General features: G+C 42.6%; 97 protein-coding genes (2 of these 97 running past the window's edge). 48 read left to right on the top strand and 49 right to left on the bottom strand.

Translation table 11 applies throughout. The features are described from left to right. Positions 1-31: the 5' portion of a hypothetical protein gene (locus JMW39_RS00475; protein WP_201542977.1), read on the bottom strand. The gene continues 302 nt to the left of window position 1, outside the view; only the first 31 of its 333 coding nucleotides appear in the window; the start codon lies at positions 29-31; the stop codon falls past the left edge of the window. 603 nt (positions 32-634) lie between these two features. Here JMW39_RS00475 and nirK point away from each other — a divergent pair. The 3 genes from nirK to JMW39_RS00490 all read left to right on the top strand — a co-directional run bounded on the left by nirK (position 635) and on the right by JMW39_RS00490 (position 4225). Continuing rightward, the gene (gene nirK / locus JMW39_RS00480) at positions 635-2161 is read left to right on the top strand and encodes a copper-containing nitrite reductase (protein WP_265088423.1); all 1527 of its coding nucleotides are present in this window, start codon (positions 635-637) and stop codon (positions 2159-2161) included. Between the two features lie 270 nt (positions 2162-2431). Then, positions 2432-3334: a formylglycine-generating enzyme family protein gene (locus tag JMW39_RS00485; protein ID WP_201542978.1), complete on the top strand. Its 903-nt coding sequence runs from the start codon at positions 2432-2434 to the stop codon at positions 3332-3334. Positions 3335-3418: 84 nt separating this feature from the next. Continuing rightward, positions 3419-4225, top strand: coding sequence for an SCO family protein (locus JMW39_RS00490; RefSeq protein ID WP_201542979.1), 807 nt, complete (start codon positions 3419-3421; stop codon positions 4223-4225). 194 nt (positions 4226-4419) lie between these two features. On the opposite strand, the gene JMW39_RS00495 is transcribed toward JMW39_RS00490, so the two are convergent. Further along, positions 4420-5967 (bottom strand): acetyl-CoA hydrolase/transferase family protein, encoded by a 1548-nt coding sequence (locus JMW39_RS00495; protein WP_149490080.1) that lies wholly within the window; start codon positions 5965-5967, stop codon positions 4420-4422. Positions 5968-6883: 916 nt separating this feature from the next. Here JMW39_RS00495 and JMW39_RS00500 point away from each other — a divergent pair. Continuing rightward, the gene (locus JMW39_RS00500; protein ID WP_201542980.1) at positions 6884-7747 is read left to right on the top strand and encodes a universal stress protein; all 864 of its coding nucleotides are present in this window, start codon (positions 6884-6886) and stop codon (positions 7745-7747) included. Positions 7748-7932: 185 nt separating this feature from the next. On the opposite strand, the gene JMW39_RS00505 is transcribed toward JMW39_RS00500, so the two are convergent. From JMW39_RS00505 to JMW39_RS00515, 3 genes are all read right to left on the bottom strand, one after another. Then, a complete protein-coding gene (locus tag JMW39_RS00505) occupies positions 7933-11145 on the bottom strand; it encodes a YadA-like family protein (RefSeq protein WP_201542981.1) in 3213 nt (1070 codons plus the stop codon). A 328-nt stretch (positions 11146-11473) separates the two neighbouring features. Continuing rightward, a complete protein-coding gene (locus tag JMW39_RS00510) occupies positions 11474-13018 on the bottom strand; it encodes a sensor histidine kinase (protein WP_227679094.1) in 1545 nt (514 codons plus the stop codon). 14 nt (positions 13019-13032) lie between these two features. Beyond that, positions 13033-13734: a response regulator transcription factor gene (locus JMW39_RS00515; RefSeq protein WP_201542983.1), complete on the bottom strand. Its 702-nt coding sequence runs from the start codon at positions 13732-13734 to the stop codon at positions 13033-13035. Between the two features lie 344 nt (positions 13735-14078). Here JMW39_RS00515 and JMW39_RS00520 point away from each other — a divergent pair, with 344 nt between their 5' ends. Then, positions 14079-14609 carry a Spy/CpxP family protein refolding chaperone gene (locus JMW39_RS00520; RefSeq protein WP_201542984.1) on the top strand — a complete coding sequence of 177 codons (531 nt, stop codon included), beginning with the start codon at positions 14079-14081 and terminating at the stop codon, positions 14607-14609. A 192-nt stretch (positions 14610-14801) separates the two neighbouring features. Here JMW39_RS00520 and JMW39_RS00525 read toward each other — a convergent pair whose 3' ends face one another. The 3 genes from JMW39_RS00525 to JMW39_RS00535 form a co-directional block, all read right to left on the bottom strand. Next, complete coding sequence (locus tag JMW39_RS00525) at positions 14802-16598, bottom strand: hypothetical protein (protein WP_201542985.1); 1797 nt, start codon at positions 16596-16598, stop codon at positions 14802-14804. Between the two features lie 121 nt (positions 16599-16719). Beyond that, positions 16720-18807 (bottom strand): hypothetical protein, encoded by a 2088-nt coding sequence (locus JMW39_RS00530; protein WP_201542986.1) that lies wholly within the window; start codon positions 18805-18807, stop codon positions 16720-16722. Positions 18808-19004: 197 nt separating this feature from the next. Then, on the bottom strand, positions 19005-19439 hold the full coding sequence (locus tag JMW39_RS00535) for a hypothetical protein (RefSeq protein WP_201542987.1): 435 nt from the start codon (positions 19437-19439) through the stop codon (positions 19005-19007). Positions 19440-19639: 200 nt separating this feature from the next. Here JMW39_RS00535 and ggt point away from each other — a divergent pair, with 200 nt between their 5' ends. The 8 genes from ggt (at position 19640) to cysE (ending at position 30140) form a co-directional block, all read left to right on the top strand. Beyond that, the gene (gene ggt / locus JMW39_RS00540) at positions 19640-21559 is read left to right on the top strand and encodes a gamma-glutamyltransferase (RefSeq protein WP_201543485.1); all 1920 of its coding nucleotides are present in this window, start codon (positions 19640-19642) and stop codon (positions 21557-21559) included. Between the two features lie 306 nt (positions 21560-21865). After that, complete coding sequence (locus JMW39_RS00545) at positions 21866-23119, top strand: NAD(P)/FAD-dependent oxidoreductase (protein ID WP_201542988.1); 1254 nt, start codon at positions 21866-21868, stop codon at positions 23117-23119. A gap of 63 nt (positions 23120-23182) precedes the next feature. After that, on the top strand, positions 23183-23344 hold the full coding sequence (locus tag JMW39_RS00550; RefSeq protein ID WP_201542989.1) for a hypothetical protein: 162 nt from the start codon (positions 23183-23185) through the stop codon (positions 23342-23344). Between the two features lie 95 nt (positions 23345-23439). Beyond that, on the top strand, positions 23440-27168 hold the full coding sequence (gene dnaE / locus JMW39_RS00555; RefSeq protein WP_201542990.1) for a DNA polymerase III subunit alpha: 3729 nt from the start codon (positions 23440-23442) through the stop codon (positions 27166-27168). 55 nt (positions 27169-27223) lie between these two features. Further along, positions 27224-27601 (top strand): Hpt domain-containing protein, encoded by a 378-nt coding sequence (locus JMW39_RS00560; RefSeq protein WP_201542991.1) that lies wholly within the window; start codon positions 27224-27226, stop codon positions 27599-27601. Next, entirely contained in the window at positions 27601-28506 is a 906-nt protein-coding gene (locus tag JMW39_RS00565) for an RNA methyltransferase (protein ID WP_201542992.1), read from the top strand. Before JMW39_RS00560 ends, JMW39_RS00565 begins: the two co-directional genes overlap by 1 nt. Before the next feature lie 131 nt (positions 28507-28637). Then, positions 28638-29081: a YtoQ family protein gene (locus tag JMW39_RS00570; RefSeq protein WP_201542993.1), complete on the top strand. Its 444-nt coding sequence runs from the start codon at positions 28638-28640 to the stop codon at positions 29079-29081. A gap of 147 nt (positions 29082-29228) precedes the next feature. Further along, positions 29229-30140: a serine O-acetyltransferase gene (cysE, locus tag JMW39_RS00575; RefSeq protein ID WP_201542994.1), complete on the top strand. Its 912-nt coding sequence runs from the start codon at positions 29229-29231 to the stop codon at positions 30138-30140. Positions 30141-30250: 110 nt separating this feature from the next. Here the strand turns inward: cysE and JMW39_RS00580 are convergent, their stop codons facing one another. Beyond that, positions 30251-30793 carry a DUF924 family protein gene (locus JMW39_RS00580; RefSeq protein ID WP_227679100.1) on the bottom strand — a complete coding sequence of 181 codons (543 nt, stop codon included), beginning with the start codon at positions 30791-30793 and terminating at the stop codon, positions 30251-30253. Positions 30794-30969: 176 nt separating this feature from the next. Between JMW39_RS00580 and JMW39_RS00585 the strand changes: the two genes are divergently transcribed. Beyond that, positions 30970-31704, top strand: coding sequence for a glucose 1-dehydrogenase (locus JMW39_RS00585; RefSeq protein ID WP_201542995.1), 735 nt, complete (start codon positions 30970-30972; stop codon positions 31702-31704). Between the two features lie 155 nt (positions 31705-31859). Here the strand turns inward: JMW39_RS00585 and JMW39_RS00590 are convergent, their stop codons facing one another. The 6 genes from JMW39_RS00590 to pheA all read right to left on the bottom strand — a co-directional run bounded on the left by JMW39_RS00590 (position 31860) and on the right by pheA (position 39019). Next, the gene (locus JMW39_RS00590; protein ID WP_227679101.1) at positions 31860-32459 is read right to left on the bottom strand and encodes a 2-amino-4-hydroxy-6-hydroxymethyldihydropteridine diphosphokinase; all 600 of its coding nucleotides are present in this window, start codon (positions 32457-32459) and stop codon (positions 31860-31862) included. Continuing rightward, a complete protein-coding gene (gene folB / locus JMW39_RS00595; protein WP_201542996.1) occupies positions 32407-32817 on the bottom strand; it encodes a dihydroneopterin aldolase in 411 nt (136 codons plus the stop codon). Before folB ends, JMW39_RS00590 begins: the two co-directional genes overlap by 53 nt. Positions 32818-32900: 83 nt before the next feature. Next, positions 32901-33863: an EamA family transporter RarD gene (gene rarD / locus JMW39_RS00600; RefSeq protein WP_201542997.1), complete on the bottom strand. Its 963-nt coding sequence runs from the start codon at positions 33861-33863 to the stop codon at positions 32901-32903. Between the two features lie 281 nt (positions 33864-34144). Beyond that, the gene (locus tag JMW39_RS00605; protein ID WP_227679104.1) at positions 34145-36472 is read right to left on the bottom strand and encodes a bifunctional prephenate dehydrogenase/3-phosphoshikimate 1-carboxyvinyltransferase; all 2328 of its coding nucleotides are present in this window, start codon (positions 36470-36472) and stop codon (positions 34145-34147) included. 123 nt (positions 36473-36595) lie between these two features. Then, positions 36596-37741, bottom strand: a complete 1146-nt coding sequence (gene hisC, locus JMW39_RS00610; RefSeq protein WP_201542998.1) for a histidinol-phosphate transaminase — start codon at positions 37739-37741, stop codon at positions 36596-36598. A 96-nt stretch (positions 37742-37837) separates the two neighbouring features. After that, entirely contained in the window at positions 37838-39019 is a 1182-nt protein-coding gene (pheA, locus tag JMW39_RS00615; protein WP_201542999.1) for a prephenate dehydratase, read from the bottom strand. Positions 39020-39471: 452 nt separating this feature from the next. Between pheA and JMW39_RS00620 the strand changes: the two genes are divergently transcribed. Then, the gene (locus tag JMW39_RS00620; protein ID WP_201543000.1) at positions 39472-40413 is read left to right on the top strand and encodes a transaldolase; all 942 of its coding nucleotides are present in this window, start codon (positions 39472-39474) and stop codon (positions 40411-40413) included. A 162-nt stretch (positions 40414-40575) separates the two neighbouring features. Beyond that, positions 40576-41082: a hypothetical protein gene (locus JMW39_RS00625; RefSeq protein WP_201543001.1), complete on the top strand. Its 507-nt coding sequence runs from the start codon at positions 40576-40578 to the stop codon at positions 41080-41082. 107 nt (positions 41083-41189) lie between these two features. Here JMW39_RS00625 and JMW39_RS00630 read toward each other — a convergent pair whose 3' ends face one another. Further along, entirely contained in the window at positions 41190-41759 is a 570-nt protein-coding gene (locus JMW39_RS00630; protein WP_201543002.1) for an adenine phosphoribosyltransferase, read from the bottom strand. A 368-nt stretch (positions 41760-42127) separates the two neighbouring features. Here JMW39_RS00630 and JMW39_RS00635 point away from each other — a divergent pair, with 368 nt between their 5' ends. Together JMW39_RS00635 and JMW39_RS00640 are read left to right on the top strand one after the other, a co-directional pair. After that, positions 42128-42292, top strand: a complete 165-nt coding sequence (locus JMW39_RS00635) for a rubredoxin (RefSeq protein WP_201543003.1) — start codon at positions 42128-42130, stop codon at positions 42290-42292. A 28-nt stretch (positions 42293-42320) separates the two neighbouring features. Continuing rightward, positions 42321-43385, top strand: a complete 1065-nt coding sequence (locus JMW39_RS00640; protein WP_227679108.1) for an alpha/beta fold hydrolase — start codon at positions 42321-42323, stop codon at positions 43383-43385. Between the two features lie 123 nt (positions 43386-43508). Here the strand turns inward: JMW39_RS00640 and JMW39_RS00645 are convergent, their stop codons facing one another. After that, positions 43509-44573 carry a WG repeat-containing protein gene (locus tag JMW39_RS00645; RefSeq protein WP_201543004.1) on the bottom strand — a complete coding sequence of 355 codons (1065 nt, stop codon included), beginning with the start codon at positions 44571-44573 and terminating at the stop codon, positions 43509-43511. 353 nt (positions 44574-44926) lie between these two features. Between JMW39_RS00645 and JMW39_RS00650 the strand changes: the two genes are divergently transcribed. Next, positions 44927-45859: a DMT family transporter gene (locus tag JMW39_RS00650; protein ID WP_201543005.1), complete on the top strand. Its 933-nt coding sequence runs from the start codon at positions 44927-44929 to the stop codon at positions 45857-45859. 144 nt (positions 45860-46003) lie between these two features. Here the strand turns inward: JMW39_RS00650 and JMW39_RS00655 are convergent, their stop codons facing one another. Further along, complete coding sequence (locus tag JMW39_RS00655) at positions 46004-47422, bottom strand: solute carrier family 23 protein (protein ID WP_201543006.1); 1419 nt, start codon at positions 47420-47422, stop codon at positions 46004-46006. A gap of 421 nt (positions 47423-47843) precedes the next feature. Between JMW39_RS00655 and JMW39_RS00660 the strand changes: the two genes are divergently transcribed. Continuing rightward, positions 47844-49277 carry an L-serine ammonia-lyase gene (locus JMW39_RS00660; RefSeq protein ID WP_201543007.1) on the top strand — a complete coding sequence of 478 codons (1434 nt, stop codon included), beginning with the start codon at positions 47844-47846 and terminating at the stop codon, positions 49275-49277. A gap of 123 nt (positions 49278-49400) precedes the next feature. Here JMW39_RS00660 and JMW39_RS00665 read toward each other — a convergent pair whose 3' ends face one another. The 3 genes from JMW39_RS00665 to xthA form a co-directional block, all read right to left on the bottom strand. Further along, the gene (locus tag JMW39_RS00665) at positions 49401-49799 is read right to left on the bottom strand and encodes a DUF4377 domain-containing protein (protein WP_201543008.1); all 399 of its coding nucleotides are present in this window, start codon (positions 49797-49799) and stop codon (positions 49401-49403) included. Positions 49800-50224: 425 nt separating this feature from the next. Then, on the bottom strand, positions 50225-51448 hold the full coding sequence (argJ, locus tag JMW39_RS00670) for a bifunctional glutamate N-acetyltransferase/amino-acid acetyltransferase ArgJ (RefSeq protein ID WP_201543009.1): 1224 nt from the start codon (positions 51446-51448) through the stop codon (positions 50225-50227). 127 nt (positions 51449-51575) lie between these two features. After that, positions 51576-52400, bottom strand: coding sequence for an exodeoxyribonuclease III (gene xthA / locus JMW39_RS00675; protein ID WP_201543010.1), 825 nt, complete (start codon positions 52398-52400; stop codon positions 51576-51578). A 263-nt stretch (positions 52401-52663) separates the two neighbouring features. Here xthA and JMW39_RS00680 point away from each other — a divergent pair, with 263 nt between their 5' ends. The 5 genes from JMW39_RS00680 (at position 52664) to JMW39_RS00700 (ending at position 59385) form a co-directional block, all read left to right on the top strand. Next, the gene (locus JMW39_RS00680) at positions 52664-53242 is read left to right on the top strand and encodes an acyl-CoA thioesterase (protein ID WP_227679109.1); all 579 of its coding nucleotides are present in this window, start codon (positions 52664-52666) and stop codon (positions 53240-53242) included. Positions 53243-53296: 54 nt separating this feature from the next. Beyond that, complete coding sequence (locus JMW39_RS00685) at positions 53297-54106, top strand: ATP-binding cassette domain-containing protein (RefSeq protein WP_201543012.1); 810 nt, start codon at positions 53297-53299, stop codon at positions 54104-54106. Positions 54107-54222: 116 nt separating this feature from the next. Continuing rightward, on the top strand, positions 54223-55011 hold the full coding sequence (locus tag JMW39_RS00690) for an ABC transporter permease (protein ID WP_265088424.1): 789 nt from the start codon (positions 54223-54225) through the stop codon (positions 55009-55011). Positions 55012-55415: 404 nt separating this feature from the next. After that, positions 55416-57113, top strand: coding sequence for an AMP-binding protein (locus tag JMW39_RS00695; protein ID WP_201543013.1), 1698 nt, complete (start codon positions 55416-55418; stop codon positions 57111-57113). A 571-nt stretch (positions 57114-57684) separates the two neighbouring features. After that, positions 57685-59385 (top strand): AMP-binding protein, encoded by a 1701-nt coding sequence (locus JMW39_RS00700; protein WP_201543014.1) that lies wholly within the window; start codon positions 57685-57687, stop codon positions 59383-59385. A 113-nt stretch (positions 59386-59498) separates the two neighbouring features. Here JMW39_RS00700 and JMW39_RS00705 read toward each other — a convergent pair whose 3' ends face one another. From JMW39_RS00705 to sohB, 5 genes are all read right to left on the bottom strand, one after another. Then, positions 59499-60368, bottom strand: a complete 870-nt coding sequence (locus JMW39_RS00705) for an SDR family oxidoreductase (protein WP_201543015.1) — start codon at positions 60366-60368, stop codon at positions 59499-59501. A 262-nt stretch (positions 60369-60630) separates the two neighbouring features. Next, a complete protein-coding gene (locus JMW39_RS00710; protein WP_201543016.1) occupies positions 60631-61389 on the bottom strand; it encodes a histidine phosphatase family protein in 759 nt (252 codons plus the stop codon). Positions 61390-61479: 90 nt separating this feature from the next. After that, positions 61480-62763 carry a phosphotransferase family protein gene (locus JMW39_RS00715; protein WP_201543017.1) on the bottom strand — a complete coding sequence of 428 codons (1284 nt, stop codon included), beginning with the start codon at positions 62761-62763 and terminating at the stop codon, positions 61480-61482. Between the two features lie 145 nt (positions 62764-62908). Further along, positions 62909-64159, bottom strand: a complete 1251-nt coding sequence (locus JMW39_RS00720) for an acyl-CoA dehydrogenase family protein (RefSeq protein WP_201543497.1) — start codon at positions 64157-64159, stop codon at positions 62909-62911. A gap of 229 nt (positions 64160-64388) precedes the next feature. Then, complete coding sequence (gene sohB / locus JMW39_RS00725) at positions 64389-65405, bottom strand: protease SohB (RefSeq protein ID WP_265088431.1); 1017 nt, start codon at positions 65403-65405, stop codon at positions 64389-64391. A gap of 400 nt (positions 65406-65805) precedes the next feature. Here sohB and aspS point away from each other — a divergent pair, with 400 nt between their 5' ends. The 5 genes from aspS to JMW39_RS00750 all read left to right on the top strand — a co-directional run bounded on the left by aspS (position 65806) and on the right by JMW39_RS00750 (position 71366). Beyond that, a complete protein-coding gene (gene aspS / locus JMW39_RS00730) occupies positions 65806-67632 on the top strand; it encodes an aspartate--tRNA ligase (protein ID WP_201543499.1) in 1827 nt (608 codons plus the stop codon). Between the two features lie 67 nt (positions 67633-67699). Continuing rightward, positions 67700-68665, top strand: coding sequence for a lysophospholipid acyltransferase family protein (locus tag JMW39_RS00735; protein ID WP_201543019.1), 966 nt, complete (start codon positions 67700-67702; stop codon positions 68663-68665). A gap of 142 nt (positions 68666-68807) precedes the next feature. After that, entirely contained in the window at positions 68808-69608 is an 801-nt protein-coding gene (locus JMW39_RS00740; RefSeq protein WP_201543020.1) for a glycosyltransferase, read from the top strand. Between the two features lie 161 nt (positions 69609-69769). Further along, positions 69770-70528 (top strand): glycosyltransferase family 25 protein, encoded by a 759-nt coding sequence (locus JMW39_RS00745; protein ID WP_201543021.1) that lies wholly within the window; start codon positions 69770-69772, stop codon positions 70526-70528. Positions 70529-70565: 37 nt separating this feature from the next. After that, a complete protein-coding gene (locus tag JMW39_RS00750; RefSeq protein ID WP_201543022.1) occupies positions 70566-71366 on the top strand; it encodes a glycosyltransferase family 25 protein in 801 nt (266 codons plus the stop codon). A 32-nt stretch (positions 71367-71398) separates the two neighbouring features. On the opposite strand, the gene JMW39_RS00755 is transcribed toward JMW39_RS00750, so the two are convergent. The 3 genes from JMW39_RS00755 to glnE form a co-directional block, all read right to left on the bottom strand. Then, positions 71399-72082, bottom strand: a complete 684-nt coding sequence (locus JMW39_RS00755) for a glycosyltransferase (RefSeq protein WP_201543023.1) — start codon at positions 72080-72082, stop codon at positions 71399-71401. Between the two features lie 425 nt (positions 72083-72507). Further along, positions 72508-73437, bottom strand: a complete 930-nt coding sequence (locus JMW39_RS00760; RefSeq protein ID WP_149490023.1) for a branched-chain amino acid transaminase — start codon at positions 73435-73437, stop codon at positions 72508-72510. A 283-nt stretch (positions 73438-73720) separates the two neighbouring features. Further along, positions 73721-76570, bottom strand: coding sequence for a bifunctional [glutamate--ammonia ligase]-adenylyl-L-tyrosine phosphorylase/[glutamate--ammonia-ligase] adenylyltransferase (gene glnE, locus JMW39_RS00765; RefSeq protein ID WP_201543024.1), 2850 nt, complete (start codon positions 76568-76570; stop codon positions 73721-73723). A gap of 310 nt (positions 76571-76880) precedes the next feature. Between glnE and tusD the strand changes: the two genes are divergently transcribed. The 4 genes from tusD to JMW39_RS00785 all read left to right on the top strand — a co-directional run bounded on the left by tusD (position 76881) and on the right by JMW39_RS00785 (position 78562). After that, the gene (gene tusD, locus JMW39_RS00770) at positions 76881-77324 is read left to right on the top strand and encodes a sulfurtransferase complex subunit TusD (protein WP_201543025.1); all 444 of its coding nucleotides are present in this window, start codon (positions 76881-76883) and stop codon (positions 77322-77324) included. A 96-nt stretch (positions 77325-77420) separates the two neighbouring features. Next, positions 77421-77744: a hypothetical protein gene (locus tag JMW39_RS00775; RefSeq protein ID WP_201543026.1), complete on the top strand. Its 324-nt coding sequence runs from the start codon at positions 77421-77423 to the stop codon at positions 77742-77744. 84 nt (positions 77745-77828) lie between these two features. Further along, positions 77829-78182, top strand: coding sequence for a hypothetical protein (locus JMW39_RS00780; protein WP_201543027.1), 354 nt, complete (start codon positions 77829-77831; stop codon positions 78180-78182). Next, a complete protein-coding gene (locus JMW39_RS00785; protein ID WP_201543028.1) occupies positions 78179-78562 on the top strand; it encodes a TusE/DsrC/DsvC family sulfur relay protein in 384 nt (127 codons plus the stop codon). Before JMW39_RS00780 ends, JMW39_RS00785 begins: the two co-directional genes overlap by 4 nt. 79 nt (positions 78563-78641) lie before the next feature. Here JMW39_RS00785 and JMW39_RS00790 read toward each other — a convergent pair whose 3' ends face one another. Continuing rightward, the gene (locus JMW39_RS00790; protein ID WP_201543029.1) at positions 78642-79214 is read right to left on the bottom strand and encodes a tRNA (cytidine(34)-2'-O)-methyltransferase; all 573 of its coding nucleotides are present in this window, start codon (positions 79212-79214) and stop codon (positions 78642-78644) included. A gap of 254 nt (positions 79215-79468) precedes the next feature. Here JMW39_RS00790 and JMW39_RS00795 point away from each other — a divergent pair, with 254 nt between their 5' ends. After that, a complete protein-coding gene (locus JMW39_RS00795) occupies positions 79469-79609 on the top strand; it encodes an entericidin A/B family lipoprotein (protein WP_011280495.1) in 141 nt (46 codons plus the stop codon). A 69-nt stretch (positions 79610-79678) separates the two neighbouring features. On the opposite strand, the gene hemW is transcribed toward JMW39_RS00795, so the two are convergent. After that, the gene (gene hemW, locus JMW39_RS00800) at positions 79679-81046 is read right to left on the bottom strand and encodes a radical SAM family heme chaperone HemW (protein ID WP_201543030.1); all 1368 of its coding nucleotides are present in this window, start codon (positions 81044-81046) and stop codon (positions 79679-79681) included. Positions 81047-81300: 254 nt separating this feature from the next. On the opposite strand from hemW, the gene JMW39_RS00805 reads away from it, so the two are divergent. The 5 genes from JMW39_RS00805 (at position 81301) to accC (ending at position 86892) form a co-directional block, all read left to right on the top strand. Further along, entirely contained in the window at positions 81301-81792 is a 492-nt protein-coding gene (locus JMW39_RS00805) for an EVE domain-containing protein (protein ID WP_201543031.1), read from the top strand. 144 nt (positions 81793-81936) lie between these two features. Next, positions 81937-82977 (top strand): hypothetical protein, encoded by a 1041-nt coding sequence (locus tag JMW39_RS00810; protein WP_201543032.1) that lies wholly within the window; start codon positions 81937-81939, stop codon positions 82975-82977. 343 nt (positions 82978-83320) lie between these two features. Then, the gene (locus JMW39_RS00815) at positions 83321-84688 is read left to right on the top strand and encodes an MATE family efflux transporter (protein WP_201543033.1); all 1368 of its coding nucleotides are present in this window, start codon (positions 83321-83323) and stop codon (positions 84686-84688) included. A gap of 250 nt (positions 84689-84938) precedes the next feature. Next, positions 84939-85367 (top strand): acetyl-CoA carboxylase biotin carboxyl carrier protein, encoded by a 429-nt coding sequence (gene accB / locus JMW39_RS00820; protein WP_201543034.1) that lies wholly within the window; start codon positions 84939-84941, stop codon positions 85365-85367. A 163-nt stretch (positions 85368-85530) separates the two neighbouring features. Beyond that, positions 85531-86892: an acetyl-CoA carboxylase biotin carboxylase subunit gene (accC, locus tag JMW39_RS00825; protein ID WP_201543035.1), complete on the top strand. Its 1362-nt coding sequence runs from the start codon at positions 85531-85533 to the stop codon at positions 86890-86892. 144 nt (positions 86893-87036) lie between these two features. Here the strand turns inward: accC and JMW39_RS00830 are convergent, their stop codons facing one another. Then, on the bottom strand, positions 87037-87654 hold the full coding sequence (locus tag JMW39_RS00830) for a hypothetical protein (RefSeq protein ID WP_201543036.1): 618 nt from the start codon (positions 87652-87654) through the stop codon (positions 87037-87039). A 291-nt stretch (positions 87655-87945) separates the two neighbouring features. After that, complete coding sequence (gene leuA, locus JMW39_RS00835; RefSeq protein WP_201543037.1) at positions 87946-89730, bottom strand: 2-isopropylmalate synthase; 1785 nt, start codon at positions 89728-89730, stop codon at positions 87946-87948. 228 nt (positions 89731-89958) lie between these two features. On the opposite strand from leuA, the gene JMW39_RS00840 reads away from it, so the two are divergent. Then, positions 89959-90447 (top strand): Lrp/AsnC family transcriptional regulator, encoded by a 489-nt coding sequence (locus JMW39_RS00840; protein ID WP_201543038.1) that lies wholly within the window; start codon positions 89959-89961, stop codon positions 90445-90447. Between the two features lie 29 nt (positions 90448-90476). Here JMW39_RS00840 and JMW39_RS00845 read toward each other — a convergent pair whose 3' ends face one another. From JMW39_RS00845 to JMW39_RS00865, 5 genes are all read right to left on the bottom strand, one after another. Next, on the bottom strand, positions 90477-91787 hold the full coding sequence (locus tag JMW39_RS00845) for a YbfB/YjiJ family MFS transporter (protein WP_201543039.1): 1311 nt from the start codon (positions 91785-91787) through the stop codon (positions 90477-90479). Between the two features lie 106 nt (positions 91788-91893). Continuing rightward, complete coding sequence (locus tag JMW39_RS00850; protein ID WP_201543040.1) at positions 91894-93249, bottom strand: ABC1 kinase family protein; 1356 nt, start codon at positions 93247-93249, stop codon at positions 91894-91896. A gap of 68 nt (positions 93250-93317) precedes the next feature. Then, positions 93318-94112, bottom strand: coding sequence for a HesA/MoeB/ThiF family protein (locus JMW39_RS00855; protein WP_201543041.1), 795 nt, complete (start codon positions 94110-94112; stop codon positions 93318-93320). A gap of 66 nt (positions 94113-94178) precedes the next feature. Continuing rightward, on the bottom strand, positions 94179-95084 hold the full coding sequence (gene prmC, locus JMW39_RS00860; protein ID WP_201543042.1) for a peptide chain release factor N(5)-glutamine methyltransferase: 906 nt from the start codon (positions 95082-95084) through the stop codon (positions 94179-94181). A 126-nt stretch (positions 95085-95210) separates the two neighbouring features. Further along, positions 95211-97061: an AmpG family muropeptide MFS transporter gene (locus tag JMW39_RS00865; RefSeq protein WP_201543043.1), complete on the bottom strand. Its 1851-nt coding sequence runs from the start codon at positions 97059-97061 to the stop codon at positions 95211-95213. Between the two features lie 475 nt (positions 97062-97536). Here JMW39_RS00865 and JMW39_RS00870 point away from each other — a divergent pair, with 475 nt between their 5' ends. The 3 genes from JMW39_RS00870 to JMW39_RS00880 all read left to right on the top strand — a co-directional run bounded on the left by JMW39_RS00870 (position 97537) and on the right by JMW39_RS00880 (position 100041). Beyond that, positions 97537-98466 carry a LysR substrate-binding domain-containing protein gene (locus JMW39_RS00870; protein ID WP_201543044.1) on the top strand — a complete coding sequence of 310 codons (930 nt, stop codon included), beginning with the start codon at positions 97537-97539 and terminating at the stop codon, positions 98464-98466. A gap of 372 nt (positions 98467-98838) precedes the next feature. After that, on the top strand, positions 98839-99840 hold the full coding sequence (locus tag JMW39_RS00875) for an LLM class flavin-dependent oxidoreductase (RefSeq protein WP_201543045.1): 1002 nt from the start codon (positions 98839-98841) through the stop codon (positions 99838-99840). Positions 99841-99888: 48 nt separating this feature from the next. After that, a complete protein-coding gene (locus JMW39_RS00880; RefSeq protein ID WP_188032923.1) occupies positions 99889-100041 on the top strand; it encodes a hypothetical protein in 153 nt (50 codons plus the stop codon). Between the two features lie 113 nt (positions 100042-100154). Here JMW39_RS00880 and JMW39_RS00885 read toward each other — a convergent pair whose 3' ends face one another. The 6 genes from JMW39_RS00885 to ispF form a co-directional block, all read right to left on the bottom strand. Then, positions 100155-101174: an ornithine cyclodeaminase family protein gene (locus JMW39_RS00885; RefSeq protein ID WP_201543046.1), complete on the bottom strand. Its 1020-nt coding sequence runs from the start codon at positions 101172-101174 to the stop codon at positions 100155-100157. A 92-nt stretch (positions 101175-101266) separates the two neighbouring features. After that, on the bottom strand, positions 101267-102226 hold the full coding sequence (locus JMW39_RS00890; RefSeq protein WP_201543047.1) for an AEC family transporter: 960 nt from the start codon (positions 102224-102226) through the stop codon (positions 101267-101269). A 281-nt stretch (positions 102227-102507) separates the two neighbouring features. Then, the gene (gene mnmG / locus JMW39_RS00895) at positions 102508-104406 is read right to left on the bottom strand and encodes a tRNA uridine-5-carboxymethylaminomethyl(34) synthesis enzyme MnmG (RefSeq protein ID WP_201543048.1); all 1899 of its coding nucleotides are present in this window, start codon (positions 104404-104406) and stop codon (positions 102508-102510) included. Positions 104407-104664: 258 nt separating this feature from the next. Beyond that, positions 104665-105198, bottom strand: coding sequence for a hypothetical protein (locus tag JMW39_RS00900; RefSeq protein WP_201543049.1), 534 nt, complete (start codon positions 105196-105198; stop codon positions 104665-104667). A gap of 210 nt (positions 105199-105408) precedes the next feature. Continuing rightward, positions 105409-105759 (bottom strand): Grx4 family monothiol glutaredoxin, encoded by a 351-nt coding sequence (gene grxD, locus JMW39_RS00905; protein WP_025653310.1) that lies wholly within the window; start codon positions 105757-105759, stop codon positions 105409-105411. 141 nt (positions 105760-105900) lie between these two features. Continuing rightward, a complete protein-coding gene (gene ispF, locus JMW39_RS00910) occupies positions 105901-106422 on the bottom strand; it encodes a 2-C-methyl-D-erythritol 2,4-cyclodiphosphate synthase (RefSeq protein WP_201543050.1) in 522 nt (173 codons plus the stop codon). A 277-nt stretch (positions 106423-106699) separates the two neighbouring features. On the opposite strand from ispF, the gene mnmA reads away from it, so the two are divergent. Then, a complete protein-coding gene (gene mnmA / locus JMW39_RS00915; RefSeq protein WP_201543051.1) occupies positions 106700-107926 on the top strand; it encodes a tRNA 2-thiouridine(34) synthase MnmA in 1227 nt (408 codons plus the stop codon). Between the two features lie 10 nt (positions 107927-107936). Here mnmA and JMW39_RS00920 read toward each other — a convergent pair whose 3' ends face one another. Both JMW39_RS00920 and JMW39_RS00925 read right to left on the bottom strand, forming a co-directional pair. Further along, positions 107937-108710, bottom strand: a complete 774-nt coding sequence (locus JMW39_RS00920; RefSeq protein WP_201543052.1) for a hypothetical protein — start codon at positions 108708-108710, stop codon at positions 107937-107939. A gap of 138 nt (positions 108711-108848) precedes the next feature. Then, positions 108849-109205: a hypothetical protein gene (locus JMW39_RS00925; RefSeq protein WP_201543053.1), complete on the bottom strand. Its 357-nt coding sequence runs from the start codon at positions 109203-109205 to the stop codon at positions 108849-108851. 196 nt (positions 109206-109401) lie between these two features. Between JMW39_RS00925 and purB the strand changes: the two genes are divergently transcribed. Both purB and JMW39_RS00935 read left to right on the top strand, forming a co-directional pair. Continuing rightward, positions 109402-110793, top strand: coding sequence for an adenylosuccinate lyase (purB, locus tag JMW39_RS00930; protein ID WP_201543054.1), 1392 nt, complete (start codon positions 109402-109404; stop codon positions 110791-110793). 56 nt (positions 110794-110849) lie between these two features. Continuing rightward, on the top strand, positions 110850-111503 hold the full coding sequence (locus tag JMW39_RS00935) for a DUF2238 domain-containing protein (protein ID WP_201543055.1): 654 nt from the start codon (positions 110850-110852) through the stop codon (positions 111501-111503). Positions 111504-111532: 29 nt separating this feature from the next. Here JMW39_RS00935 and JMW39_RS00940 read toward each other — a convergent pair whose 3' ends face one another. Next, the gene (locus tag JMW39_RS00940) at positions 111533-111715 is read right to left on the bottom strand and encodes an NF038104 family lipoprotein (protein ID WP_201543056.1); all 183 of its coding nucleotides are present in this window, start codon (positions 111713-111715) and stop codon (positions 111533-111535) included. Between the two features lie 197 nt (positions 111716-111912). Between JMW39_RS00940 and JMW39_RS00945 the strand changes: the two genes are divergently transcribed. Then, positions 111913-113085, top strand: a complete 1173-nt coding sequence (locus JMW39_RS00945) for a cupin domain-containing protein (RefSeq protein WP_201543057.1) — start codon at positions 111913-111915, stop codon at positions 113083-113085. A 189-nt stretch (positions 113086-113274) separates the two neighbouring features. Here JMW39_RS00945 and JMW39_RS00950 read toward each other — a convergent pair whose 3' ends face one another. Both JMW39_RS00950 and putA read right to left on the bottom strand, forming a co-directional pair. Beyond that, positions 113275-113967 carry a 1-pyrroline-5-carboxylate dehydrogenase gene (locus JMW39_RS00950; protein WP_201543058.1) on the bottom strand — a complete coding sequence of 231 codons (693 nt, stop codon included), beginning with the start codon at positions 113965-113967 and terminating at the stop codon, positions 113275-113277. An 11-nt stretch (positions 113968-113978) separates the two neighbouring features. Then, on the bottom strand, positions 113979-115343 hold the final stretch of the coding sequence (putA, locus tag JMW39_RS00955; protein ID WP_201543059.1) for a bifunctional proline dehydrogenase/L-glutamate gamma-semialdehyde dehydrogenase PutA. Its footprint extends 1899 nt past the window's final position; 1365 of the gene's 3264 nt are visible here — the last part of the coding sequence; the start codon falls outside the window, past its right edge; its stop codon occupies positions 113979-113981.

The raw sequence follows: 115343 nt of genomic DNA on the forward strand, positions 1-115343 counted from the left end.
TTAATCCTACATTTGCGGGTATTTTGTTCATCTTAATCTCCTTGATAGCTATCTAAACATTAAATGCTTAATGAGGTTTTTTGCTAAAAACCATTATGAAATATGAATAGTCTAAAATAAGCACAATTAAGACGACCTTATGATATAAATCTGATAGTAAATAGGAGCTTCTTGTTTGTTTTTATTAACTGTTTATTAAAATAAACCAAACATTATAGGTTGGATTTAATACGAATAAAAAGAATTAGAAATGTTTAGACTACTTTAATTGCTTACTTTTATAGCAATAATTTTGCTAAATTGCATTCGTTGAGAATTCTCAAAGCTTATAACACTTAAGTCAATACCTTCTAGTACACCAAATCGCAAAAATACCTAGCTAAATCTATAACTCACCAGTATAAAAAGCGTGAATAAATCTTACAGAAATAATTCGCATATTTTTAAACATTCATTTAAAATACATTTTATGGAAGCCAGTTTAAAAGCTCAATATATTTATAATTTTATTGTTTAATCTTATTATTTTAATAGTATTTTTTACTTTTCTTCACAATTAACATTAGGATGACGGAAGCGATAAAAATCGAGCTTTGTTAAATGAGCCACTTATTTTCAATTTTTGGAGAGCCTTATGCACCTTTTTAATTCAACATCTTTTCATCAGCAATCACTTAGCTACTCTAAACTTGCTCTAGCATGTCTACTCGCTCTTGGCACAGTAGGGATGGTCGGTTGTGATAAATCAACCCCTGATGAAGCCAGCGCAACCAAAGCAGAAACCACTCAAGCGACCAAAGATAGCAAGGCGCCAAATACTAAAAATGGTGAGTTACCAGTGATTGACGCCATCATCACCCATGCGCCTGACGTACCTCCACCCATCGATCGTGACTATGCGGCAAAAGTCATCGTAAAAATGGAAACTGTGGAAAAAACCATGCGCTTAGCAGATGGCGTTGAGTATAATTTCTGGACATTTGGCGGTCAGGTGCCAGGACAATTTATTCGCGTACGTCAAGGTGATGAAATTGAGTTTCATTTGTCAAACCATCCTGATTCAAAAATGCCGCACAATATTGACTTACACGCCGTGACAGGTCCAGGGGGCGGTGCCGCCTCTTCCTTTACTTCTCCTGGTTATACCTCAGAGTTTAACTTTAAAGCGTTAAAACCGGGCTTATACGTTTATCACTGTGCGGTAGCGCCCGTTGGTATGCACATCGCAAACGGTATGTATGGTCTGATTTTGGTTGAGCCAGAAGAAGGTTTACCAAAAGTTGATCGCGAATTCTATGTGATGCAAGGCGATTTCTACACCAAAGGCAACTACGGTGATAAAGGGCTACAACCTTTTGATATGGAAAAAGCGGTAAAAGAACAAGCTGACTACGTGTTATTTAACGGTTCAGTAGGTGCGCTAACAGGTGAAAACTCGCTTAAAGCGAAAGTTGGTGAAACGATTCGTCTGTTTGTTGGTAACGGTGGTCCTAACTTGGTTTCATCATTCCACGTCATCGGTGAGATTTTTGATAAAGTAAATATGGAAGGCGGTAGCGCTGAAAACCATAATGTTCAAACCACGCTTATTCCAGCAGGTGGCGCGGCTATTACCCAGTTCAAAGTAGATGTCCCAGGCGAGCTTGTGATCGTCGACCACTCTATTTTCCGAGCATTTAACAAAGGGGCACTTGGTATCATCGATGTTCAAGGTCCTGAAAATGCAAAAATTTACTCTGGAAAAGTACGTGAAGAGGTCTATTTACCTGAAGGCTCAGCGGCGCAAAGCCTCGGCAAAACCAATGCACCAGCTCCCGTAGTGACCGCTGCCAACAAGCAAGAAAGAATTAAAATGGGTGAATCTGTTTATGCCAGTAACTGTGCGGCGTGTCACCAATTAAATGGTGTTGGTATACCAAAAGCCTTCCCACCATTGGCCAAATCAGACTATCTCAACCAAGACCCCAAACGTGCCATCAATGCTATTTTGCATGGCTTAACTGGCAAAATTACGGTTAACGGTGAAGAGTATAACAGTGTGATGCCAGCGGTCGCCTTAGATGATGAAAAAGTCGCTAACGTCGTCACTTATATCATCAATAGTTGGGGTAATAAAGGTGGTGAAGTCACGCCAGCAGATGTCAAAGCCGCTCGTAAATAATAGGATTTAGACAGATACTATTAACTGTTCGGTGAAAAGGTTTTTATCGACCAGTCACTATTGAAAAGCCATTCTAATTAAATAACCAAATATTCTATCGTTACGTCAAAACGGTGTCTCACTCAATCTGAGTTTGGCACCGTCACGATAAATAAAGCTTTAAAAATAGAAAATTTTTATAGTGGTTAATTCACTAAATGGCTAAATGATTAACAGCTTGATTGACTGCTATACGCCCCACCCTTTTTTGGGACTACTAGGAGATTAGTTATGTTATGGACTTACATCACTAACACTCGCAAAAGCAACACTCGCAGCATTAAAACTTATAAAAACAAGACTGTAAAAATTACCACCCAAAAGATTCTGAATACGACTGCTCGCCCGCTAGCACTGCTATTAGTGGTCAGTGCACTGACTCTAACAACCGACTTTGCGTTTATGAGCACGCAGGCGCAAGCAAAAGAGATAACCATTCAGCCGGGCACTTATCGTCCGTTATATTTGAGTAAAAATTCACCGTTAGTGGCAGTTGATAAATTTAAAATTGATGAGTTGCCAGTCACTAATATACAGTTTTATCAGTTTTTAAAAGAAAACCCAAAATTTCGCCAACGAGCAATTGCGCCAATTTTTGCCGATGCCGGTTATTTAAAGCACTGGCTAAATACCAAAGATATCTCTGTCCCTAAAAAGGCGGATTTTCGAAAGCCTGTGGTCAATGTGTCATGGTATGCCGCCAATCAGTATTGCCGCGCTCAAAACAAGCGCTTGCCAACCGTTGAACAGTGGGAATATGTCGCACAGGCTTCTACCACCAATAAAAATGGTAGCTTAGAGGCCGGCTACAACCAGCGCATCCTTGATTGGTATGGCAAATCTTCTGGTAGCAAAGACCAACTTGCTGATGTCGGACAAAGCCCTGCCAACTATTGGGGCGTCAAAGACATGCATGGTTTGATTTGGGAATGGACAGAGAATTTTAACAATAGCTTAGTCACTGGCGAATCGCGTGCCGACAGCAACCTAAACCAACAGATGTTCTGCGGCTCGGGCGCAGCAGGTGCGGTCGATCCAAGCGATTATGCGGCCTTTATGCGTTATGGTTTTCGCTCAAGCTTAGAAGCCAAATACACGGTTAGCAGCCTTGGTTTTCGCTGTGCTAGTAATTAATTTGCTTCAACACAGCGCTCTACTTTAACCTAGCACCCTACTTTTTATTCTCAATTGAATTTAATAGCCTTTAAGGATTGTCTTATGAAAACAATAAAAACCATTCAAAATACAAGATTGCAAAATACAGCGACTCACTCATTATCTCATGTGTCTCATGTGTCTCATGTGTCTCATGTGTCTCATGCTATCAAACTAACTTTGACTGCTGGACTATGCGTTGGCTTACTCGCTTGTAGCAACCCTGACGCGCCTAACTCGGCGACGACACAAGACAGTCAACCTGATGCTACTTCTGAATCTAAAGTAGCGAAAGATAATGATAACGATATGAAGGACATGGACCATAAACAGATGAATCATGCCGATATGAATGCGCAAGAACCGGCAGAAGCATTGGGACAAGATTATTCTATCTATCAGGCAGGCGGCGACTGGACAGACCATCGTGGCAATACCTTTGAGCTTGATAATCTTAAGGGTAAAAATCAAGTAGTGGTGATGGCTTATACCAGCTGCCAGCACACCTGCCCTATCTTAGTGCAATCGATGAAACAGATTTATAAAGAGATGACGCCTGAAGCGCGTGCGCAAACGGAGTTTTTACTGGCGACATTAGACACTGAGCGCGATAGCGTCGAGGTGATGAAAAATTTTGCTGAGCATAATGATCTTGGCGATAACTGGCGCCTGATTCGTAGCGATGAAGCCAGTACCCGCATGCTTGCCAATACCTTAAATATCAAGTATCAATTTGCCGATAATGGCGATATCAACCACTCTAACCTGATTTCTGTCTTGGATAAAGAAGGCCGCTTAGTCGCCCAAGGCGTTGGTGTTGCAGACTCTGGCATTAAGCCGTTGATTGAGTATTTAAATAGCCACAGCTAAGCATTTAAAATCCATACCTCTCAAGTGAGGTTATCGAAAATATAAACTTAACTTTTATTTTACTTTTAAATTTCTCTTTAGATATTATAAAAGTATAAAAAAACACCGCTTATCTGAATAGACAAGCGGTGTTTTTAATGGTGTCATCAGCTAGCTATAACGCTGATTTTGGCGTTAAGCTTTTAATTAAGCGTTTAAACCGCCAAAGCCAAACCTTTTTTGACGCGCATATCGCCGGTTTCAACATAACGTTGATGCCAAGACAATGCTTCACTCAGGATATGAGGCGTTTGCATACCAGCAGTCTGTGCAGCGCGATCATAGTAATCTTGCAGCATAGGACGATAGTCTGGATGCGCACAGTTATCAATGATTTTTTGCGCGCGTTGACGCGGTGATAAACCACGCAAATCAGCCAAACCTTGCTCAGTGACGATTACCATCACATCATGTTCGGTATGGTCAACGTGTGACACCATCGGCGTGATGCATGAAATAGCGCCACCTTTGGCAACCGAAGGACTTACAAACATTGAGGTAAAGGCGTTACGAGCAAAGTCGCCAGAGCCGCCCAAACCATTCATCATGTTGGTGCCCATGACGTGGGTTGAGTTGACGTTGCCATAAAGGTCACACTCAATCATCGCATTGATGGCCAACACGCCGAGACGACGCGAGACTTCAGGATGGTTGGTGATTTCTTGTGGACGCAGGATAATGCGTTTGCGCAATTCTTCAATATTGGCGTTAAAACGATCTAATGCATCTGGGCTTAACGACATGGCGGTTGCAGAAGCTTGGGTCATTTTGCCTGACATAATCAAATCTAACATACCGTCTTGCAATACTTCGGTATAGCCGGTTAAATTCTCAAACGGACTGGCTTGCAATCCTGCCAATACCGCATTGGCAACGTTACCCACACCTGATTGGATAGGCAATAAGTTGGCTGGCATGCGACCTTTTTTCACTTCTTCATGGAAAAAGTCAATAATATAACCGGCAATTTTATTCGAGCATTCATCAGGATCAGCAAATTTGCTATTACGGTCTGGTGAATCTGTTAAGACCACGGCAACGACTTTATCCAAATCACAGGTCAGGTAAGGCGAGCCAACACGCTCACCCGGCGTGGTGATTGGAATTGGCTTACGATATGGCGGTACACCAATATCATCAAAGATATCATGCATGCCTTCTAATAACAGGCTTTGGCGGCTGTTTACTTCAAGAATAATCTTGTCAGCATTATGCAACCATGCATTATTGGTACCGATAGAGGTAGAAGGAATCAGGCGACCATCTGGCAAGATACCGGCCACTTCAACCACCGCCACATGCATGTCACCGTAGAAACCAAAGGTGCTTTGCTGAGCGACATGCGATAAGTGCATATCAAAATAATGGGTTTCGCCGGCGTTAATTTGCTTACGGAGGGCAGCTTCTGACTGATAAGGCGTGCGCATCTTGATACCATTGGCTTCAGCCAATACACCATCACATTCTGCGGCAGTTGACGCGCCGGTTAACAAACCGATTTTGAATTCTTCACCGCGTGCTTGAGCCGCTTTCATACGCTCTGCTAATGCAGCTGGGATGGCTTTTGGATAACCTGCTCCCGTAAAACCACTCATTCCAACATTCATGTCATGTGAGATAAATGTCGCTGCTTGCTCCGCAGACATGATTTTTTCACGTAAACCTTCATGACGGACGCGCTCTTCGTGATTAATTGCACTCATACCTTTTTTCCTAGTAACTTCCCTATTAAAACCAAATTTTCATAATAATGATAAATTTGATACCGAAATAGCAATAAAATACGATGTCATATATTAACAACTTTACAATAAAAGACAAGCCGATTGTTTTAGGTTTTGATATTGACTATTAAATTTTATTATAATAATTAACAATAGTTCATTATTATTGATAATATTTAATCTTCTTTTTTAATTTTTTCGTAATGCTAATTTAAATTTTATTCAAATACATATAACCAAAAAACTTTTATACTTGTCTAGTATTTAAAAAATTTCTTCTAAAGAAATTAAAAATGGTTATTGAGATAATTGTAACTTTAAGGAACTCTAGACTGTCTTAAGCAGTAACTTTGGGCTGAGTTATACTCTGTTCTTTGGTAATTTACATTATGATAGAAGCAAATTTTTACCTTTATAATTAGACATTTATTGAATAAAAGCCATTAGAAGCAATATAAATAGAAGATATTTCTTAAAGAAAGAATAGAAAATATGATAAATATAATTTTTAAATAGTAGGAATTCATATAACTATCATCTATCAATTAATAGATGAATTTTTGAGATAGAGTAGCTTATTGACTAGCAGACCTATTTGAAAGTTTGTAGAAAACGGAATTAGTATTCGGTCATACTCATGTTTTATAATTGCAATGCACTTCATTATTTATCATAACTTATTACTCATGATGACTTAAAGAATGAAATATTGTTCTATATTTAAAAAATGTATTTGTGGGAAAGTATTTAAAGCACAGTGCTTTAATGTTGAAATGACTGCATTTGAGGTAAGATAATAGCTAAAGACAAGTTATGAGAGATTTAGGTTTAAAAATATCTACAACATCAGGATAAAAGCGGCTTATCAGATGATAGGTGAAACTAAGGACATATTATGATAACGAAAGAGCACGTTTTGGCTTGTATAGATGGCTCAGCGGTGACTGGCTCAGTATGTGATTATGCGGCGTGGTATGCAAACAAGCTAGACATATCGGTGGCATTATTGTACGTCAGCGACGTAGCAGCTTCGGTCAGACGTGACTTATCTGGCGCCATTGGCATTAATAGTCGCCAGTCTTTACTCGATGAGTTATCCGAGTTGGATGAACAAAGAGCGCAAGTGGTGAACAGCTACAGCAATGCCTTGGTACAAGATGCAAAAAGCCATATTCAAAGTGGTTTTAAAGATATAAACGTTTGTATCTATCAACGCCGCGGTAAGCTGCTGCCAGCGATTGAACATTTTCAAGCAAAAAATCGTGCCATCGTCATGGGACGCCGCGGTGAAGATCATAAGAACAGCCGCATCAATATTGGTAGCCAAATCGAAACGGTTGCCCGTGCCTCAAACATACCGGTGTTAATTTGTTCCGAGAAATTTAAAGAGCCCAAATCCTATATGGTGGCGTTTGATGGCAGTAAAACCGCGATGAATGCCATCCAGATGCTAGCGAAAAGCAATCTTTTACAAGGGCTGCAAGGTCATATCGTGATGGTCGGTCATGATAATGAGACGTCTAAAAAAAGCCTTGCCAAGGCTGTTGCGCAATTAACAACAGCAGGATTTAACGTCCATGCCCATCAGCTCTCAGAACTTGATGCAGTTGATGGCTTACTCAGATTTCAGCTTGACAATAACATCGATATCATCGTGGTTGGGGCTTATGGACGCTCTAAACTCCAGCATTTATTTTTGGGTAGTACTACGACGGAGATTATTGCTAGCACCTTATCACCTGTTCTTTTGGTACGTTAAGTAGTTAAAAGCTGTTCTAGATAACGAGTTCAAACCATGTTTAATCTATTGTTTTAACGAAACCCATATATTTTATTCGTTATTTTCCATCCATAAAAAAGCAAGGCATCTAATGCCTCACTTTTTTTGCTTTACTTGATGATTCAATGACTATTTAGCTTGGTTTAAATTAACTACATAGCTAATTAGTCAAAGTGGAATCCTGCGCCGATTGCAGCACCTACGTTCCCTTGGGTGTCCGCTGTGCCATTTAACTTCATCACCCAGCGTCCATCATTAGACATTTTAGAGAAGCCAATAGCGACAGCACTCTCACCATTGAATGTCGCGATACCTCCGCCTATCATGGGTTTACCGCTGATGAATGCTTGTGGCAATGAAGACATAGCCATCGCTGCTGAAATACCTGCGTTAGCGTCATCTTCGACTTCGCCAATTTTGTAGCCAAGCTCATTAATACTGTTACCCAAACCTCTACTAACAGCGTCTAATTGCCCGAAGTTCACAGCATCTCTAGGCGCCATGCCATCCGCAACATTCGTCACCTTAGTGCCAGCTGCATTGATACCGGCAGCAGTCATACTAGGGGCAGTTTCACCATTACCTGCATATATACCGGTTTTAGTGATACTAGGACCACCTGCAATGACGACTCCGTTTGTGCTGACGGTTGTATCACCAGTCGTCACGCTATCGACATTGATGTTGCCATTTAAGTCAAACTTGATGCTACTGCCTTCAGCGGTGGTCTTAATGTTATTACCGCCTTTGAAGCTGAGTACGCTGCCATCACCGATTGGTTTATTAATGACGGCACCGCTATCGGCTCCAAAGTTGAGACCAGCATCGATTTTGTCTTTGTTGGCTTTGATATTGGTGGTATTGGTACTGATATTCGCAGTATTCGTTACGATATCAGCCGCGTTTTTGGTGATGTTGGTAGTGTTGGTTGCGATACTACCACTAAGATCATTAGCTATTACATAAAGCTGACCACCATTAACAGCATCTTTACTATCTTTTGTAATATCTCCATCCATAAGATTGGTAATCTTAGTGTTATTAGCATTAATACCAGCTACGGTGACACTAGGTCCACCTACAATCGTTAAACCATTGTTATTGAAGGTGTTAGCGCCTGCTTTTATACTATCTACACTAAGATTGGGATTCAGGTCAAAACTAACATCATTACTATCAGTAGTTTTAGAGAGAACAATATTGCCATCAGTGTTATTTAGATCAACGCTATCGCCACCTACTACTTTGCTAGCGTTAGCACCTTGGGCACTGATTCCCCAGCCTTTACCTAATGCAAAAGTTGTAGCCTCTAACTGTCCAACAGTAGCAGCGTCAGTAAAATCAATACCTGCCGCTACGTTTGTAATTCTATTGAAACCGTTGTCAATACCTTTATTTGAAATAATAACATCGCCAAAGGTTGCACTATCAAGACTAGTTAAGTCTTTAGCAAGTTTGATTGTTAAAGTACTGTTTGTATCATTAGCCACTACGCCAATGTTGTTACCAGAAGCGAGATTATCCAAGTCAGTTTCGCCGCCTTGAATGGTAAGCTTCTGACCAAGTTTACGATTAACAGTCGTCATGCTATTGTCACCAGTAAAATCAAGACCTAAAGCAATATCAGCACTGTTTTTATCTACTGCTATGTTTGTCGCATATAACTGGCTACCGTTAATCGCATCAGTGCTGCTCTCATTAACCGCACCACTACTAACATGCTTTATCTGACGCTCATGTCCTTCCGAGCCAACAGATACTTGAGCACCAACTCCCTGCGCCGCTCCAGCGATATCGTACTCTACGCCACCAACGGTCATTTTCTCTTCTTTGGTTGCATCGGTGATTGTGGTTGAGCCTGCACCTAGTGCCACTGAGCCCTTTTTACTTGCTGAAGAGCCCATACCAAAGGCAGAAGATGCATCACCTGATGAGCTTGAACGCACACCCACAGCTGTGGAGAGGTCTCCTTCGGACTGTGCTTTGACACCAATGGCGACAGATGCTGCACCAACTGATTCAGTATGTCCAGTATATGGAGTAGCTGAATTTTCTATAAGATCACCACCTGTATAATACTTAAACGTATCATTTACTCCAGCAGTTTTTGAGGCATCATCTAAATCATCACCACCGATGGCGATGGAAGAGTGGCCGCTTGATTCAACGTTTGCACCAATGGCGATAGATTGCTCTCCACTTGCTGTGGTGTTCTGACCACTCTCTCCGCTACCAATTGCTATTGCTTGTCCACCAGTCGCTGATGCATTGCCACCCATAGCCATGGCGTTTGGTTTGGTTGCACCCAAGTTATCAGCATTGCCAACCGCACTTGAATTCACACTATAGTACTTGGTTTTATTAGCGACGACTGTGTTAGATAAGCCTCTTAGTTGCGCCACATTCACCGCATCACTGTCTTTGGTACCAGCGGCTAGATTGACGATCTGACGATTGCCGTCTTTAGCATTGCCAAGAGAGACAGCACCAAGGCTTGTGCTGTTAGTCGCTGTGATAGCAGCTTTGTCTGCGACACTAGCATTTGTTGGCGCAAAGCCTAGTGCACCACCTGTAACGTTAGCCACTGATCTTGAACCTAGAGCTACACCATCATCTATGATGGACTGAGCACCAGCACCTAATGCGAGTGAACCTTTTGCTACTGCGGATGAGCCCACACCAAACGCTGACGAGGCAGTACCGGCTGCACTTGAATGTATGCCAATCGCTGTTGCTAGGTTACCAGCAGACCGAGATTTAGCACCCATTGCTATGGAGGCTGCTCCACCTGCTTCAGTGTATCCTCCATAATTGTCACTGGTGTTTAGTAAGTCTCGACCAGCATAGTCATTGAAGGCTGCGTTTACACCGCCACTATTGAATGCTCCAGTAGATAGTGTGCCGTCAATATTGGTTTTTGAGGCTGTATCTAGATCATCGCCACCAATGGCGATAGAGGATGCCCCTTTTGATACTGTGTTAGCACCAATGGCGATAGACTGCTCTCCATTAGCAGTGGTGTTCTGACCACTTGAACCGCCACCAATGGCTATGCCTTGACTACCTAAAACTGTGGCATTTTTACCTATAGCAATGCCATGAAGACCTCCTGTTGTAGCATTAATTCCGCATTTTATCTCTGTACTAGCGTCGCAAGGTACAGCAATCGCCTGCATACTAAATCCAGCCGTCACTAACCCCAACCAGATAGTGGTTATACGAAAAATACGGGTAGATGAAAGAGTGCATGTGGTATTGATAGTAGCGTTTGAGCTCACGCTAGATTTTGACGATTTACCACGCGCTTTAGCGTACTCAGAAACTGCCATAAAGCAGTTTAAAGACGCATTCCATATGACTTTATAATTCCGGTTCATGATGTATACTCCCTTACAGACTTATGTGATTTGAGAAATCAAAAGTAAAATCCATTTTTAGAGAGCTGATATGACAAAATAAAACGGGGTATAAATTCATAGGATAAAAGCCATACTTCAGGGAATGTTACCAGTAACAACACTTAACTAACAGTACGCCTTTTTTTGTAAAATCATTATTACTCTCTGTATATTATTATTAATGAATATACAGAGAGTAACAATACCATTCGTCGGAGATTTATTACCGTTCATCATATATATGTTAAATATTGAATATATTTAAATAGTAGAGTTTTTATTATTGATTTCTTATTGCTAATTAGCGTTATTGAATAGGCAGCACTATCTGTACTACTAAACCTTGAATACCATCTTGGCGATTATGAACACTAATTTGACCTTTATGTGCCATCACTACTGCGTGAACGATTGCTAATCCCAATCCATAGCCGCCTGTTTCCCTGTGTCGCGCACTATCAAGGCGTACAAATGGCTGAAAAATACGCTCTAAATCTTTTTCTCCTACCCCGCCACCCTCATCTGTGATAGCGATTGCAAGGGCATCTTTTCCATTATCGAACCGTTTTTTTGTGACTTCAGCGGTGACTGTTGAGCCTGATGATGTGTGCATAAAAGCATTACGGATAATATTTTCAAGGGCGCTATGCAACTGTTCTTGATTGCCAATCACAGTCAAAGACGCACCAGATGATGACGATAATAAAACATCGGGCGGCGTCCACTGCCAGCGCACATTTTTATGTTGAAACTCAAAACAGACATCTTTGCCAATTTCAGTGATGAGTTCAACAATATTTACGGCATCATTTTCTAAATTATCGATGGTATATTGCTGCATTTGTAGCGACTGAATATGAATAATTTGCTCAATCAGCTCATTCATACGTGCCGATTCTTTATCGATACGGTCGAGGTAGCGGCTGGCATTGGGCGCAAAGTCACGCGTCAGCTCAGTAGCAACATCAAGACGTGCCAATGGCGAGCGTAGCTCATGAGAGATATCACTTAACATCTGCTTGCGTGCAAGCTCACTATCCGCCAAGCGCGTCGATAATTGAGCAACATCTTTTGCTAATAGTCCTAGCTCGTCAGAGCCCATCTCTGATAAATGGGTATTGGGTTGATAGTCGCCATCGATCATACGGTGCACGGTATCTTGCACCTGACCGATGCGCCGAGTCAGCGTACGACTGAGCCAAAAGCAGACCAAAGTACTAAAGAGGATAATCAGCAGCAAACGCACCGTGAAATTACCGCGTTGTAGCTCTAAAATGTCGGCAAAACGTAAATGCGGGCGCAATTGTATAATGGCCGTTTGGCCGTCCGGCAAATCTACGGTTAAATCTGCCAGTTCTGGGCGATTATTAGGGTCAAAAATCACTTCTCTATTCGGCATCGCTGGATGCAGAATTTCATTAATGAAAGAAGGCTTTTCATAGGCGCTGTCATTTTTATTATTAGGCGCTCTACGATTGTCAGACATAGCCTGTGATGGCAAGTCACGCTCCACTTCCTGACCGTTTGTTTGACGCTCTTCTCTATAACGATAACGCGGAAAAATAATAGCGCCCTGCTCATCGTAAATTCTAATTTGACTCATCAACCGTCGGTCTTGCCGGTATAGCTGTCTGACTGCCAATAAATCACCCGCTTGTAGCGCCGCAACCACTTCTTGACGCTTGAGTAACAGACTGTCAATTTGCACGTCCATCCGAGCGCTGAGCTCTTTGCCATTGAGCCAACGTTCTACCACAACAGAGATGATAGAGGTGATGAGTACAGTCAATAATAGACTGAGAAATAGCCGCCAAAATAGTGTCATTCTTGGCTTAAATGTAGAAGTAGGCATCGATGAGTCCGTCATTACAGCACCAGCTGATAACCTTTACCACGAATCGCCTTGATAGACTCATCATGAAAAGGTTGGAGTTTTTTACGCAGGCGAGATACATGCACATCAAGGCTGCGATCGAACGGCTGCAGTTCACGCTGTAAGACATTTTGTGACAGCCATGCTTTACTTACCACCTCGCCTTTTTGTTTGAGGAGCGCCAACAATAAATCGAACTCCGTACCAGTCACTTGTAGCTCAACGCCATCTATTTGACAGATACGCTGATTTTGGTCCAAATGCAGGCGACTCTCTGGCAATGGCGTATGCTCTGACGAGGCTGCACCCAAGGCGGTAATACGGCTGCGTTTAATCACCGCGTTAATACGTGCCAGCAGCTCACGCGGGTTACAAGGCTTGGTAATATAATCATCTGCGCCAAGCTCCAGCCCAATAATGCGATCAATCTCCTCGCCTTTTGCGGTCAACATAATGACAGGAATATCGCTAATCGCTGGCAGCTGACGCAGGACACTGAGCCCATCTATCTTTGGCATCATAATGTCCAGCACCAATAAATCATAAGGCGCACTGTCATGCATCGCTACTTTTAAGCGTTCTATGACCGCCTCGCCATCATGGACACAGTCACAGCGAATACCGTGATTATGCAAATATTCTTGCAACAGTTGGCTCAACTCTTCATCATCGTCACCCAATAAAATATTTGGCATCTTCATCCTCCACTCATCTCTACTTTCTTGCCGCTCAGTCAAATGATTCCAAGCATGCCATAGCATGACGCATATTATCAGGCAAGCGCCCATCAATGCGCTACAAACGTTACCTTTCTTAATATTTCATAAATGTTCGCAACTTCTAGCTGTCGTATGATAGCCGCTATCAGCAACAAACACTGACGGCAAGTAATGATTCATAGTGGCTATCCGGGACACTTGCCAATCGTTACTTCTCAGATAAAAAACTGCTTTTCGTAATAAATGCAGTTTGTAACATAAATTTTGTAAAATAAGTAACGTTTGCTCCCTCATTTAAGGTAACTATTAAGGTAATAATGATGAAAAAATTATTGATAGGCTCAGTACTCGCGATATCTAGCGTCTTAACGGTTACGGGTTGTACCAGTGTCAACGCAACCACCGATACTACGCCAGCAACAACGACCAATATGCAAAAGCAGCATAAAGATGGCATGCGTAAAGGTGGCATGAGAGGCCCTATGTCGCAGTTGGATTTGACAGCGACGCAGCAGGCGCAAATCAAAGCTATTATGCAAGAAAAATACAGTGGTCACAAAAACGATCGTACAAAACATCAAGCAGAACGCGCGCAAATGCAACAACAAATGCAGGCGTTGACCAATGCCAAAACTTTAGACACAGCAGCAGTCAATCGTCTAGCCGATCAACAAGCAGCAAAAGCCAAGCAGCGCTTTATTGAACGGGTGCAAACCGAGCATGCTATCTCGCAAGTGCTAACGCCTGAACAGCGTCAAAAAATGGCGCAATTAAAATCAGAAAGAAAAGCAAAAAATCATCATGGTTCAAAAAATCGTCATATGCATGGCAAGTATCAGCAAGGCATGTAATTGACTGCTCCTCTTCAATAACAATATGAATGTTTTAATAAGAATATGAGTATTTAAGGAAGTAGATTATAAAAAAGCGCATCGGTTAGCCGGTGCGCTTTTTTGTTGTCTTTATAAATGTTTAGCAAGCATTTATTTACCGTACTTAACACATTTAAATTGATTACAAACCTAGAGTTTAGCTCCCTTCTGTTATTCTACCAAGCCGAAACGCTGTTTATACATCGGTAGCATATTAAATAGCGTTTTGCCCATTGCGGTACCATTACCTTGACGGTAATATTCGCCAAGCTCAGCGCTATATTCTTTTAAATCAATGCTGTTGCTGGCGTTTGGTATCTGACTGTCATTCGGTAGGTTGGGAAACGCCTTATCTTGAGCACGGATAGGCATATATTGAGTAAGGGCATCAACAATCAGACTGCTCTTTTCTATGGTTTCTACACTTAAATCATCACTTAACTCATCACTTGATTCACCACTGGCATCGTTAGGTAGATAGTGGCGACTGTGCTGCCATTGCAACTGACCTCCTTTATCAAAGCCGTATAGTTTTTGCACGGGCAGATTTGCAGTAAAGGCCGGTGAGCTTGTTTCTAGTAAATCCGCTTCTTGTGTTCTCAGCATTTTATCATCAGCAAAATCTTTCATTTTTACTAAAACTTGTTTGACCATCGATTTACTGGTGATTTTACTATCCGCAGCATAAGTATCATCTTGCGTATCAGAGACACTTTGCATTATCAGCTCAGGGTATTGCTGAGTGATGAGTTTATAGAAGGTGCCCATATAGTCTTTATAAGCCTGCTCATCGCTCGCGCTACTTTGGACACGGCGAATGATTTTTGCACTATTGAGCATGGGTGCTAGCTGCTTTTCAGGTAATTTGGGTGACAGTGCCATCAAAATATTTGGGGCGATAAAATTAAACTGGCTCACATCAGCCTTTGCATAGACACTGTCTTCTGCTTGAATATGGCTTTTTATTACGGCACGACCAAAATCTTTCGGTAACGTGCCATCATCAAGGGCTATTTTTAACCATTTATTTTGCCATTTGGTGCCCAACTTATCATCGGCAAGCTTTAATGTCAGCAAAGCGAAATTGTCTGCCCACAGATAGACGCTAGCGGTTTTAAAATCGATATAAATAGGTTGATTGATACTACTATGATGGTTACGCGCCAAATACTGCGCACTACCCAGCATGGTAAACTTACCTGCCAGCGGCTGATAAACACCCTGCGCATTCATGGACAATGGCTTTAGCAGATAAGCATCCAGTAATTGCGATTTTTTGATATCTAGTGTAGATTTTTTGCTGTCATATTCATTAAATAGCTTTTGGTAATAAGGTGAGATGGTAGCAACACTGGCTGCGCTAGCAGAATCTATATCAGATGATGCTGGCATCGCGACCTCCGCCGCCGCGTCTACCACGTCCTCCGCTGCTTCCTCAACTCTATAAGCAGTACTATCATAGTGAACCTCCGCCCATGCTTCATAAGCTGCTGAGCATGCTAGGTACGATTGCTTAAGTGCCTCACGCTGGGGCGCATAATCAATCGACGTAATCTCTTTTTTCTGTGCTTCTGCTTTTGTTAATAAGGCAGCATAAGCTTGGTCGTGGTTATCTTCGCAATAGCTATCAACATCGTCTGATGCCACCCGTTGTGTACTATCGATAGCTGTAAATTGATGCTCATTAATAACCTCAATATTACTATGATAAGCAAAAGACTGCCGGCGTTGCTGCTGTAATGCGCTGGCTAATGCGTTTTTTGCAACGCTTGGCGCATTATCTGCCTGCAAATTTTTTGATTGGCCAAGATTGGTAGACAAGTTGGTAGACTGGCAAGCCGTTATCAGTAATGTACTGGCGACCAATGTCATAGAAACCAAAGAGCTTACCGTCATCATTGATTTAGAGCACAAGGTATTTATCTGCTTCGGTTTATTAATGGATAAGGCCACATTTAATTTTTTCATTTTCTCTATCCTTGAAAGACGTTATATTTTGCTAGACGTTATATTCTGCTAAGCATTGTGCAACGATGATTGATACTGAAAATATATCAGCATATCAGCGCCTATCATCAAACGAGGCTGCCTACTCTACTGAGTTTGTGACATCATAATCAGCATAATTAGCACTTGCATCATTCGCTTCTACCTCTGCTGCTTCTACTTCAGTTGCTTCTACATAGTCATAGCGCGCATAACGTGCCTTCTCTAACTTCTCTTTTTGCTGACGCTGTGTTGCAAGCCATGCGTTGCCATCGATAGCGACCGGTGCCTTTGCGCCAAAAGATTGTGCCAATAATGGTGCCAACGGATGTTTGTTAAAGCTGGCACTATCATAGCGCGTCTGATTCAAGACCGTGTTTTGTGAACCAAAAAAGTCACTGCCGATATTGGTTCGTTGCTGTTTTGCCAATAAATGGTCTGAGCCATCTAAATAATAGTAATTGAGATGATTAAAAGAGATAGGACTCACCGCTTCTATCAGCTGCAGCAATCCGCCAACATCTGCACTTTGATAGCCTTTGTTATACAATTCAATCTTAGCAATCGCAGCTTTCAATACATTGTCATCAGGATAGTCTTGTGGATTTTGGTCAATATGCTTTTGCAACGAGCGTGAGATGTTTTTAAATATTTTACCTATCATCTCACCGCTTTGACGACTGCCAAAATAGACTTTAACCGCCCTATCAGCGCCTACCTCCTTGGCAAACTCATCATCACGTATATCCACAGCACTGAAATACTCTGGCTCTAGCTCTGCCATACTGTTTTGTACTGCGTCAATGACCGCATCATAAATGACACCTGACGGTATTTGAGCAATAGAAGTAACCGCTTCAGGTAAGCCAAAATTCACCGTATGAGTGGTCATTTGCGCGGGCAACGGCGTATGCTCAGGAATACCTAGCGCCAAGATGGGCATCAACGCCGATGGATCGATTGTCGCTGCACCTTTGTCAAAATCAAGAGCAAGCGGTAGCTGAATCGATGAATGGATGGTCGGCGCTACATAGTCGTAGCTGTATACACTCTGTAGTTGCTTTTGTTTGGGCTTATAATGACTGACGCTATTGAGGGTCAGGTATTGATAATGGTAGGCATTCATTGCTTGAACTTGTTCAGGGGTACGGATAAACATATTGATAAGATTGGTCATTAACCCCGGGTAAGCACGAACGGCATTTTCATCTTGAGTGCCATTTGCCGTTTTGCTGGCTTGCATGTCTTCATAGTTACGTAGCCAATCTTTTGATTTGATACGGCTTAAATTAGATAACAAACCACCAGCGTCGCTTTCGTACGCGCTATCATCTCTCTGATTGCCGTATTCATTGTAGTTATTCTCGTCATAACCCTCTGTATCGTAACCATACTTATCGTGGCCATATTCATCATAACCTTTACTATCATACCCATATTCGTCGTAGCCGTTTTGATCATAGCCTTCCTCATCATAGCCATTTTGATCATAGCCATACTCATCGTAACGACGCTCTTCTTCGACAGTGCGCGCAGCGACGGCGGCAGCCACCGCTTCAGCGGCAGAATCGCCGCTATAAACCTTATCGCTATCCTCAATATCATTTTCTTCATTATCGCTGTCAATGTCTTCTTCGACCGCCGCCTCATCTGCTCCTTCTAGATTTTCATCATCATTAATATCTTCATCAGCGGTACTGTTATAAAGATAAAGCTCGAGCAGTGTTCTAAAAAAACTGCTCGAGCCGGCGTCAATACTGTCGGCTTTAATATAAGGAACGGAATGATAATTAGCCCGCGATACTGACACGTGCTCCGTCGCTAAATGCTGACGAATAGCACTCAGTAGACGCGCCTTGGCTTGCACTTCTGGATTTGGGTTTTTAGTTTGGTCAAATAAACGCTGATAACGCTCAGCATTCTTATCCAATTTGGTGTTGAATACTTTACCCTGAGTTTGGTTTTTCTGAGTGTCAGCAACACTAAAATCTATGCCTGTCGTGGATAAATTGGACTGCGATGACAAATCTGCCGTTGTTTGACAACCCATCAACGTCACCGTGGCGCTAGCGGCGGTAAACGCATAGATAGCCAGTTTTATAGGATGCTTTTTATAGGTAATCGATGATTGTACAACTGACGCTTGAGAGTGATGCGCTAAGGTGCGTTTTTGAGAAGTAAGCTGCCCCATAAAAATCCCTTTATTTGATAAAAACAGACAATGATAACTTTAGTCATTATTCTGTTATTTATAACATAAAAGGTTACATTTTAGGAAAGATACAGAAATATTTTAATGAAATTTTTATAATTACTCTTATATTCGAGAAAACAAAAAAGCGCTATCCGATAAGATAGCGCTGCATATTAAATAAGCATTAAAGACATTTACCATAAACGGATATGTTCTTTACCATCCTCATTGATAATGACCAAACCTTTTGAAAAATCTATATTTTGGCGAGCATTTTTAATCGTTTTATAATTATAGCTTTTACGGTCTGCTAAATTGATGAGCTCATACACTTCATCGCCACCTATATCTACATAACGGCTACTGTCACCATCTGGCCATTTGATAGTAAGGAGCGGTAAAGACTCATGAGAACCAAAGATTTCTTTAGCCCTATAATCCTTTGAAGAATTAATAGTTGAAGTTGTTACTAAGCATTTTTTACTGGCAATTTTAAGTTTGTAAGCACAATTAAAAGAACCTGACCCATTCTCAGCAGACATAAACTCTTCTATAGTCGGCGAAGCTTGTACTTGGGCAGCGCTAAATGCAAAAGCTAAGCCAACGCTCACAGCCATTAACCTTTTCATAGTCATCTCCATCGTTCTAATAAACATATGTAAGTGATATAACTTGATTCTCATGCTATCTTATTATTTTAAGCAATGCGACCGTTTTTATAAGAACGGTCGATAAGTTTGTCTCATAACGAATAATCATCAGATAACTTTACTTCTAACCCACTCGTAAAAAGGAATTTGCGATGCAAAACTCAGCACTAAAAAACAAAATAGACGCTCCTCATAGCAACCTTCAAGCTAGAGCAAAGATTAAAGCGGCTATCTTGTTAATCAGTAGTACGTTTTTAGTCTCATTATCCGCTCATGCTGCTGAGCCGATGACTAATACTAAAAACACTATCAATCCAACCTCGCTTAATACCAATGCCATTAATTTAGCGATTATGGTAGATAATCCGACTGTATTATCTGAGACTCAGCGCGTAACGAGAGCGAAAACCAACACGCTCACGCCTAAAAAAATCCAAGCCAAAACAGATCAAGCCATCTATTCTGAAGATGCTATTCACCACCCTGTTTGGGCAAAGAACGGTATGGTCGCAAGCCAAGAAGCGCTGGCCTCTGATATTGGCTTAAAGATTTTAAAAGATGGCGGTAATGCCGTTGACGCCGCTGTAGCGGTTGGTTTTGCTCTAGCGGTCACATTGCCACGAGCTGGCAATATCGGCGGCGGTGGTTTTATGATGGTTTATGATGCCAAACAAGGTAAAACCGTGGCGCTCGATTATCGTGAAAAAGCCCCCAGTAGCGCCTCACGCGATATGTACCTTGATAAGGATGGCAACGCCGTTAGCGACTTATCTCAATATCATGGCTTAGCCGTTGGTGTACCGGGTACAGTTGCAGGCTTACTCAAAGCATTAGAAGATCACGGCACAATGAGCCGCGGGCAAGTGATGGCGCCAGCGATTGCATTGGCAGAGAAAGGGATTGTGGTAACACCTGGACTATCTGAATCACTAGAAGCGTTAAGCGAGCGCATGCAAAAATGGCCAAGTACCAAAAAGATATTTTTTAAAGCTGATGGCAGCGCTTATCAACCGGGTGAGCGCTTAAAACAGCCTGAGCTTGCCCATTCGCTAAAACTGATTGCCGCAAAAGGCGCCGATGGATTTTATAAAGGGGAAACGGCACGTAAATTGGTTAAAGCGGTCAATGATGCTGGTGGCAATATGAGCTTGCAGGACTTGGCAAATTATGAAGCCATCGCTCGCGTGCCCGTTAAAGGGGATTATCGTGGTTATGAGATTGTCTCAATGCCACCACCGTCTTCTGGCGGTATTCATATTGTGCAGATTTTAAACATTTTGGAAGGTTATCCGCTAAAAGACTATGGTCAAAATAGCGCGCAAACCATTCATTTGATGGCTGAGGCTATGCAGCTTGCTTATGCCGATCGTGCTGAGTATTTGGGAGATTCTGATTTTATTGACGTACCTGCCAGCGGGTTAACCTCACAAGCTTATGCCGATAAACTGCGTGCGTTAATCAATCCAGATAAAGCCACCCCAGCTGCAACCATTAAAGCCAATAACCCTCTACCGTACGAGAGTGATCAAACCACGCACTTCTCGATTGTCGATAAAGATGGCAACGCGGTCGCCAATACTTATACACTGAACTTCTCTTATGGTACTGGGCTTGTCGCTGAAGGTACGGGTATCCTGCTCAATAATGAGATGGATGATTTTTCTGCCAAGCCTGGCGTACCCAATGGTTATGGTTTAATCGGCGGCGATGCAAATGCGGTTGAAGCGAATAAGCGTCCGTTGTCTTCGATGAGTCCAACAATCGTATTTAAAGACAGCAAGCCTTATATCGTCACGGGCAGCCCAGGTGGTAGCCGCATCATCACAACCGTCACGCAAGTGATATCCAACGTCATCGACCATGATATGAATATCGCTGAGGCTACGCATGCACCGCGGATTCATGACCAATGGCTACCCGATGAGATTCGTATCGAGAAAGCGCTAAATATAGATACGATTAAAAAGCTCGAGTCAATGGGACATAAGGTCAGTCCGCAGTCAGCGATGGGCTCAACCCAGTCGATTATGATGACGCCAAATGGCGTCTATGGTTCTTCAGACCCACGTATTGTCGATGCGGCAGTGGTCGGCTATTGATTTGATTTTACAGTAAATGTATTTGGTGAAACTGAATGGGCGATATTCCCATAAATTATTTGAACTGCCGGCTAAAATAGCCGTCCTTCAACGATATTTGATTAACAGCTGTCTATCTCAGTTATCTAAATAGCGCTCATTTTCTTAATCCATTGAACTGAGCGTGTCATTATTTTTATCCCCATTTTTAAAATGAAGGCACGCCCTAAGGTTATTGGTTTTAGCTAGATGACCGTTATAACACCAGTTACTCCTTCCTCCTTAATCAGTGCATGAGCACTTTTAGAATTTTTACAGAGAACGTTTATGGATACGGACACCCCAAACTTCGATTTACATATCATCGGTGGTGGTATTATTGGTCTGGCAACTGCAGTGACATTACAAGCACGAGGTGTAAAGGTCGCTCTACTAGAGGCAAATGAAGTTGGACAAGGTGCGTCATTTGGTAATGCAGGACATATCGCGCCAGAGCATGTATTCCCGATTGCTGATGCCAGTATGCTCCGTCATATTCCAGCTATGTTATTGAACCCAACAGGTCCACTGCGCATAGATTGGCGCTATCTGCCACGCTTGACGCCTTGGGCTATTCAGTTACTAATGAATATGCGCCCTGAACCATTTTCCCGTATCCATCAAGCCCTATTAAGCTTAAATGATAATTGCCTACAAGCATGGTTAGACTTCTCCCAGCAGTGGCAGTTAGACGATTGGATAAAAGTGAAAGGCTCGTTATTAACAGTCGAGAAGACCAGTAGCTTAGACTCTCTGAAGACCCATGGCAGACGTCTTAATGATGTCGGCGTAGCTAATGAGTTGTTGACGAAAGAGAGCTTATTAGAGCATGAACCCGCCTTACAAGATAACCAGTTAGCGGCGTTATTGTTCCCAAATACGGGCCATATCACCAACTTAACAGCCGCCATCAACCAGCTTAGCATCACATTTAGACAATTAGGCGGTCACATTATTGAACATTGCCGTGTCTTTGAAGCAAAGACTAACGTTGAAGGCATCCATTTAACGACCAATCAAGGTGATATCGTAGCTTCCAAGGTGATGTTGTCGGCCGGGGCTCATTCTAAAATATTGGCCAAACAGCTAACAGGCGTCAATGTTCCTTTAGACACCGAACGTGGTTATCACTTAATGCTACCGCACGAAAGCGCACGTTTACAGATGCCCGTAACCAGTCTGGATCGGCGCTTTGTGATGACACCGATGCAAGAAGGTCTACGCTTGGCTGGCACAGTGGAATATGCAGGACTTGAAGCCCCTGCTAATATGCAACGGGCACACATCCTCTTACAACACGCGCAGCCCATGTTAAAAACGCCATTAAATTCGGCTGATAATATGCCATGGATGGGCTTTCGACCATCGACCTCAGACTCCTTACCAGTTATCGATAATATTGAGCGCGTGTTTTTAAATTTCGGCCATCAGCATTTAGGGCTGACGCAAGCGGTTGTTAGCGCACAAATGATCGCGGCATACTATTTTGATGAAGCGCACGCTATCGACCCAAGACCCTATCAACTTGCCCGCTTTACATAGACAGCTTATGAAAAGCTTATCAATTAAGAAAAAACTACCGACATATCTTTAAGCATAATAGTTTTGAGCACAATAGTTTATTGCTACGCAGACCTACTCTCAATGTCTGTCACCTCGCTGTTGAGCGCTGAATCAGTGGTTGTTATGGGCAAAGAATGCTATTATTATCCGTTAAGATTAGAAGACCCAAACCAAGCGATGAATCGCTTGTCGCCGCATCAATAATGCTAAAGCTTCGTAAATGAGCTTGCAATGTGCAATGTCTTCTGACCTTCTCTCTTAGCACCACACCCTTTTGATCGCATCCGTAAGAGTCCTCTATGGCATTTGTACACCTTGGCATCCACAGCGAATATTCAATTACCGATTCTATCGTGCGTATAAAGCCGCTTGTCAAAGCGGCGGCAGCAGACAATCAAAGCGCGTTGGCATTGACCGATTTATCCAACCTTTATGCCACAGTGAAATTTTATCGTGCCTGCTTAGGTACGGGTATTAAGCCAATCATCGGCAGTGAAATCATTATGGATAATGAAGACACGCGCTTGGTATTGCTGGCGATGGACAATGAAGGCTATCAAAATATCACCCGCATCGTATCGCTTGGCTTTACTGAAGGGCGCGCCGATGTTGCCAATCATGGGGTGCCAGTAGTTGATCGTCGTCATATTTTAGAGCACGCGGCTGGTGTCGTAGTCTTATTTACTGAAAAATCCGATGTTGGTCAAGCACTGGTCGGATCCATGCCAGAAAAAGCCGACGAGCTGCTTTCGGAGTGGCAAGAAAAATTTGATGACCGCTTATACTTTGCTATCAAGCGCACCAATCGCTCAGGTGAAGATGCTTTTATTAAAGCGGCTATTCATGCAGGTGCCAAGCACCACATTCCTATTATTGCCCATAACGATGTGCGTTTCTTAGAGCAAGACGATTTTGACGCTCATGAAGCACGTGTTTGTATTGCAGGCTCGTATGTACTTGCTGACCTCAATCGTCCACGACTCTATTCGGACGAGCAATATCTTAAAACCCAAGCACAGATGGCACAGCTATTTGCTGATATTCCACAAGTTATTGACAATACCTTGCGCTTAGCAACCCGATGTAACGTGACCTTAACGCTAGGTATTAACGTCCTGCCTGAATTTCCTGTACCTGAAGGCGAAACAATTGAATCGTTTTTCCGCGCCGAATCCATACGCGGTCTTAATCATCGACTGGACAAACTATTTCCGATTGAAGCACGTACTGACAACTGGAGCGACTTTCGCCAAAAGTACGATGAGCGTTTAGAGTATGAGCTAAAGGTTATCCTCTCTATGGGCTTCCCCGGTTACTTCTTAATCGTGATGGACTTTATCCGATGGGCAAAAGGCAATGGCGTACCGGTTGGCCCAGGTCGTGGTTCTGGTGCTGGTTCTCTCGTCGCTTATGCGCTGAATATTACCGACCTTGACCCTATTCATTACGACTTACTATTTGAGCGATTTTTGAATCCCGAGCGTGTCTCTATGCCCGATTTCGATATTGACTTCTGTATTGAAGGTCGCGACCGCGTTATTGATTATGTCGCTCAAACTTATGGTCGAGAAGCGGTCTCGCAGATTATCACCTTTGGTACGATGGCAGCAAAAGCGGTGGTACGAGATGTTGCGCGCGCACAAAGCAAATCCTACTTCCTTGCCAGCAAAATGTCGAAACTTATTCCCAAAACACCGGGTATCACACTGAGTCAAGCACTTGAGCAAGAGCCGCAGCTCAAAGACTTAATTTCCAATCCTGACAACATGGATTATGAAGATGCCACTGAAGTGTGGGAGATGGCGATTAAGCTTGAAGGCGTCTGCCGAAACGTCGGTAAGCATGCGGGCGGCGTCCTGATTGCTCCGCATAAAATCACCGATTTTAGCGCCATTTATTGTGATGACGAAGGTCATCGTGTCAGCCAATTTGATAAAGATGATGTCGAAGCGGTTGGGCTGGTCAAGTTCGATTTCTTGGGTCTGCGTAACTTGACCGTGATTGATGCTGCTGTCAGAAATATCAACCTGCGTCGTGCAAAAGAAGGCAAAGATGCGTTAGTGTTAGAAGACCTACCATTAGATGATAAAAAAGCCTACAAGCTCTTGCAAGATGCCAAGACCACTGCCGTCTTTCAGTTAGAAAGTATGGGCATGAAGAAATATCTGGCGAAATTACAACCGACCAATATCGAAGACGTCATCGCCATGTGTGCGCTCTATCGCCCGGGCCCGCTCGATGCAGGTATGGTAGAGATGTATATCGACCGTAAGCATGGTCGTGAGGAAGTCATTTATGACCATCCAAACCTTGAGCCTATTTTAGAAAACACCAACGGCGTTATCGTCTATCAAGAACAGGTCATGCAAATCTCGCAGGTCATGGCAGGATACAGCTTAGGCGGTGCGGACATGTTACGCCGTGCGATGGGTAAAAAGAAACCTGAGGAAATGGCCAAACAGCGCGATATCTTTATCACTGGTGCAACCGCGCAAGGTATCGATGAAGCGACATCAGGTGGCGTGTTTGACTTAATGGAGAAGTTCGCAGGTTACGGTTTTAACCGCTCACATTCCGCCGCTTATGGCGTGCTAGCTTATCAGACCGCTTATCTCAAACAATACTACCCTGCCGAATTTATGGCAGCGGTACTAACTTCAGACATGAACAACACTGACAACGTGGTATTCTTTATCAATGATTGCCGTGAAAACTTTGATTTAACCGTGGTTAATCCATCGGTTAATCGCAGTGAATGGCATTTTGTTGCTGATACCCCGACCAATATTATTTATGGTTTAGGTGCTATTAAAGGTGTGGGTGAAGGTGCCGTCGAATCTATCGTTGATGCGCGTCGCCGTGAAGGCCCATTTAAAGATTTATACGACTTTTGCCGCCGTGTTGATATTAAAAAGGTTAATAAACGCACGCTTGAAGCTTTGGTCAGTGCTGGCTGCTTTGATGACTTTGCTGTGACCTTACGTCCAGACTTGCCAAGCGACGAAGCATACGAGATTCGTGGTGCGCTGATGAGTCAGTTGCCAAGTGCCGTACAAGCTGCTGAACAAGACCGTCAAAACCGTGAAATTGGTATGATGGATTTATTTGGTGAAATGGACGGTGTCGTTGCTGCGCCGCCACTGGTTATGACGCCAGAGCTGATTTGGGGCGATAAGCACCGCCTAAAAGCGGAAAAAAATACTTTAGGTCTCTATTTAACCGGACATCCTATCGATGAATATCGTGAGGAGCTGAAACGTTATACTTCAGGCGCCCGTCTCGATAAGCTGACAGACACTGGCTATAACGGCAGCTGCTATTTTGCTGGTTTAATTATTGATATTGCTAACTTCGGTACGCGTAACGTCATCACCTTAGACGATGGCACGTCACGCTTAGAAGTCAGCTGTTATGCTGAGCGCTTTAACCGCGTAAAAGACCAACTAAAAATAGATGAAGTGGTCATCATTAAAGGCAGTATTCGTGAGCGTGACGGACGCCTATTTGCCCGTCTTGATAATGCCATGAGCATGGTTGATGCGCGCTTGCGTTGGCTGAAAAAAATCAGCATCAAAGTCCACGGCAGTGATATTAATCTGCTGACACGTATGCAGCCACTGCTTAAATCCGCTCAAGCTGACATCATACCAGCGCCGCGCTTGTCTTATAACGATGAGCAGGACGAGCAAGGTAATAATGGTAGCAGTGGTAACGGTGCTTATGACCCATCGATGGGTGGCAGCTTATATGATGAAGATGGCAATGATTTATTGGCACTAGAAAATGATATGCATCAAGATGCGCTACATCAAAATAGTGCTAGTCAAAGCTATGCGAATAATGCCCTTAGCAATACCGATGCTTCTATTAATGATAATTGCCTGCCGCTTGGTTTAAGCATTTATGAAGAATATGGCATTGCCAATGTAGGACTGTCAGAGCATTGGCGCGTCTACCCTAACGATGACAATTTACAGCAATTGAAGAGTATGGTTAGCGAAGACAACTTGCACTTCCATTATAGTTAACCTGATTGTTAGTTAACTTAATTGCTTTAACTTTTACCTTATTGGACACATGATCATGCCTGAAAACCCGAATAATAATATGAATGCTCAACTTAATGAGATTATCAATGACGAGCAGTTTGATGACATGCGTGACTTATTGGAAGAAGACTTTGTTGACTTGATACAAGTGTATTTTACCGACAGTCAGCAGCGCATTACCGACTTAAGAGGCGCCCAACAAAAAGATGACAACGCCAATGGCTATGAAATTGCTCATGCACTAAAAGGTGCCAGTGCCAATTTGGGCGCAACTCAATTGATGCATCTTAGTGGGCAGTTGCAAGAAGCTTGCCGTGAGCGTCTTATCGGTGACAACGCTGAACTTATTGAAGCGGTTGCAGCAGCGTTGCAACGTGTTGAGCAAGAAATCAAGCTAAGATTGGGGTTGTAATGAGTCACAATTCTTCCTCAATATTAGCAAGCTCGACTGTCAATCATACGGTAAGCGACTATTTGTCTTGTGTGCAAATCGTCATGGTCAATACCACCTTGCCTGCCAATATTGGTTCAGCAGCTCGCGCTATGCACACCATGGGTTTATCGCGTTTGACCGTCGTTGACCCTAAACTACCCATTGATGAGACCAGTATTTCGCATGCCGCCGGTGGCAGTGATTTGTTATCATCAGCGACTATAGCGCCGACGTTAGAATCTGCGATAGCGGATTGCCAGCTCGTATTTGCTGCCAGCAGTCGTACCCGTCATTTACCGCGCCCTATTGTGACACCGACACAAGCTGCCAAAATCATGTTTGATTTTATCGATAAGCAAACCGCTCTCGACGTAGCTGATAATAATGAAAGCACTAAATTGAGTGAAAATACTCAATCTACAAACAAGCCAAATATTGCTATCTTATTTGGGCGTGAAGATCGTGGATTGACCAATGAAGAGCTGGCTTACGCCGATTATCATATACAAATTGATGCCAATCCCGCTTATCCTGTGCTTAACGTTGCTTCAGCCGTACAAGTGATTGCCAGCTTTATCTTTGCTTATGCGCAGACCCATGCTCAAATGACTAACAACAGCCTAGATAATGATAAAGATGCAACAGTTCAGCCAACATTAGACGTGCATCTGCGTCAACAATGGGATGAGCCTGCCATTAGCCAACAGCAATTACAACAGCTGACTCAGCGCACGACTGAATTGATGGTTCAGCGTGGACTGGCCGATAATGAAAACCTAAAGTCTTTACCGTCGCGACTATCACGCCTTGGCTCACGCGTTCAGCTGGATCAAAAAGAGTATCAGCTATTGAGTGCTTTAATTGCTAAGCTTGCAAAGGACTAAAATTCATAATTTGCAAGGTTTAGAGCATTGATTTTAGGAAATTAATTTTAAGGCATTGAGTGCTTGGCATTAGCAGCCGTAGCCTTACTGTTTTGCAAGTCAGATGGTTGAATAATAAAAAGGAGTGAACAATGAATTGGACGGTTTATTTATCTGGAGAAATACACAGCGACTGGCGCCAAAAAATCATGCAAGGCGCGAAAGCCCATGGTCTTGCTATTACCTTTACCTCAGCTGTTACTGACCATGAAGCCAGCGACGCGGCTGGTGATGTGTTGGGTGAAAATGACAATGAATTCTGGCGCGACCATCAGTCATCAAAGGTTAATGCCATTCGTACCAAAAATATGATTCAAAAATGTGATATCGCTATCATTCGCTTTAGTGATAAATACAAACAGTGGAACGCCGCCTTTGACGCGGGCTACTGCGCCGCTTTGGGTAAGCCTTATATCACCTTGCATGCTGAAGATATTATTCATCCGCTAAAAGAAGTTGATGCGGCAGCAATGGCATGGGCGCAAACGCCTGAACAGGTTGTCGAGCTGCTAAAATATGTGACCAGTGACAGCTAAATGACACCTGCTTGTCACCGACAAATCGTTGGTAATGGGCGTTTTATCTACAGACCCTCTGTTTTAATTTATCACTCATTGCTATATTTTGTACGGCGAAACTGCTATAACTAAAGAGATTGTCATTAAAAAACAATAGGACGCTTTATGTCATTGCCAACCACCTTATTCAAATCGCTTGCCAATATCAAAAAAGACCTAAAAGAAGATATTGAAGCGGTATTCAATCGCGACCCTGCAGCGCGTAATAGCCTAGAAGTCATCTTGACCTACCCTGGCATCCACGCCCTCATTTTACATCGTGGCGCGCATTGTCTCTGGCAAAATGAGCAGAAACTTGCCGCGCGTGTGATTTCTTACGGCTCGCGTATCGTCACTGGCATTGAGATTCATCCTGCTGCAAAAATCGGTAAGCGCTTTTTTATTGACCATGGTGTCGGCGTGGTGATTGGTGAGACGGCTGAGATTGGCAACGATGTTACGCTTTATCACGGTGTGACCCTTGGCGGTGTCTCATGGAATAATGGCAAACGTCATCCTACTTTAGAAGACGGTGTCATTGTCGGTGCCGGTGCCAAAGTATTAGGGCCTTTCACAGTTGGTAAAGGCGCTAAAATTGGCTCAAATGCCGTGGTGGTAAAAGCAGTGCCAGCCGGTGCGACGATGGTCGGTAGTGCCGCCCGCATGATCTCAGACCATCATGACGAAAAAGGCAATCCTATTACGACCAAAGTAGACGACGCCAAACAACAAGAAAAAGCCGCGCAAGCAGGCACATCTGATCATAATCACGACAAAGGCTCAGCCCAAAGTACAGCACGAGCGACAGCGTTTCAGGCTTATGGGATTGACCCCTCTTCGCAAGATCCTGTTGCTGAAGCTTTTGCTAAAATGCTCGAGCATATTCAGCAGTCAGAAAATCGTCTCGACCAACTGCAAGCCGCTATGTGCAAAATAGATCCGGATTTTTGCAAAAAACAATACGATAAATTGTGTTTAGAAGATTTAGATGTGATTGGTAAAAGTGATATGGACGATATAGGCACTGAGCAGAAGTAATCTGCTAGCTGTCGTCAATACTGAATAAAAAAGAGGCCAAACGGCCTCTTTTTCTATTTTAACCAATTGATAAATAGCGCTTTATCGACTAGCTAGTTAACAGACAACGTTTATAAAAATGACGAGTCAGGCTGCGTCAAAAACTCTACTTCTTCGCTACTAGAAACTCGTCCTAAAATGTCATTACGATGTGGATAACGACCAAAACGATCGATAATAACTTTATGTTTAAGCTCAGCATCCACGGTGTCTGCATTGGTATATTGCTTAAATAGCTTTTCTGCTTGCTGATGAATCAGTTTTGATTCGCTGTGCATATAAGGCATCAACAAAAACTTACGTTCATCTATCGTTTCAAGCGCCTCTAGTGCACCGGCAGCAACCGCTTCTTGCGCGAGCGCGAGACTCATCGCATCTTGGGCAAAAGCCGCTGGCGTGTCACGGTAAATGTTGCGCGAAAATTGATCCAATATAATAATTTCAGCCAACCTACCCTGAATATTACATCGCCATTCGTATAGCTCTGACGCCGCTACTTGCTCAAGCAAATCACTGTATCGCTCTATTAGTAATTTATCAAAATCCTCGTCTTTCTCGAAAAACTTCTCACTACCCGCCTCATTAAAACAGAAATTTAATATGTCGTTGTACATTATTTCCTCACTACATTATTTAAAAAAATCAGCCAAAAGCATTATTCAAAGCTATGTTTAAAGCTATCTTTTAAAAACATAAAGCATTGACTTTTGGTTTCATAATTACTAAGGAGTATTTAGCGATTCTGCCCTATACTCTCTCATTATTCATAACTAAAAAAACAGGAAAACTTATGGCTCGTTTACAAGATAAAGTTATCATTATCACTGGTGCCGCCCAAGGCATGGGCGAAACTCATGCGCGTTTATGTATGGCAGAAGGCGCGAAAGTGGTCTTGACCGATATCAATTCTGATAAAGGCGACGCCTTAGCTAAAGAGCTTGGCGCTGATGCGCTATTTATTAAGCATGATGTTACTAGCGAGCAAGATTGGAAGCAAGTCGTTGAGCAGACTGAAGCGCGTTTTGGACGTATTGACGTCTTGGTCAATAATGCAGGCATTACCACGCACAAATCTATTTTAGATACCTCGGTAGAAGAGTATCGCAAGATTCTAGAGATTAACCAAGTATCAGTCTTTTTAGGCATGAAAGCGGTTATTCCAACCATGAAAGCCGCTAAACAAGGCTCTATCATCAATATCTCATCGATTAACGGTTTGGTTGGCGGCGCTATCGGTTATACCGACTCTAAGTTTGCGGTACGCGGTATGACCAAAGCGGCAGCATTAGAGTGTGCCCCTCATGGCATTCGCGTGAACTCCATTCATCCAGGCGTCATTGCCACACCGATGATTATGCAAGGTGATACCAAAGATGCGGTTGAAGCTTTTGCCAAAACTATTCCGATGAGACGTGTGGCTCAGCCAGAAGAAGTCAGCGGCATGGTGCTATTCTTAGCGTCAGATGATTCAAGCTACTCAACAGGTTCGGAGTTTATCGTTGATGGTGGTTTAACGGCGCAATAAGAATTTTCAATCTAAACCATGTGAGTTAAATAAAAGCTAGGCATTTCGTCTAGCTTTTATTTTGAGATTTTTTTCAGAAAAATACTAAGCTATCGAATACTAAGCCTTCAATAGCTTAATTCTTAATAAAATTTCAGCCGCTTAATTTAACCTCTTTAAAGCCCATTCGAAATTAATTCCTCAACTCCTGCTCTTTCATGCGCCTTAAATGGATATCTATCCGCCATGATTACCCATTGCTTTGGGCTTTTGGATATTTCTTTTTTGCTTAGGCTATTCTTATTAAAAGCAGTTTCTATCAGTAGAATGTCGATATCCATAGTGACTGTTTCTATCGGGCGTTTTATTGACGTTTGCGCTTCCGTTAAACGCTGCCTGTTGCAATCACTTTCAAACTTTTTAAAAGTCTGCTGCAACTGTTGCAAGGTCATGGCAGATGTAAGGGTTAAATAAACACACTGATTGGTATAATCAGGTTTTGGCAGCTCAGGTGTTGCTGTAAAATCAGGATTTTGAAACGCCGTCGAGAGTTGTATTTCACCTAAATCGGCTAACGTTCCTCGAACGCGGGCTAAGTGTTTTTCTGCTTGATAATTACTACCCAAAGCCAATAGCAGCGCCCTCACAGAATGCGTTTGCAGCTGTTCAGGCGCATACTTTTTTAAGTCATCAAGATTCAGATTAGCCAAATTTTTATGCATCTTACGCTTCATCAACGTTGCTTGCAGTTGGCTTGTTAGTACTGGCTTTGGCATAACGTGTGATTTGTACTCCAACCGCATCAGCCTGCTTGATAGCAGTCGGCTTGGCAACGCTTAACGTTATTTTATGACAGTTGTATTTTGCGAGTAGCTTATCAGCGATTTGACCAGCCAAATGCTCAAGCAACTGTGCCTTAATCGCTTGGCACCATTCGCTCACATCGTCACAGACCGCTTTATAATTCAGCGCATCCTTAACATCGTCTGAAACAGCAGCTTTACTAATATCCGTCTCGAGCGCAATATCAATCAGGAGCGGCTGCGTAATAGCGCGCTCCCATGCATAAACACCGATGACTGCTTCTACTGTTAAACCTTTGACAAATACCACATCAGATTCGGTATGAAACATGCACTCATCCTTAATTATTAATTTTTTAACTGAGCTTTTTAATTTAAGTCTTTAGCTCGAAATTTTATTTACTTTGTTGTTTTTCACTTACTCTGCTGCAACGCTTCTTCGCGCAAGCGCTCAGCTTTTAACGCTTTACTAGGACGATGACGCCACAAATCAATACTGAATAGTAATAGCCCGAGCCAAATCAAACCAAAGACGGCTAAACGGTTTAGGTCAAAAGGCTCTTTATAATAGAATACGGCTAAGAAGAAAATAAAGGTCGGCGTCAGATAATTCATAAAGCTTAAAATACTATAAGCAACTAGCTTAGTCGATCTATTAAATAACAGTAACGGTATTAAAGTAATCGGACCTGCCAGCATCAACAGCCAAATATTGGGCGTAAACCAAAAGCTCAGCTGACTACTCACAACATCCGCTTGCCAAAACCACCAAATAAATATAGGTACCAGCATCGTCGTTTCAACAAACATTGCATCGACTGCAGTCAGTGGCGTTTGGCGCTGAATCGTGCCATAAGTACTAAAACTAAAAGCAAGAATAAGTGATAACCATGGCAAGCTACCGAGCATCACTACTTGAATGACCACAGATAATAGCGCAAACCCAATCGCGACCCATTGCAAAGGTCGCAGGCGCTCTTTGAATAAAATCATCGATAGCGCCACCCCAACGAGCGGTCCGATAAAATATCCTAAGCTTGCCTCAAGTATTTGATCGTGATTAACCGCCCATACGTAAGTCAGCCAGTTGGTGGCGATAATAATACCTGACAAAAAGGTCAATCCTATCCACTTTGGATTTCGCTTTAAAGTCTCTATCCATTGCCAGCGCTTGGTCACGACTACGACAATAAGCAAACAGGCAAACGTCCAAACAATGCGATGACCGATGATTTCTGTGGCGTTATAAGCGGCTAATTGTTTAAAATATAAAGGAAATGCGCCCCATATACAAAAAGCGATCAGCGCAGTTATGATACCACTTCGTGTGGTTTTAATAGGAACGACTGGTTTTTTGACAACATTTTGAGTGGTCATAAGACAAGACAACTTAAATTAGAGCAAAGCGCGACCTCACCTAATGTTTATCAATAATGAAAACTTAGCGGTAAGAGCGCAGGGTTACTACATATAGGGTAGAAAGTAAAAAGCAATGCGTTAATACCCTTTAAGTATCAACACATTGCTCACGACAATAACTTTGAAAAAAAAACTTTTACGTCAAGGTTAATAATTAACCTTATGGACTTCATTGAATTGCGAAACCAACACTACAAAAGCCAATACTAGTGCTCATCAAGTGAATAGTCTTTTAGGGTCTAAGCCGCACCCTTATCTACTTGAATAGACATACCAATTTGATTGGCAAGCTCAGCAAATCCTGGGAAACTGGTATTGACGGTTTCAACGCCTTCAATAGTAATCTGCTTAGAGGCACGCAAGCTTGCAACCGCAAAACTCATGGCAATACGATGGTCATGGTGTGAGGTAATATGTCCGCCGCCAAAGACTGGCTGGCTGTTATTTACCTCACCATTTTGGGCTTGAGTACCCTTCCCTTCAATAATTAGACCATCTTCGGTAACCGTACAATCAATACCTAGCGTTTGTAGACCCTCTGCCATGACAGCAATACGATCTGATTCTTTCACGCGTAGCTCTTTTGCACCAGTTAATACCGTACGACCTTCTGCACAGCTAGCAGCAATAAATAATACTGGAAATTCATCAATTGCTAAAGGTACTAAGTGTTCTGGAATCTCGATACCTTTTAGGTTTGAGCTACGAATGGTAATATCTGCCACCGGCTCGCCGCCGACATGAGTCTCATTACTCAGGCTGATATCCGCTTGCATCAACTTTAGAATATCGATGATACCGGTACGTGTCGGATTGATACCCACTTGCGTGAGGGTCAGCTCGCTACCTTGACTGATAGCCGCAGCGACCATAAAGAATGCCGCAGAGGATATATCAGCAGGGACTGCAATATCACCGCCTGTAAGCTTTCCGCCACCTTTGACACTGACACGATTGCCATCAATAGTCACTGGATAGCCAAAGGCTGAGAGCATACGTTCGGTATGATCGCGGCTGACTTCAGGTTGAATGACTGTTGTAGTGCCTTCTGCCCACAGTCCAGCCAGCAATAAGCAAGACTTGACCTGTGCAGATGCGACTGGCATATCATACTCCATACCTTGGAGCGACTTGCCAACAGTGTCACGACCAGTGATACTCAGCGGCGCGGTACCATTATGACCGGTGCTTTGAATGACTGCACCCATCTCACGTAAAGGCGCGGCTACACGCTCCATCGGACGCTTATTTAGACTGGTATCACCTGTCAATACACTATCAAATGACTGTGCAGCTAGGATACCGGCAAGCAGACGCATACTAGTGCCTGAATTGCCCATGTATAATGGCGTTTTGCTTGGTTTTAGACCGTTCATACCAACGCCATGAATAGTCAATCTGCCTTTATCAGGTCCTTCGATGCTCACGCCCATATCACGAAACGCTTGCAAAGTGGCAAGTGCATCTTCCCCTTCTAAAAACCCTGTGACGTTGGTGACACCTGTCGCAAGGCTACCAAGCATGATACTGCGATGCGAGATAGACTTGTCACCAGGAATGGTAATGGTGCCAGAGACGGTGTTGCTAGGAGTAATATTATAAGAAGCTGACATGGCAGAAGTATCCGTATAAGGGGTGCTGGCTAACATATGGCCAAAATGTCGCCGTGCGGCTTGCGCGCGGCCCAAAAGTCCCATAAGGGCGGTCGAATCTTTATCAATGATAAGCTGGCGCATATTCTGTAGATAAACGCCATACTCGTCAAGAGCGCTTATAATCGCGCTTTGGTTGGCAAAAAATATATCATGCCACATTTTAGGGTCACTAGCAGCGATGCGGCTGAAATCGCGAAAGCCGCCTGCGGCATAACGAAACATATCTAAATTATCATCGTGACTTGCCAGCTGCTCGACCAGATTAAACGCGAGCAGATGCGGTAAATGACTGGTATGTGCCAATATTGCATCGTGATGGCCAGCCTCCATCGGCATGACAGTCGCACCTACCGCCTCCCATAACTGGCGCAGCTTTATAATTGCCAATTGACTGGTCGTTGGCAGCTCACAGATAATCACACTATGATTGACAAATAAATTGGCGCGCCTAGCATGATAGCCTGAATTTTCCGCACCAGCAATCGGATGCGCGGGTACAAAACCTGTTGGTAGAGAGGTAAATACTGACTTTGCGGCCTCAATAATATTAACCTTGGTACTACAGACGTCCGTAATGATGCAATCAGCAGCAAGCTGTCCATTATCCATGGCGGTTTTTATATCGACAAATACGGCTTGCACCGCTTGTACTGGTACGGCAATGATAATTAGGTCACTGCCATATACCACTTCACTTAATACAGCACTACCCGCGTCTAGTAAACCATGTTGAATGGCTTCGTCGATGCTTGGCTCATGTCTATCAACAGCCACCAAGCGCTCACTTAAACCACTATCTTTGATGGCTTGGGCAAGGCTAGCACCAATTAGCCCTAGACCAATGACACAAACTTGTTTAAATAACGGCGGCTGAGTATGGATATTGCTAATATTATTTTTCTGGCGACTCACGGCGTTTCTCTTTCAACAAACCAGCATCAGTATGCATAAAGCAAGCTGATATTGGCGTCATAAAATTGAATAATTAATCGAATGATTTGCTTATCAAGCAACAGATAGCTCACTTTTTAGTAGTTATAAGTCATCAGTCAAGATTGAGCGCAAGGTATCAATGAGGCGCATATTATCTTCTGCCACCCCTACTGTAATACGCAACCAATTCGGCAAGCCATAAACTTCTAATGGACGTACTATCACGCCCTGCTCTAGCAATGCTTGATGAATAGAAGCAGCGGTGATATCTTCCATCTCAACTTCAATTTCAACCATGATAAAATTAGCATGAGACTTGATAAAACCTAACCCCAAGGCATCAAACTGCTTTTCTAACCAGCGCATTTGCTCTTGGTTATTGAGCCTTGATTTTTCAATAAAATCTTGGTCGGCAAGTGCGGCAGCGGCGGCAGCTAGAGCGACTCTACTGACGTTAAATGGCTGACGAATTCGATTGAGTAAATCTGCGACGGCTACTGAGCTTAACGCATAACCAACTCGCAGACCCGCCAGTCCATAAGCTTTGGAAAAAGTCCGTACAATAACCACATTCTCAAACTCATCTAACAGCGCCCGATTATTACTCTCAGGGCTATATTCAATATAGGCTTCATCTAATACCACCAACACTGAGCTTGGTACACTAGCGACAAAAGCACGTAGCTCGTCATGTGTAAGCTGGGTGCCCGTTGGGTTATTGGGATTGGCGATAAATACTATTTTAGTATTGGGGTTGTCTTGAACTGCCTGACTCATCGCTTTTAAATCATGACCAAAGCGATTGGCAGGCGCTTCTATGCCTATCGCTCCTTGCATTTTGGCCAGCATCGGATAAACGATAAAAGCATACTGACTATACACAATCGCATCATCAGCACCAGCAAAACTACGCGCTAAGATATCAAGCAAATCATCAGAGCCATTACCTAAAGTAATCTGGTCGACATTGACATTATTAAAATCAGAAAGCGCTTGTTTGAGATAATACCCATTGCCATCAGGATAACGTGCCAGCTGACCCAATTGCTCGGTAATCGCGAGCGTCACATGCGGTGAGCAGCCTAGGGGATTTTCATTACTGGCAAGCTTTACCACATCTGAGACGCCGTACTCTCGCGTCAACTCTTCGACCGGCTTCCCCGTCTGATAAGGCATCAGCTCTAAAATACTGTCATAGGCAGGCACAAGCGGTGATAAATTTGACTCTGTCGAATGAGATGACTGCATGATTTATCCTTGGATGTGATAAGGCATTTACTGTTGATTAATATCTGTTTGTTAATCATTGCTAGCGCTTTGATGAATACTTTAACTAAGCCAGCTTTATAGTACCGCTTTTGGATAAGAACCTAGGATACGCAAATCTTTGACCAATGGGCGGATATCAGCAATCGCCGCACTCACATTTGCGTCTTCAATGTGTCCATCCATATCGATAAAAAACACGTAAGCCCATTTGTTAGGACGTTCAGGACGCGTCTCGATACTGGTCATTGATACGCCATGATAAGACAAAGGCTTTAAGATTTCGATCAGGGCGCCTGCTTTATCATGTGCTGAAACCATAATTGAGGTCTTGTCTTGACCGGATGGCGCAATCGCCTCGTGACCAATAATGAGGAAACGCGTGGTATTGCTAGGATTGTCTTCAATGTTTGAATAAAGCTTATGTAAATCGTACTCTGCCGCCGCCACATCACCGGCGATTGCCGCTGAATGCCATTCATTTTTTAAACGGCGAGCCGCTTCGCCATTGCTTGATACTGCTACACGCTCGACATTCGGATAATTAACATCGAGCCAATGACGGCACTGCGCCAATGACTGCTGATGTGAATAAATACGGCTTAAGCCATCGAGTTTGGTATGTTCAGCGACCAAAAAGTTTTGATGAATAGGTAGCTCAACTTCACCGATTATCTTTAAAGTAGAAGATAAGAAACCATCTAAGGTATGGTTGACCACGCCCTCTGATGAGTTTTCGACTGGTACCACGCCATACATCGCCGTACCCGCTTCCACTTCGCGAAAGACATCAGTAATAGTATTTAGCGGCACGGTATCGGCGGCTTTACCAAAATGCTTTAAAGCAGCGGCATGGGTAAAGGTGCCGACAGGACCCAAAAACGCAATACGTTGCGGTGCTTCCAAGTCAAGGCAGACCGACATAATTTCACGGAATAACCGTGCCATTTTCTCATCAGCAATGGGTCCAGTATTACGTTCCATCACCGCCTTTAACACTTGCGCTTCACGCTCAGGACGATAAAAAATAGGATTGCTTTTTTCGGCATCCGGGCTATTGGCAACGTGGTCTTTTTTCACTGTCGCCACTTGCTGAGCCAGTTTGGCACGATTGTTAATTAGCGTTTGAATTTCGCAGTCTACCGCATCAATACTTTGGCGCAATGTATTTAAAAACGCTTTATCAGTTGCAGCCTCATCGACACTTGCAGGGGTTTGGTTTAGATTGTCTACATTTTGCTCTGGTGACTGCTCACTCATTACCGCCCATCCTTTTTCTAATGTTATTGCTAAAGTTTATAACTGTTATCTGTTAGCGATGACTATCTGTGCAATATGCTTATTTTAATAATAAATGCTTGCTTACTTCTCATGTTTCGCGCGAGCCAAAAAGCTGATCGGCTCTACTATAGCAAAAACTATCGACAGTGCCCATTCGTAAATGCGCGTAAATAAGCAATTTGCCATAAATCTTAGCACAGTTATGCCCTATAACAACTAAGTGCCGTGAAACTATCAGGCTACAGATGCTCAAATATATGATACAGTTTGATAGGTATAGGTTTAAGAAAACCTTTAAAGGGCCCTAAGCAGAACATTTAAAATTGCCATGATAAACCACTTTATGAAGATAAATATCATGGATAACCCACTTAAATAACACGACTAAATAAGAACATAACAACGTTAATTGACCATATCAAGGATATATGATGAGCGCATTACAACAGCTTCGCACCATGACCACTATTGTCGCTGATACGGGCGACCTTGCCGCCATTGCGCGTCTAAAACCCATCGATGCCACTACCAATCCCAGCCTTATTACCAAAGCACTTATTCATCCGGATAATGAAGCGCTAATGTCAGAAACCATGAGTCGCCATCGCGGTGATATCGATGCGGTAATTGATGAGATGACTATCCAAATTGGCTGTAATATTTTGGCGTTAATTGAAGGTCGCGTCTCAACCGAAGTCGATGCGCGCCTGTCTTATGACACCCAAGCCACCATTGATAAAGCTCTCAGCTTTATGGAAGCCTATCAAAAAGCAGGTATCGACTCAGAGCGCGTCTTGATTAAGATGGCAGCAACTTGGCAAGGGATTGAAGCGGCTCGTTACCTTGAAACTCAAAATATTCACTGTAACTTAACGCTATTATTCGGTCAGCATCAAGCGATTGCTTGTGCCGATGCTGGTGTGACGCTGATATCCCCTTTTGTAGGGCGTATTTTAGATTGGCAAAAACGCCAGCAAAACCGCCAGAACGTCCCAGCTTCAGACGATATGGGCGTGCAATCGGTCAAACTCATTTATCAATATTACAAGCAGCATGGCTATAAAACCCAAGTGATGGGCGCAAGTTTCCGCTCGACTGAGCAAATATTGGCACTGGCGGGTTGCGATCTCTTGACCATAGCGCCCAATCTAATCGATGAGCTGGCAGCCATGGATGTTGAAATCACGCGCCAACTGTCACCAAGCATGTCCATGGATTTGGCCGACATGACCAAAGTCAGCTTAACGCATGACGAATTCAGTGCCGCTTATCAGCAAGATACGGTAACCCAAGACCTATTACCCAAAGGGATTGATGGCTTCATCGGTGCGCGTGATGAGCTTGCGCAAATGCTAGCAGCCATGCGTGATTAATCACCCTAGTTAATTAAGTCCTAGGCTTCTTAGGGGTTTACTTACCAATAGACAGTACTGAAACTGCCTGGGCGTGAACCCCTTGTCATAAAAGAAATTTGCCTGCCCCTATTAAGTTGGCTATCATGAGCAACTTAATATAACAAAAAGCAAGGCTCGATTATGAAACGGCTAGCAGTGATATTAGCAGGTAGTACACTTGCAATGAGTGGCTATGCGGCAAACTGGTTAGAGGTATCAAAAAGTCAGACTGGCTCTATTTTTAGTTTAGATTTGGATTCTATCGAACGCTCAGATATTCATATTATTGATGAAAAAGAGGTCGAAAATATTACCGTCTCGATTCGTAGAACCTATCCTGCGCCAAAAAGCGTGAAGGAAAATGGAGAGGCGAAAGAAACAAAAGACACCAAAGAAACTAAAGAGAAACCGAAAGACACTAAACAAACGAGCACTCATCATAGCGACCAACAATGGCTTATCTCATGTAAGGACGCAAGCTACTATCAGCGCGCTTACGTGGATTATGCTGCTGATGATAAAGTGTTAAAATCTTGGCAATCAGATAAACCGATACTGACAACTAAAGACTTTAAGCTTACTAAACCAAAAACAATTAGTCGCTTGCTCATCGAACAAGCTTGTAAAAATTACCAGCAAGCTAAATAGCGTAAAATAAAACGAGTTAAGACAAACAAGTAAAGTACATCCAATTCAAAAAAAGCGCGCTGAACTATTTATTCAGCGCGCTTTTTATTATGCTAAAAACCATTTCTCTAAGCTTTTAAAACCGTATAGACAGGTACAGGAAATTCACCGTGTAAATCAACCAAATCTAACAATACCAATGCGCCAACCACCGTATGCTCAGCAGACTTGCACAGCTCATAAGCAGTAGTCAGTGTACCGCCAGTAGCCAAGATATCATCGACCAATAACACCCGCTCAGGTGGCAAATTATTTTGCATCTCAAGCGTGTCTTTGCCATATTCTAAAGCATAAGCTTTATTAGCGACTGGTGGTGGTAACTTGCCAGGTTTACGTAGCAAAATCATGCCTTTACCTAAGCGCCCCGCCAGCAAACTGGCAAATACAAAACCACGCGCCTCCACTGCACCCAAGCAATCCACCTCATCAAGCAAACCCGCAGGCAGTACAGCAAGCATCTCGTCAATCACGGCATTAATATGACCGCGTAGTAACGGCGTAATATCATAAAAATCAATGCCGACTTTCGGGAAGTCTGGTACTGTGCGAATAACTTGCCAAAATGGATGCTCGGTATTTAGCGTATGAGACGACTCGGTTGTGGTATTTACTGCTGTAACGGCGGCATTAGCGCTCATAATAACCCTTAGCTTATAGGACTGCGATGATGATATGGCAGAGTCAATCGATATATCAATTGGCAAAATTAGTAGCAAGGATTATAGCATAATCGACTTTATCGTGGCGGCAAAACTGGCAAATTCACCATCGCTAAAACCATTAAAGTGACGCTTAAGAACTTGATAAAAGCTGGTTAATCTCAATATACAAGTGTAAACTTAACTATAAAAATGACGGTTATATGCTAAACTACGGGCGTTTTTAGTAGCTAGATATTGACTATCATGGTTAATAAATGCTTTAAAAACACCTATTAATCACCTATTAATATGGGTAATAGAAACACTGGTAATCGTAATACTGGAAATAATCGATAGGACTATTTATGAAACGTTATGAATGTATTGTCTGCGGTTGGATATATGACGAAGCGCTTGGCTGTCCTGAAGAAGGCATCGCTCCTGGCACCAAATGGGAAGACATCCCAGATGACTGGACTTGCCCAGAATGCGGCGTTGGCAAGCTTGATTTTGAAATGCTCGAAATTTAAGCCAATGACCATCTAAATAGGATACTTCATGACAGAAACAAACCCCATTAACGCTGTGCCCGGAATCTCTGAAGCGCCTAACACGTCCGGAGCAGCTGAGGTTGCAGAAGCAAATGGTAATTATCCAACGCCTGAATGGCAGCAATTTGGCGACCATGATTGGCGTGCTTCAGACTTAAGCGAGCATCTGCATCAAGCCATGATAGATATTGGTGACGGTATCGAGCTATGCGTTGAGGCGGGTGGCAACCCAAATAATCCGCCTCTACTCATGATTATGGGACTTGGCTCACAAATGATATTTTGGCCAAATAACTTCATAAAGCGCTTTATCGATGCCGGTTTTTTTGTGATTCGTTTTGACAATCGTGATATCGGCTTGTCGTCTAAAGTACAGATTGATGGTTTACCACGTATCAGTCAGTTAAAAATGATGATGCGCCTGCAAACAGGACTGTCGAATAAAAGCGCACAGGTTGCTTATAATTTAACGGATATGGCAGAAGATACGGCACGCTTAATCAAAGCTTTGCATCTGAGTAAAACACATCTGCTTGGCGCTTCTATGGGCGGCATGATTGCTCAAATCGTCGCCGCGCGTTATCCAAGTTTGGTACAGCGCATGGCCTTGATGTTTACCACCACCAATCGCGCCTTTTTAAAACCGCCCAAGCCGAGACAGTTATATACCCTCATTAATCGCCCTGAGAGCCATTCTGAACGTGATATTGTGCGTCATAGCGTCTGGTTTATGAAAACGGTTGGTACGCCAGGGCACGTCAATGTGCGCATGGTGCGTGATATCGCCAAGATACGCTATCAGCGTAATTTCCATCCACTTGGTACCGTACAACAGCTCAATGCTATTTTAGCCTCAGGCTCAATTAGCAAATACAGTAAGCAAGTTAAAGCACCAACGATTGTGCTGCACGGTAGCGCAGACGGGCTGTTACCCGCCTCGCAAGGGCGAGTGGTTGCGAAGACCATTCCCAATGCAACATTTCATTTAATCGAAGGTATGGCACACGATATTCCAGAATACTATCAGCCTTATATGGTCGATTTGATTAGTAATCATCTGTTAGAAAAGTAATGTTCTAAGCACCATGCTATTAATTGGTGAGCCATAAAAAAGAGTGTCAGAGCGATAGATTATCCATCATTCTCACACTCTTTTTTTACCTGCGAGTTTAACCACAATATTAAATGATAAGTGTTAATCACAACCGACACCAGCACCCTCTTTGTCAATACACATCTTATCGCCATTCTTTAAATTACCAATCCATGCTTTACCATTTATAAATACAAATGCTGGCTGGTCTTTATAACTATCGCCTACGCTCACGCCGCTCTTATCAAAGCGAAAAGGAATCACCAACTCGCCGCCTAAATTGACAAAACCCCATTCGTTATCGATGCGCACGCCTGCCAGCCCTTCAGAAAATGGAAGCACCTCATCAAACGAATACGTAATCATGGTGACATTGTCATCGTCAACAAAGCCCCATCTGCCATCTTGTTGACGTGGCTGCAGGGTGGTAAAGCGACCTGTTGGCACTGATTGCTGCATCTCCTTGGCGTTTTCGTTAGCATTATTACTATTGCTAGCAGGCGCTCTTGTCGTCGATGTTTGGCTATCAGCCTTACTGTTTGAATTCGAGTCACGCGTAGGTTTGCCATTTTTATCCAACCAGCTTATGGTTTGGTTTTTACGCACGCGCGTCATCCCGCCGCGATAATCATCGATATCACTAATTGCAGCGGCAAATGGCACAATAGTCTTATTGGCGGTATCGATAACCCCATAATGACCGTTTTGTTTGACTACGATGCGACCTTCAGAGACGGGACGCGCCCAACCTTGACTCTCCTTGAGCATATCGTACATCGCAGGGATAGCCTCGCGACCTTGCATATTGACATAACCTACCCGACCGTTATGGAGTACCGGTAGCAATCCGCCCGATATTTTATCGGCATCTACTTTTTGATAGCGGGATAAATCAACCACACTTTTACCTTGTTTATCAATCAAGGCAACTGGCGCACCAAAATCTTTTATCGCTAAGAAATAGCCGCTACTGGCTGTACAAGCGACATTTTTATAATAACTTTTGGGTATTTTACAGCTGGCCGCTTGCGCATTTGACATCAAAAAAAACGTAGTAGCTATCATGCTCATCACAAACAGGCGCACGCCACAACTACCACGCGGCAGTTGTGGCGATAATATGGATAAGAAATCTATTTGTCGTTTTGATATAGAACGTAGCAGCATAAGCAAACCTAGGCTAAAAATAATAGAGGCTATATGAATATATGAATATATGAAGTTGAGTATATTAAGTTAAGTATTTGAAGAGCATCACTATTTTAAAACATGACAGATTTCAAATACAGATAGACGGTAGAGTAACAAATGACAGCGTTCGCGCCAATGCTATTCCTGTAAGAAGGTGACTGCTTTATTTATACATAGTGTGTGATCCGTCATTATAAAATAAATCGTATCAAACCATTCCATTTCAAGTGCAAAACACTGACAATATAGCTTGTTTAAGTCACTGCTTTAGCAAACGATAATTAAAAGCCTCTTAAAAAAGTATCATAGTAATAAGATAAGGATATTGCATGGCTATTGCCTCTTCACGCTCCGCCGCTACTGGCTTGGTCATTGGTTGTGTTATTTTCGGTTTGGGCAGCTTGATTGTCGCCCATGTCGATATTGGTGGTTGGGCGATGTCATTTTGGCGGCTGGCTATTTCAGGCGTAGTATTCGCTGTATTGGCTAAAATGACGGGGCAACGACTACCGCGCTCAAAGCGTGCTATTTTTTACGGTTTATTATCGGGCGCATTTTTAGGACTCGATTTGGCATTATGGCACGAGAGTATTTATGCGGTCGGTCCTGGTATCTCAACCTTATTAAACAGCTTGCAGATTTTCTTTTTAGCAGCCATTGGTTTTTTATATTTTAATGAGCGCCAGTCTATTTTGCAGCTTATCAGTTTATTTCTAGCCATGTTAGGCGTGGCAATGATAGGCAGCCCTGAGTTTGCGCAAAATACCGCCGCGACCTGGGGTTTCGTTACGGGCATTATCTCAGGCGCTATGCTTGCCGCGTCAATGACCTTTATCCGTAAGACCCACGACACTGAGCCAACGCCGATATTTATGCTGATGCAACTGATTAGTATCGGCGGCGTAGTGGCAATGATTATCCCAATGTTCGTGTTTGATATGGGTCACATTCTGCCCAATACGTGGTCTGAGATTGGTTGGGTGTTGATTTACGGCACAGTGATGCAATGCTTAGCGTGGGGGCTTATCGCCTACTCTATTCCTAAGCTGTCTTTGGCATTGACTGGCCTACTATTATTAACTGAACCCATTGCCGCTTTGGTGATTGACTATAGCTGGCTTGATAAACCGATTAATACCTTACAATGGAGTGGTGCGCTGCTGACTATGTTTGCCATTTATTTGGGTTCATTGAAACCTAAACCGCGCGCGCTACGACGTTATCGTTTTTTTGCGAGATTTTATAAACGTGACTATAAATAACGCCACAAATAATAATGTTTATAAATAAACGTCATAACAAATAAAAGCCACAATAATCATTGTGGCTTTTGCTTATCGCTCTATGAAGTTCTTTAATTTTATGATTAAAACATCACTCTTTTTAAAAGTTAGTCTTTTTGACGGTTAATCTTTTTGTTTATTGAATAAGGCATTAAGCACAATCGCGGCTAAGGTAGCCGTACCAATACCGCCCAAGTCAAAACCACCTAGATTCAGGCTAAAATTACCCGTACCCATAATCACGGTAACGGCCGCAATGATTAAATTGCTGTTTTTACTAAAGTCGATACGATTGTCTATCCAAATTTTTGCCCCTGCAATCGCAATCAGACCGAACACGACAATGGATGCGCCGCCCAATAAAGCTGCCGGTATTGTCTGAATAATCGCGCCAAACTTTGGAGATAATCCAAGCAAGATAGCAACCAAACCAGCTACTACAAAAATCGTCGTACTATATACTTTGGTCACTGCCATGACACCGATATTTTCTGCATAAGTGGTCACCCCTGTACCACCAAAACCTGCCGAAAATGTCGTTGCTAAACCATCAGCAAAAAATGCTCGACCCATATAAGGCGTTACTCGCGCCTTAGTCATACCTTCGACCGCTTTAAAATGCCCCAAGTTTTCAGCCACTAAAATAAATGCGACAGGCGCAATTAATATAATCGCACTCATCTCAAAACGCGGTGAATGAATACTTGGCAAGCCAAACCATGACGCTGCTGATACACCAGTAAAGTCAATCGGAACGCCATAGCCAAGCACATTGGTCATGACAAAATAGGCGATGTACGACAAAATTAAACCAACAAGCAACAACAGACGGCGCAGCATACCGCGGGTAAATACAGCCACTCCACTGATAAGCAATACTGTCAACGTCGCCATCCATGCATCAAACTGGTTAGCGGAAACCCCTTGAATGGTCACTGGCGCCAAATTTAGACCAATAATCATCACAATTGCACCGGTAACAATAGGTGGCATCAAGCGCTCAATCCAGCCTGTACCCGTTTTCATAACCAACAAACCTATCAATGCATAGATTATGCCGCATGCCATGATACCGCCCAAGGCGACATTCAAATTGTCATTGAATCCCACACCCGCATAAGCAGTCACCGCAATCACAGGGCCAATAAAGGCAAAGCTGGAACCCAAATAGCTGGGCATACGCCCGCCGGTAATGATAAAAAACATTACCGTACAAATACCCGACATCAAAATGGCTAAGTTAGGGTCGAAGCCCATTAGTAATGGCGCCAGCACCGTTGCCCCAAACATCGCAAAAGTATGCTGCACACCTAACAAAACGCTCTTAGCGGGCGGCAAATACTCATTGATACCGACCGGATCACGATCCAAATCACCGCTATAAGGACGCCACGTTGGAAACCAGCGACCATTATCAAAGTCTGGATTGTGCGGATAGCTCACCGCTACTGCATCAATGCCAGCCGCTTCTAGTGCATTGTGAGGAGCCGGTTCTTGATTGCTATTTTCAGGTTTTACAGAATGAGGTTCGGGAGTTGTCATGCGCTGTCCTATTTGAGCTAAGAGAATACTCGTCAGCTAAAAAACTGTGAGAAATACAACTATGAATTGAGCCGAAACGAAAACAGATAAATCGTGTGAACTATCAAAAATAATAAGTACTGACGAGCTTACAGGATGTTACACAGATAATGGCTGCGAGCATGATAACGGAGTTCTATGATAAATAAAAGTTATTATTCAATAGTCCCCTGTACGCCTATACTGAGTGACATCTATAGATAACTTTCCCATATTATTTAAATGCCTCATCTATTGAAATACGCCTTTAAATAATCGTGTACCTTGTCATCGTGCTGTATCCATCAAGGCTTTTGCGAGCGTTATCTATTATTTTTTTCCTACCAGTCCTAAAGCATATCTATAACATACGCTGATGCACTGACAATTTCTTGGTATTTTTATGATTAGTGTTTTCGACTTATTTAAAATTGGTATTGGACCATCGAGCTCTCATACGGTCGGACCCATGATAGCTGCCAACTTATTTTTGACGTCATTGCTTAAACAAAGCGCATTAACGTCGATTAAAAATATTGAAATAGAGCTTTATGGCTCTTTAGCAGCTACCGGTAAAGGGCACGCAACTGATACGGCGATATATTTGGGCTTGCTTGGACATACACCCAGTACCATTGATACTCGCTTGACTGGCGAATATCTAGCGCCTATTTTTACTGATAAGCAGCTCAATTTGTCTGGCAAACATATTATAAACTTCGATAGCGAGCGCGATATGTATTGGTACGATGATACCGTGTTGCCCTATCATCCGAATGCATTGACCATTCGCGCGTTATTGACCGATGGTAGCAAGTACCAGCAAACTTATTATTCGGTTGGTGGCGGTTTCGTCATCAACGAAGATGATGCCAATAATCCCGATGAGGATCATGCCAGCCCAACGATTGATATCGTTCCCTACCCTTTTAATAATGCCGCAGAGTTGCTTGAGCAGTGCCGTAAGCATGGGTTAAGTATCAGCGAGCTGGTACTCGCCAACGAATGTCATTACCGCAATCAAGCAGATATCTTTAGCTATTTAGATACGATTTGGGAGGTGATGCAGGACTGCGTGACTCAAGGTTGTAAAAACAGCGGCATTTTACCGGGCGGGCTGGATGTTAAACGCCGCGCCCACGATTTACATAATCAACTATGCGCTGAAAAGGACTTGCCTATCGCAAAAACTGATAAGCTCGCAGCGATGGATTGGGTCGATTTGTATGCCCTTGCCGTCAATGAAGAAAATGCCAATGGTGGTAAAGTCGTCACCGCACCGACCAATGGTGCCGCGGGTATTATTCCTGCTGTACTGCACTATTATCGTGATTTTTTACCCAATTATAACCAAGATGGCGTCCGTAATTTTTTATTAAACGCCACCGCTATTGGTAGTTTGATTAAACAAAACGCCTCTATCTCAGGTGCGGAAGTTGGCTGCCAAGGCGAAGTGGGTTCAGCCTGTGCCATGGCAGGCTCAGCATTGGCAGAGATTATGGGCGGCTCGCCAGCCCAATGTTTGAATGCCGCTGAGATTGGCATCGAGCATAATTTGGGTCTGACTTGTGACCCGATTGGCGGCTTGGTACAAGTTCCTTGTATCGAACGCAATGCGATGGGCGCAGTAAAGGCCATTAACGCCGCTCGTCTTGCCTGCCGCGGCAATGGTCAGCACTTTGTTTCTCTAGACAAAGCAATTGAAACCATGAAGCAGACAGGCGCTGATATGTCTGATAAATACAAAGAAACCGCACGCGGCGGGCTTGCTATTTATGCTGATAATCGTATTCCCACTGCCACCCGCGGTGTGAGTGTGAATTATAGCCAGTGTTAATCTACACCACGACTTTTATGGTTCAACTTAAAACAAAAAAAGCCTCTAATGATTAGAGGCTTTTTATAAGTGGTTAACTATTCTAATTTAACAATATTAGCTAATGCTAATTAGGTCTAGAAGTTACTCAGCAGTTTTTGAAACCACTTCGTTTAGAATCCAAACTGGTTTAACTACTTTTGTCGCTTCATTCATAACCGCTTCTTGGCGCACATCTAGAATATAGCGATAATTTGGCTCATAAGTAAAGCCTTGGATATCACCGTTTAAAGGCGTGTAGTTTTTCTGATAAGTCTGACGATATTGTAGGCATTCTGATTCAACCATAGTGCCATTTGCAGTTGGTAGCTCACATACTGCTTTTAGTGGCGCTATTTCTATTTTAAAGCTTGGAATATTAACCACTTTCACGTTTACAGGTTCGCCTTCAACGACCATAGTACGCTCATCATTCATACCCATAGTAGAACAACCTGACAAAACAAAAGTCGTCATCAATGCAGCAATTGCTAATTTTTTCATTATTAAATCCTCAGTTTATTTGTATTAATTATTACCTTTTGAACTCATTTTAATCAATTATTACCATTCAAAAGGTAGTAGGTATTCATAAAGATACTGCTAATTAAAAGACTAATTAATTACAAGCACTAATCACAAGCTATAGAATCGAGACAAACTTGATTTATAAATTGATATCTTGATGTATAAAAAATCGCTCAGCTCTTATTAGTAGTACCGTCTATTGTTTACTGCGGTAAGTATAGGTCGCCCAGCCCCTAACGCTCTATGACTGCTTTGTAAAGTAACGTCAGCTTTTGCAACTGATGTTAATAAATGGTTTTATTGGGAAGTGTCAGATAAAGTTATCTTACCAATAAAAAAACGCTCAAAACTATGCATAATAATGATAGTTTTGAGCGTTTGTATAAAAATATAGATAGCTTTTAGCTACGATAATCGGCGTTTATCTTGACGTAATCGTAAGATAAATCGCAGGTATAAACGGTATCCTGAGCCTCACCGCGTGCTAAATCAATATGAATGGTAATCTCAGGACGGCTCATGACCTCTTTGCCAGCCGCTTCCGTATAAGTCGGAGCCACACCGCCATTTTGACAAATCATCACCTCGTCTAAGTAAATATCGACTTGCTCGGTATCAAGGTCGTCGATACCCGCATAACCAACTGCTGCTAAGATACGCCCCCAGTTGGCATCACTGGCAAAGAATGCGGTCTTAACCAGTGGTGAATGAGCAACGGCATATGCCACATCGCAGCATTCTTGCGTGGTATTACCGCCCGTGACTTTTACCGTCATAAATTTAGTGGCACCTTCTCCATCTCGCACAATCAATTGCGCCAAACGTACAAATACGGCGGTTAAGGCAGCAAATATCGGCTGATAATGTGGATGCTCTGGGCTATCAATGATCTCTGAGCTCGCCGTACCTGTGGCAATCAACACGCAGCAATCGTTGGTTGAGGTATCGCCATCGACGGTGATACGGTTGAAGGATTGCTCGTTAATCTTGCTCAACATTTCTTGCAACAAGTCAGCGGCGATATTAGCGTCCGTGGCCACATAGCCAAGCATGGTCGCCATATTGGGGCGTATCATTCCTGACCCTTTTGACATGCCCGTAATATGATAGCTGCTAGCGTCGACATTCACCTTTTCACTAGCAAGCTTTGGAATCGTATCTGTAGTACGAATACCATTCGCGGCTGCCAACCAATTGTCAGAGGCTAAATTGGCTAATGCATTGTCCAAACCTGCGATGACAGCATCACTGTTTAGTGGCTCGCCTATCACACCTGTCGAAAATGGCAAGACGGAACTGACACCTACGCCAGCTTTAGCAGCTAAGGCAGCACAGATATCAACCGCACGGCGCATGCCATCAGCGCCTGTACCGGCATTGGCGTTGCCCGTATTGGTGATTAAATAACGCGGACTGGCTTTAGCAAAGTGCTCACGTAAGACACGCACAGGCGCAGCACAAAAAGCATTCTTTGTGGTCACAACGGCAGTCGTTGCACTATCAGCAATTTCTATCACCACCAAATCATCGCGGTCTTTATAGCGTACACCTGCAGCAGTGGCGCTTAGCTTAATCCCATCAATAGGATAAATCGTCTTGGGTACTGCAACGTTGCCGACAGCCATCATTCAATCCTTATTCATCAATGCTGATGCATTATTTATTGGTTATAAGTTATCTTTTATAAAATCTTAGTTTTACAGTCTTAGATATAAAACTTGGTGATTAAAATCTGATATTAAAAGCAAGTTATTATACTTTGTTTAAGTCAAACGCTGCCCAAATTGGCGCATGATCAGAGGGTTTTTCCATGGCTCGTAGCTCATAGCTGATGCCTGCGTTGACGCAGCTATCTATTAGATCTGCCGTGCATAAAATGTGGTCAATACGCAGTCCACGTTTAGGCTCATCATTAAAGCCGCGGCTGCGATAATCAAACCAGCTATATAATTCGGTACTCTCTGGATAATGGAGACGATAAGTATCAGTCAGCTCGCGCGACATCAAATCACTATACCATTCACGCTCTTCCGGTAAAAACGAAGTCTTTCTATTTTTCAGCCAGCGCTTGGCATTGACCTCACCGATACCAATATCGGTATCTTCTGGGGCAATATTCATATCACCCATGATAATCAGCGAGCGCCCTTCTGCTTTTAGCGTATCGATATAGGTCATCAAATCTGCATAATAAGCACGCTTCATAGGAAATTTGGTCGGATGATCTTGGCTCTCTCCTTGCGGGAAATAGCCGTTAAGCACATCCACTTCACGTCCATCAAATACATAACGTGCATGGATAAAGCGTTTTTGCGCCTCTACATCTTCACCCGGAAAGCCTTTTTGTACAAAAATAGGGGCAACCTTGGACAGTAGAGCGACACCATAATGGGCTTTTTGACCGAAATACTCGACGTGATACCCCAAGCTCTCGATATTTTCGAGTGGAAACTGCTCATCATGTACCTTAGTTTCTTGCAAACCCATCACATCAGGGTCGATTACCTCTCGTACCGCCTCTAGCTGATGTTGGCGAGCGCGGATACCATTGATATTAAAACTGACAAAACGGGTCATAAATTATCCTATACTAATGAATTAGAACAAGTGTCTCTATAAACGAGTGCCGCTATAAAATAAAGCAAAGCGGCAATATATAATAAATAAAGGTTTATCATAACAGACATCGGCAAGGCTAGCTGTTGCGCGCCCTCATCTCTTACGATAGAGTAGCATTTATGAGTGATAATCTAAGCATTATCATTTTTTATAATCTTATATATTAACTTTTAAATGCTATTAATAAAGCAAATTTATTGAGCAATATTATGATAACAACCATGAATAAAAATACTGATTCAACATCGATTAGCGCAAGCACGCCACTATTTGCCACTGACTATAATGTGTATATCAACCATACTGATGCGGGTGGCATAGTCTATCATGCCAATCATTTAGTATTCTTTGAAAACTGTCGCCGCGACTGGTTTACCAAGCTTGGTTTAAATGGGTATTTTTTGCAGACCGATGATGGTGACATTCAGCACTTTGTCGTCAGTCAAGCAGACCTGCAATACAAAAAAGCCATTCTATTAGACGAAGTTATCAATGTACGCATCGATAAGGTTGAGCTCAAACCTGCCAGCATTATATTTTATCAAAGTATCCATCGCTCATCGCCAAATGTGGATGCAGATGATAACACTCAAGCGAGCGCTGCTTTTTTAAACAGTACTTTATTAAGCAGTACCAAAATCGTTATCGCTTGTGTACAAAATCAAATCATGCCAACTTCTATATCGAATGATGGCTCTGATGCTAGTGTGAATCACAACGCGCCCATGCGTCCTATTCGTGTACCGCAAAAATTACGCGATACCATTCAGCAAGCAATCACGCAACACGCTGATCGATAAAACACTTAACTGACTGGCCTATGAGCGCTGATAAGACAAATAATAAGGCCTTTTATGCTAGCATTTGAAGATATTTGGGTCCATAGCAAGCGCGCTACGACAGCAAACCCTAAGCATAACGCGCTTACTAGCTCAAGGTCTACTCCATTCCCTACCTACCGCCGATGGCGTGAAAAAAGACAGAAACACTCAGCCTCCGATAATGCTGTTTCTATGAATAACCGAGTATTGATAAGTGGCGCCAGTGGTACATTACTGGCTGGGCAAGTGACGGTCTTGACCGGTGCTTCTGGCAGTGGTAAGTCCGTCTTATTGCGCGTATTAGCTGGGCTGCTGCCTATGACGACAGGCGACGTTTGGCTACAGAGCGATGAAAAAAATAGCCATACTCGTCATAGCATTCATGAAATGGCACTCACGCAATGGCGCTCACAGGTCGCCCTTCTCGCGCAGCAGCCTCAATTACTAGAAGGCAGCGTGGTTGATAACCTACAGTTGCCTTACCGCTTGGCAACCCATCAGCAAAAGCATTTTAATATCGATTGGCATATCGAGCAGCTTGAGCATTTAGATCGCACCCCTGACTTTTTACAACAAGACGCTAATACTTTGTCAGGTGGTGAAAAGCAACTGGTCAATACGCTGCGTTTATTACAATTAAACCCGCAAGTGCTGTTATTGGATGAACCTACTGCGGCCTTAGATGTCGATACCTCAGCGAAACTCGTCCACTTGCTTGTCAGTTGGTTACGGCGTGAGCCAAAGCGAACATTACTATGGGTGACTCATGACACACACGATATCATGCCGTTAGCAGATAAGCATTGGCATATGCAAGCAGGGGTCTTAACCAAAGTAAGTTAAGCCACTTTTTAAACCCTATGCTTACCATCAATCGCTCAATATTGCTTAATTTGACTATTATTTGTTTAAGCCTTACTTGTTTGACATTCATTTCTTTTATAGCGAGTTCCTGTAATTTGAGTACAAACAATATGCAAATCGTACTGACTTATGCTGATATTGCGCTTGCCAGCAGTTTGATTATCATCGTGCTGCTCGTCTCATGGTTTCTACGTCTAAGATTGACCAAAACACTTTTCATTGCTGCTGTCCGTACGGTGATACAGCTTAGCTTTATCGGGCTAATATTGGCATGGATTTTCGCTCGGGAACAATGGTACGAAGTCCTTATTATTTTGACTATCATGACTTTGATTGCCGGTAGCGCTGCAAAAAATCGGGTCAAACGTACTTATAAAGGCTTATTAGTCGATACGTTAATCGCTGTCAGTACATCAGCAGTATTGGTGACAGTCATCGCTATTATCCTTATTTTACAAGTGCAACCTTGGTATACACCGCAATTTATCATTCCTATACTCGGCTTAATACTTGGCAATTCTTTAACGGCCATCTCCTTGACCAGCAATCAGCTTATCGAAAACCTTCATGGGCAACAAGGGCGCATCGAGATGATGTTAAGCCTCTCTGCCAAACCATTTGAAGCGGTACACGAACAGATACGAGCTGCGATCATCAATGGCATGACGCCTACCCTAAACTCGATGCTGGTTGTCGGTATTGTCAGCCTACCGGGTATGATGACTGGGCAAATAATTGCGGGCGCCGACCCCACCCAAGCTGTACGTTATCAAATTGTAACGATGTTTTTAATCTGCGTCAGTAGCACCCTTGGCTGTACGATAAGCGCTTTACTCATTTATCGGCGATTTTTTAATAAAAAACAGCAGTTCGTCCTACCATAATGACCGTTAGTCATATTTTTATTGCATAATGAATAAATTTATTTATCCGCATTTTATATGTACTGGGCAGTACGCTCATGTTAATATTGCCTTTACTTAAATTCATGCTAATGTATTGCTTAAATGTATCATTATATCGTCGATGCATTATTCTTTAGTTGCAGAGAAGTGGTAAAAACGCTGTAAAATTAAGTATGATTTTTTAAGATGGGCGAATTTACTTGATATTAACGCTTTTATCATTTCTCAAAAATGAACAATAGTTATAAATTTAGTGGTCCGTCAATAGATAAGGATGTTATCAAACTCAGCGGCAATTTTTTTATGTCAGCGCTGATTTTCTTATTGACATGGATATGACTGCTTAACGATAGAAACCTAATTGAACTACCAGGACGCTGACTATGATGTTGAATAAACCTTGGCTTGCCCAATACCCTAAGAGTGTACCAAAAACTATCGATCCAGATAGATATGGCAGCATCATGGAGCTATATGAAGAGTGCTTCGACCGCTTTCGTTTGCATCCGATGAGTATCTGTATGGGCGTGACCCATACTTATGATGACATTGATAAGGCGTCTCTTGCGGTCGCTGCTTGGTTACAGGCGCAAGGATTGCCTCAAGGCAGCGTGGTTGCACTCATGATGCCAAACGTGCCGCAGTATCTGCCAACGATGATTGGTATTTTGCGCGCAGGTTACGTTTGTACGCCAGTCAACCCTCTGTATACAGGTCGCGAGCTGCGTCATCAACTAAATGATTCAGGCGCTCAGGTTATCTTTGTGGTTGATAATTTTGCTCAAGCACTCGAGCAAGTTATTGATGAGACCAATATCAAACGTATTGTCTTATCAAAAATGGGCGATATGATGGGTCTAAAAGGTATTTTAGTGAATACCATTATTCGTCAGGTCAAACGCTTGGTACCAAAATATAAGCTTAATGATCCTAAACATGAAGTAACGAAGTTTCCAGATGTGCTAAAAAAAGGCAAGCACCTACCCTTCCAAAAGCCAAAGATGTCACTGGATCAAAAAGCCTTTTTACAATATACCGGTGGTACAACAGGTTTATCTAAAGGCGCCATTTTATCTCAGCGTAATATCGTCGCAGGAGCCATGCAATCAGAAGCTTGGACGCGCCCGATTACCTCAGAGATTAATGAGGTCTATATCAATATGGTCATGGCACTACCGCTGTATCATATTTTTGCCTTTATGTTGAGCTCATTAGGTATGCGCTCGGGCTATACCTTTATATTGATACCTAATCCGCGTGATATCCCTGGATTTATCAAAACCTTATCAAAACAACCGTTCCATATTTTTCCAGCGGTTAATACCTTGTTTAAAGGCTTGCTTGATCATCCAAACTTTAAAGACCTTGATTTTAGCTCACTACGTATCTCGCAAGCAGGTGGTATGGCGGCAACCGAACAGACGGCAGCGCGCTGGCTCGAAACCACTGGCTGTGCAATGATCGAAGGTTGGGGTATGACCGAAGGTGTCGCAGTCGGTACTGCCAACGTCGTTACTGACCGTAAGTTTAATGGCACCATTGGTGTTCCTGTGCCAAGCGTTGATGTTATCATCATTGACGATGAAGGCAATCGCGTTGGTGTCAACCAAGCAGGTGAGATGTGTGTTAAAGGCCCTAACGTTACTTCAGGTTACCTGAACAGAGACAGTAGCGAAGACTTTACCCAAGATGGCTATTTCCGCACTGGCGACATCGTCAGCATGGATGAAAAAGGCTACTTTAGATTATTAGACCGTAAAAAAGACATGATTTTGGTCTCAGGCTTTAACGTCTTCCCTAACGAAGTAGAGTCCGTCATGCTTGATTGTGAAGGGATTATTGATTGCGCCGTGATTGGTATTCCTGACGATCGTCAAGGTGAAGCAGTCAAAATCTATGTTATTCCTGCTGATAATAACGTTACTAAAAACTCAATCAAAGAGTTTGCCTTAGACAACATGACTGGTTATAAATGCCCGCGTCATATCGAGTTTGTGACTGAGTTGCCAAAAAGTAATGTCGGTAAAGTACTGCGCCAAAAACTGCGTGAAAAGCATATCGCTGACAATCCACAACGTTAATTAACGCAAAGCCTCAATAGTTTATTAATATAAAAGCCATTAAAAAAGCGCTCTATCATATATAGGGCGATTTTTTGTGTTTTACCACCTTTTATCTTATATTCACAACCACTTATCTTATTTTACTTGCAACACAGTTCTTTTACTTTATCAAACTTAATTATAAACTAACAAGTTCTTGTATAAGAATAACCAGCTCAATGGTAGTTATGTTAATGTACTGCCAAAATATGTTACGCTATTATTTATTAACTTATATTAATAGTATTTGCGATTGAGGTTAACCGACTAGCCTTATCTGGGTGATAATGTTTTTTGTTTTAATATTAAAATCCTTTACTTGTCGTTTAATCTACTTCAATACTTATTTTTGGTAGTTAAATATCTTTTTCGTAAAACAATCTTGCAATTCAATACATTTGTATAAAGGTCACCGTATTTTAGCAGTCTGTGAATAAATAGGATAACACTCGACAATCCATTGCTTATATAGCGATGACAATGTTGTTGACAGGGATGTGACTACTTTTTTATAGAACCTTAACTTATCGTAAATTTAAGGACGCTAAGTATGACCACTGATAAACCTTGGCTTGCTCAATACCCAGCAAACGTACCTAAGACCATCAATCCTGATCAGTATGAGAGCCTGATAGAGTTATATGAAGAGTGCTTTAACCGCTTTCGTATGCATCCGATGACTATTTGTATGGGTGTGACTCATACTTATGGTGATGTTGATAAAGCCTCTCTTGCCGTCGCTGCTTGGTTGCAAGCACAAGGTATTCCTAAAGGCAGCGTCGTTGCGCTCATGATGCCAAACGTACCACAGTATTTACCGACCATGATTGGTATTTTACGTGCAGGCTATGTTTGTACCCCTATCAACCCTCTGTATACCGGTCGCGAGCTGCGTCATCAACTAAATGATTCAGGTGCTCAAGTGATTTTTGTGGTCGATAACTTTGCTCAAGCACTCGAGCAAGTGATCGAAGAGACGGATATCAAACGTATTGTCCTATCAAAAATGGGCGATATGATGGGTCTAAAAGGTATTTTGGTCAATACGGTTATCCGTCAGGTCAAACGCTTAGTACCGAAGTACAATCTTAATGATCCTAAATATAACGTTACCAAATTCCCTGACGTGCTTAAAAAAGGTAAAAATCTGCCGTTCCAAGCACCAAAAACGTCGTTGCAACAAAAAGCGATTTTGCAGTATACCGGTGGTACGACAGGATTATCCAAAGGTGCGGTATTAACTCAGCGTAACGTCGTCGCTGCTGCGATGCAGTCAGAAGCATGGTTTCGCCCTGTTACCTCAGAAATTAATGAAGTATATATCAATATGGTCATGGCATTGCCTCTGTATCATATTTTTGCCTTCATGCTGAGCTTACTGGGTATGCGTTCTGGTTATACCTTTATTTTGGTACCAAACCCACGTGATATGCCTGGATTTATCAAAACCTTATCCAAACAACCGTTTCATATTTTCCCAGCGGTCAATACCTTGTTTAAAGGATTGCTTGATCAACCTAACTTTAAAGACTTGGACTTTAGATCACTCCGTCTCTCACAAGCAGGTGGTATGGCAGCGACCGAACAGACCGCTGCGCGTTGGTTAGAGGTTACTGGCTGTCCAATGGTTGAAGGTTGGGGTATGACCGAGTGTGTGGCAGTTGGTACCAACAATATCGTCACTGATCGTAAGTTTAACGGTACCATTGGTACTCCTGGCCCAAGCGTCGATATTATTATCATAGATGAAAACGGTAAGCAGGTAGGCCTTAATCAGTCAGGCGAGATGTGTATTAAAGGACCTAATGTTTTTTCAGGTTACTTTAATAAAGATCCTATTGATGACTTTACGACAGACGGTTACTTCCGTACCGGCGATATCGTTAGTATGAATGAAAAAGGTTATATCACCCTACTTGATCGTAAAAAAGATATGATTTTGGTCTCGGGATTTAACGTTTTCCCTAACGAAGTGGAATCCGTCATGTTTGATTATAAAGGAATTGTTGATTGTGCGGTCATCGGCATTCCTGATGACCATCAAGGTGAGGCGGTTAAAATCTATATCGTCCCTGCCGACAACAATGTAACTAAAGAAGATATCAAAGAGTTCGCTATCGATAACTTAACCGGCTATAAATGCCCGCGTCATATCGAGTTTGTCAGCGAGCTACCAAAGAGCAATGTCGGTAAAATACTACGCCAAAAACTGCGTGAAAAACATATATCAGATAACCCGCAAACCTTGTAGTATTTAAGACGTTAAAGTTTCAAAAATAATAAAAAGCCCGCTATATAAAATGTAGCGGGCTTTTTATTGATTTGATTTTAATACCTCTGACATCATCAGCAAAAAAACTGCTATCAGCTGACTCTATTGACCACTTGTAATGGCAAGTGCTTCATAGCTTTACCGACAATCGACCATGGCAAACTTGGTACACAAGCTTCGTCGACCTCCGCCTCAATCGCGGCGACGATTGCTTTGGTACCCGTCTCGGCATCTACTTCAAACGGTAAAGGTTTGGCATTTTCATTGATTTCCGTGCGCACATAACCGGGATAAATAGTGGACACTTTAATCGGCAGCTTGGTCAATAACATATCCGCACGGATACCTTCTGCGAGATGCGCCAAACCCGCCTTACTTGCACCGTAAGCGGTCAAATGCTTAGGTAAGCCGCGCATCGCTGACATACTAGATATCACCACCAGATGACCACTATTTTGTGCACGGAAAATATTCATCGCTGCTTCACATTGGGCGAGCGCTGAGATAAAGTTAATTTCAACCGTTTTACGATTGGTATCAAAACGCCCTTTCCCAATCCGGCGACTATCGCCAATACCAGCATTGACCACCACGCGATCGATATGCTCAAAATCCGCTGCGAACGCATCAAAGACGTCGAATATCGCCTCGTAATCGCTGACATCTAAGACTTTATATTCAATACGAATATCAGGATATTGAGCCATCAACTCTGACTTTAGATTTTCTAAACGATCAGCACGGCGGGCACAAATAGCAAGGTTATAGCCAAGTTTAGCAAATAATCGTGCCATGCCCTCGCCCAATCCTGAGCTCGCGCCGGTGATTAAAATTGTTTTACCGCGTCCAACTTGCTGCTTATTCAAGGCTTTCAGATAACGCCCTGGCTGAATAGCACTAAATAGCTGATTTTTATGCTGTTTAGCGCTACTGGTGACTAAGTTTATTAATTTATTTTTCATGGACCATCCTATCCTGTTGGTATCAATATAAATGACGTCGATTATCTATCATAGCGTAAACCTATAGACTTAGCTAAGCTTAGCAGTTATAGCGTAAACCAAACACGCAATCAATTTACAGTACCATAAAGTTAAAGCATTTTAACGATGCTAATCAATGATTTTAACTCCATAAAAAGCGGCTACCTAGTTACAGCAACCGCTTTATTATGTTTTTAATTGGCTTCTTAATTAGGGCTTTAATATTTTACTCATCTCTTTTTTAGCGCCATGTCACAAAGCGTTTACCATCAGCGAATAAATGACTGTACTCATTTAGAGACAATAAGCGACTACGTTCATTTTTAAGCGTAAGTGACGTCACGCCGGTGTTGACTAAGCTTTTATTGATTTGATACGCCATCGAGCTACCTTGTTGTAATAACTGCGCGGTGATAGCAGCGATGATACCGCCTGAGGTAAAGACCAGCACTGTATCATCAGCACCCAACTGTAAATTAGCAACTTGCAGACGGACCTGCTCAAGCGCTTGCTTGGCACGTTCATTAAATTGCAGCCAGCTCTCGATATAATCATTGTCATTTTCACCCGCATGCCAGCGCTGCATCGCGTCGTCAAACAGCTCCGCTAGACGTGTGACTGGCACTTCTGCTTTAGCAATCTCAGCGGCGATTGCTACGCGATTAGCAAAAGCAGGATTCGATTTTATCAGTACATCTTTATGATTAAACTCATCAAATTGCGGCAGCACATAGCTATCAGGCTCATTTAGATTGATAGTAGACACGCTCGGTTTCTCATTACCCTCGCCAAAAGATGACTGATAACTTTGCCAAAAATGACGTGCAGAATTTTGCTGCCTAACCAAACTACCGCTAAAAATCGCATCGATTCGTCGTTGGGTCGTTGCATAATGCTGACCCAGCATTTGTGCCTGCATACCACCAAGCTCTGAGAGCTGATCGTAATCCTCTTGCCCAAATGACGCTTGACCATGACGTGCTAAAAGTATGGTTGTCATAAAAAATTGCCTTATTAATCGTACTTTTTTAAATTTTTTAGATTGAATAAACTGCTATAAATTTCTGTATTTGATATGCGTTTGAAGCGTTTATTCTTCAGTTTTAGAAGTACTTTGTCCAAAATAGCTTTTTGGTAAAATGCCTTTGATAACCGTTTGAATAGGACTCGGCAGTTGCTCGACCATGGCCACATCGACGCCCATATCTTGCAGGTGCGGTTGCACGTGGCTCGTAAACAAAGCCTCGCCTTCATACTGAGCGATAAGTTTCAGACACTTAGCATGTAAGACATGGACGATAATCCAAAAATTCTTAAAAGCTGGATTGCTGGTTTGTTTATTATAATAACGATAATAAATCTGCTGCACGATACCCGCTAGGCGGAATAGTCCAAACACTTCATAAAAAATCCAGTTATCTATCTTAAGGCCAGTCTTTTCAAGATAATAGGCAACCACTTCGTCACGGGTCATCATGCCTTTCAAGTGTGTTGGCTGACGGCGAGATTGCTGCATGACGATATTATCATCTTCCTCAATCCAGTAAGCCAATGCGCTGCCCAAATCCATCAAAGGATCACCCAAGGTTGCCATTTCCCAATCAAGTACGCCGATAACCTTAGTTGGATCAGCGGCATCTAAAATGACGTTGTCAAAGCGCCAATCATTGTGAATCAAGCAAGTCTTACTATCAGCAGGAGCGTGCTTACCAAGCCACTGACGTATCAATGCAAAGCTAGGAACATTTGGGGTTTTGGCTTTGACATAACGCTTATCCCAACCAGTGACTTGGCGCTCGCAATAACCTTCTCCGCGCCCAAGATTTACTAAATCAGGATGCTCTTTATAATCTACTTGATGCAATTCAATCAAAGCGTCAATAACATTGGTACATAAGGCGCGCGTTTGCTCTGGATCTAAATCAACGCCTTTTGGCAAATTGGCACGCGGAATGATGCCTTCCATACGCTCCATGACATAAAAATCGGCACCAATTATATCTTCATCAGTACACAGCGCCACCATCTTTGGTACATACGGATAAGCATCTTTTAAGGCTTTTTGCACGGTATATTCGCGCACCATATCATGCGCTGATTTGGCTTTAGTGCCTTTTGGCGGACGACGCAGAATCAAATCTTGGTCTGTGCCATCACCATTATATTGCAAGCGATAAGTCCAGTTTGAAGCGCCACCTGAGAATTGAGTAACGGTTGGCTCGCCTTCTATATTAACGCCTTGCTCACGTAGCCAAGCGCTGACCGCTTTAGCGTCAAGCTCTTCGCCCTCGCGCACTTCGCCACCTTTATCTAAGACTTTATTAAGTGTTTGATTGTCAGTGTCAATATTCTTGGCCTGATTATCAGTTACCATGAGATGTTCCTTATCGTGTGGTCATTTATTTTTGTATGAGATTAAGGTTTAAAGATTCACTATCAAATAATCGATAGTGAATCTTTAGTAACAGTGGTCGTTGAGCCCGTTTTTTACTAAATGACAGACTCATGTCTAAGCTATATTAGGATTTAGCAGGTTTAGACGGACGACTAAAGCCCTGACGCTTCAATTCTAATTTCGCAATCATGGTTTTGTGTACTTCATCAGGTCCATCGGCTAAGCGTAGTGCTCGTGCTTGGGCAAAGAAAGCAGGCAACATCGTATCTTGGCAAACGCCCATGCCGCCATGAATCTGAATCGCCATATCGACCACTTCTTGTAATACCGTTGGTGCAACGACTTTAATCGCAGAAATTTCAGTCAATGCCGCTTTGGTACCTTGAGCATCCATTTTTTGCGCCGCATATAGCGTCAATAAACGTGCTTGATCAATCTTAATGCGCGCGTCAGCGATACGCTCAAAGTTACCACCTAGTTGTAATAATGGCTTACCAAACGCGGTACGCTGCATACCACGTTTGACCGCAAGCTCTAGCGACTTTTCGGCAGCACCGATACAACGCATGCAATGATGAATACGACCTGGCCCTAAGCGACCTTGCGCAATCTCAAAACCCATACCCGGCCCACCGATAAAGTGGCTGACCGGGACGCGTACATTATTAAAACTGACCTCACCATGCCCGTGCGGCGCATCATAATCGCCAAATACTTTCAGCATACGCTCGATATTAACACCTGCTGTCTTTGCCGGCACCAATACCATCGAATGCTGGTGATGACGGTCTTTATTATCATCAGGGGTATAGGCCATGACAATCAATACATCGACCGCAGGGTCACCCAGACCTGACGACCACCATTTACTGCCATTGATGATAATCTCATCGCCATCGACGACAGCCGTCGCTTGCATGTTGGTGGCATCACTAGAAGCTACATCAGGCTCAGTCATACAAAACACCGAACGCGTTTTACCTTCTAATATTGGCGTGAGCCACTTGTCTTGCTGCTCATCAGAACCATAGCGCCATAATAATTCCATATTACCGCTATCAGGGGCATTACAGTTAAAGACATAAGGCGCTAACAAACTGCGACCGGTCAGCTCGGCAATCGGTGCATAATCGGTAACAGAAAGCCCAGCGCCAAGCTTGTCATCTGGCAAAAACAGATTCCATAAACCCGCCTCGCGCGCTTGTTTACGCAGGCTCTCGTACTTTTCTGGCCAGTGCCATTTGGTCCAATCGCCGTCTGGGTTTTGCGCATGACAATCCGCCCAAAACTGTGCTTCTATTGGCTCGATTTGGGTTTCGATAAATTCTTTGACTTTGGCATGCATTGCTTGACCATGTTCGGTGGCGGTAAACATTAATGTGTCGGTAGACATAGTTGACATCCTTTTCTTTGCTTATAGTTAATAACTTTTATAAAATTCACATCGAGATTTCATAAGAATATTAATGAGATTTTATAGTGTACGTGCGTATACTCTCTTTTATCTGCACCATTTATAACACAGCATTTATGATTAAACAGCAAAAAAGGCGCGACCCGCTAGGACACGCCTTTTACAAAATACAAACAATACACAATTAAGATTATTTTAGGATATTCAAACGACTGTTCAAATCAAAACGTGCCAATGCATCTGGTAGCTTATCAACCGCCATGCTGATTGTTGCTTCTGCGGCTTGTGACAAACCCAATTTTTCTGCTAACGTTGGCTTTTGACGTGAATGCAGCGCATACACTTCATTATTTTCCATGCGCTCTAAAATATAGCTGTCAGAGGTTTGCAGGCTATCGATTAAATTAAGTTTTAGGGCATCTTCACCATACCAATGCTCGCCAGTCGCCACTTTAGCGACATCTAATGTTGGACGATAATTATTGACGAAATGCTTAAACAACTCGTGCGTCTGCTCAAGTTCTTCTTGATATTTGGCGCGGTCTTCAGCGTCATTTTCACCAAATACGGTCACGGTACGTTTGTAATCGCCAGCGGTAAACATCTCATAATCGACGTCGTGATTTTTGAGCCATTTATGGAAGTTTGGTAGTTGCGATACCACACCGATTGAGCCAATCACAGCAAATGGTGCGGCGACGATATTGTCGGCGACACAAGCCATCATATAACCGCCACTGGCCGCGACTTTATCGACACAAACGGTGAGTTTTAGACCCGCGTCTTTTAAACGTGCTAATTGTGCCGCTGCCAATCCATAGCTATGAACCAAACCGCCGCCTGATTCTAAGCGTACCACGACTTCATCACCTTTATTAGCGGTGCTGATGAGCGTGCTGATTTCTTCACGTAAATGCTTCACTGCAGTGGCTTTGATATCGCCATCAAAATCAAGAACAAAAACTTGTTGCTTATCATCGCTATGATTCTTTTTATTTTTACTTTTAGTTTTTACTTTTAAGGCTTGTTTGGCTTTCTTCGCCATGGTTTTTTTCAGTTGTTTAAGCGCCGCTTTACCTTGGGTCGCCTCCATCAGGTCTTCACGACGTTGCTCTTGGCTTTTATTGAGATGAATAACTCTTAGCTCAACAGGATTTTTAGAAGGATGAAAAAGCATGAGCAGGATTCCTTGATAGTTAAAATAAATAATGGTAATGCATAATTGAAGTGGTTTTAATTTTAATAAGGTTTGATAAGTTAGCCTGATATGCGCACGCTGGCTAGTATTTTCAAGCAAAATGACAATATTTAACCCAATACAAATATTACTGAATAAATACGCCCACTACTGATACGTTCCTGCACTTCGATTGAACACCACTGATTGGACGCCACAGGTTGTATAACAAGGGCAGATTAGGCATAATATGTGTTTACACCAAATTTTCTGCAGCCAACGTGATGACCATTTGTCTTATATCGCGTTATTTGTGCTTTTTTAGCTAAAGGCTTAAATGGCACGGCGCATGTATCACACAATAGCGGCTGCATTATTGTATTTCGAATTGGGCTGACAACTGGATAATTATATTATGACGCAAAGCACTATGACGCATAGCGAATACCGAGACGAATATTGCGGAGCCGTAACTGAAAGCTTCATCGATCAGACCATTAGTATCGTAGGCTGGGTACATCGTCGTCGCGATCACGGTGGCGTGATTTTCTTAGACATGCGTGACCGCGCGGGTATCTTGCAGGTCGTCGTTGACCCTGATACGCCAGAAGCGTTTGCGATTGCCGATGCGGTACGTCCTGAATATGTGCTAAAAATCACTGGTCGCGTACGTCGCCGTTATGAAGGTACCGAAAACAATAATATGACCAGTGGTCAGATTGAGTTGCTAGGCAAAGAAATTGAAGTATTGGCAAAATCTGAAACACCGCCTTTCCCATTAAATGATGAGAAAACCACGGTATCAGAAGACTTACGTTTAAAGTACCGCTATCTTGATATGCGTCGTCCGCAAATGCAAGAACGTATGGTTTTTCGTGCCAAAGCAACTTCAACGATTCGTCGTTATTTAGATGACCATGGTTTCTTAGACGTTGAAACGCCTATCTTGACTCGTGCAACGCCAGAAGGTGCGCGTGATTATCTTGTGCCTTCTCGTACACGTCCGGGTAACTTTTTTGCTTTGCCGCAGTCACCGCAGCTGTTTAAACAGTTATTGATGGTGTCAGGATTTGATCGTTATTATCAAATCGCTAAATGCTTCCGTGACGAAGATTTACGTGCTGACCGTCAGCCTGAATTTACACAGGTGGATATTGAGACTTCTTTCTTAAACGAAGAAGAAATCATGAATATCAACGAAGGTCTAATCAAGCATCTATTTAAAACTATGATGGATGTTGAGTTTGAAGACTTCCCACGTATGACTTATGCCGAAGCGATGCGTGACTATGCGTCAGACAAGCCTGACTTACGTATCCCATTAAAATTGGTCGACGTTGCCGATTTAATGAAAGACGTTGATTTTAAAGTATTTGCTGGTCCTGCAAACGATCCTAAAGGTCGCGTTGCTGCTCTACGCATCCCTGGCGGCGCTTCATTAAGCCGTAAACAAATCGATGCTTATACTAAGTTTGTGAGTATTTATGGTGCTCGTGGTTTGGCTTATATCAAAGTCAACGACGCTAGCAATATCAATAACGGTGTCGATAAAGAGTCTGGCCTACAGTCACCAATCATCAAAAATATGACTGATGATGTACTGGTAAGCCTGATTGAGCGTACTGGTGCTGAAAGCAATGATATTATCTTCTTTGGTGCGGATAAAGCCAGTGTCGTTAATGATGCAATCGGTGCACTACGTCAAAAAATTGGTCTAGATTTAGAGATGACCACGTGTGAATGGGCGCCACTTTGGGTGACTGATTTCCCAATGTTTGAAGAAACTGACGATGGTCGTTGGACCTCAATGCATCATCCGTTCACTAAGCCTAAAGGATCGGTGCAGGAATTAAAAGACAATCCAGAAAAAGCGCTATCTATCGCTTATGATATGGTATTGAATGGTACAGAAGTTGGCGGTGGTAGCTTACGTATCAATACCTTTGATATGCAGCAAGCGGTACTTGATGCTTTAGGTATTGGCGAGCAAGAGGCTCAAGACAAGTTTGGCTTTTTACTTGACGCCCTAAAATTCGGTGCGCCTCCGCATGGTGGCTTGGCCTTTGGTTTGGATCGTCTGATTATGCTTATGGTCGGCGCGGACTCTATTCGTGATGTCATTGCCTTCCCAAAAACCAAAACTGCGGAATGTCCACTCACTCAAGCACCTGCTGAAGTCGATAGCAAACAGCTACGTGAACTTGGTATCCGTGTGCGCGAAAAAATACAGGCTGATACTAATAAACCTGCTCAATAAACGGTTTAATAATGCACAGATATTGTTTATATTGCTCGTTATGTGATTTATCACCGTGTGAATGGTCATGAATCCATATCATATCTTCAAATTCGTGCCACTGTCTGTTTTGCAGATGCTGGCACGTTTTGTTGCTTGGGTAATATTAAAGATGCCAAACGCTAGCATTATGCGTACTGTGCGTATCAATATGGCACTAGTTGCGCCGTCGTTATCTGCTCGACAAAAACAAGCGTTAACTAAAGACATTATTTATCATCAATGTTTAACCAGTATTGAATCTATCAAGAGCTGGGCGATGCCACCCGAATGGAGTATTGCTCAGATTCGCAACGTTTATAATAAAGATTTTTTATTAGAGGGGCTTGCAAGCCCTAACGGTATGCTGGCGATTGTGCCACATCTCGGTACGTGGGAGATGATGAACGCTTGGCTCAATCAGTTTGGTTCTCCAACGATTATGTATAAGCCAGTTAAAGGCGGTTTTACCAACGACTTCGTACTACAAGGTCGCTCGCGTCTTAATGCGACACTGGTTCCGACCGATGGTAGCGGCGTAAAAGCCGTATTTAAGACCCTGAAACAAGGTGGCTTTAGTATTGTGCTACCCGATCATGTGCCCGACCCATCAGGTGGCGTGATAGTACCCTTTTTTGGTATTGAGACTTTAACCAGTACATTGGCATCTAAGCTTGCGAGCAAAACCAAATGTGCGTTGGTTGGTTTATCCTGCATTCGTCGCGATGACGGGCGCGGCTTTGATATCTATTGTTATAAATTAGATGACCCTGCCCTATATGACCGCAATACTGAAACTGCGGCGTATGCGCTCAATCTTGCCATGCAACATATGATCGAAGATAAATGTAGTCATTATATGTGGGGTTATCGCCGTTTTAAGCATATTCCCGTTCTAGACAATCCTTATATCGCGGAAGAAAAAGCTTTGGCTGATTTTATTCGCCACAATCCTCAAAATCAAGCAAAGCATAACGATGGATATGCTTCTCGTAATCCTGAATCTGAACCTTAATAAGTAACAATAATACAATCAGTTAAGCATTTAGAAATATCGTGAATGATAGCTATGCTAATATTGGCAAGCTCTTATCCTTTACGATATTTTGTGATTAATTCGTGACTGACAGACTCTTCACTTATTTTATGAGTATATTATGGCAACTGACGTAACCAGCTCTTTATCGACCGATCAAATACAAACCAGTCATAGCACTGCCGAACAGCGTTATATTATTTGTATGAAATGGGGCGATAAATATGGTCCTGAATACGTTAACCGTCTTTACAATATGGTTAGTCGACATCTGACATTAGATTTTCAAATGGTCTGTCTCACCGATGATAGTACAGGCATCGACCCTGCCGTTCAATGTTACCCCATACCTGAGATGGATTTACCAGCGGGCCCTGAACGTGGTTGGAAAAAGCTCACGACCTTTAAGCCAGAATTATATGACCTAAAAGGTGTTGCCTTATTTTTAGACATTGATATCGTTATCGTCGATAATATGGATGTTTTTTTCACTTATAAGGCTGAGCACGAAGACAGCGTGGTCATTATCCGTGACTGGAAAAAGCCATGGCGCATGATTGGTAATAGCTCGGTTTATCGCTTTAACATCGGCATGGATACGTATCCTGATTTGCTTGCAAACTTTGAACGTAACTTTGATAGTATTCGTCAGCAAGTGCGCCATGAGCAAGCTTATCTGTCCAACTATCTGCGTGAATATCACCATTTAGAGTATTGGGATAAAGATTGGTGTGTCAGTTTCAAATACCAATGTATGGCGCCTACTCCTTTGAATTTCTTATGTGCACCGATGCTGCCTGATGGTGCAAAAATCGTTATTTTCCATGGTGAGATCAATCCGCCCGATGCCATCAAAGGCGGTGGTGGTAAATGGTATCGTCATGTCAAGCCTAGTCCTTGGCTAGAGGAGCATTGGCAATAATTAAAAAAGCAGTGTTAATATACTCCATAACTCTTTTGAATTCGGGTCAAATTATAAGTATTGAATGTTACAACTTTCTATAAAATGAGTTAAAAGTCTATTATGGTAAGTAATATATTTTATTCAGTTCGATAAATAATTAAAGAGGCGTCACAATAAAAATGAAAATTGATGTATATTTAATCAATCTTGATAGTAGTTTTGAACGCTTAAAGCAAGCCGATACAGAGTTGAAAAAATATAATATTGCCTATAAGCGTATTCCAGCAGTTGATGGACGACTACTTAATGTACACGATTATAAAAACTATGACAGTAAACAAGCACATCAACTAATGGGGCGTGATTTATTAGGAGCTGAAATTGGGTGTTATTTGAGTCATTTAAGATGCATTGAACGATTTTTAGCATCTGATGCAGACTATTTGATAGTTTTAGAAGATGATTTGGTTTTAGAAGATGATTTGCAGACTATAAGTCAGAAAATTCTAGTTTGGTTAGAAGAACAAAAACTCAATTGGTATATGGTGAATCTTGCAGCCAATAAACGCAAAATATCAAAACACTTACATCAAGTGGGCAAGTTTAATTTACTTAAGGCTTATTATTTTCCTGTGCTTACTTTAGGTCTAATTTGGTCAAGACAAGGTGCAGAAGATTTTTACCAAGATTACCAAATAATTAGTGCACCTATTGACGTAACATTACAATCTTGGCTTACTAAAAATAGTAAAGGGCTTTCAGTGTATCCAGAATTAGTGATTGCTAATAATGTACAAAGTGATATAGACCCAACGCATAATTCGACTATGAAAATGAAACATATAGATAATGCCCGTATTGGGAAACGATTTCCACGCCAAAAAAGAATGTGGTCAAATAAACATATTGCCATAAAAAACAAGCTACTTAACAAATAAACAAGCTCAGATGTTGTTTACAGAGTATATAAAAGACATGAAAGTATTGATTATTAATCTTGAACAGTCTACTGAGCGTTTAGCTCAACAGGAAATGCAATTCAAGCAATTGGGTTTATCGTTTGAACGTCTACCCGCAGTTTCAATTGGTGATTTTAATGATACAGAATATCATCGATTGGCTTTTTCAGGTCAAAGACCACTCAAAAAAGCAGAATTAGCATGTTTTTTAAGCCACAAAAAAGCATGGGAATATGTAATTACAGCAAATGAACCATGCGCCATACTAGAAGATGATGCTGTATTAGTCAAAGATTTTGTACATATTTTGTCTGAACTAGAACAGCAAGATATTGATTTTGTTAACCTTGAAGTCCATGGTAGAAAGAAAATAGTTTCATCTACTGAGCATTTTAGTATTGTAAATAAGCAATATAATCTATTAAGATTATTTTTAGACAGAAGTGGTACAGGTGGTTATGTTATTTATCCTAGTGGCGCAAAAATATTATTAGATTATATGCAACAACGTCCTATTGGTTTAGCTGATGAGTTTATTCATAGTTGTAATACCCTAAATCGCTACCAAATAGAGCCTGCAGCCCTTTTACAAAGTGATCAATGTAAGCAATACAATGTCCCATGTGACACCGTCCTCCACTCAGTGATTGCCCAAGTATCATCATCTGTTAAAACAACATATGAGTTAAACCTAAAGGAAAAATTTGTATTTAAAATTAGACGTATTCTAAGACAAACTGTTCTTGGCTATCATTTAATTAAATTCAGAACAAAAGGTGAAAGACGCTATATCAAAGTTGATCAAAACAGATTTTAGAATCTATTTTGATCAAAATTTCATATTGAGAATTACCCAAAGATTTTGGCTTTCATTTGTACAAAAACATTAGTTTTTGGTGGATTAGCAATGCTATTATTCTCACCAATGTGATAACACACACCTTCTTTTAAAAAGAATATATATTTGCCTTTCTTTCTAAGCCAACGTGATATATGCCTTTCTTTTTTATAAGTGGAGAAATTACCAATTTCCTTCCATGTATCTACCGAAATAATATGTGGATTAAAGGTATATCCATGCCACTGTTCATGTAAGGCAGTTAATTTAGCTGCTTTAACCGGTATTGTATCTAAGTATTCAACTTTCATTAAATCTTCATCCGAGAATGGAAAATCTAATATTTTTCTTAAACAAACACTCGTGATACAGGGATCAGTTTTTAGTAACTCAATATACGAAGCAATATTAAGCTCGCTATCGAAATACCAGTCATCTTCACAGTGAAAAATATAATCCGTTGTGACATATTGATACATTTTATCAACCGCGCGGTGATGCCCTATATGATTTTCTTGATTTAGGAGAATACCATGCGGACAAAGACCCAAAAAGACATCGTTAGTTTCTTTATCGCCAAAATCATTAATTGCAATGACATTCTCGAAGTGATATTTTGCAAGTAAACTCGTTAATGTTTGATGCAATAACTCGGGTCGTTTACCAATCGTTAGGCATAAGGTAATATTATTCATTAAATAAAGGCTCTTTATATGTGTTCAATCTTAGCTATTACACAGGATACCCTAATATTTTAGAGTGAAATTTTCTTAAAAGATTTTGATCTTTTGGACAGGATACACTATGTTCGCTAATATGATGGCATAACCTATTCTTTCTAACATAAACTGAGATATCTCGCTTTCGATTAAAATGAAAAACCACCTGCACTTTTCCATGTATCTACGGAAGCAAGGTGTGGATTAAATGTAAAACCAGACCATTTGTGATGTGTAAAATCTAGTCTAGCTGTACGTAGTAACTTAATATATTTTACATCTCTAGTAGTTGGTCAAATAACCAATCATATTTAATATCAGCGACTCGTATTTTAGTTTTAAAAAAGCTAAGACTCAAAACAGTCTTAGCTTTTTCACTTCATACAACGCAGTTTTAAAGATTAATCAATAAAGCTTAACCAATCCATATACTGCTCATTGCGACCATGGACTACATCAAAGTACAAGGTTTGCAGTTTTTCAGTCAACGGGCCACGACCACCATTACCGATAGTACGATCATCATACTCACGAATAGGCGTGACTTCAGCTGCGGTACCAGTCATAAATATTTCATCTGCCAAGTAGAACTCATCACGAGTGATACGACGTTCAACGACTTTAATCCCTAAATCATCAGCGAATTGAATGATGGTACGACGGGTAATGCCGTCAAGCGCACCGCCGCCCAAATCTGGTGTATGCAGCACACCATCTTTGACTAAGAACAAGTTCTCGCCAGCACCTTGGCAGACGTAGCCTTGTGGGTCCATCAAAATTGCTTCGTCATAGCCATTACGAGTCACTTCTTGGTTGGCCATGATAGAGACTGGATAATTGCTTGAGGCTTTTGCTTTACACATGGTCACATTGGTCATGTGGTGGGTAAATGAAGAGGTTTTTACACGAATGCCGTTTTTAATACCGTCTTCACCCAGATAGGCGCCCCAATGCCAAGCAGCAACCATCGCATTGATACTATTGTCACGCGATGACAGACCCAATTTTTCTGCGCCAACCCAAATAAGCGGACGAATATAGGCTTCTGCCAAGTTATTTTGTTTGACCACATCTTTTTGCGCTTGCTCAAGTGCCGCTGCATCAAATGGTACATTCATTTGAAAGATTTTTGCAGAACCCAATAGGCGATCGGTATGGTCTTTTAAGCGAAAAATCGCTGTGCGATTGTCAGCAGTCTGGTAAGCACGTACGCCTTCAAACACAGCCATGCCGTAATGCAGGCTATGTGTAAGCACATGAACCTTGGCATCTGGCTGTTCAATCATTGTGCCATTCATCCAAAGCTTACCTTCTTGTGTTGCCATATTCATTTAATAGTCCTTATGCTAGCGCTGACGTCTAACTTTTTTTGTTGAGTGTTAAGTAGATATTTTAATTAAAATAGTATGCTGACACTGAGTGTCTATTTTCAAAAGCAATTTCTCTAGGCATAAACTTAATGTGCCAGCGATTATATCACCGGCAAGCGAAGCGAATACAATATTTTAGTTTATCACTGCATGGCTTTTATTCATATACCCTTGGGTAGAATGGCTATCGAAGCGCTGTGCTTCTTATCGTATCATTTGGCCGTGTCATTATATGACATCAGCGCTATTCTGCTGGATCTACGCCCATCAGATGTTGCCATTGCGCTTGTACCAGTGCTCGTGTTTCTGTCCAAAGTGCCTCATCAACCAATAACGACTGCTCTGACAATGCCAATTGATGCGTCGCTGCGCGTATGCGTAAATAAGCATCGGTCAAATCCTGACAAACCTTCGCCTCCCAAATACCCAAAGTCGCCATCTCTTCAAAAATGCGCACATTGTCACTCCATTTGGTTAGGGTTGGATGCTCATGCGAATAAGCCAGTACCGCAAACTGCGCGAGAAACTCGATGTCTACAATGCCGCCAGCATCTTGCTTAAGATGGAACTTGCCGGCTTGCTGTTGCCACTGACTGGTACCCAAATGTTTTTGCATTTTAATACGCATACTCGTGACTTCGATGCGAACTTGCTCAATCGTACGCGGTAATGCCAAAACAGTTCGGCGAATATCAAAAAAACGGGCGGTCACGCGTTTATCACCGCAAATGGCCCGCGCGCGCACCAGCGCTTGATGCTCCCAAGACCAAGCTTTCTCAAGCTGATAAGTCTCAAACGCATGACAAGAAACCACCATCATGCCAGCATTACCTGAGGGACGCAGACGCATATCGACTTCATAAGCGCGGCCATCGCGGGTTTGGGTATTAAGGTACGTCATCAACTTTTGCGCCAAACGTGCCGCAAACTTCATGCCGCTGACGGATTTTTCACCCGTGGTCATGCCCTGCTCTTTTATTTTATGCAAAAAAACCAAGTCTAAGTCTGATGAGTATGACAGCTCCAACCCGCCAAGCTTACCATAGCCGATAATGGCAAAGCCGCAGTCCGCTTCAGTGACCGGATCACCATCTTGAGCAATCGGATAGCCATAGCGTTTGACGATTTCGGCAAAGGCACGCTCAAGCGCTGCCTCGAGTACCACAGCAGCAATATAAGTCAGTGAGTCTGACACTTTCATAATTGGGCGTTCTGCCAACACATCACTGGCAGCCACTGCCAATACTTGGTTCTTTTTAAATAATCGCAGTACGCTCAGTAGCTCCTCTTCATCGTTAGGTTCAACCCGTAATAACTGTTGACGTAAAATATCACGTAGCTCCGGCTTGTCCGGTAAGTGACGATAGCGCTGCTGTAAAAAGGTATCTAAAAGTACGGGATACTGCGCCAATTCTTTTGCAATCCAAGGGCTGGCTGATAACATTGGAATCAGCTCAACGGTAGCATTGGGATTTTCTGCAATCATGACTAAGTAGATAGAACGGCGGCAAATAGCTTCTAGCAAGGTAATTAAACGGGGCAAAGCAATATTAGCCAGTTGCTGCTGTTCTTGATGCGCAAGTAACGCATGGACGATTACAGGATAAGCGTCATCCAAACGCTCACGTGCTTCATCGCTCAAGTTGGCGACCATTTTTGACTGCCAAAAGCCTTGTAAGCGCGCGCGGTTGTCTTCAGTCAACACTTCATTTAAGCGTGCAATCTGCTCATTTAAACGTTCCGGTTCAAGCTCGTCGTCGTCTTGATCCGGTATTTGCCGTTCGGTGACCATACGCTCAAACGGCACATTAACATGATAGCGATGATGATTGAGTGTCGCTAATAACCCTGCCCAATTATCAAAACCAAGTGTGACCGCCAAATTATGCTGCCATTGTCTATCATGCGGCAAGCGCTGCGTTTGCTGATCATTAATTGCTTGAATACCGTGTTCAAGACGACGTAAAAAACGATAAGCGGCTTGTAGCTCTTGATAAGTGGTCTGCTCTAAATACTCAAGCTGACAGAGCGCCTGCATCGCCTCCAAACAAGACTTAACCTGTAGCTGCGGATGCCTCCCACCATAGATCAATTGAAAGGCTTGGACAATAAACTCAATATCTCGAATACCACCCGCGCCAAGCTTTATATTATCCAAATCCTCACGTTGAGCGACTTGATTTTGAATGAGGGATTTCATCTCTCGCAAGGCCGAAAAAGCACTATAGTCAACATAATAACGAAACACAAAAGGCTTAATCAGCGCTTGAATATCGTCGTAAAACGGCTGTTCTATGTGCCCAACCACCCGTGCCTTGAGCCAAGCAAAACGCTCCCATGCCCGCCCATGCTGAGCAAAGTACTTCTGTAGTGCTGATAAATGAATCGCCAAATCACTGCCATCACCCCAAGGACGCAAACGCATATCGACTCGGAACACAAAGCCATCAGCGGTATTATTATCGAGCAGTCTAATAATGCCTTGTCCAAGCCGCGTCATAAAACGCTTATTATCAATGCTGCGCGTACCTTTTACTTTGTCACCGTCTGTCTCACCGCGCGCCTGATGGACAAATATAAGATCGATATCACTGGATAAATTCAGTTCATGGGCGCCAAGCTTGCCCATCGCCATAATCGCCATATCATCCATTTGCACATTGCCCTGCGCATTAATAAAGGTCGGTTGCCCATATTGCGCAATCAGCTGCTGGTACGTATAGTCTTTGGCAAATAAAATACAGCCATCCGCAAATTCAGACAGCTCATCGGTCAATTGCTCAAGTTCAATTATTGCCAAGGCATCTTGCCAAATCCAGCGCATCATTAACAACATACGCAAATGCCGCAAGCCGCTCATCACCTTAGCTTCATTGGCAAGTTGGTAATTCTCATCCAAGGTATAATCTTGAATCAAATCGTCAATTTGCTGGCGTGTTAAGGTGCTTTGTAACGGATAACTGCGCAAAAACGTCTGGCAAGCGCCCGTTCGACTTTGCCAAACCTGATAAGCAAACTCACTTGCAGTTTGTAGCACTTTTAGCTGCTCTGCTGTGGGCTGGAAGCCTGTACCACTAGGTACGGTAGATAGCATAACGACGAAAACTCCTTGCAGCATAAAGCTATAAAAACCACATCAATCGGAAAAATTATTTTTATAATATTAAAGTGGCTATAAACAATCTTATTTTAGGGTTTTTATAGTAGCATAAATTCTCAACCATGCTATTGACAGCACTCTACTAACTAAGAACTGACGAACCTAAGAAAAATTCGTGAATAATGCTACAATAGCCAATGCTTAAAAGGCTTCAAAACTTAAGCCTTAAAATCTTGAGTCTTAAAAAACTTAAGGCGCTGTGCTTTTTTATTCATACTCATTAATCATAAGTGACACCGCGATTATGACGACCTCAACCCCGCTATTATTGATTACTGCTGATCCCAGCCAGCCGTTGGCACATATTGCGCTACGCTATGCTCGTACTTATCTAGAAAGCACTGACACGAATAATAATGATAAGACCGATAATAGCGACCGCCCTGCAAACCCGCATGCGTCGTTAAATATTTTTTTCTATGCGGATGCTGCCAATACGGCCAATCGATTACGCTGGCAATCAGCAGACCAGATGAATATTACTCAAGAATGGCAGAAGCTTGCTGAGCAATATCAATTGGCGCTCCCAGTTTGTGTTAGTACGGCGCTTAGTCGTGGTATTACAGATAGCGAAAACAGTACGCGTCATCAGTTAGATAGTGAAAATCTGGCAGCTGGTTTTAAGCTGGTTGGACTGAGTGATCTTGCCATGATGATGCAAGACGACTGTCGTTTAATGCAGTTTTAATTAGCATTGGAATTATAGTTCGCTGTACAAATAATCATCCCTTAAACAATCAGCTTAGCAATAATGGTTAGCGATACCTAAGATTAGGAATACATCATGAAATTACTCATTCGCTTGCACACCCCTACTGAGATGGCAAGCTATGAAGGCTGTGCGCTGGCTTTAACCTTAGCTACTTTTGGTCATGAGGTGCAGCTGTATTTGGATGCGCCTGTATTTGGCTTTTTAATGCAGCCTGATTCACGTCTGCACGGCATGATTCAGTCGCTTGAATTATACGATATGCCAGCCGCTTGGTTACCTGACGATGTGTTTAGCGGTTGGATTACGGGTATGCTACCGACGGATTTGGCGACGCAACTGACCTTGATACCAGAGGTGGTAAATTCGCAAGATTTCGACCAGATTTTGGTTTTTTAGTAGTAGCTTTTAGTACTAGTGACAATATTCATTTTAATACTTACTTTAACATGACAAAAATACAGTAAGCAAGCGGATACAATTATGGCAACTTTATACCAATTACATTGCACTATGGATACGCTCAGACACAGCACAGAACAAATGGCATCGACGTGGCGAGCGGGTGATAGCATTATATTATTAGGTTCAACCGTCGCTTTTATTGACTGGTTTAATGCTTACTTGGGTGACCTTGAGAACATTGAGATAGAAGATATCGCTGCCATTTATGCCCTGAGCGAGGATGTAGCGCAGCTTAGTGATGATACAACTGCCAAGCTCAATCTTACTAGCAAATTAGCCGCTATTTTAAGCGATAGTGAATGGGTTGCCATGACTCAAAACACTCTCGTTGACGGTCCCAATTTTGATAAAGTGGTAACGATTGCCTTATGATTTACTCTACGGCTTCTGACTCCACTTCCTCTGAATCTGTTTATATTGCATCTTCTGATGTAACACTTGACGTAGCATTAGACCAAGACGGGCATTTATGCGACCATACGATTTGGACGCCTGCTATCGCGCAGCAGCTAGCTAACACTATTGATGTGACTATCAATACTGAACATTTGGACATCTTGCAGAAAGTACGCACATTTTATGTCAAATTTAACCATGCGCCTGCTACCCGTCCGCTGATTAAATGGCTACAGCAAACCTTACCCGATCATGACATCAGTAATCAAAAGCTACAGCAGTTATTTAATACCGGTTTGGTCGCTCGTCATGTCAATCGTCTTGCAGGTTTGCCAAAACCGCCTAATTGTTTATAAAAAACGTGTTATAAAAAAGAGGTTAAAGAAAATTAAACTAATAATTTTCTTTAACCTCTTTTTAACTTAACCACCTTCTCTATTTCGGATCATAAACTGTCAGTGTGTTATAACCGATACTGCGCCCTTCATCGCCGTCAAACCCTTGCTGTCGCCAGACTTCATACAAGCATATTGCCACGCTATTAGACAGATTTAGACTGCGCGAATCAGCAAGCATTGGCAATCGTAGCCAGTTATCAGCACCAATATCGGCACGGATATCATCTGGCAGCCCTGCCGTTTCTGAACCGAAAACTAGAGCAACATGATTTGATGATGGGCTAGTAGTCGACTGATTATCTGTATGGTCAGTCTTCTGCACGCTAAAATCATACTCATAAAATGGTTTACTCAGCTTGGTCGTCAGCGCCGTAATAGTATCGCAACCCGCAGCTTGCAGCGCTTGCTTGGTCATTACCCAGTCGTCATGTACTTGCAAGTGGGCATACTCATGATAATCCAAACCAGCGCGGCGGAGCTTTTTATCGTCGAGCTCAAACCCTAACGGCCTGACCAAATGTAGCTGCGCCCCACTGTTGGCACACAGACGAATGATATTACCCGTATTACTAGGCATTTTTGGCGCTACCAACACGATATGAATGGTCATACGAACTCCGTCAATGGTTTGGACTTTATATTGGGCGTATATAGCAGGCGTAATCAAAAGTTACAGTTTACTGCCAATAATTACATTTTGATACTGTGCTCTGATTTTAACTTTGATTATGATGGCTGTAACGGATAACGAGATGATCCAAAAACATTATCATCGTATCCTGCAACCCCTCAGTAAAACTTAAGCAAAATGCTAGGTTTTACTGTTATTACTTATAACACCCTGTCTTTTTTGAGGAAAAAATTATGAAAAAATTAGTTATCGCATCTTTGGCTGCTATGTTTGTATTAACTGGTTGTAATACTTTTAAAGGTCTAGGCCAAGACGTATCAAGCGCTGGTAGCGCTGTAAGTGGTACTGCACAAGAAGTACAAAACAAAATCTAAGCTCTGATCTTGTTAGACTTATTTTAAAGAGGCTTATCATTTGGTAAGCCTCTTTTTTGGTTCCTGCCTTTATAAAAAAACTCTTAGTATTTGATTAAGGTACCTTCTACCCAATGCAGTCGGCTGTAAATGTTCATTGTCATCTATCAAAAGACCTTGTTTAATGAGTTTATTCACCTCTACAGCAATACTGTCATAGCTAAGCCCCGTACGAGCTTTAAACAATGACCACGCCACACCATCATATAAGCGTAAAGCATTAAGCATAAACTCACTGACCAGCTCATCACTCGCAATTGCCTGCCAGCCTACCATTTTTGGCGGCATTGGCATTTTTAGCATCATAGTTATTATTTGATTTTGTTCACTTGTTTCATTCTGCTGAGCCTTGTCTTGGTATTCCATATAGTCTTTGGGCATACGTGATTTGCTAAAGCGATAAATACCTGACTCGCCTACTATCTCCTTTAATGCCTCTTTCAACGCCTCATTTGACACCTTCTCCGCATTCCACTCTTTAATCGCGGCGTCATCAATGGTAACTTTACCGTGAGCACCTGCACCAATCGCCAAATAGTCACCAAACTGCCAATAATTGACGTTGTGACGACAAGGTTTATCGGACGCGCCTGCCCATGCCGACACTTCGTAATTGTTATAGCCTAAACGCTCAAGCAGTGCCTGACCGGCCTGCTCGATATCTGCCAAGTTATCCTCATCGGGTAGAATCGGCTGACTGCGATAAAACACAGTATTTGGCTCAATGGTTAGTTGATACCATGAGATATGAGTGGCACCTGCGTCATGCGCGATTTGGATATCTTCCAACGCTTCACTCATCATTTGCTGCGGCAGTCCATGCATCAAATCTACATTGACGCGCTCAAATCCAGCGCTACGAGCCGCTTTAATGGCAGAGAGCGCTTGGGCTGGATTATGAATACGCCCCAGCGTGGTGAGCTGCTCAGCAGAAAAGCTTTGTACCCCTATAGACAAACGATTGATGCCTACCTTTAAATATTCAGCAAATGGTGCATGCTCAAGGGTGCCTGGGTTGGCCTCCATCGTGACTTCAATATCATCTGAGAATCTAAAAACCTTACGCAAACCGTTAAATAAGCGCTGGTACTGGTCAATGGGCAGTAGCGAGGGTGTACCGCCACCGATAAATATTGAGCTGATTTCTCGCCCTTGGGTTAACGGCTGCTGCGCTGCTGCATCGAGTAATAGCGCATCGACATACTCATCATACATAGATAGCTGACTGTCAATCGGCAGTTCATGCGAATTAAAATCACAATAAGGGCATTTTTTGACGCACCATGGGATATGGATATAAAGCGCTAGCGGAATCTCTCTTACATTGAGCATACTTATATTGTCACGATTAACAGAGCCAATATCGCTGAAAGAATGAAAAGGTTTGATATTTGACATAAGCGGACTTATCTATAAAGGGTGATCTGCAGTGATAAGCAGAAAGTAGCGCTAGGATAACGGCTGTACGAGCTAAAGAAAAGCCCAGTCACCATCAATTAGCTATAAAAGCATTAAAAAAACGGGTGTTTAAGTGCATATCTGATAGATAAAACAGTAAGCAAACGCAATGACCACCTAAAATGACAATACATTATTAGTAGCTTTTAAAATCATCTCTACTAGAATAATAACTCTTAAAAGGATAAAAAATAATGGCCTATTGGCTTATCAAGTCTAACCCTCGCTGTTTTAATATAGAAGACTTACAACGTGCGGGTACCGAAATGTGGGATGGCGTCCGTAACTACCGCGCCCGCAATTTTATGCGTGACGATATGAAAGTCGGCGATCAAGTATTTTTCTACCATTCAAGCGCTAAGCCTTCTGGCATTGCTGGTATCGTGACTATTAGCAAAGCTGGGTACCCTGATACCACTCAATTTCATCCCGAACATCGGCATTATGACCCCAAAGCAACTGAGGATGAGCCACGCTGGTATATGGTCGATGTGACTTTCGAGCAGGCTTTTACGGATATATTGCCATTAGCCCAACTTAAGTTTTTACCTGCGCTTGAGGATTCCTTATTACTGAGAAAAGGCTGTGAGCAGCTGACCATCCTTCCGCTTGAACCCAAGCATTGGAATACGATTATGGATATGGCAGAAGAGCTTAACCTGTTACCAGAGGATGACAGTCTTTGATAGTAACGATGGCGTAAGAATTTTTATGTCATCAGCGCACATTTATCCGCGTACATATCTAATGGAGTTTGCTATATTTATGCACAGAAATTAATTTTTCATTTACCCTTCTCTATCATAGCAATCAATCATCAGGACTCATTCATGAGCGCACCCAAGCTACTATTATCTGTATTAACGGCCAGCGTACTAAGTCTTACCCTAAGCGCCTGTGGCAGTGATGGCGATAAAGTTAAGAAAGAATATGATCGCGTAGAAGATCAAGTAAAAAACGAATACGACCGTTTGGAAGATAAAGTAAAAGAGAAGTATAAAGCAGTCGAAGATAAGCTGAGCGATGATGAAAAATCTATGGCTGAGATTTTGGAGTCTGTCTTTTTACCAGAGGAATCGCTTGATAAGTTCTTGGATAAACTAACGCCAGAAGGCGGTCGCGGTGGTCTTTATGTTGGGCACCTTGTCGAAATTGATGACGGTGATAACAGTGACACCGATATCGGTGCCGTATACTTTGACATCAGTAAAGATGGGGCTGGTAGTGTTGATGGTAGCTTTAGTTATCAGCAGCAAGCTTGCCAAGAGAACAATGTCTTAGGTATCAATTCAGCGATTAAAGTCGATAACTATATCGCTGGGAAAGTGACTGGCAGCCTTGATACATTAGAATTTTTAGATATTAAATATGTCAGTGATTTAGGCATAGAGACACCAAACCTATTAACAACCTTTGCTGGTAATTTTGCAAAAAATGAAATCGGTAAGCCTTGGAAAGGCAGTTTTGAATACCAAGATGGTCTCGGTGGTAAAAAGCTATCAAGTGGTCAAGATAATTGTCAGGTTACTTATACTATCAGTGAACGCTCTAACTTTAAGACCTATCCGCTCGATTATAAACTTGGCACTCTAAATCTCGATATTATCGGTAATGGTAGCCAAAAGACCGTCACGTGGCAAAACCCTAACAATACTAAGAATGTCTTAGTGAGTCAAATTGATGTTAATAAAGCAGAATCCGGTGCTAACGGTTATGTCCAAAATTTGGTATTAAGCAATCTTGAAACCCAGTTTTCTCCTGTGGTTTCAGATAAATCAACCAATTATGCTATTGTCGTACAGGCATTCGATTCAAACAACACCTTGATTGGCTATCAAGCGTTGGTGCAAGACTTACCTGAATCATTGTAAATATTTGATTTTATATATAGCGCTAGGCTGATAAATCTTCGATGAATCTAAGCATTAGCAAACGCTGCTAAAACGTTGACATCCAACCCCAACTTATTTAACATTTTTTCTTATGATGACCTGTTGATTCCTCTCACGGATTGACGGGTTATTTTTATTTTAGGGTCGCCCATTTTATTTTTATACTCTGTCCATCTATTGTTACTCAGAATGAACTTGCTCATATTATTTATCGGAGTATTATCGTCGCACCAATTCTATCTTACTGTCTCGCTATTAACTTGTTGATGGCAGCATTTGCTCATCTACAATAATTACTGCCAAGAATAAAAAGTTGCTCATTATGGTTTTCCCATTATCTTTCAGAGATTTTAAAATTTATAGCTTACGCTTAGGCGTACTTGCACTCCCTATTTTAATTACCCAATTTTGTCAAGCTGCGCTTGGGGTTGTCGATGCCATTATGGCAGGCCAAGTTTCCGCTCTTGATTTGGCAGCAGTAGCCGTCGGTTCTGGTATTTGGCTGCCACTGTTTTTATTAGCGACTGGCATTTTAATTGCCACGACGCCGCTCATTGGCGAAGCAATAGGTCAAAACAAACACAGCCAAGTACCACACATTACCCAGCAGTCTTTATGGGCGGCTGGTGTCATTGGTATCATTGGCTTTATTGTTGTCAATCTAGCGCCCAATATACTGGCGGTGATGGGTGTACCTGAAAACATTCAACCCATCGCTTCGCAATATCTACGTGGGGTATCGTTCGGTTTCCCTGCGATTGCGGTCTACGCGGTACTGCGCAGTTATTGTGAGGCGCTTGGTCGACCAGAGCCTGTCACGGTTATCAGCATCATCGGGCTGCTTGCCGATATTCCGCTTAACTATATTTTTATCCATGGTCTATTTGGCATGCCCGAGATGGGCGGCGCTGGTTGCGGGGTTGCAACCGCAATAGTCCTTTGGATTAATGTCTTGCTATTAGCGACATATACCAGTTTTACTAAGCGTCAGCAGTTTGCTAGTACGCGCTTCTTTTATGCTTTTGCTAGTCCCAATCGCGCGCAGATAAAAAAGCTGTTAAAACTTGGCATTCCGATTGGCATTTCTATCTTTTTTGAAGCCAGTTTATTTAGCTTGGGAGCCTTGGTAATCAGCCCTTTAGGCGAGCTTGCAACCGCTTCACATCAGGTGGCGCTATCGGTGACCTCGCAACTGTTTATGATTCCCATCTCGGTCGCGATGGCGCTGACTATTATGGTGTCCAACCGCTTTGGTGAAAATAATCTGATGGCATTACGTCAGGTACAAGCCACTGGTTTGATATGGACGGTAATCATTGCACTGGCTTGTATGATTGGGGTTTGGTTATTTAGACCACAATTGGCCGCAGCTTTCACTGACAACCCAGTGGTACGAGCACAAGCCATGCATTTACTTATCTTTGCCCTCGCTTACCAGTTATTTGATGGTTGGCAGGTCAATGTCGCTGGCATATTGCGCGGTATGCAAGATACTACTGTGCCGATGTGGGTAACGCTATTTTGCTATTGGATTGTGGCATTACCACTTGGTGTTTATCTGGTGCGCTTTACCGACGTTGGCGCGCAAGGTTTTTGGATGGCACTCATTACCGGATTATTCTTATCCTCTATCTTACTGACTTTGCGTTTGCGCTATCAGCAAAAACGCTTAACGATGCTGTGGGCTTAATACCGTCATTCCTCTTATCCAATCGTAGCGTCTAGTAACCATTACTAGCGCTACCTTGTCACATAGACTATGATTAATCATTGAGCGTTTCTTACGCTTAAGATAGCTTACGTCATAATATGTAAAAAAACTCAGTTAACAACTGTACATCGATTGCTCATTGGCGTGAATATAGGTATCATTAGCAACTACCAACACATTATTTAGTTACATTATTTTCTCGAATTTAGTACAAGGCAAAATTAAAATTATGGATATTGAAAAAATACGCACCCTGATCGCACTCATGGAAGAAAGTGAACTGGTTAATTTAGAAATCAGCTCAGACGACGAACATATTAGTTTAACTCGTCATTATGATGCGCCAGCACCGACGATGATGGCCGCTCCTGCTGTTGGTGCTGCACCAATCGCTGCTGAAGCCAAAGCTGCTGTTAAAGCTGGTAGCGTTGAGACATCGCCGATGGTTGGTGTTTTTTATTCCGCACCAAGTCCTAACGATCCACCATTTGTAAAAGTCGGACAAAAAGTACAGGCAGGTGACACGCTTGGTATTATTGAAGCCATGAAAATTATGAACCCTCTTGAAGCCACTCAAAGTGGTATCGTGGATGAAATCTTGGTAGACAACTCTGACGTTGTGCAGTTTGGCCAACCAATCGTACGCTACAAAGCGTAACGATAGATATTCGCCAACCTTTACTTTGTAATGATTGAGACCTCGTTATTATTGATACGGCATCAGCGCTCAATTTACCTAAATGAGTTGTATCGTCATTTATTTTTGTGATGTCTAAAATAGCGACTTTATCAATGACTGCCGCTTCAACAAGGATGAACCCATGATAAAAAAACTGCTCATCGCCAATAGAGGTGAGATTGCCCTACGTATCGTTCGAGCTTGTAAGGCGCTTGGCATACAGACTGTCGGCGTCTATTCTACCGCTGATGCAAACTTGATGCACTTACGCTTTGTTGATGAAGCAATCTGTATTGGCAAACCCAATGCCAACCAAAGCTATCTTGATATCAATACGATTTTGACCGCCGCTGAAATTACTGGCGCTGACGCCATTCACCCCGGTTATGGTTTTTTGGCTGAGAATGCTGAGTTTGCTGAGCGTATTGAAGAAGCCGGATTGACCTTCGTTGGCCCTAGTGCCGATCATATCCGCTTAATGGGCAATAAAGTCTCTGCTATTAATGCTATGAAAAAAGCAGGTGTACCAACGGTACCCGGTTCAGTGGGTGCGGTGACCATGCACAATGCAGAAGAGCAAGCACGCAATATTGGCTTTCCGCTCATTATTAAAGCAGCGGCAGGCGGTGGTGGTCGTGGTATGCGCGTCGTTGAGCGCTTTGAAGAAATTATTGGTCAAGTGCAAGCGGCAAAGCAAGAAGCGGAGCTGTGGTTTGGCGACGATACCGTCTATATGGAGCGTTATCTACAAAATCCGCGCCATGTAGAAGTACAGGTACTTGGCGACGGCAATGGTAATGCGATTCATCTTTATGACCGTGACTGCTCTTTACAGCGCCGCCATCAAAAAGTATTAGAAGAGGCTCCTGCCCCTGATATCCCTGATGATGTACGTCAGCCTATCCTCGATGCTTGTGTCAAAGCTTGTAAACTGGTCAAGTATCGCGGTGCTGGGACATTTGAGTTTTTATTTGAAAACAATGAATTCTTTTTTATCGAAATGAATACCCGTGTACAGGTTGAGCATACCATCACTGAGATGATTACAGGGATTGATATAGTAGTTGAGCAGCTTAAAATCGCGGCGGGCTACGGATTATCTTATCGTCAAAGTGAGATTGAAGTTCAAGGTCATGCGATTGAATGTCGTATCAATGCTGAAGATCCAGTGACCTTTATGCCATCACCCGGTACCGTCACTCAGCTATACTCACCTAGTGGCGCTGGCGTTCGCTTTGATTCACATCTTTATCCAGGCTATGAGATTCCAAGCTACTATGATTCATTGATTGGCAAGCTTATCTGCCATGGTCAAACGCGTCAGCAAGCAATCTCTAAAACCTTGCATGCACTTGATGAATTGGTGATTGAAGGTATTAAAACCAATATACCAATGCATCGTGATGTGATTTTGGCTGATGATAAATTTGTCCATGAAGCGCAAAATATTCATTATCTTGAAAGAGAGTTATTAACGGCCAATAAAGACAAGGCTGATTCATAGTCTTTCTACACTGTATTGTGTGACAAGACAATTAATTAAAAAAAACCGCTACCTAAAAAAGATAGCGGTTTTTTATTACGTCTAGATTTTATAAATCAGAGTTTTAAATTTTACAGATGACGATTTATAGATGATAATAAAATGCTATGGCAACACTCTAGTGAAATTCATAAAGCATTCTTTACCATCAGGGTCGGCACACCATTGCATTTGATTGCCATCATGGTTTAAAAACGCTATTAAAGCCTCATCGGTTTGATCTATCTGATTGCCTGAACAATCTACCTCATTATTGTCATAAACCGTCTTGATGGCGATAATCGGTAATCCTTCTTCGCGGTGCGTGACTAGGTAGCGACCATAGGTCCATTCTTTACCACTGACCGCCCACATTTCATTATCGGCAGCAAAGTTATATAACTCACGGCATTGATTAGATTTTGCCGCTGAAGCTATTAATTTCTTACTACTGCTTGGTTGAATATTAATGATACGTTTTTCATTTTGAGTCAACACGCCACCCTCTGTATCAGCGCTTACTTTTGGCTCATTACTTTTTCCTTTTTGCTGCTCTGATGCTGCTTGTCTGGCTTTCGCTTCTTTGGTCATAGTGATACTGCTGTCTAAATCTATCTCCCACTGTCCGGCAATGGCGGGACTGATATGCGTGGTAATCGTGGGCTTACTGACGGCTTCACCATTCGCTGGCAGTGACGCTAAAATAGATGCCAATGTAAATGAAGCAAATGATATAGGTTCCATAATTAACCTTATTTTTCTACTATTATAATAATGAATGATGTATACATTAGCGTAAGTCTTAGACACCAAAAACACAAGTAACATTATGCTATTAGTCGGTAAAGACGTAGCTAAGCACTCACTCAGTTATAATTATTTCAATATAAAAAGAGTACCTTTAAAACAGCATGCTGCTAGGATAGTTTCTTCCATAAAAAATAACGTCATGACTGATTTGCGAATTGCAAAAGCCATGACGTTATAGATTACAGTATTAAATGAGCTGTCTTAATACTAATACTAAGAATCTTATCAAGCAGCGACAGTATTTACTGCCTGAGCAAAGGCAGATAAAGCACCTTTAAGCATTGCCGATACGGTACTACTACAAGTACCAATGCCTGAGTACACGTCACCATCGACATTTAGTTGAATGTAAGCAGCAGCGTTGGCGTTGGTTTTGTTGTCATTATTGGTATCATCATCGATACCATCACCGCTATTATGCTGCGGATTAATCGCGTGTTCAGCGTAGTTAATGACATGAATAGATTTGCCAGTATGCTGCGCAAGTCCATCAATAAACGAAGACAAAGGACCGTTACCTGTACCATCAATAGTAATAGTATCGCCATTCATCTGTACTTGACCGTTAAAGTACGCCTCGCCGCCTTTGTTATTGACACTATAATCTAGAAGCTCAAAGCTGCCTTGCTGCAAATAAGTATCTTCAAAGGTTTGTAAGATTTCATCATTCTGCAGTTCACGAGCAGCGCTTTCCGCTTGCTTCTGTACTACGCCGCTAAAGTCAATCTGCATCCAGCGTGGCAAATTAAAGCCATAGTTGCGTTGCAAGATATAAGCAACGCCGCCTTTACCAGATTGGCTATTGATACGAACCACGTCTTGATAGCTGCGACCGATATGCGCCGGATCAATCGGTAAATATGCGACATCCCAAACATTTTCCGTCTGCTCGGCATGCTGTTCATTATAATCGAGGCATTTTTTGATGGCGTCTTGATGCGAGCCACTAAAGGCGGTAAACACTAGCTCGCCAACGTACGGATGACGAGGATGAAGTGGCAAGTTATTACATTCGCTCACGACTTGTACAATCTCACTCATATTACTAAAATCAAGCTCTGGATCGACGCCTTGACTAAACAAGTTCATCGCCATGACCATAATATCCATATTGCCGGTACGCTCACCATTACCAAGCAAGGTACCCTCGATACGATCTGCGCCAGCCAATACACCAAGCTCAGCAGCAGCTACGGCACAGCCACGGTCATTGTGAGTATGCAAACTGATGGTGACATGATCACGTTTGGCAAGATGACGGCAGAAATACTCAACCTGGTCGGCAAATACGTTTGGCGTTGATGCTTCAACCGTTGCAGGTAAGTTTAATATCACTTCTTGACCATTTTCAGGCTGCCAAACATCACAAACCGCGTCGCAAACTTCGACCGCATATTCGGTTTCGGTTTGGCTAAAGCTCTCTGGTGAATACTGAAATACCCATTCTGTTTCTGGATATTTGGCCGCGTATTCGACTAATAAATTAGCACCAGTAATGGCGATTTCTTTAATTTCTGCTTTATTTTTACCGTATACTTTTTCGCGTTGGATACGGCACGTTGAGTTATAAACGTGGACGATGGCACGCTTCGCCCCTATCAATGACTCAAAGGTACGGGCAATCAAATGCTCGCGAGCCTGCACCAATACTTGCAAGGTGACATCAGCCGGCACATGGTTTTCTTCAATGAGTTTACGCGCAAAATCAAACTCAACTTGTGCCGCTGAGGGGAAGCCAATTTCAATCTCTTTAAAACCAACATCGACCAAGGTTTTAAAAAAGCGCATTTTTTGTTCAATCGTCATTGGATCGATTAACGCCTGGTTACCATCACGCAGGTCCACACTTGCCCAAACTGGTGATTTCTCAATCGTTTTGCTCGGCCAAGTGCGATCTGACAGCACAGGTGCAAACGCAAAAGGGCGATATTTACGGAAATCGAAAGCGGCATTTTTTGGGGTGACTTTTGCAGAGGTGTTGTCTGCATTGCGTGTTGCTTGATTAGGCATAATCAATCCTTAGATAACATAAAGAGCTGAGTTGAAGTAGAGGTTTTAACTGGGCAACTAATGACCAAGCACTCTTTATCATACGAGATAATAAAAGTTTATGCCATTATATTAACAAAGTCTATGCGTTAGAAATCAGCTTTATTTTACTTGAATACATACTAATTTAGTGATAAACATCATTATTGAAGCTATAATTAGGTTATTTCACTAAATAGATGATATTCGATGTTAAATAATCATACGGATAATTCTTTATCTATAGATATTGATGATACCGACAAACAGTTATTACGCTTATTACAAACCCAAGCGCGTATGAGTATTACCGAGCTTGCCGAACGGGTCAACTTATCGGCGACCCCTTGCGCGCGCCGTATCAAACGCTTAGAAGAGGCAGGTATTATCACTGGCTACTACACCCAAACCGATGCACAAAAACTTGGCTATCCTTTAGCCGTATTTATTGCGATTAGTATGGATCGCCATACTGCAGACCGCTTCGAGCATTTTGAAGAGAAAATTCAAAGTTTTGATGAGGTGGTTAGCTGTAGTATTGTTACTGGTCGCACCGAAGACTACTTAATCAAAGTGCGCGTACGCGATATGGCGCATTATGAGGAGTTTTTATTGCACCGATTGAATCGTATCGAAGGCGTGGCACAAGTCCATACCAGCTTTGAGTTACGGGAAGTATTTAGCCGTAGTGTGGTTTAGTGTGGCGGTTAATGTGGTTACCAATCAAACTAGGAATGCGACTGTGTTTGACGCCGGAAAAAGAAGACTAAAATCAATCCTAATAATAAGCCGATAGCAGCAACCAGTAAACCGGCATTAAAATTATCAGTTTTACCCGCCAGCGCCACCGTGACGAGCGGTCCCATGAACTGCCCTATGGCATAGGCCAAAGTCGCTAGACCAATCAATAAGTTAGAGTAAGCAGGATTAATGCTTTTAATCAAATTTAGCGTCATTGAAACCATACCAACAAAGGTTAAGCCTAAAATCACGGCATTGCCATATAAACCAATGGCTCCATCGAACCCTATCGGTAAGCCCATGCCAAATGCTTGCAATAACGTTAACCCCATTAAGGTTTTAGTCTCACCGATACGCTTAGCAAGCGCGCCCCATATAGGGTTTGATAGCATGGCAAAAATCCCGACCACAAGCCAAATCAGTAATCCTGCATAGCTTTGTGTCGTGAGCCGCTGTGCCGCCATCACGGGCAAAAAAGTCGCCGAAGTAATATACCCAAACCCCGCCAACACATAACTTGCCGACAGTAATACAATCGCCTTAGTATGACCAGCCACTGCTTCATATAAAGAACGTTTAAAATTGAGATAAGTTTGCTGTATGGACAGCCGCTGACTACCGTATTTTAATTCATCGGCTTGTTGCTTAGAGGTTTGTAATTGGGATGTCTGCGAGTTATTTACTTTTGATTTAAATGGGGTTGAGTTTTCTGGTCTGATGGCATAAAGCAGCCATAATAACGGTAGACTGATAATCCCTGCTACCAGCCAAATGATATCGAAATGATAGCCGAGCGTTAACAACCACCACGTCAGTACGGCGGAAGCGCTGATACCGACGCCAATACCCGCATAATGCAGTGCTGAGAGTACCGAGCGGCGCTCATGACTAAAGCTTTGAATCACCAGTGATGAGCTCAAAATCATCGCCACGCCGCTTGCGATACCTGATAATAGCCGAATGACATACCAGAGATTCAATGACAGATTTGGCACCACCAATAACATGGTGGTGACGACACTGACTGCTGTCCATACTATGAGCATTTGCCATGTCAAACGATGGGGCACAAACATCGCAATGAGCGCCCCAATGAAATAGCCACTGTAATTAACCGAGGCCAGCCAGCCTGCAATGACCGTCGATAACGATAATTGCGTCATGATATCAGGCAAGGTTGCGGTAAATAAAAACCGCCCAAATCCCATGACCACCGCCAAACAATACAACCCTATACAAGCAACCGCTGTTTCATTGGTAATGATAGTAGTAGCACGGCTTTTAAGTACAGTCATCATGACAGAGCCATTTTGTGGCAAAAAGCACACAATCCTTTGTGTTAAAAGCAGTGATATATAACCAAGCAAAGATAAAATAAAAGAGTTCTAATTATAACGATTACTGCTAAGAAATATTTTGGATTGGACGACTGGCTTGCTCGGCGGTTTCTGATTGCCCAAGCATCTGTACCCGTTGATCACTAAACATATCCATATCAGGGGCAAGCGTACGCATAAAACGATCAAAATAGAGCATCTGCTTGGTCAATAAGGCAAAGTCACGTGGGAAATGAATACCATGACGCTTGCCGACCTCAACAATCTCCAACATCATTGTATTTAACTCATCAGCTTGCTCTTTACTATTAAAAGGCACACCACTGGTAAAAGCCTTGTCCTCAGCCATAATGGTTTTCATCATGCGCTGCAAATCATTGCCCAATGCCACCACATCTACCTGATTGTCGCCATGGGTCATCTCCATATCAATCATATGGCGTGCCATTGCGTGATAATCACTGTCTTGCATCGCTTGCATCATACCCATACATGCGCGCCAACTCTCAGCTTTCAATTTACCAACGATACCGAAGTCTAAGAATCCAATACGCCCATCGGTTAATAGCATCAAATTGCCCGCATGCAAATCAGCATGGAAACTATTGCATAGCATAAGACTGGCAAACCACGTATTAAGCGTATCTGCCATTACTTGTGCAGGGTCATTACAATACTGACGCATGACAGATTCATCTACCATAGAGACGCCATATAAGCGGCTCATGGTCAGTACACGCTTGGTGGTCAGCTCTTCATAGACGGTTGGCGCAACGACGCGTGTATTTCCTGATATCGCTAAAAATTGCTGAAAATCACGGATATTTTGCGCCTCAGCGATAAAATCGGTTTCGGCAAGCATCCGCAGACGAATCTCATCGATAATTGGCGCAATACTGGCAAAGCGCATCGAAGGCATTAGTAGCTCAACCAATTTGGTCACGCCGTGCAACACGCCCAAGTCCGTTTGCATAATGGTTTCAACACCCGGCTTTTGTACCTTTAGCACCACCTCATCGCCATTATGCAAACGCGCCGCATGAACTTGGGCAATAGAGGCTGATGCTAACGGCTTTGCATCGATGTGAGCAAACATCTCCTCAAGCGTTAGCCCATCAACGGCTAGTTCCTCTTTTAATACCTGTTCAATATAAGTGTAGGATAAGGGAGTCGTTTGATCCAGACAGCTTTGGAATGCTTGCACATATTCGCGCGGGAATAGTGACGGCGTACTGGCAATAAACTGCCCGATTTTGATATAGGTCGTGCCTAATTGTTCAAAGGTTTCTTTTAGCAGCATGGCATCAGGTTTTTCACCTTTTGCCACTCTTAGTGCAGACAAACCAGCCACACTCGCGGTTTGGCGAATGCGATTAACAACATTAAAGGTGTGCTTTAATAAATGCGGACGATGGATTTTCATAAAAAACAACTATGGTAATAAAAAGAAAGTTATGAGGATGTGGAGACTTAAAAAGGTTGAGCAATTTGCTAATGCTTGGCACAAATCGGACAATGTGCATCTCTTCGATAGCCCATTAGCCGTTGCTGCATCTGGCTACCATCCCATATTAATAGCTTATTTGTCAGTGGATTTTTGGTTAATCCTAGATACTGTAAGGCGGCATTTGCTTGTAAGTTACCCATGATGGCTGTGGTACTGGCAAGTACCCCTGAATTGGCACAGGTCCGCTCGTCTGCGGCGGCATCTAGCACCACTGAGCCAAACACACAATGATAGCAGCCAGTATTTAATTGCGGCTCATATAATGCCAACTGTCCTTGCATGGCTATCGCTGAAGCAGATAATAACGGAATCTGATAACGGACACTAATGCGATTAATAATATCACGGGTGGCGAAGTTATCAGTGCAATCTAGGAGTAAATCAGGTTTGCCAGATGCCATATCAAGCAACTCATAAGCATTATCTTCACTCAATCTTGCTACTGTACCACGAGCACGAATAAGAGGATTAATTTCGGTTAGCATTTGCGCCGCTGTTAGCGCTTTAGCTTTACCGATATCCTCAGGTAAAAATAGCGTTTGGCGCTGTAAATTACTGGCTTCAATTATATCATCATCTATTAGATGGACTTGTCCCAAGCCTGCCCGCACGAGTGTCTCAGAAGCGGGGCAACCTAAACCGCCTGCGCCTATCATAACCACTCGCGATGCTTTTAAGCGTAATTGAGCGTCAATATCCCAACCATCAAGCAGTATCTGGCGCGCATAACGCAGCAGCTCCGCATCTCCTAACATTTCCGTGTCTCTAATATCACTCATAAATGCCACTCATAGTCATTACCAAGGCTTAGCACTGAAACTTATTTTGACAGCAACTGCGTATTTTTATAGTAACTGGCCAAGCGTCACACGATCGTTACCACCATAATCTTGTACGGTATATACTGACTCAAAACCCCTATTCAAAAATAGCTGCCGTGCAGCATCACCTTGATCAAAACCATGCTCAATTGCTAGTAGACTACCCTTAAGTAAGTATCGCGGAGCATGTTGGACAATATGTTCTATATCGGCAAGTCCATGATTGGGAGCACTTAAGGCGCTAATCGGCTCAGCGACCAGTCTTGCTAAATGCTCATCTTCTTCATCAATATAAGGCGGGTTAGACACAATCACATCGAATAATGGCTCATCCTGAGTAGCCAGCGCGTCATACCAACTGCTTTGGATAAACTCGATATCAGCAACCTCATTTACCATTGCATTATACTTCGCTATTTTTAACGCCTCTAGCGATAAATCAACGGCAACAACCTGCCAGCTTTCTGTCTTACTGTTTGGATTACTGTTATTTAACTCATGTGCTAAGCTAATAGCAATACAACCTGAGCCAGTGCCTAAATCTAATAGGCGCTTTGGTTTTTTATTATCATCGACACTTTTCGGTTGAGATTGTATCCAAGTTAATACTTGTTCAATCAATATTTCAGTATCCGGTCTCGGTATTAACGTATGCTCATTGACTTTAAAGTTCAGCGACCAAAATTCTTGCTGTTCAGTTAAATACGCCAACGGTGTGCCCTGCTGCATCTTCTTAACACCCAAATGAAATTGCTCAAGCTCCCTTTCGCTCAGCTCATAACCCTCATCAGTAATTAAAAAAAAGCTTGGCTTATCAATGACAAATAACAGCCAATCAGTGAACCAAAATGAAGGTATATTGCTATTTTCACTCTCGTTTAACCACTGCTGAATTTTTTGTTTTATTTGACCAATGGTAAATGCTGTCATAGATAACTCATAAAATCACTGTTTACTGAATAAAGCTGTCGAACTGGTTATATTTCATTGTCTTAGCTATTCTGAGACACGTGGTGGCTCTTTGGTATCCGTTAGATTCGGATTGGCTTTGGTTAACTAATCACCAATACCTTTGCCGCCTTCACCATCACTGTCGCCATAAATATCGTCGTTATCGCCAATGACGATATGTTTATCGACAAAGTAAATCAGCGCTAAAATCGGAATACCAATCGCAAAGGTAAAAATAAAGAAGAACGGATAGCCCATACTATCAACGATAGAACCTGAATAACCACCCATTACTTTTGGTATTAAGGTCATCAATGAAGAAAAAATAGCATACTGTACCGCGGTAAAACGTATTGAAGTCAATGCTGATAAGAAAGCAATAAATACCGCGCTAGCAAGACCTGCAGCTAAGTTATCAAATATCACCGCCATATACATGATGGGTAAACTGCCCGGATTATAGGTCAGCACCACAAATAATAAATTGGTCGCACAAGCGAGAATGGCACCAATCATCATGGCATGCATGATACGAAAACGCTGCGCCAATAGACCGCCTAAGAAACCACCAGCGATGGCCATAATCACGCCAACCAGTTTTACCGCATTGGCAATATCGGTTTTACTAAAGCCCATGTCTTGATAAAAGACGTTTGATATCACCCCTGCCACAATGTCTGAGATGCGGTACAAACCAATCAACGCTAATAGTAAAAATGCCTTTTTTCCATAGCGTCTAAAGAAATCTAAGATAGGCTCAATCCACGTTGCCATCGCAATTTCTTTTTTGACTAAACCGACTTTTACCAATGCATAACCTGCTGCCAGTGCTGCTGCTAAGCTTACTAGTAAATGCAATGTCTCACTAATGAAGCTGACAAACACGCCTTCAAACTCTGGCAGTACTTGCCCTATTAATACATAGGCCGCAACAAATGCCACGACGGCAAACACAAACAGTAAAACCAACCTAACGTAGTCTTCGCGCGTTTCAGCCACCAATGGCGCTTTATTAATAATTTTGGGTTGATTGATCATAAAGTACAACAGCAGCAGAGGTGCACACACAACCAACGCTATAAAGTAGAACTTAATACTTGGCATTGCCATTAGCGGTATCAGGGCAATGGTACTATCAAAAACCTTATTAATAAGGATATTGATAAGATATACGACACCAAACAATAAGGCTGGTATTAATAGTAACGCTGAGTAAATTAAGAAAACCTTAAGATTACTTTTTTGCTTATGACTTTGTAAAATCTCAGCGGTTGGCTCATAACTGGCAAAGGTGGTCAATATGCCTAAAGTCATAACCCCAGCCATAATATAATAGGTATTGCGCCACGCTTCATAACTATAAAAGCTTTCCGTCGAGCCAAAATAATCGGCTAAATATAGCGCGCCTGCCCCAGCGACAATCATACCAATGCGGTAGCCTGACACATAGATAGAGGACAAGATAGACTGCATCGATGGTGGTGCTAGCTCAATACGGTAAGCATCAATGACGATATCTTGCGTAGCAGAAGAAAATCCCAGCAAAACCGCCGCACCCGCCATATAAACCAATACGTCTTCGCTAACAGGATTGACCGTCGCCATCAGAAAGATAGCCAATACAATGAGCAGCTGTGACACCACCATCCAACTACGGCGACGACCTAACCATTTGGTCAAAAAAGGCACGGGCAGCGCGTCGATTAATGGCGCCCAAATAAACTTAAATGAATATCCCAATGCTGCCCAGCTGAACATGGTGACAACACCGCGGTCGATGCCTGCTTCTCTTAGCCATAATGACAGACTGGAAAAAATAAGCAAAATGGGAATACCGGCTGAAAACCCTAAAAACAGCATGATAATCACACGTGGGTCTAAATAAGCTTTGGCGGCTTCTCCCCATGATTTTTTGGCAATCGGTTGTTCAGGCGTTACAGGTTGGACAGCAGACATAATCACTCACCAAAAATTGAGATAAATAACACAACTGCGCACAATTTTTATCAATCATTTCTTATTGATTATAGACAGAAAGGATCGATAAAAATTGCTCAGCGTTGCACAAAACTATCATTAGTACAAAATTGAATTATGGTACTTGAGAACTCTAACCTTGACTAGATATTTTTGCATTAACTTACTAACCATAGTCTCTAGCCACGCCATTTATTTCATTATAGTAACGCTGTGCATCAAAAGCTCACTTAAATATTAAAAACGTCTTTCTTCAATTGCATATTGTTTTAAAGTCCTATTGTCAATTTAAGACAAATAAACCATCCTATATTCCAAATTAATATAAATTCATAGCCATTTATTATATACAAGAATAATAGCTTTGATTTACACTAGCGACTTATTGAATATTTGTACGTTTTTATTTTTATATACAGACGAGGTTTGTATATTTATACCATAGGGTTAAGTGATGGCAATCGACGTAGTGGTCAATCAGCGGCATCTACAAATCCAACTTAAACAGTTGGAAACAGTGTGGCATACGGTAATTAATGGCTATAATTTAAGTCAAGCAGCAACTGTGCTGCATACCAGCCAATCGAGTCTATCAAAACATATTGCAGCACTTGAAAACCAGCTTAAAACCGAAGTGTTCGTGCGTCAAGGCAAACGCCTGACGGGGCTGACGACCATGGGCACAGCACTGATGCCGCACATCGAATCTATCTTTGCGGAAATTCGTACCATTGAAAATCTCAGTCTGGATTTTAATAACCCCAATATTGGCACGCTAACGATTGCCACCACGCATACGCAGGCGCGTTATGTATTGCCAGAAGTGGTCAAAGCATTTAAAGAACGCTTCCCCAAGGTTAATTTAATCCTACAACAGGCAGATCCTGAAACCATCGCGCAGATGGTCATTCGTGGGCAGGCAGATATTGGTATTGCTACTGAGTCATTACTACACAATAACTATCTACGTTGCTACCGCTATTATGACTGGACGCATCGCGTCATTGTACCAAGCGACCATGAGCTGGCAGGACTGGAATCGATTGATTTACCAACGCTTGCCAGCTATCCGATTGTGACTTATCACGGCGGATTTACGGGGCGCGGCGCTATTGATAAAACCTTTAGCGACGCAGGGCTTGAGCCTGATATTGTACTCGCAGCGCTTGATGCCGATGTGATTAGTACTTATGTCGGATTGGGATTGGGCATTGGTATTATTGCCGAAATGGCATTTGAGCCAAGCCATTATCAGAACCTGACTGCCATTCCGGTTGATCACTTTGGGCGTTTTACCAGTTGGATGGCGGTACGTGATGATGCAGAAATTCGTCAATATGGACGCGCTTTTATGGAACTCTGCCAACATCAATTTAGTCAGTAACTTTTAATTTACTTAGTAACTTTTTAAAGAGTGGCGCTTAAGCGATTAACAGCGACTTTGAGCATCATTGTTTAATAATCGTCTTTCCAACAAATACAAACGGCACCTTTATCAATAGATAGCGGTGCCGTTTGTATTTATGTTGACTTATCTATTAATGCACAGGAACAACGTCTTTTATGCCTTCTAAATACTAATAGCATTATTAAGATTTGTTATTGACGTGTCCTTAGACCTTTATATTTGATTTAACCGCCCCATTATATTAGCTGTTACGCAAGCAGCAAATACTCATTCAATCCCACTCAACTAATAATTAAATATAATTATAAAAATGCCGTTGCAAGGTGGCATCATAACAATAGGTGAATCATGAGCAACACAATCCCATTATCTTTTTTAGACTTAGCACCCGTTCCTGAAGGCAAAACCATCGCTGAAGGCATTGCACAGACGGTTGCTATCGCGCAGCAAGCAGAAAAATCTGGCCTAAATCGCTATTGGATGGCAGAGCATCATAATATGCCTGGCATTGCTAGTGCGGCAACTTCGGTACTGTTATCGCATATCGGTAGTCAAACCAAGCGCATACGCATCGGGGCTGGTGGCGTTATGTTGCCGAATCATGCGCCGCTGGTCATCGCTGAGCAGTTCGGTACTTTGCAAGCACTATATGGCGACCGCGTAGATTTGGGTCTGGGCCGCGCACCGGGTACAGATGGTGCTACCTTTCAAGCGTTGCGTCGTCAAATGCAAGACGCCGATCGTTTTCCGCAAGATGTACAAGAATTGATGTATTTCTTAGGTGATGGCACCGATGACAGTCCTGTGCAATCATTTCCAGGGGCGAAATCTAACATTCCTATTTGGATATTGGGTTCATCGCTTTTTGGCGCGACTTTAGCGGCGCATCTAGGTCTACCATACGTTTTTGCCTCGCATTTTGCGCCACAGATGATGGCACAAGCGATTAGTGCGTATCGTGAACAGTTTAAACCATCGGCGCATCTCGCTAAGCCTTATGTGATGCTGGCGGCAAACCTGTTACTTGCTGACGATAATGAGACAGCCCATTATCACTTTACATCAGCGCAGCAAAGCTTTGTACGTCTACGTCGCGGTGAGCGCGGACAAATGCCAATGCCAACTTACGATATGGACAGCATCTGGAGCCCTGCCGAGCAAATGATGGTAGACAGCGCTTTATCGGTCTCATTTATTGGCTCTGTCGAAACCGTCCAACCAAAACTTGCTAAATTCCTTGCGCAGTATCAGCCCGATGAATTGATTGTCACTGCCAATGTTTATGATCAGGCAGCGCGTTTGCGTTCACTGGAACTTACACCTGAGCTAAACTTGTTTACTTTACAATAGACCGCCATGCTCGCATAATTATTGATGAACCCTAATGAGATTACGGTCATGAAACCCTCGGCCTTTATCGATTTATCAATATTATTATATATCGTGGCCTTTATTGCGGTGATGGTCGTTGCCGGCTATTTTACTTATCATATTAGCCCCAAGCGCAAACAGCGTACTGAAAATAAACGCAATAAAGATAACCTTAAATGAATGTCACTCGATGTAAAAAGTCCCCTTCTCTAATTTGAAAAGGGGGCTTTTTAATGGTAACAATAGTTGGGATAAAAACATTCAAATATTGGTGTTAAAAGCCGTCAGCATCCTTACCAATCAACTGATTCACCAAAAAATTTTTGCTTTGCTTGTTTTGCTACATATAAAGCCACAGCGGCATCAAAGCTTGCTGCGCCCACAGATTTAAACAGGGTAATGCCCTGCTCTGATTTTACTATCTTTTTTGTGACGAGCGCTTGTAAATCGCCACTAAGCTCATCCCACGTCCATGCGCAATCAGAACTATCGTGCGCTTGAATCAAATCACCTGCTTCATGGCGACTACCCGCTAAGTCATCAACCACCACCATATTACTATTGGCGATAACCTCATTATTGATCTCTTTCATCGACGGCTGATATGCCCCTACCGCATTGATATGCACCTCAGGCTTGATATGATTGCTATCAAATAAGCCTTCCGTCGCACGCGTGGCTACATTGATAATATCCGCATCACAGATAGCATCGTTGATATCTTTGCAAATGCTTATATCAACGTTCCATTGACTGTAATCACGCTCAAAACGCGTTTTAAATTGCTCAGCGCCTTCACTGCTTCTATTCCATAGATAAACCGTTCCAATCTCAGGACGGACTGTCAATACCGCATGCAGTTGTTCATAAGCCATGCCGCCGCAGCCGACCACTGCCACGCTTTGACAATCAGGCTTTGCCATATATTTGGTGGCGATACCTGACAATGCTGCGGTACGCACTTGAGTAATATAAATGCCATCCATAATCGCTAATATGGCGCCAGTATCATTATCGGATACGGTAATAAGGGCGGTAGTCGTTGGCATATCACGGCTGGGATTATCAGGGCAAATGGTAACCAATTTAACGGCGGTATATTCTTTTTCACCATCATAAATCGTAGCGGGCATCGATAAATGCGAGCCTGAGCTGTGTTTATCATCTTCGCTAAAAGTCTCAATGACTAAACGCTCAGGGGCTTTAATCCACTTAGGATGCGCCGCTTGTTGATGTAACATCGCTTCAATGGCATCAATAGCGGCTTGCATATTGAGATGTTCGGTCACGACTGCTTGATTTAATAACTGCACGTTGGGTGCTCCTTTTTATCAATTTATTATTTAGTTTATATCCATAATTAAACGCGATGACTAAACAGGATGGTTAAGCGTAATGATTGACGCTATATCCACCCTAGCACACGTAGTATCGCCGCGCCAATCGCCATACCAAACATTGCTACCACGGTTGTAAATGCTAAAATATTAGCAGCCAATATATCATTCCCGCCCATGGCCTTTGCCATCACATAACTGGCAGCCGCAGTCGGTGACGCCACCATTAAAAACAGCACGCCCATATGCACGCCTGATAAACCAAAGCTTAACCCAACGGCTATCGCTACAAAAGGCGCCATGACAATACGTCCAATGCTGGCCTGCATGGACAACCCAGACGGATGCAACATCGACTTTAAATCAATACTCGCACCAGCGCAAATCAGCGCTAAGGGTAATGCCACCGCTGCCAGCAAATCGCCAGTCGTATGAATCATGCCCGTAATAGGCGGCAGCGGTAACGCTTTATAAGCAAATGCCGCTACTAAGGCGATAATCAATGGATTAGTAAACAGTTTTTTGACAATCATTATGCTGCGACTGACACACGTATCGTCTGCGCTTTTGGATACTCGACTCAGCGTAATAACTGCTAAGATATTAAATAATATCGTCACCACACCCATATAGACGGCGCCAATACTTAAGCCCTGCTCTCCGTAGGCGTTGGCGACTGTTGCCAGCCCGATAATCGCCATATTACTGCGAAAGATACCTTGTACAAACACGCCTTGGTCGGCAGGCTTAGGGATAAAATAATGGGCATAAATCTCTGCCCCAATAAATAAAATAAAGGTTACAAGGATACCAGCCACGATTAAAATCATTTGCTTAGCATAATCGACCTCACTATCAACGACACTAAAGAATAACAAGCAGGGCAAACAGTAATTAAAGACAAAGCTCGATGCCTGATCGATAAAAGCTTGACTCGCTTCACCACGCCGTTGCATAAAAAAACCCAACCCCATCAAAAAAAGGTTGGGCAATACAATGGTTATGGCAAAAATAATAGCAGCAGTCATAAATAGGCTCAATTCGGTGACAAGCCCATCATATTATGGACAACAGCAAGATAAAATAATGAATAATAAGTAGGATGATTCGTCATATGAGTATAGAGACAAAACGGCAAGCAAGACAAGCTAGTCAGCGGCTTTCTTTCAATAACTGTAATAGCTCAGCAATAAAAAAGCCCATCAGAATTTCTCATTATGGGCTTTTTTATAGTTTTTAGGCTTTGAGCTAACACTTTTTGATAGGTTGCTTTTTTAGTTTTGAGCTTTTGTCTTTTAAGCTGCTATTGCTACGACGCATTCAGTGCCGCTTGTGCTTTCTTCTGCTTTTTAACGGTCATAGCCAATAGCTGAATAGCGGCAGGTGTCACACCGCTAATACGTCCCGCTTGCGCTAAAGTTGCTGGACGAATTTGTGCCATCTTTTGTACAATCTCATTGGATAGCCCTGACACCACGCTATAATCAAAATCCATTGGTAGGGCGGTATTTTCTAAACGCTTCATCTGGTCAATATCTTCTTGTTGACGGTCAATGTAGCCTGCGTATTTAACAGAAATCTCTATTTGCTCGCCGACTTGGCTATCAACTTCCGAACCTGTAATAGCAGCAATATCATTAAAATGTATTTGCGGACGTTTGAGTAAATCGTACGCCGTAGATTCTTTAGAAAGCACCTCTCCTGTCTGCTCGGTGACTTGCGCACCCAAAGCATTGACAGGCGTCGCCCAAATATCTTTAAGGCGTGAAGTTTCTGTGGCTATCGCTTCCATTTTTTCTTGATACGCTTGCCAGCGCACGTCATCCACTAATCCAAGCTTACGACCAGTTTCCGTTAAGCGCTGATCAGCATTGTCTTCACGCAAGAGTAAGCGATACTCTGCACGACTGGTAAACATACGATATGGCTCAGTGGTACCATGCGTAATCAAATCATCGACAAGCACGCCAAGATAAGCTTCATCACGGCGCGGTGTCCAAACATCAAACTCACTGTTTTCACAGGTGACCAGTGCGGCATTGGTACCGGCTAATAGACCTTGCACGCCCGCTTCTTCGTAACCGGTCGTACCATTGATTTGACCAGCAAAGTACAGGCGCTCAATCGATTTGGTTTCAAGCGTTGGTTTTAGATTTTGTGGATCGAAATAATCATATTCAATCGCATAGCCGGGACGCGTGATATGCGCATTTTCTAAGCCTTTCATACTATGGATAAAATCTAATTGCACATCAAACGGTAAGCTGGTTGAGATACCGTTGGGATATAACTCATGCGTGGTCAAACCTTCTGGCTCGATAAAGATTTGATGGCTGTCTTTATCGGCAAAGCGGTGAATCTTATCTTCAATAGATGGACAATAACGCGGACCTACCCCTTCGATTTTGCCAGAGAACATCGGTGAGCGGTCTAGATTTTCACGAATAATATCGTGGGTACGCGCATTGGTATGAGTGATATAGCAATTGACCTGTTCAGGGTGCATGGAGACATCGCCCATATAGCTCATCACTGGCAAAGGTGTGTCGCCCGGCTGTATCGTCATCACGCTAAAGTCAACGCTACGGGCATCGATACGGGCGGGCGTACCTGTTTTTAGACGACCGACGGGTAGTTTGAGCTCACGCAAACGGTCTGCAAGCTTGATAGATGGCTGATCGCCTGCACGTCCACCTTTTGAGTTCTCAAGACCGATATGAATAACCCCGCCTAAAAAAGTACCTGAGGTGAGTACCACGGTTTGAGTATTAAAGATAATGCCCGTTGCGGTTACTACTGCCGTTGCACGACCGTTTTCGACCAAGATATCGTCAGCTGCTTGTTGGAATATATCCAAGTTTGGTTGATTCTCAAGCGTATGGCGAATAGCGGCTTTATAAAGGATACGATCCGCTTGTGCGCGCGTGGCACGAACGGCAGCACCCTTACGGCTATTTAGCACCCGAAACTGGATACCAGATTTATCCGTTGCCAGTGCCATTGCCCCGCCAAGTGCATCAATCTCACGTACCAAATGTGATTTACCGATACCACCAATCGCAGGATTACAGCTCATCTGCCCCAGCGTCTCGATATTATGCGTTAAAAGTAAAGTTTGCGCCCCCATACGTGCGGCCGCCAGAGCAGCTTCTGTGCCAGCATGACCGCCGCCGATCACTACCACGTCGTAAGTTTTTGGGTATTGCATGTATGCCTCACTTGACTTTCAACGCTACCATGAGCCAAAGACCATTATCAAATAGCCTGGCTGCCGGTAAATAAACGTCAGTCGAATTTAAAAAGAGATAACGACTCAGACCAGCCGTTAAAGATAGGTTAGATAGCTGGTAATTATAACAATTTTTTGCCGCTTAAAAAACGTTATACGAAAAACTATTCAAATTAACTATTATTCCAATTAACGATCAAGGCACATCAATAGAAGCTGAATGAACCTAAATGAAATTTATCTACCAGGACTGAGCGGTACAATACGGTCGGACTGCCCACTTGCCAGCATGTGGTGGCTGCCATAACCTTCTGGATTAATCTGCAAATAGGCATTCATTTGCCCAATAGCATCACCATCATCGCTAGCCAAGATTTGCTCTTTAATCATCTCAACCGGCGGTAATGGCAAGTTTTTTAGCAAGGCCAAACGCTGAGCGTTATCGCCTTTATTGACCACCAACTCGATAAGCTGACGCGCATCGATGGGTAAATCCGGGGTGTTTTGCGCCAATAATGCTAGATGATAGGCACCGGCAGCATCTTGATCAGCGAAGATACGCTGCTCAATAGCAATATAAGTCGCCTCGGTTGCGCCGCCTGCCACGCTTAAATGATGAATACATTTAAGGGCAGAATTTGGCTCATTGTCTGCCATATCAATTAAACGGGTCGATTCGTTTTTTAAATGCTCGCGGCGTTTTTCGATGGCTACTTGTTCAGCCGCCTCTTGTTGCTCGGTTAATTCCGTGTTTGGTAATTGATTATTCATATAATCCTCTCTTTTATGCAAAATATATTTATCTTGGACACTATATGGGGCTAAAACCTATAAAAACAATAAATTGCATAGACAATAAAAAACCCGAATAGCCACTCTACCAAGGAAGGCTATTCGGGTTTACTGTGCTTCAATACTTCAAAAATGCTTTATAAACCCTTTATTGAGACATATAAGCTGCCCAATAAAAGCGCTTAAATATTAAGCAGCAGGACTATTGGCTTCAACCAAAGGCTTAAGCTCACCTGATTGGTACATTTGCAAAATGATGTCTGAACCGCCCATCAACTCGCCGTCAATCCATAACTGTGGGAATGTTGGCCAGTTAGCAATCTTTGGTAATGTTGCACGAATCTCTGGATTTTCCAAAATATTAACAAAGGCAAATGGACGACCGATTTGCGTCAGAACCTCAATTGATTTGGCAGAAAAACCACACTGTGGAAACTGCGGAGTACCTTTCATATAAAGGATCACTTTATTATCTTTGATTTGATCACGAATCAGCTGTTCAACATCGTTTGCAGCAGTATTTGGGGTTTGCTCACTCATATTTGGGGTTTGCTCACTCATAAAAGCTCCTATTTATTAAAACTATTATCAAAAAGAGGTATGTCACATTAAATTTGGCATGTAGCTGCTACATGGGGCGATTGCCATTATATTGCAACCATCATAGATCATTATAAGGGATTAAGCATCCGACATATTAACGTCAGAAACATTCATATTCGGCACCAATAATACCACGGCGTTGGCCATGATGCCCTCTTGCCGACCAGTGAAGCCCAGTTTTTCAGTCGTTGTGGCTTTAATGCTGACATTACTCACATCAGTTTGCAAGTCACTGGCGATATTTTCGCGCATCGCTTGATTATAGGGTGCCAATTTTGGGCGCTCACACATCACGGTAATATCAGCATTGCCTAGAGTATAACCGGCTGCTTGCACTTTACCATACACATAACGGAGTAGTACGCGCGAATCCAAACCGGCGTGCGCCGCATCGGTATCTGGAAAATGCTGCCCAATATCACCAAGTGCCAATGCGCCAAGCAGGGCGTCAGCAAGCGCATGCAGTACCACATCTCCATCAGAATGCGCAAGCAAACTATGCGTATGCTCTATTGGCACACCTGCCAGTATGACATATTGCTGCTGCTGGCCATTATTATGAAAAGCATGAACATCAATACCTTGACCAATTCTTATCATTATTATTCCAAGTGAATTAGGGGTGATTAAAATAATTTAGAACCACTATCTAAATTTCTCAAGCGCTTTTACTCACAGTAGGCGCGCATAGGTCGCCACCGCTTTCAATTAACTGTTATAATATGACGCTTATTTTATCACAATACCTAGACCAAAATACCCAGTCCAAAAAACGAGATGACCTTATCCGCTGACTAAGTCTATCACTCTTAGTCGTTTTATTGATGAATAGTGTCATTTCCAATTTTGGATAACGTATAAATTGTTGAGCAATTTTATGTCAGCCATGCCAAACACCTCACGCCTACCCGTTTCAGATTCTTTCAACGCCCAACGTCCTTTGACGCTTGCCGATATTGACAATCCTAGCAGCAAACACGTGATTGTCGGGATGTCGGGCGGCGTCGACTCTTCCGTATCTGCTGTTTTGCTCCAGCAAGCAGGCTTCAAAGTGGAAGGTCTGTTTATGAAGAACTGGGAAGAAGATGACGGCACCGAATACTGTACGGCGATGGATGATTTAGCAGACGCGCAAGCGGTGTGTGACAAAATCGGTATCAAGCTGCATACCGCCAACTTTGCGATGGAATACTGGGATCGCGTTTTTGAGCATTTCTTAGCCGAATATAAAGCCGGACGCACCCCAAATCCAGATATTTTATGCAACAAAGAAATCAAGTTTAAAGCCTTCTTAGACTATGCTTTGACCCTTGGTGCTGACTATATTGCCACCGGCCACTATACACGCCGCAGCATGAACTATACCAATGCAAATGGCGAAACCGTCGCCCAGCTCTTGTGTGGACTGGATAACAATAAAGATCAAAGCTACTTCTTACATGCGGTTGGCGGTGATAAAATTGCTAAGACCTTATTCCCAGTTGGCGAGCTTGAAAAACCAGTGGTGCGTCAAATCGCTGAAGAACATGATCTGATTACCGCCAATAAGAAAGATTCAACTGGCATTTGCTTTATTGGCGAGCGCCGCTTTAAAGACTTTTTGCAACAGTACTTGCCTGCGCAAAAAGGCGATATCGTCACCGACGATGGTCATGTGATAGGTCAGCATGATGGCTTAATGTATTATACTTTAGGTCAGCGCGGCGGCATCGGTATCGGCGGCGTCAAAGACCGCCCTGAAGAGCCTTGGTTTGTACTGGCAAAAGATTTGGACAAAAACCGTTTAATCGTCGGTCAAGGTCATGAGCATCCCATGATGCTAAGTAATGAACTACAAGCTTATAAGCTTGACTGGGTCGATGGCTTACCGCCTGCTGATATTTTTGGCCAAGATGGTTTACGCTGTATGGCAAAGTCGCGCTATCGCCAACCGGATCAAGCTTGTCGTGTATTTGCGCTGGATGAAAAAGGTTTACAGGTTAAAGTGTTATTCGATGAGCCACAGCGGGCGGTAACTCCTGGTCAATCAGCGGTATTTTATATTGATGAGGTTTGTTTAGGTGGCGGTGTGATTGCTGTTATTGATGCGCCTTGTGGGTTTTAATTTTCAGGTCTTACTCGATTACGGCGTAAATACTATAAGTCAATTGAGCGACTGGCTGAAGCTCTGAGGTAAATTGATAAAAACGAATATCATAGCTTCCCGGAGTCCAGCCATCATATGGTTTAAAACTTACCCAATTCTGATTACTGTTAGCGATGATATTCTTTTTCTCAAATAATAACACTTGCCCTGTTTGATTATTAACCCATTTTACAAATACAAAAGGGCTAGCAGGGGCTTTACCATCTGTGTCCAAATGCGCAAATAGCTTAGTATCTTTATTCAGGGTTGAAATATCTAAAGAGTTTGGCGGCATTACTGGACTTAAAGATAATTTTACATTGCCTACTAATGGTTGATTGTCATTTGATTTGTATAGTTCTTCGACAGCTCGCTGGGCAAACCGTCTTTTATCTGAGATAACATCACTGGAGCCTTTTGCCATAAATTTATCAACGTACTGACCTAGGACGTAATCCGGCATATCATTAACGATATTTATAGCTTGCTGCTGTGAGTAATCATTAATAGAGGGAGATGATACCTTTGTGTTTGGATCAGCTGATAATTTTCCTGCGCCTATATTATTTGCGTAACTCTCTAACTCCACTAAAGTATTACTTACTTGATTAGAGCCATTTTGATTATTTGTGTCTATAGGAGTTTGCCGTTTTGTCTGCATAACCCGATCCATTTGCTGTTTGGTCATAAACAAATAGGTGCTTAAAACACCAAATAAAAAGGCAACAAGAACAGATGAGATAAATAAGGTTTTGTCTTTCATAAGATATCGATGGTTTAATACTATAGTTGATTGAGTTGAAGACTTCTGATTATAACTTTTAGAACATAAAAAAAGCATCCACTACCCGTGTGAATGCTTTTAAAAATAAATTGACTTATCTTTTTAAGCCGATAGATATTATTTAGCACATTGAACTATATAACCATTAAAGTTGAGGCTACCAGCAGATATTCCTCCTGAAATTTTTGAGCCTAAAGTAACGGTATTGCCCGAACATTCATAACTGCTTTCTTTACCGCCATTAACACTAGGAATTGCGAAAGTACATGTGCCTTCTCTAGGTACATATACATTGTTACCTTCAGATTTACATTTAGCAATAGTAGGCTTGGGAGGAGTTGTAGGTTGCGTATTCGGAGTTGTAGGTGTTGAGTTAGAGCCCGTGTAAGATGAACCACTACTATCTGAGTCACCACCACAAGCAGTTAGAATCAAAGTAGATCCTAATAATAAGACGCCCAATAATTTATTCATTGTTTGTTCCTGGTTTGATATGAGTTTGAGTTAATCCGGCAATATATCACTAGCTATTTATTAAGTAAACATTATTTTACTAATGCGATATTTGTTTTTTAACTTAATCTTATTTATAAACAGGTTATAATTGTGCCACTAAAATTTCTGTACTGTGTTATTTACTATTTTATTTACTGTTAAATGAGGCTCCTTCATGACTCCACTTACCGCACTTTCCCCAATCGACGGTCGTTACGCATCTAAAGCCGACAGCTTGCGTCCTTACCTATCTGAGTTTGGTTTAATTAAAGCCCGTGTCACCGTTGAGATTCGCTGGTTACAGTCATTGGCGGATAATAGCGAGATTGGTGAATTAACAGCATTTGATGCTGATACCAATGCCTTTTTAAACAGCATCGTTGATAACTTTAGTGAAGCGGACGCGCAAGCGATTAAAGATATCGAAGCGACCACTAATCACGATGTCAAAGCGGTTGAATATTTTATTAAAGATAAATTCCGTGGTCAGGCAGCGCTTGAGGATTCATTAGAATTCATTCATTTTGCTTGTACCAGTGAAGATATTAATAACTTGTCATATGCGTTAATGCTAAAAGACAGCCGCGAAATTGTCGTTGCTAAAATGCAGCAAGTCACTGATAGCATTGTTGATTTGGCGCTTACTCATGCTGATCAGCCTATGTTGTCACGTACGCATGGTCAGACGGCTAGCCCAACGACCCTGGGTAAAGAGATGGCAAACGTCGCTTACCGCCTAGCCCGCCAAATCAAACAAATCGATCAAGTTGAGCTACTCGGTAAAATTAACGGCGCGGTCGGTAACTATAATGCGCATTTCTCAGCGTATCCCGATATTGATTGGCAAGCGCATGCTGAGCAATTTATTGACCAGCGCTTAGATTTAACCTTTAACCCGTATACCACGCAAATTGAGCCGCATGATTATATTGCTGAATTGTTTGATGCAGTTAAACGCTTCAATACCATTCTAATCGATTTTAACCGTGATATTTGGCAATATATTAGCTTAGGCTATTTTAAGCAACGCCTAAAAGACGGTGAAGTGGGTTCTTCTACCATGCCGCATAAAGTCAATCCCATTGATTTTGAAAATTCAGAAGGTAACTTGGGCGTTGCCAATGCCATGCTAGCTCATTTGGGTGAAAAGCTACCAATTTCGCGTATGCAGCGCGATTTGTCAGACTCTACCGTGTTACGTAATATCGGTGTCGGTCTGGCGCAAAGTATGATTGCATTTGATGCCTGCTTAAAAGGTGTGAGCAAACTTGAATTAAATGCGCAGCGCCTAAATGATGATTTGGACAATGCCCAAGAAGTATTGGCAGAGCCGATTCAAACAGTTATGCGTCGCTACCGTGTCGAAAACCCATACGAGAAGCTAAAAGCTTTGACTCGTGGTAATGCCATGACTCGCGAGGCTATGCTGACATTTGTTGAAAGTGATGAATTAGATGCGGTTAGCGATGCGGATAAAGCTCGTCTACGTGAAATGACGCCTGCTACTTATACGGGTAACGCAACTGAACAAGCTCGTACCATTAAAGAGTGGATTGCTAAGATTTAATCGCTAGCTATTAATCACTAGTTATTAGTCATAGCTAGCAAAAATAAGTGTCCACCATGCAGCAAAACTTTGTGCATCGAAATTTTAAACCGGTAGTTGTCAGTACTATGGCGGTGTTTATCGTCATGGTATTGGCAAGTATTGAGCCTTTAGAATGGTCAAGCTATCTGCTGCATCAACTGGGTACGCTGCTTTTTTTAGCCTTGATGTTTATTGCTTATCGCTACTGGTTTATTAGCTCGCGCTCTTACGTGCTCGCTGCCATATTTATATGTATTCATATTATAGGCGCACGCTATCTATATTCGTATGTACCTTATGATGATTGGACGCAGCAGCTATTTGGCATACAGCTAAGCGAACTATTTGGTTGGCAGCGTAATATGTATGACAGGCTGGTTCATTTTAGCTATGGGCTTTTGCTATTTAGAGCGATGGTTGAAAGCTCAAAATTTATCTTTAAGATTCAATCAATCAAGCTTTTAATCGCTATTGCCCTCATGATCAATATGTCATCAAGCTTGCTTTATGAGCTACTAGAATGGGGCATTGCGACGACTTTATCACCAGAAGCCGCGGAAGCTTATAATGGTCAGCAAGGCGATATGTGGGATGCCCACAAAGACATGGCTTTAGCATTACTTGGCGGGCTTATTGCGGCAACCATTCTTTTATTTCAAACTCGTGATACGCACATTATCACTGAGTAATTAAAGAAACTCGTTGATAAGCAAAGGTTTTAATCGTCTTTTTTATCATCACTATTGCCCGGTATGATGGCTTTACCGACGGCGACTGTACCCTTGACCACGCCTTTTGTGGTTTTATAAGCGATTTTTGCTGGTACAGTCACAATCTTGTGCACACAAGCTTGTAATAAAAATATGCTCGCGATAATGACGATAAAATGCAGTTTTTTCATAAAATTCCTATAAATCATTAGATGATCTGATGGTGGCTATTAATACCGTAATAATTAAAACTATAACCATTAAAACTATAGTCGTTAAAAATATAGCAATAGCCGTCAGATGGATTAGCATCATAAACTATTAAAATTATTCTATAAAGCATCTCTTGTTATTTCTCTTATACCCATTTTTAGATATGGATTTATCAATGACTTCAATTCCTCTTTGTTTACCCGATTCTATTACTCCTGAGCAGTTTTTAAGCGAATATTGGCAAAAAAAACCTTTACTTATTAAGCAAGGTTTACCGCAGTTAATTGGCATGTTTGAGCCAGACGATATGCTTGGTTTGGCATTAGAAGAAGACGCATCAGCGCGCCTACTAATCCAAGCCGCAACTAAGCAACAAGGTCTACCACAATGGCAACTTAAAAAAAGCCCGCTAACTGAAACTGATTTTGATAACCTGCCAGAGCAATGGACTGTGCTGGTGCAAAACCTTGAGCAATGGTCACCTGAGCTTGGTCAATTATGGCAAGCATTTGACTTTATCCCGCAATGGCAGCGCGATGACATTATGGTTTCTTATGCCCCCAAAGGCGGCTCGGTTGGTAAGCATTATGATGATTATGATGTGTTTTTAGCCCAAGGTTATGGTCAACGTCGTTGGCAGTTGGGTAAATTTTGTGATAAAGCAACTGAGTTCGTTGCCGATGAGCCGATTAGATTGTTTGATGATATGGGCGAGATAATCTTTGATGAGATATTAGAAGCTGGTGACGTACTTTATGTACCGCCAAAATTATCGCACTTTGGCGTCGCTCAAGATGATTGCTTAACCTTTTCGTTTGGCTGTCGTCGTCCAAACTTAATGCAAATCATCGACAGCTTAGCTGATATCGCCACCAATGACAGCGATTTATTTATCCCAATGCTATTACCACAATCAATGCAAGCGTCTGGCGAACTGCAAGTAGATAGCATCGAGGCGATTAAAAACCAGTTATTACAAATGCTACAGTCTGAGCGCGGTGATGACATTATTCGTCAAGCAGTGTCCGAAGTCGTTAGTAAACGCCAATATGACGCGCTGATGCCAGAAGAAACCCTGGATACCGATGAGCTCATGCAAGCGCTAACTACAGGCGCGACGCTACAAGCAGACTATAGTAATCGTTTGCTTTACCGTCAGACCAATGATGGCATCGTGTTATATGCCAATGGCCAACGTCTCGATGGCTTGGATGATAAAGCGACCGCTGTCCTCATACGTTTGGCTAATGGTGAACATTTACAGAGTCAAGATGTAATAGATGTTGACCCAGATGAATTAAGTGAGTGGCTTGAAAATGGCTGGGTGTGGATTGATTTTGCTGAGTAATTTCTAGCTTACTCATAATAAACTATATTTATATCAATAAAAAAACCGATATCTAATTTAGAAGATATCGGTTTTTTATTACCTATTTTTCAAATAGGGTTTGGCGTCCTACCTCTATCACACACCGCTGAGCTTTTGTCACTATTAAAAAAGCAATATAGTCGCCAAGCAAATTCGTGATTAAAGCATCTAATCTGTTCCCAGCTCAAGTAAGCTGGCGTTACCACCAATCGCTGTGGTATTAATGGTTCTTACGCGTTCAGTGACGAAGCGATACAGATAATCAGGCGTGAGCATCTCTGACAAGCCTTCCATATCGGTAACAGCAATCACTTGCGTTAAGATACCATCGGTATTGGCAAGCTCCTGACTAATCGTTTGTACCTCGCTTTGATTACCAGCGACAGCCGCTTGCGCTAGGCGGTCAATATATAATAGCGTAACGGTTTGCGAGTCATTAGCCACACTCAGCACGTCATCACTAATGCCCGTCTCGTACAGTATTTTTGCCGCCTCATTGCACATCTCATCTTGGCTTGGGCAATGTAGTATCACCTCGTTACCCGTCAATAATGCGGCGATTAACTGCCCAAGTACTGCCATTGCGCGAGCAGACTCAGCGCCGATGACCATGGTTTTGCCACGAGCGGTTACGTATAAATCATTGGACTCACCCGTCGCGCCCGTCATACGCTGCACTTCATCTAGACTGGGCGCGGCACTCAATAAATGATTGAACAAACGCTTTGCTTTATTAGCATCGCCAGTCAGCAACGCCAATTTTGCAATAGCCGCTTGTAGATAAGTTGCGCGATTGACCGCGCCAAGTAATCGCCAAGATTCACAAACTTGGGCATGATTCTTTTTAAATTCAGTCGCCATCTTGCTACTCCTTATGCGATTTGTGTTTGAGTGAGTGATTCAGTCGTATTGTTTTGGTTTGCAGCGCTGCTATGCTCATTAGTCATTGACTCAGAGCGCAGCTGCATGAGACGTGCCACGTAGTGCGGACCACCTGCTTTCGGGCCCGTACCAGAGAGACCACAACCGCCAAATGGCTGGACGTTGACGACCGCACCAATTTGGTTACGGTTGATATAGGTATTACCGACAAACGCACGGCGTTCAATATGCTCGACAATATTTTCAATACGGCTATGAATACCCAAAGTCAAACCAAAACCAGTACCGTTAATAGCATCAATAAGCTGATTGAGGTCAGTCGCTTGATAACGCAGCACATGCAATATCGGACCGAAATGCTCGCCACCGATGACATCGATACTTTTTACCTCGATCGCCGTTGGCAATACAAAGGTAGATTGCTCTTGGCTGACAACCGAGCTTGCACTCATAGGCGTCTGCGCCAAAATAGTTGCGGTTGGCTCAGCGCTCATACGTTCGATATGCGCTTCTAGACTGCGCTTGGCGTCTGCATCAATTACCGGACCCACGTCTGTGGTTACGTGCAGTGGATTACCAACGATCAACTCAGCCATAGTACCTTGCAGTAACTCGATTAAATCATCCGCGACTTCTTCTTGTACGCATAATATACGACACGCTGAACAACGCTGACCTGCCGAACCAAAGGCTGACAATACCGCATCTTTAACCACCTGTTCAGGTAGTGCGGTTGAGTCAACAATCATAGCATTTTGACCACCCGTCTCAGCAATAAAGACCGGTAGCTCACCATTAGCTTGCACATGATTATTTAAGCTTTGGTTGATACGCTGCGCCGTTTGGGTTGAACCAGTAAAAATGACACCTGCAATATTATCCGCTGCCGTCAAAGCACCGCCAACATCACCCGCACCCGTCACTAGCTGTAATGCTTCTGCTGGCACACCTGCTTGGTACATTAATTGGGCAGCGAAATGCGCAATTAAGCTCGTTTGTTCAGCAGGCTTAGCCACGACGGTGTTACCCGCTGCTAGTGCAGCCACGATTTGACCAGTATAAATAGCCAACGGAAAGTTCCAAGGGCTGATACATACGAAAGTACCGCATGCTTTATAAACTTGACGAGAATCTTTACCAGACAAATCGGTGAACTCGTGCACTACAGTGTCTAAACGCTCTGCTTCGTCGGCATAAAAGCGACAAAAATCAACCGCTTCTTTGATTTCATCAATACCATCTTGCATGGTTTTACCAGCTTCAATTTGGCATAGTGCCATCAGTTCCGCATAGTTTTCTTCATACAAGTCCGCCACTCTACGCAATATAGCAGCCCGCTGCGCTGCCGGTACTGC

Origin of the sequence: Psychrobacter immobilis, from assembly GCF_904846175.1 — a bacterium.
In the GTDB taxonomy this organism is placed as follows: Bacteria; Pseudomonadota; Gammaproteobacteria; order Pseudomonadales; family Moraxellaceae; genus Psychrobacter; species Psychrobacter immobilis_E.

Coding starts and splice junctions, on each gene's coding strand:
- JMW39_RS00630 (WP_201543002.1), bottom strand. CDS start 41,759: ATGAGCGCTAATGCCGCCGTTACAGCAGTAAATACCACAACCGAGTCG.
- JMW39_RS00510 (WP_227679094.1), bottom strand. CDS start 13,018: ATGCCTACTTCTACATTTAAGCCAAGAATGACACTATTTTGGCGGCTA.
- JMW39_RS00485 (WP_201542978.1), top strand. CDS start 2,432: ATGTTATGGACTTACATCACTAACACTCGCAAAAGCAACACTCGCAGC.
- mnmG (WP_201543048.1), bottom strand. CDS start 104,406: ATGCAATACCCAAAAACTTACGACGTGGTAGTGATCGGCGGCGGTCAT.
- JMW39_RS00570 (WP_201542993.1), top strand. CDS start 28,638: ATGAATTGGACGGTTTATTTATCTGGAGAAATACACAGCGACTGGCGC.
- JMW39_RS00785 (WP_201543028.1), top strand. CDS start 78,179: ATGATTTACTCTACGGCTTCTGACTCCACTTCCTCTGAATCTGTTTAT.
- JMW39_RS00900 (WP_201543049.1), bottom strand. CDS start 105,198: ATGAATAATCAATTACCAAACACGGAATTAACCGAGCAACAAGAGGCG.
- JMW39_RS00810 (WP_201543032.1), top strand. CDS start 81,937: ATGAGCGCACCCAAGCTACTATTATCTGTATTAACGGCCAGCGTACTA.
- argJ (WP_201543009.1), bottom strand. CDS start 51,448: ATGGCTGTCGGCAACGTTGCAGTACCCAAGACGATTTATCCTATTGAT.
- pheA (WP_201542999.1), bottom strand. CDS start 39,019: ATGAGTGAGCAGTCACCAGAGCAAAATGTAGACAATCTAAACCAAACC.
- JMW39_RS00775 (WP_201543026.1), top strand. CDS start 77,421: ATGAAATTACTCATTCGCTTGCACACCCCTACTGAGATGGCAAGCTAT.
- tusD (WP_201543025.1), top strand. CDS start 76,881: ATGACGACCTCAACCCCGCTATTATTGATTACTGCTGATCCCAGCCAG.
- JMW39_RS00950 (WP_201543058.1), bottom strand. CDS start 113,967: ATGGCGACTGAATTTAAAAAGAATCATGCCCAAGTTTGTGAATCTTGG.
- JMW39_RS00645 (WP_201543004.1), bottom strand. CDS start 44,573: ATGCTGCTACGTTCTATATCAAAACGACAAATAGATTTCTTATCCATA.
- JMW39_RS00515 (WP_201542983.1), bottom strand. CDS start 13,734: ATGCCAAATATTTTATTGGGTGACGATGATGAAGAGTTGAGCCAACTG.
- JMW39_RS00790 (WP_201543029.1), bottom strand. CDS start 79,214: ATGACCATTCATATCGTGTTGGTAGCGCCAAAAATGCCTAGTAATACG.
- JMW39_RS00565 (WP_201542992.1), top strand. CDS start 27,601: ATGAGTCACAATTCTTCCTCAATATTAGCAAGCTCGACTGTCAATCAT.
- JMW39_RS00780 (WP_201543027.1), top strand. CDS start 77,829: ATGGCAACTTTATACCAATTACATTGCACTATGGATACGCTCAGACAC.
- accB (WP_201543034.1), top strand. CDS start 84,939: ATGGATATTGAAAAAATACGCACCCTGATCGCACTCATGGAAGAAAGT.
- nirK (WP_265088423.1), top strand. CDS start 635: ATGCACCTTTTTAATTCAACATCTTTTCATCAGCAATCACTTAGCTAC.
- JMW39_RS00720 (WP_201543497.1), bottom strand. CDS start 64,159: ATGTTTACCGCCACCGAACATGGTCAAGCAATGCATGCCAAAGTCAAA.
- leuA (WP_201543037.1), bottom strand. CDS start 89,730: ATGCCTAATCAAGCAACACGCAATGCAGACAACACCTCTGCAAAAGTC.
- cysE (WP_201542994.1), top strand. CDS start 29,229: ATGTCATTGCCAACCACCTTATTCAAATCGCTTGCCAATATCAAAAAA.
- JMW39_RS00585 (WP_201542995.1), top strand. CDS start 30,970: ATGGCTCGTTTACAAGATAAAGTTATCATTATCACTGGTGCCGCCCAA.
- folB (WP_201542996.1), bottom strand. CDS start 32,817: ATGTTTCATACCGAATCTGATGTGGTATTTGTCAAAGGTTTAACAGTA.
- JMW39_RS00745 (WP_201543021.1), top strand. CDS start 69,770: ATGAAAATTGATGTATATTTAATCAATCTTGATAGTAGTTTTGAACGC.
- JMW39_RS00705 (WP_201543015.1), bottom strand. CDS start 60,368: ATGAAAAATAAATTAATAAACTTAGTCACCAGTAGCGCTAAACAGCAT.
- JMW39_RS00545 (WP_201542988.1), top strand. CDS start 21,866: ATGGATACGGACACCCCAAACTTCGATTTACATATCATCGGTGGTGGT.
- grxD (WP_025653310.1), bottom strand. CDS start 105,759: ATGAGTGAGCAAACCCCAAATACTGCTGCAAACGATGTTGAACAGCTG.
- rarD (WP_201542997.1), bottom strand. CDS start 33,863: ATGACCACTCAAAATGTTGTCAAAAAACCAGTCGTTCCTATTAAAACC.
- JMW39_RS00880 (WP_188032923.1), top strand. CDS start 99,889: ATGAAACCCTCGGCCTTTATCGATTTATCAATATTATTATATATCGTG.
- JMW39_RS00535 (WP_201542987.1), bottom strand. CDS start 19,439: ATGAAAAGGTTAATGGCTGTGAGCGTTGGCTTAGCTTTTGCATTTAGC.
- JMW39_RS00870 (WP_201543044.1), top strand. CDS start 97,537: ATGGCAATCGACGTAGTGGTCAATCAGCGGCATCTACAAATCCAACTT.
- JMW39_RS00850 (WP_201543040.1), bottom strand. CDS start 93,249: ATGAAAATCCATCGTCCGCATTTATTAAAGCACACCTTTAATGTTGTT.
- glnE (WP_201543024.1), bottom strand. CDS start 76,570: ATGCTATCTACCGTACCTAGTGGTACAGGCTTCCAGCCCACAGCAGAG.
- JMW39_RS00640 (WP_227679108.1), top strand. CDS start 42,321: ATGACAGAAACAAACCCCATTAACGCTGTGCCCGGAATCTCTGAAGCG.
- hisC (WP_201542998.1), bottom strand. CDS start 37,741: ATGCAGTCATCTCATTCGACAGAGTCAAATTTATCACCGCTTGTGCCT.
- JMW39_RS00660 (WP_201543007.1), top strand. CDS start 47,844: ATGATTAGTGTTTTCGACTTATTTAAAATTGGTATTGGACCATCGAGC.
- JMW39_RS00735 (WP_201543019.1), top strand. CDS start 67,700: ATGAATCCATATCATATCTTCAAATTCGTGCCACTGTCTGTTTTGCAG.
- prmC (WP_201543042.1), bottom strand. CDS start 95,084: ATGACAGCATTTACCATTGGTCAAATAAAACAAAAAATTCAGCAGTGG.
- JMW39_RS00530 (WP_201542986.1), bottom strand. CDS start 18,807: ATGGGGCAGCTTACTTCTCAAAAACGCACCTTAGCGCATCACTCTCAA.
- JMW39_RS00665 (WP_201543008.1), bottom strand. CDS start 49,799: ATGAAAAAATTAGCAATTGCTGCATTGATGACGACTTTTGTTTTGTCA.
- purB (WP_201543054.1), top strand. CDS start 109,402: ATGACTCCACTTACCGCACTTTCCCCAATCGACGGTCGTTACGCATCT.
- hemW (WP_201543030.1), bottom strand. CDS start 81,046: ATGTCAAATATCAAACCTTTTCATTCTTTCAGCGATATTGGCTCTGTT.
- JMW39_RS00655 (WP_201543006.1), bottom strand. CDS start 47,422: ATGACAACTCCCGAACCTCATTCTGTAAAACCTGAAAATAGCAATCAA.
- JMW39_RS00560 (WP_201542991.1), top strand. CDS start 27,224: ATGCCTGAAAACCCGAATAATAATATGAATGCTCAACTTAATGAGATT.
- aspS (WP_201543499.1), top strand. CDS start 65,806: ATGACGCATAGCGAATACCGAGACGAATATTGCGGAGCCGTAACTGAA.
- JMW39_RS00500 (WP_201542980.1), top strand. CDS start 6,884: ATGATAACGAAAGAGCACGTTTTGGCTTGTATAGATGGCTCAGCGGTG.
- mnmA (WP_201543051.1), top strand. CDS start 106,700: ATGTCAGCCATGCCAAACACCTCACGCCTACCCGTTTCAGATTCTTTC.
- JMW39_RS00940 (WP_201543056.1), bottom strand. CDS start 111,715: ATGAAAAAACTGCATTTTATCGTCATTATCGCGAGCATATTTTTATTA.
- JMW39_RS00695 (WP_201543013.1), top strand. CDS start 55,416: ATGATGTTGAATAAACCTTGGCTTGCCCAATACCCTAAGAGTGTACCA.
- JMW39_RS00925 (WP_201543053.1), bottom strand. CDS start 109,205: ATGAATAAATTATTGGGCGTCTTATTATTAGGATCTACTTTGATTCTA.
- JMW39_RS00875 (WP_201543045.1), top strand. CDS start 98,839: ATGAGCAACACAATCCCATTATCTTTTTTAGACTTAGCACCCGTTCCT.
- JMW39_RS00815 (WP_201543033.1), top strand. CDS start 83,321: ATGGTTTTCCCATTATCTTTCAGAGATTTTAAAATTTATAGCTTACGC.
- JMW39_RS00740 (WP_201543020.1), top strand. CDS start 68,808: ATGGCAACTGACGTAACCAGCTCTTTATCGACCGATCAAATACAAACC.
- JMW39_RS00590 (WP_227679101.1), bottom strand. CDS start 32,459: ATGCCAAAGCCAGTACTAACAAGCCAACTGCAAGCAACGTTGATGAAG.
- JMW39_RS00890 (WP_201543047.1), bottom strand. CDS start 102,226: ATGACTGCTGCTATTATTTTTGCCATAACCATTGTATTGCCCAACCTT.
- JMW39_RS00945 (WP_201543057.1), top strand. CDS start 111,913: ATGACTTCAATTCCTCTTTGTTTACCCGATTCTATTACTCCTGAGCAG.
- JMW39_RS00845 (WP_201543039.1), bottom strand. CDS start 91,787: ATGATGACTGTACTTAAAAGCCGTGCTACTACTATCATTACCAATGAA.
- JMW39_RS00650 (WP_201543005.1), top strand. CDS start 44,927: ATGGCTATTGCCTCTTCACGCTCCGCCGCTACTGGCTTGGTCATTGGT.
- dnaE (WP_201542990.1), top strand. CDS start 23,440: ATGGCATTTGTACACCTTGGCATCCACAGCGAATATTCAATTACCGAT.
- JMW39_RS00520 (WP_201542984.1), top strand. CDS start 14,079: ATGAAAAAATTATTGATAGGCTCAGTACTCGCGATATCTAGCGTCTTA.
- JMW39_RS00680 (WP_227679109.1), top strand. CDS start 52,664: ATGAATAAAAATACTGATTCAACATCGATTAGCGCAAGCACGCCACTA.
- JMW39_RS00685 (WP_201543012.1), top strand. CDS start 53,297: ATGCTAGCATTTGAAGATATTTGGGTCCATAGCAAGCGCGCTACGACA.
- JMW39_RS00620 (WP_201543000.1), top strand. CDS start 39,472: ATGAGCGCATTACAACAGCTTCGCACCATGACCACTATTGTCGCTGAT.
- JMW39_RS00760 (WP_149490023.1), bottom strand. CDS start 73,437: ATGAATATGGCAACACAAGAAGGTAAGCTTTGGATGAATGGCACAATG.
- JMW39_RS00840 (WP_201543038.1), top strand. CDS start 89,959: ATGTTAAATAATCATACGGATAATTCTTTATCTATAGATATTGATGAT.
- JMW39_RS00495 (WP_149490080.1), bottom strand. CDS start 5,967: ATGAGTGCAATTAATCACGAAGAGCGCGTCCGTCATGAAGGTTTACGT.
- JMW39_RS00935 (WP_201543055.1), top strand. CDS start 110,850: ATGCAGCAAAACTTTGTGCATCGAAATTTTAAACCGGTAGTTGTCAGT.
- JMW39_RS00750 (WP_201543022.1), top strand. CDS start 70,566: ATGAAAGTATTGATTATTAATCTTGAACAGTCTACTGAGCGTTTAGCT.
- JMW39_RS00830 (WP_201543036.1), bottom strand. CDS start 87,654: ATGGAACCTATATCATTTGCTTCATTTACATTGGCATCTATTTTAGCG.
- JMW39_RS00715 (WP_201543017.1), bottom strand. CDS start 62,763: ATGGTAACTGATAATCAGGCCAAGAATATTGACACTGACAATCAAACA.
- JMW39_RS00920 (WP_201543052.1), bottom strand. CDS start 108,710: ATGAAAGACAAAACCTTATTTATCTCATCTGTTCTTGTTGCCTTTTTA.
- ispF (WP_201543050.1), bottom strand. CDS start 106,422: ATGATAAGAATTGGTCAAGGTATTGATGTTCATGCTTTTCATAATAAT.
- xthA (WP_201543010.1), bottom strand. CDS start 52,400: ATGACCCGTTTTGTCAGTTTTAATATCAATGGTATCCGCGCTCGCCAA.
- JMW39_RS00865 (WP_201543043.1), bottom strand. CDS start 97,061: ATGTCTGCTGTCCAACCTGTAACGCCTGAACAACCGATTGCCAAAAAA.
- JMW39_RS00795 (WP_011280495.1), top strand. CDS start 79,469: ATGAAAAAATTAGTTATCGCATCTTTGGCTGCTATGTTTGTATTAACT.
- JMW39_RS00855 (WP_201543041.1), bottom strand. CDS start 94,112: ATGAGTGATATTAGAGACACGGAAATGTTAGGAGATGCGGAGCTGCTG.
- JMW39_RS00700 (WP_201543014.1), top strand. CDS start 57,685: ATGACCACTGATAAACCTTGGCTTGCTCAATACCCAGCAAACGTACCT.
- accC (WP_201543035.1), top strand. CDS start 85,531: ATGATAAAAAAACTGCTCATCGCCAATAGAGGTGAGATTGCCCTACGT.
- JMW39_RS00805 (WP_201543031.1), top strand. CDS start 81,301: ATGGCCTATTGGCTTATCAAGTCTAACCCTCGCTGTTTTAATATAGAA.
- JMW39_RS00490 (WP_201542979.1), top strand. CDS start 3,419: ATGAAAACAATAAAAACCATTCAAAATACAAGATTGCAAAATACAGCG.
- JMW39_RS00580 (WP_227679100.1), bottom strand. CDS start 30,793: ATGTACAACGACATATTAAATTTCTGTTTTAATGAGGCGGGTAGTGAG.
- JMW39_RS00505 (WP_201542981.1), bottom strand. CDS start 11,145: ATGAACCGGAATTATAAAGTCATATGGAATGCGTCTTTAAACTGCTTT.
- JMW39_RS00635 (WP_201543003.1), top strand. CDS start 42,128: ATGAAACGTTATGAATGTATTGTCTGCGGTTGGATATATGACGAAGCG.
- JMW39_RS00755 (WP_201543023.1), bottom strand. CDS start 72,082: ATGAATAATATTACCTTATGCCTAACGATTGGTAAACGACCCGAGTTA.
- JMW39_RS00625 (WP_201543001.1), top strand. CDS start 40,576: ATGAAACGGCTAGCAGTGATATTAGCAGGTAGTACACTTGCAATGAGT.
- JMW39_RS00525 (WP_201542985.1), bottom strand. CDS start 16,598: ATGAAAAAATTAAATGTGGCCTTATCCATTAATAAACCGAAGCAGATA.
- JMW39_RS00710 (WP_201543016.1), bottom strand. CDS start 61,389: ATGACAACCATACTTTTAGCACGTCATGGTCAAGCGTCATTTGGGCAA.